Annotated in this window: 67 protein-coding genes and 5 pseudogenes; 33 read left to right on the forward strand and 39 right to left on the reverse strand. The window is 57.8% G+C overall.

The features are described from left to right. Positions 1 to 561, reverse strand: a 561-nt coding sequence (locus tag AC5IJH_RS08560; RefSeq protein ID WP_491902399.1) for a glycosyltransferase, incomplete at its 3' end; no start/stop codon positions are given. Positions 562 to 1,068: 507 nt separating this feature from the next. On the opposite strand from AC5IJH_RS08560, the gene AC5IJH_RS08565 reads away from it, so the two are divergent. From AC5IJH_RS08565 to AC5IJH_RS08575, 3 genes are all read left to right on the forward strand, one after another. Next, positions 1,069 to 1,938: a glycosyltransferase family 8 protein gene (locus tag AC5IJH_RS08565; protein WP_491902400.1), complete on the forward strand. Its 870-nt coding sequence runs from the start codon at positions 1,069 to 1,071 to the stop codon at positions 1,936 to 1,938. A 139-nt stretch (positions 1,939 to 2,077) separates the two neighbouring features. Next, complete coding sequence (locus tag AC5IJH_RS08570; RefSeq protein ID WP_491902401.1) at positions 2,078 to 3,307, forward strand: hypothetical protein; 1,230 nt, start codon at positions 2,078 to 2,080, stop codon at positions 3,305 to 3,307. Then, complete coding sequence (locus tag AC5IJH_RS08575; protein ID WP_491902402.1) at positions 3,308 to 4,267, forward strand: glycosyltransferase; 960 nt, start codon at positions 3,308 to 3,310, stop codon at positions 4,265 to 4,267. Between the two features lie 655 nt (positions 4,268 to 4,922). On the opposite strand, the gene AC5IJH_RS08580 is transcribed toward AC5IJH_RS08575, so the two are convergent. The 5 genes and pseudogenes from AC5IJH_RS08580 to AC5IJH_RS08600 all read right to left on the reverse strand — a co-directional run bounded on the left by AC5IJH_RS08580 (position 4,923) and on the right by AC5IJH_RS08600 (position 8,639). Further along, positions 4,923 to 5,069 (reverse strand): protein NO VEIN domain-containing protein, encoded by a 147-nt coding sequence (locus tag AC5IJH_RS08580; RefSeq protein ID WP_491902403.1) that lies wholly within the window; start codon positions 5,067 to 5,069, stop codon positions 4,923 to 4,925. 9 nt (positions 5,070 to 5,078) lie between these two features. Next, positions 5,079 to 6,158: a protein NO VEIN domain-containing protein gene (locus AC5IJH_RS08585; RefSeq protein WP_491902404.1), complete on the reverse strand. Its 1,080-nt coding sequence runs from the start codon at positions 6,156 to 6,158 to the stop codon at positions 5,079 to 5,081. A 425-nt stretch (positions 6,159 to 6,583) separates the two neighbouring features. Then, a pseudogene (locus tag AC5IJH_RS08590) lies at positions 6,584 to 6,844 on the reverse strand (helicase-related protein); the annotation flags it as partial. A 17-nt stretch (positions 6,845 to 6,861) separates the two neighbouring features. After that, entirely contained in the window at positions 6,862 to 8,019 is a 1,158-nt protein-coding gene (locus AC5IJH_RS08595; protein ID WP_491902405.1) for a DEAD/DEAH box helicase, read from the reverse strand. A 353-nt stretch (positions 8,020 to 8,372) separates the two neighbouring features. Next, positions 8,373 to 8,639, reverse strand: coding sequence for a hypothetical protein (locus AC5IJH_RS08600; protein WP_491902406.1), 267 nt, complete (start codon positions 8,637 to 8,639; stop codon positions 8,373 to 8,375). Between AC5IJH_RS08600 and AC5IJH_RS08605 the strand changes: the two genes are divergently transcribed. Then, positions 8,547 to 8,768 (forward strand): hypothetical protein, encoded by a 222-nt coding sequence (locus AC5IJH_RS08605; RefSeq protein ID WP_491902461.1) that lies wholly within the window; start codon positions 8,547 to 8,549, stop codon positions 8,766 to 8,768. The genes AC5IJH_RS08600 and AC5IJH_RS08605 overlap by 93 nt on opposite strands. A 318-nt stretch (positions 8,769 to 9,086) precedes the next feature. Next, a complete protein-coding gene (locus AC5IJH_RS08610) occupies positions 9,087 to 9,299 on the forward strand; it encodes a hypothetical protein (RefSeq protein ID WP_491902465.1) in 213 nt (70 codons plus the stop codon). A 217-nt stretch (positions 9,300 to 9,516) separates the two neighbouring features. On the opposite strand, the pseudogene AC5IJH_RS08615 reads toward AC5IJH_RS08610, so the two are convergent. After that, positions 9,517 to 9,945 (reverse strand): annotated as a pseudogene (locus AC5IJH_RS08615) (winged helix-turn-helix transcriptional regulator); the annotation flags it as partial. 212 nt (positions 9,946 to 10,157) lie between these two features. On the opposite strand from AC5IJH_RS08615, the gene AC5IJH_RS08620 reads away from it, so the two are divergent. Next, positions 10,158 to 10,589, forward strand: coding sequence for a hypothetical protein (locus tag AC5IJH_RS08620; protein ID WP_491902407.1), 432 nt, complete (start codon positions 10,158 to 10,160; stop codon positions 10,587 to 10,589). Between the two features lie 552 nt (positions 10,590 to 11,141). Then, positions 11,142 to 11,339 (forward strand): hypothetical protein, encoded by a 198-nt coding sequence (locus AC5IJH_RS08625; protein ID WP_491902408.1) that lies wholly within the window; start codon positions 11,142 to 11,144, stop codon positions 11,337 to 11,339. A 189-nt stretch (positions 11,340 to 11,528) separates the two neighbouring features. On the opposite strand, the gene AC5IJH_RS08630 is transcribed toward AC5IJH_RS08625, so the two are convergent. From AC5IJH_RS08630 to AC5IJH_RS08640, 3 genes and pseudogenes are all read right to left on the reverse strand, one after another. Continuing rightward, complete coding sequence (locus AC5IJH_RS08630) at positions 11,529 to 13,943, reverse strand: ABC transporter permease (protein ID WP_491902409.1); 2,415 nt, start codon at positions 13,941 to 13,943, stop codon at positions 11,529 to 11,531. Positions 13,944 to 14,216: 273 nt separating this feature from the next. After that, positions 14,217 to 15,500 (reverse strand): S41 family peptidase, encoded by a 1,284-nt coding sequence (locus AC5IJH_RS08635; protein WP_491902410.1) that lies wholly within the window; start codon positions 15,498 to 15,500, stop codon positions 14,217 to 14,219. Next, a pseudogene (locus tag AC5IJH_RS08640) lies at positions 15,497 to 18,123 on the reverse strand (CHAT domain-containing protein). Before AC5IJH_RS08640 ends, AC5IJH_RS08635 begins: the two are co-directional and overlap by 4 nt. A gap of 188 nt (positions 18,124 to 18,311) precedes the next feature. Here AC5IJH_RS08640 and AC5IJH_RS08645 point away from each other — a divergent pair. From AC5IJH_RS08645 to AC5IJH_RS08665, 5 genes and pseudogenes are all read left to right on the forward strand, one after another. Then, positions 18,312 to 18,386 (forward strand): annotated as a pseudogene (locus AC5IJH_RS08645) (SOS response-associated peptidase); the annotation flags it as partial. A gap of 58 nt (positions 18,387 to 18,444) precedes the next feature. After that, on the forward strand, positions 18,445 to 18,939 hold the full coding sequence (locus AC5IJH_RS08650) for an SOS response-associated peptidase (protein WP_491902411.1): 495 nt from the start codon (positions 18,445 to 18,447) through the stop codon (positions 18,937 to 18,939). A gap of 364 nt (positions 18,940 to 19,303) precedes the next feature. Then, positions 19,304 to 20,497: a recombinase RecA gene (locus AC5IJH_RS08655; RefSeq protein WP_491902412.1), complete on the forward strand. Its 1,194-nt coding sequence runs from the start codon at positions 19,304 to 19,306 to the stop codon at positions 20,495 to 20,497. Beyond that, a complete protein-coding gene (locus AC5IJH_RS08660; RefSeq protein ID WP_491902413.1) occupies positions 20,494 to 22,002 on the forward strand; it encodes a DNA polymerase Y family protein in 1,509 nt (502 codons plus the stop codon). Before AC5IJH_RS08655 ends, AC5IJH_RS08660 begins: the two co-directional genes overlap by 4 nt. Further along, positions 21,995 to 25,249: a DNA polymerase III subunit alpha gene (locus AC5IJH_RS08665; RefSeq protein WP_491902414.1), complete on the forward strand. Its 3,255-nt coding sequence runs from the start codon at positions 21,995 to 21,997 to the stop codon at positions 25,247 to 25,249. Before AC5IJH_RS08660 ends, AC5IJH_RS08665 begins: the two co-directional genes overlap by 8 nt. 461 nt (positions 25,250 to 25,710) lie before the next feature. Here the strand turns inward: AC5IJH_RS08665 and AC5IJH_RS08670 are convergent, their stop codons facing one another. Both AC5IJH_RS08670 and AC5IJH_RS08675 read right to left on the reverse strand, forming a co-directional pair. Continuing rightward, positions 25,711 to 27,180 carry a hypothetical protein gene (locus tag AC5IJH_RS08670; RefSeq protein WP_491902415.1) on the reverse strand — a complete coding sequence of 490 codons (1,470 nt, stop codon included), beginning with the start codon at positions 27,178 to 27,180 and terminating at the stop codon, positions 25,711 to 25,713. Positions 27,181 to 27,329: 149 nt separating this feature from the next. Then, positions 27,330 to 28,664, reverse strand: coding sequence for a hypothetical protein (locus AC5IJH_RS08675; protein ID WP_491902416.1), 1,335 nt, complete (start codon positions 28,662 to 28,664; stop codon positions 27,330 to 27,332). Between the two features lie 695 nt (positions 28,665 to 29,359). Between AC5IJH_RS08675 and AC5IJH_RS08680 the strand changes: the two genes are divergently transcribed. Next, positions 29,360 to 29,554 (forward strand): hypothetical protein, encoded by a 195-nt coding sequence (locus AC5IJH_RS08680; RefSeq protein WP_491902417.1) that lies wholly within the window; start codon positions 29,360 to 29,362, stop codon positions 29,552 to 29,554. A gap of 1,608 nt (positions 29,555 to 31,162) precedes the next feature. Here AC5IJH_RS08680 and AC5IJH_RS08685 read toward each other — a convergent pair. The 4 genes from AC5IJH_RS08685 to AC5IJH_RS08700 form a co-directional block, all read right to left on the reverse strand. Further along, on the reverse strand, positions 31,163 to 32,446 hold the full coding sequence (locus tag AC5IJH_RS08685) for a S41 family peptidase (protein ID WP_491902418.1): 1,284 nt from the start codon (positions 32,444 to 32,446) through the stop codon (positions 31,163 to 31,165). Next, positions 32,443 to 34,062: a CHAT domain-containing protein gene (locus AC5IJH_RS08690; protein ID WP_491902419.1), complete on the reverse strand. Its 1,620-nt coding sequence runs from the start codon at positions 34,060 to 34,062 to the stop codon at positions 32,443 to 32,445. The genes AC5IJH_RS08685 and AC5IJH_RS08690 overlap by 4 nt, the downstream gene beginning before the upstream one ends. Then, positions 34,040 to 35,098: a hypothetical protein gene (locus AC5IJH_RS08695; RefSeq protein WP_491902420.1), complete on the reverse strand. Its 1,059-nt coding sequence runs from the start codon at positions 35,096 to 35,098 to the stop codon at positions 34,040 to 34,042. Before AC5IJH_RS08695 ends, AC5IJH_RS08690 begins: the two co-directional genes overlap by 23 nt. A 198-nt stretch (positions 35,099 to 35,296) precedes the next feature. Beyond that, positions 35,297 to 36,193, reverse strand: a complete 897-nt coding sequence (locus tag AC5IJH_RS08700) for a helix-turn-helix transcriptional regulator (protein WP_491902421.1) — start codon at positions 36,191 to 36,193, stop codon at positions 35,297 to 35,299. A gap of 163 nt (positions 36,194 to 36,356) precedes the next feature. Between AC5IJH_RS08700 and AC5IJH_RS08705 the strand changes: the two genes are divergently transcribed. Together AC5IJH_RS08705 and AC5IJH_RS08710 are read left to right on the forward strand one after the other, a co-directional pair. Beyond that, a complete protein-coding gene (locus tag AC5IJH_RS08705; protein WP_491902422.1) occupies positions 36,357 to 36,815 on the forward strand; it encodes an ankyrin repeat domain-containing protein in 459 nt (152 codons plus the stop codon). Positions 36,816 to 37,331: 516 nt separating this feature from the next. Continuing rightward, complete coding sequence (locus AC5IJH_RS08710) at positions 37,332 to 37,577, forward strand: F0F1 ATP synthase subunit A (RefSeq protein ID WP_491902462.1); 246 nt, start codon at positions 37,332 to 37,334, stop codon at positions 37,575 to 37,577. Between the two features lie 165 nt (positions 37,578 to 37,742). Here AC5IJH_RS08710 and AC5IJH_RS08715 read toward each other — a convergent pair whose 3' ends face one another. After that, positions 37,743 to 38,504, reverse strand: a complete 762-nt coding sequence (locus AC5IJH_RS08715; RefSeq protein ID WP_491902423.1) for a response regulator transcription factor — start codon at positions 38,502 to 38,504, stop codon at positions 37,743 to 37,745. 1,053 nt (positions 38,505 to 39,557) lie between these two features. On the opposite strand from AC5IJH_RS08715, the gene AC5IJH_RS08720 reads away from it, so the two are divergent. Continuing rightward, complete coding sequence (locus tag AC5IJH_RS08720; RefSeq protein ID WP_491902424.1) at positions 39,558 to 40,187, forward strand: response regulator; 630 nt, start codon at positions 39,558 to 39,560, stop codon at positions 40,185 to 40,187. A gap of 31 nt (positions 40,188 to 40,218) precedes the next feature. Here the strand turns inward: AC5IJH_RS08720 and AC5IJH_RS08725 are convergent, their stop codons facing one another. The 3 genes from AC5IJH_RS08725 to AC5IJH_RS08735 all read right to left on the reverse strand — a co-directional run bounded on the left by AC5IJH_RS08725 (position 40,219) and on the right by AC5IJH_RS08735 (position 45,484). Continuing rightward, a complete protein-coding gene (locus tag AC5IJH_RS08725; protein WP_491902425.1) occupies positions 40,219 to 43,221 on the reverse strand; it encodes a sensor histidine kinase in 3,003 nt (1,000 codons plus the stop codon). A 52-nt stretch (positions 43,222 to 43,273) separates the two neighbouring features. Then, entirely contained in the window at positions 43,274 to 44,368 is a 1,095-nt protein-coding gene (locus AC5IJH_RS08730; RefSeq protein ID WP_491902426.1) for a glycoside hydrolase family 16 protein, read from the reverse strand. Positions 44,369 to 45,049: 681 nt separating this feature from the next. Next, positions 45,050 to 45,484: a tautomerase family protein gene (locus AC5IJH_RS08735; protein WP_491902427.1), complete on the reverse strand. Its 435-nt coding sequence runs from the start codon at positions 45,482 to 45,484 to the stop codon at positions 45,050 to 45,052. 345 nt (positions 45,485 to 45,829) lie between these two features. Between AC5IJH_RS08735 and AC5IJH_RS08740 the strand changes: the two genes are divergently transcribed. Next, a complete protein-coding gene (locus AC5IJH_RS08740) occupies positions 45,830 to 46,678 on the forward strand; it encodes an SDR family oxidoreductase (protein ID WP_491902428.1) in 849 nt (282 codons plus the stop codon). A 249-nt stretch (positions 46,679 to 46,927) separates the two neighbouring features. Here AC5IJH_RS08740 and AC5IJH_RS08745 read toward each other — a convergent pair whose 3' ends face one another. Next, positions 46,928 to 48,577, reverse strand: coding sequence for an FAD-dependent oxidoreductase (locus AC5IJH_RS08745; protein ID WP_491902429.1), 1,650 nt, complete (start codon positions 48,575 to 48,577; stop codon positions 46,928 to 46,930). A gap of 421 nt (positions 48,578 to 48,998) precedes the next feature. Here AC5IJH_RS08745 and budA point away from each other — a divergent pair, with 421 nt between their 5' ends. The 4 genes from budA (at position 48,999) to AC5IJH_RS08765 (ending at position 53,341) form a co-directional block, all read left to right on the forward strand. Further along, positions 48,999 to 49,721, forward strand: coding sequence for an acetolactate decarboxylase (gene budA / locus AC5IJH_RS08750; protein ID WP_491902430.1), 723 nt, complete (start codon positions 48,999 to 49,001; stop codon positions 49,719 to 49,721). Beyond that, positions 49,718 to 51,403 carry an acetolactate synthase AlsS gene (gene alsS / locus AC5IJH_RS08755; RefSeq protein ID WP_491902431.1) on the forward strand — a complete coding sequence of 562 codons (1,686 nt, stop codon included), beginning with the start codon at positions 49,718 to 49,720 and terminating at the stop codon, positions 51,401 to 51,403. Before budA ends, alsS begins: the two co-directional genes overlap by 4 nt. Before the next feature lie 29 nt (positions 51,404 to 51,432). Beyond that, a complete protein-coding gene (gene mqo, locus AC5IJH_RS08760) occupies positions 51,433 to 52,920 on the forward strand; it encodes a malate dehydrogenase (quinone) (RefSeq protein ID WP_491902432.1) in 1,488 nt (495 codons plus the stop codon). Positions 52,921 to 52,984: 64 nt separating this feature from the next. Continuing rightward, on the forward strand, positions 52,985 to 53,341 hold the full coding sequence (locus tag AC5IJH_RS08765; protein WP_491902433.1) for a hypothetical protein: 357 nt from the start codon (positions 52,985 to 52,987) through the stop codon (positions 53,339 to 53,341). Between the two features lie 102 nt (positions 53,342 to 53,443). On the opposite strand, the gene AC5IJH_RS08770 is transcribed toward AC5IJH_RS08765, so the two are convergent. From AC5IJH_RS08770 to AC5IJH_RS08780, 3 genes are all read right to left on the reverse strand, one after another. Beyond that, complete coding sequence (locus AC5IJH_RS08770; protein ID WP_491902434.1) at positions 53,444 to 54,466, reverse strand: cytochrome d ubiquinol oxidase subunit II; 1,023 nt, start codon at positions 54,464 to 54,466, stop codon at positions 53,444 to 53,446. Between the two features lie 9 nt (positions 54,467 to 54,475). Then, positions 54,476 to 55,855 (reverse strand): cytochrome ubiquinol oxidase subunit I, encoded by a 1,380-nt coding sequence (locus AC5IJH_RS08775; protein ID WP_491902435.1) that lies wholly within the window; start codon positions 55,853 to 55,855, stop codon positions 54,476 to 54,478. A gap of 139 nt (positions 55,856 to 55,994) precedes the next feature. Continuing rightward, entirely contained in the window at positions 55,995 to 56,684 is a 690-nt protein-coding gene (locus AC5IJH_RS08780; protein WP_491902436.1) for a MarC family protein, read from the reverse strand. Positions 56,685 to 57,048: 364 nt separating this feature from the next. Between AC5IJH_RS08780 and AC5IJH_RS08785 the strand changes: the two are divergent. The 5 genes and pseudogenes from AC5IJH_RS08785 (at position 57,049) to fumC (ending at position 62,900) form a co-directional block, all read left to right on the forward strand. Continuing rightward, positions 57,049 to 58,145 (forward strand): annotated as a pseudogene (locus AC5IJH_RS08785) (NAD(P)-dependent alcohol dehydrogenase). Positions 58,146 to 58,182: 37 nt separating this feature from the next. After that, positions 58,183 to 58,980, forward strand: a complete 798-nt coding sequence (locus AC5IJH_RS08790; RefSeq protein ID WP_491902437.1) for an alpha/beta fold hydrolase — start codon at positions 58,183 to 58,185, stop codon at positions 58,978 to 58,980. A 56-nt stretch (positions 58,981 to 59,036) separates the two neighbouring features. Then, on the forward strand, positions 59,037 to 59,771 hold the full coding sequence (locus tag AC5IJH_RS08795) for a type 1 glutamine amidotransferase family protein (protein WP_491902438.1): 735 nt from the start codon (positions 59,037 to 59,039) through the stop codon (positions 59,769 to 59,771). A gap of 164 nt (positions 59,772 to 59,935) precedes the next feature. Further along, complete coding sequence (locus tag AC5IJH_RS08800; RefSeq protein ID WP_491902439.1) at positions 59,936 to 61,318, forward strand: NAD-dependent succinate-semialdehyde dehydrogenase; 1,383 nt, start codon at positions 59,936 to 59,938, stop codon at positions 61,316 to 61,318. A 109-nt stretch (positions 61,319 to 61,427) separates the two neighbouring features. Beyond that, positions 61,428 to 62,900 carry a class II fumarate hydratase gene (gene fumC, locus AC5IJH_RS08805; protein WP_491902440.1) on the forward strand — a complete coding sequence of 491 codons (1,473 nt, stop codon included), beginning with the start codon at positions 61,428 to 61,430 and terminating at the stop codon, positions 62,898 to 62,900. A gap of 40 nt (positions 62,901 to 62,940) precedes the next feature. On the opposite strand, the gene AC5IJH_RS08810 is transcribed toward fumC, so the two are convergent. After that, positions 62,941 to 63,381 (reverse strand): GlcG/HbpS family heme-binding protein, encoded by a 441-nt coding sequence (locus AC5IJH_RS08810; protein ID WP_491902463.1) that lies wholly within the window; start codon positions 63,379 to 63,381, stop codon positions 62,941 to 62,943. Between the two features lie 371 nt (positions 63,382 to 63,752). Between AC5IJH_RS08810 and AC5IJH_RS08815 the strand changes: the two genes are divergently transcribed. From AC5IJH_RS08815 to AC5IJH_RS08825, 3 genes are read left to right on the forward strand one after another with little or no spacing between them, the layout of a single operon-like run. After that, positions 63,753 to 64,769: an aldo/keto reductase gene (locus AC5IJH_RS08815; RefSeq protein WP_491902441.1), complete on the forward strand. Its 1,017-nt coding sequence runs from the start codon at positions 63,753 to 63,755 to the stop codon at positions 64,767 to 64,769. A gap of 10 nt (positions 64,770 to 64,779) precedes the next feature. Further along, positions 64,780 to 65,223, forward strand: a complete 444-nt coding sequence (locus AC5IJH_RS08820; protein WP_491902442.1) for an SRPBCC family protein — start codon at positions 64,780 to 64,782, stop codon at positions 65,221 to 65,223. Between the two features lie 43 nt (positions 65,224 to 65,266). Beyond that, positions 65,267 to 65,788 (forward strand): Dps family protein, encoded by a 522-nt coding sequence (locus AC5IJH_RS08825; RefSeq protein WP_491902443.1) that lies wholly within the window; start codon positions 65,267 to 65,269, stop codon positions 65,786 to 65,788. A 1,324-nt stretch (positions 65,789 to 67,112) separates the two neighbouring features. Here the strand turns inward: AC5IJH_RS08825 and AC5IJH_RS08830 are convergent. Further along, the gene (locus tag AC5IJH_RS08830) at positions 67,113 to 67,244 is read right to left on the reverse strand and encodes a hypothetical protein (protein ID WP_491902444.1); all 132 of its coding nucleotides are present in this window, start codon (positions 67,242 to 67,244) and stop codon (positions 67,113 to 67,115) included. Between the two features lie 558 nt (positions 67,245 to 67,802). Here AC5IJH_RS08830 and AC5IJH_RS08835 point away from each other — a divergent pair. Further along, entirely contained in the window at positions 67,803 to 69,266 is a 1,464-nt protein-coding gene (locus AC5IJH_RS08835; RefSeq protein ID WP_491902445.1) for a hypothetical protein, read from the forward strand. Positions 69,267 to 69,505: 239 nt separating this feature from the next. Here AC5IJH_RS08835 and AC5IJH_RS08840 read toward each other — a convergent pair whose 3' ends face one another. From AC5IJH_RS08840 to AC5IJH_RS08850, 3 genes are read right to left on the reverse strand one after another with little or no spacing between them, the layout of a single operon-like run. Further along, positions 69,506 to 69,817 (reverse strand): DUF6908 domain-containing protein, encoded by a 312-nt coding sequence (locus AC5IJH_RS08840; protein WP_491902446.1) that lies wholly within the window; start codon positions 69,815 to 69,817, stop codon positions 69,506 to 69,508. Next, complete coding sequence (locus AC5IJH_RS08845; RefSeq protein WP_491902447.1) at positions 69,771 to 69,923, reverse strand: DUF6908 domain-containing protein; 153 nt, start codon at positions 69,921 to 69,923, stop codon at positions 69,771 to 69,773. Before AC5IJH_RS08845 ends, AC5IJH_RS08840 begins: the two co-directional genes overlap by 47 nt. After that, entirely contained in the window at positions 69,923 to 70,816 is an 894-nt protein-coding gene (locus tag AC5IJH_RS08850; RefSeq protein ID WP_491902448.1) for an ArdC family protein, read from the reverse strand. Before AC5IJH_RS08850 ends, AC5IJH_RS08845 begins: the two co-directional genes overlap by 1 nt. A 589-nt stretch (positions 70,817 to 71,405) precedes the next feature. Here AC5IJH_RS08850 and AC5IJH_RS08855 point away from each other — a divergent pair. Together AC5IJH_RS08855 and AC5IJH_RS08860 are read left to right on the forward strand one after the other, a co-directional pair. Then, positions 71,406 to 72,014, forward strand: a complete 609-nt coding sequence (locus AC5IJH_RS08855) for a hypothetical protein (RefSeq protein ID WP_491902449.1) — start codon at positions 71,406 to 71,408, stop codon at positions 72,012 to 72,014. A 260-nt stretch (positions 72,015 to 72,274) separates the two neighbouring features. Beyond that, positions 72,275 to 72,904 carry a DUF2971 domain-containing protein gene (locus AC5IJH_RS08860; protein ID WP_491902450.1) on the forward strand — a complete coding sequence of 210 codons (630 nt, stop codon included), beginning with the start codon at positions 72,275 to 72,277 and terminating at the stop codon, positions 72,902 to 72,904. Positions 72,905 to 72,992: 88 nt separating this feature from the next. On the opposite strand, the gene AC5IJH_RS08865 is transcribed toward AC5IJH_RS08860, so the two are convergent. From AC5IJH_RS08865 to AC5IJH_RS08900, 8 genes are all read right to left on the reverse strand, one after another. Beyond that, positions 72,993 to 73,847 (reverse strand): pPIWI-associating nuclease domain-containing protein, encoded by an 855-nt coding sequence (locus AC5IJH_RS08865; RefSeq protein ID WP_491902451.1) that lies wholly within the window; start codon positions 73,845 to 73,847, stop codon positions 72,993 to 72,995. Continuing rightward, positions 73,831 to 75,228: a hypothetical protein gene (locus AC5IJH_RS08870; RefSeq protein ID WP_491902452.1), complete on the reverse strand. Its 1,398-nt coding sequence runs from the start codon at positions 75,226 to 75,228 to the stop codon at positions 73,831 to 73,833. The genes AC5IJH_RS08865 and AC5IJH_RS08870 overlap by 17 nt, the downstream gene beginning before the upstream one ends. Before the next feature lie 266 nt (positions 75,229 to 75,494). After that, positions 75,495 to 76,343: a hypothetical protein gene (locus AC5IJH_RS08875; protein ID WP_491902453.1), complete on the reverse strand. Its 849-nt coding sequence runs from the start codon at positions 76,341 to 76,343 to the stop codon at positions 75,495 to 75,497. Positions 76,344 to 76,400: 57 nt separating this feature from the next. Then, positions 76,401 to 77,315 carry an S-4TM family putative pore-forming effector gene (locus AC5IJH_RS08880; RefSeq protein ID WP_491902454.1) on the reverse strand — a complete coding sequence of 305 codons (915 nt, stop codon included), beginning with the start codon at positions 77,313 to 77,315 and terminating at the stop codon, positions 76,401 to 76,403. 20 nt (positions 77,316 to 77,335) lie between these two features. Continuing rightward, positions 77,336 to 78,193: a CBASS oligonucleotide cyclase gene (locus tag AC5IJH_RS08885; protein ID WP_491902455.1), complete on the reverse strand. Its 858-nt coding sequence runs from the start codon at positions 78,191 to 78,193 to the stop codon at positions 77,336 to 77,338. Positions 78,194 to 78,201: 8 nt separating this feature from the next. Then, the gene (locus tag AC5IJH_RS08890) at positions 78,202 to 78,702 is read right to left on the reverse strand and encodes a hypothetical protein (RefSeq protein WP_491902456.1); all 501 of its coding nucleotides are present in this window, start codon (positions 78,700 to 78,702) and stop codon (positions 78,202 to 78,204) included. Continuing rightward, positions 78,699 to 79,190, reverse strand: coding sequence for a hypothetical protein (locus tag AC5IJH_RS08895; protein WP_491902457.1), 492 nt, complete (start codon positions 79,188 to 79,190; stop codon positions 78,699 to 78,701). The genes AC5IJH_RS08890 and AC5IJH_RS08895 overlap by 4 nt, the downstream gene beginning before the upstream one ends. Beyond that, positions 79,177 to 80,088 carry an AAA family ATPase gene (locus AC5IJH_RS08900; protein WP_491902458.1) on the reverse strand — a complete coding sequence of 304 codons (912 nt, stop codon included), beginning with the start codon at positions 80,086 to 80,088 and terminating at the stop codon, positions 79,177 to 79,179. The genes AC5IJH_RS08895 and AC5IJH_RS08900 overlap by 14 nt, the downstream gene beginning before the upstream one ends. Before the next feature lie 155 nt (positions 80,089 to 80,243). On the opposite strand from AC5IJH_RS08900, the gene AC5IJH_RS08905 reads away from it, so the two are divergent. Beyond that, positions 80,244 to 80,570: a helix-turn-helix domain-containing protein gene (locus tag AC5IJH_RS08905; protein WP_491902464.1), complete on the forward strand. Its 327-nt coding sequence runs from the start codon at positions 80,244 to 80,246 to the stop codon at positions 80,568 to 80,570. A 30-nt stretch (positions 80,571 to 80,600) separates the two neighbouring features. On the opposite strand, the gene mobF is transcribed toward AC5IJH_RS08905, so the two are convergent. Then, positions 80,601 to 83,384, reverse strand: coding sequence for a MobF family relaxase (gene mobF / locus AC5IJH_RS08910; protein WP_491902459.1), 2,784 nt, complete (start codon positions 83,382 to 83,384; stop codon positions 80,601 to 80,603). A gap of 8 nt (positions 83,385 to 83,392) precedes the next feature. Further along, positions 83,393 to 84,802, reverse strand: a 1,410-nt coding sequence (locus AC5IJH_RS08915) for a type IV secretion system DNA-binding domain-containing protein (RefSeq protein WP_491902460.1), incomplete at its 5' end; no start/stop codon positions are given.

The raw sequence follows: 84,802 nt of genomic DNA on the forward strand, positions 1-84,802 counted from the left end.
GACCCGCTTCTCTGGGGAGATGCGTCCAATGAACGCGAAGTAGTCGCCCATCTTTTCGTTCGGTACGTACAGATCGTCTGGTAATCCGTGATGCACCGTTCCAGCCCAGTTCGCCCAAGGCATCGGCGCACGCTGCGCGTCCGAGATGGACACCAGCGGCATGTCAAGGAACTCCTCATACACGGGGTGGATTTCCGGCAGGTCCAGGCGTCCATGAAGGGTGGTAACCGCAGCGAAGTGCTCTCGACGCGTCACCGGAAAATGGAGGTAGTCGATATGGAAGTGAACGATATCGAACTCCTGCGCTTCCTGCGCGACGATCTCCACCATCCGTACGTGAGGCGCGATTGGGTCTGCAACCGGGCTGGCCCCAAGCCGCAGGGCGGTCTTGCACATCGGCCGCAGGGTCGCTATGGTGACTGAGTCACCACTTGCAAACAATGTGACATCGTGGCCACACCGCACCAATTCCTCGGTCAGATACGACACAACCCGTTCAGTACCGCCGTAAGCCTTTGGCGGAACGCTCTCGTAGAGGGGAGCTACCTGCGCGATTCTCATGCGATCACCATCCATCGGGTCGGCTGCGCCGGTATCGGCTGGACCTGTTTTACATCCAGTCGTTTGCAAGCAGGACAACGCACGCTTCTGCGGAAAACGTCCAAGATCGTAGCTCCTGTGGACCGGGCGATCAGGGCTATGGCAGCACCCAGGTACGGTGCGTAGGCGGGTCGTGTACCCAAACCGGCGACGCAGTGTCATGCGTCATCGTGCGGCTGTGGGACTAAGGGAAAACCCGTGCTTCTGACACTGGGATGCGGAGATCGGGTTTGGCGGACGGCGCGCTGTAGCCCGTGCACACCGACTCAGCCAGCCCGAAGCTCTAAATCATAGAAAGCAGGGACTCCACGCAGACAAAGCGGAATCGATTTGCGCTGCGCGGCTTGGCTTAGCAGACCGACGTATCCCACCTATGTAGTGGCGAATGACACCTCTTCGCCAACTTCAGACAGAGCCGCGGACTCCGCCAATAAGTAATCGCATAGGACAATGGTGCGGGAGGCTTGGATGGCTTTTGCTGTTGGCTTCTGTGCGGACAAGAGAATGGAAGCGCCACTACACGCGGCGGCCTCCTCTGTGCTGGAGCACGCAGGCGGTCCGGTCGATTTCTATTTCATGGTGAGTGATTTTAGCCAGACGGATTGCAATCGACTGCGCGAGACGCTCACCCTGCGCAAGAAACCGCATACCGTCACGTTTCTGTCGAGCGAAGCGCATATGGGTCGGCTGAAGCAACTGCTACCGCTGCATGGAGCGGTCTCTCCCTATTTGCGGTTCCTTCTTCCCGATCTAGTGGACTGTGATCGCATCCTCTACCTCGATACGGATACGGTCTGCCATACAGACGTAACAGTGTTGGGCAAACTCGGCATGCATTCGGCTCTCGCCTTCGTGGAATGTGGAAGCGCCGACGACTATCCGGAGTGTCGCTTTTTCCCTTCGATCGGCTTGTCACTCGACACTGCTGCCTTCAACTCGGGTGTGATGCTGGTGGATTGCAAGCGTTGGAAAGACGACCGCTGGAGCGAGACTCTGCTCACCTTCTGCAAAGAACAACGGTGTCACGATCAGCCCGGTCTGATAGCCGTCTGTCATGGTTTCTTTACCAGGCTGCCCGACGAAATGAATCTCCACCTCTACCCAGCGACTGAACCGCCGCAGACGCCTGGGGTATATCACTTCGTGGGCTCACCAAAGCCTTGGGATGTAGGCGGCCGTGTCCTTCACAGGAGCTACGAGGTATACGCACGTGAACTCAGGCAAAGCGCAGCGCCTCGCTGGAGTAGTCTTCGGATCGCAACATGGAAGCGTGCCTATCGCATCAAGGGCGGCTACTACCGGGTCCTGCGCTTCCGATTGAAGAACAGCCTTCGATAGCCCAAGAGAGCGCGGAGCAAGCAGGGGGTGTGGGCATTCTTTACGAGCCAGTAAGAGTCGATGATCACCATCAGTAGCCCACCATGCATGTTGCTTGCACGATTGCTCAGGGCAAGAGGCTCACGCTACCATCGTGCAGATGAATCGAGATGCCACGGATGCCCGCCCATCACCAAGTAGCACCACGCGACCAGCCATCGTCGCAGGTCTACTCATACTCGCAGTTGGCCTTCTTGTCTTGCGGGTTCTGCTTTGGAAGCTGGCCAACGACAACTTCGACATGGCGGAAGCATACGTTGTCTGGCAGAACTCCATCATCGAGCACGGTCGTTGGCATGCATTGCGTCAACCCATTGGCATGTACTTTCCGGCCTACTACGATCTGACGACGATTACGTCTTACCTCGACGGTCGACTCAGCCGGTTCGCCCAGATCAAACTCCTGTCATTGATCTTCGACATCGTCGCGGCCGTGGCAGCATATGTACTTGCCCGGCGATTGCTGCCCAGTCACAATTGCAGAAGTCTCTCTCCGAAGCAGTTGGCTGCACCGTTCACCATTCTGGCCGGACCAACGGTGATCCTAAACGGCGCTGTCTGGGGACAATGCGATGTAGTTTTCACCAGCTTCCTGATCTTCTGCGTTGCAAGCTTAATAGAAGGGCATGGTGCACTGGCGGTCCTGCTGTTCGGGTTCGCATTTGCTTTCAAGCTGCAATCGGTCTTCCTTGTGCCTTTCATGTTTGCCATGCTCCTTAACGGCCGTATTCGATGGCAGCACCTCCTGCTGTTCCCAGTGGGCTGGATACTTTCGATGGTGCCGCCGCTTATGAACGGTGCAAGCCTTTCTGCATATCTGACCCAGTTCGGCGGACAAACCGGAGCGTTCGATCGACTCGCCATTGACGTTGGCAATCCCTGGGCGCTGGCCCAGTGGGCCGGGCTTAGCGAGCGGGTGGGTCTACCTATCGGCCTCATGATTACTGCGTTTCTTGTCTTTGCAATTGGTTTTTGGGGCCGTAGAGAGCAATTTAGGACGCCAATAAACACGTGTGCTCTTGCCTCATTGAGCGCGCTCTCCATGCCCTATTTCATGCCCAAGATGGGCAATCGCTACTTTTTCACAGCCGAGGTATTACTCGGCGTTTTGAGTTGCGTGGATCTCTCCTTTGCTCTTCCTGCAGCACTCACGCTTGTTGCTTCCCTACTTGTCTATACAGAATATTTTCTGCCTTATTACAAGCACCTTGTGCTATTCGCCTCGCTACTGGCAAACAGTGGCGCCGTTTGGCTTGTCTTCACAGAAATTAGATCGCGAACTATGGACCGGGTATCCCGTCCCTTCCCTTCTCAGCCGGTGGTGGGCTAAATGGATGAGCGCGTGACCGGCATGGCAGCGGATGGCGTGAACGCACTGATCAGATTATTGATCGTCATGGTTCGCTATCGCACACCTCTCATAGATTCGCAAACAATACGTACGCTCGGAGCGTGTCTCGAACAGAGCAAACATCTGGAGCGCGTCGTTTCGGTTCTAGTGTGGGATAACTCGCCAGAGGCTGATCGTTTTCACTCACTGCCATTTCCGTGCGAATACCATCGCAGCGATGAAAATGTCGGCGTGTCGGGGGCTTACAACTTTGCCATGCAAATTGCGGAGCAGCGTGGTATCCCCTGGTTGCTGCTTCTGGATCAGGACACAGAGTTACCCCCTGACTTTATCGGAGGAATGTGTGCCCACGCGCTCCACGTCGAATCCGATGACCGAATCGCCATCGTGGCGCCCACGGTGGTCATGAACTCCGTGCCAGTGTCCCCGAAGATCATGTCGCGCTTTGGCGTAGCAACCGACCCGCCTCTCGGGACTGTGGAGACAACAGCGAAAGAACTGATCGTCATGAATTCGGGGATGCTGCTGCGCGTGTCGTCCCTGCGCGCGGTCGGCGGGTACAGCATGGATTTCTGGCTAGACTTTTCCGACCGCTACGTATGTCATCTGTTGTTTCGACACGGCTTTCAGTTCCACCTTGCCGGCGATCTGCGCATCGATCACGACGTCTCGCTGGTGGCGGGAACTCAATCGTTAGCTCGATACTCGATATTGATGGGCGCTCAGGACGCGTATTTCACGCAATTCAAGTCGTTCCCGCGCAATGTCGTGTTCTGTCTGCGCCTGTTGCGTGGTGCTTGGCAAACGCGGAGATCCGATCCCGATCGGTCGCGGATCATGCAAACCCATCTGAAGCGAAGACTCACCGTGCCCAGAGCCCGGCGCCTTGCAGAATGGCGAGGCGAAGCGGCTGCCCAGCGTAAGGCGACGTGGACTTAAATGCCGGGTAGGTCAGCGTATCGGCTTCTCGGGGTAGATTTGAAGCCTTCGACGCTCGAGCGAGAATTGTTCGCGCTTAGTGCTCCGTACATACTGCTTATGCGTGCGAGATCGTTCACATTCCAGTGAGGATCAACGTTGGTAATACCGAACAGAGACAACGTCGGGGTAGAGAGCTCGGTCGGCGAGACTTGCGCTTCGTAGAAGTGGGGGGCCGGGGCCCCAGCTGGGAGGCGGCTTGGAATAGAGGGATATATCCGCCGCGCGGCACGAATAGTTGCATGTCCTCGTCCGTACCTTCTGCTGCGAAATAGTCGGCGAGCCGGCGGCGCAACTGACGCGCGTAGTTGCGAACGATGTTGTCTTCCGATGCGTTGTAGTTGGCAGGCCTTCCAAATACCTGAACACCGATGCGATGCTCTGTAATTTCGTGCTCCCGTTCGGTCAGGGAACGTTCACAGATGTATCGCAGAAAAGCAGAGAGCGTGGGAGCCTTCGCGAAATGCCGGCTCGCGAGCACGCGACCGACCAGCTCCCATTCCGGAGAGTCACTCGTGAGCAACACAGGACTGCTTCCCCTTGCTGCGTGATGAGGTGCAGTGGCCATGTTGTGTCCCCCTCCTGCCGAGCGCCGCGACTGACGTTTCCACGCTATTCAGAAATCATGAACATGCGTTGAACCGCACCCTGCGGGCACACTCAGTACTGGCAAAGGATCTGGGTTCTGTAAAGGGTCCCAGACCACATAGAGCCAGAAAGAATCGCCGAGTTGCTGGGCTTTGTACCATTCATTGGTGGTCAAGCGGATGGGCTAGCCCTTCTTGCGCCCTTTCACCTCAATGCGGCGAACACCGTTGACCTGATCGCGGTAGCCAGTCTGGGGGTCGGCGGGTCCGAGGCTGCGAATGTCGAAGCCAATCTTGAGATGGCCAACTTTTTCGGTCTCCCATCCGCGTCCAGTTTCGTGCGTGATGACGACCTCCTCGGCGGCCAGCTCACACAGACGCTTGGTGAAGGGATCAACATCATCGAGCAGCTCTGTCGGCGCCGGCACGCCCTCGGCGGTTGCGGGGAGAACGATGCCTGTGGCCAGATGACGCAAAGGTCCTTGGCGAGCCACTTCAAGACGATTGAGGCCATCCAGGCGCTCCCGCTCTGTACGCTGGAGATCGGCCAAATCGTTTTCAGCGCGCTGGCGTGCCAAGGCAATCTCGGGAGCAGTAGCCTCGCGGGCGCGCAAGGCCATGACGCGGTCCTGCTCTGCGCGGATGCGAGCTTTAAATGATTTCTCTTTCTGGCAGGCTTCGCGCCGTTCCTGGTGGTAAGTGGCCTTCAGGAAATCCGCTGCTCGTCCGGCGTCGAACGGGTGCACCGTGGCCGGTGGGAATGGATGAATCGGCAGATTCAACAAAACGTCCGCGGGAATAACGGAAAACCTCTCCGGTGCATCGGCCAAAGTCTCTTCTTGCACGGCAACGAGTTCGCCGTAGAGAGCTTGCGAGATTCCCTTGGTGTTCTGTCCGCGAATGGAGATTTCAAAGAAATGCAGCAAATACGGAGATTCGGCGGCGGCATCGATAAAATACGTCGTGGCACCCGCGAGTGATCCAAGGCGTTCGTTTAGCTTTTCATCAACAGCGGAGTAGAGCGGATGGCCTGGACCAAGGAGGACAGCGTCTACGTGCTGATCCTGTTCTAATAGGTCTTTGTGAAAGGTGATCTTGCGGTAGGCCGATTCAGGCCTTCCGAGGTGCCGGACGCTTTGAAGGCGGTCGGAACGCAGGTCGGCGAGGACGTGTTCCACGCGCCAAAGGCCGTCCGCGCGCGGTTCCACCTTAAGGCCCACCTCCTTGGAAGCCTTAATGAATTGATCTTCGACATAGCTCGGCATGAGCCGGCGCTCTTCGGACTCCACATTTGCTTTTTGGAAGCCAGAGAAGTCCACATTCGCGCGAGCGAGAGCGATGCCGGTCGCCTGCTCGTACCGTACCAGGCGGGAAGGTCTACCTTCTCGATCATGTCGAGATACTCATCTAGGCGATGCGGATCGTGCGCAGCTTCGCGGAGCATTTCGGGAAGATTTACGTCATTAAGAGAAAGTACCTCGCCGATTACATCAAACACCCGGTCGGCGAGAACGGCGCGCATCTGCTCAAGCTTCTCCAGAAGCCGCTGAAGGATGCGGCCTTCAATGACGCGCTGGCCTTCTTCGGATTCGGCGGCGACGAAGTTGAAAGCGTGGCACTCTCGCACTTGACCTATGCGATGGATTCGCCCCAGCCTCTGTTCCAGCCGGGTCGGGTTCCAAGGCAGGTCGTAGTTGATCATCAAGTGGCAAAACTGGAGGTTAATTCCCTCGCCTGCAGCTTCAGTTGCCACGCAGACTTGGCGAGAGACGCGGAAATCTTCCTGGGCCTGTTTGCGCTCGTGCGGGTTCATGCCGCCGTGGATTTCACAGATGGAATAGCCCCATCTCTCCAGATGCTCACGGAGGTGTTTGAGCGTGTCGCGGTGTTCGGTGAAGATAAGCAGGCGGCTCCGGCCGTCGTTTAGTTCGTGAAATTCGGCTTTCTTCAGGCACTCTTGAAGCGCTGCTAGTCGGCCTTGGGGCCTTTGTCTTTCAGGCGCTTTGCGCGACTGACGACTTCTCCCAGGGCGGCGATTTCAAGGCGCAGTTGGTCGAGTTCAATTGCCGCAGTAGTCTCGGTGGTCAGAGACTCCCGCTGGCCTTCGTCGAGGTCATCTTCGTCCTGCTCGCCATCGAATTGCCGCCCTTGAAGTTGCGCGAGGCGCTTAGATCGCTGCAACGGCGAGAGAGCTTCGAGTTCTTCGAGCAGGGACTTTTGTTTCTCATGGCGTCTTACCAGTGACTGGTAAATTGCCATCGTAGAACTGGCAAGCCGGCGCTGGAAAACTATCCTAGCAAGCGCGACACTGTGATTTTTCGTGCCAGTGGCCTGCGGCAAGAAGTCGTTGATGTAAGCCGTGACATCCTTGTAGACTTCGTATTCTTCCCGGTTGGGGCGGAATGCAACAATGTGGGCAAAGCGCTCTGGGAACAGCCAACGACCGTTCAGATCCTTCAGGTCCTCCTTGAGTCGTCGGAGCGCCCAAGGGCAATCCGGACCGAGGCGTAGAATGTCGCGGCGGATTTCACCGGCCTTATCCGCAAGCCTGTGTGGTTCAGGGAAGAGGTCGGAATCCAGTAAACGGACGAAGTGCGCGAAACGATCGTCGTCCCCATGGTGAGGTGTAGCAGTGAGAAGCACAACGTGGTCAGCTTGCGCCGTCAGCTTTTCCGCCAGCTGGTAGCGCTTTGTCTTCTGGACTTCGTCTCCGCGTGTAGAAGATCGCTTCGTGTAGGCGCTGCATTTATGGGCCTCATCAATGATCACGAGGTCCCATCGTTGCTGCCAGACGCGCTCTCTTACTTCGTCCTGCTTGGCGTAGTCGAGCGAAGCGATAACTAGGTTGCTGCGCTGCCAAGGGTTGGTCAACTGTTGTTGGTCCACGGCCGAAAAGATAACGTCAAAAGACTCTCCGAACCAGCGGAGCATTTCGTCCTGCCACTGAATAGTTAGTGGCGAAGGACACAGAATGAGGACACGCTCAATGGCTTCGCGGAGCTTGAGTTCTTTGATGAGGAGACCAGCCATGATCGTCTTCCCCGCGCCCGGATCGTCTGCAAGCAGAAAGCGCAAGCGGGGTTGCGGAAGCATCTTCTCGTAGACTGCTTCGATCTGGTGCGGCAAGGTCCGAATGCCGGAAAGACTGACGGCAAATGGGGATCGTGCGTGTAGGCTAGACGAATACTGGTTGACTCGATCAGCAGGCGGACCTGGTCGGCTTCGGCCGGGATGATCGTCGTGGTGTCGTTGCCGTCATTGTTGCCGATCAGGATGTGGGCTTCTTCTTCAGAAATGACTGTCTCGTCGAGGGAGCCATCTGGCAAGCGGACCCGACATTCAAAGCCTCGCCCAAGAGGCCGAACACCTTCGAGAACGACGGCCAGATCGAAATGGCCCGGTAGCATGACTTTTTGCCCGATAGGAAGTCTTGAGGAGTCCATGGCCATCTTCGCTTCGCGCCAATGCCTACTTTTCCTTCACCGTGTCACGCCGGGATGGCGGGCGATGTATCCCATCGCATTCGCAATGGCGTGGTCCATCAGATCGTGAGCAATGTGCTGATCGTTCAGGAATGTCCAGGCGCATAGAAGCGCAAACGCGCCGTCGTTTCCTGCCGCTTCCACGATCTTCGCCACACCGCCTGCACCCGGCTGCTCGAAGGTGGCGTCCCCTTCGCGATCCTGGCGCAGATTATGGGCTGGAGCGCCTCGGCGACGATCACGATGGCGAAGCGCTATGGGCACATCGGCGACAGCTCATTGCGACGCGCGATGAGCGTGCTCGACTTCCTCGATCACCAGCGAGACGAGCGGAAAACCATGACAGAGAAGTCCCCAGAGTTGGCGGTGGTGGCCGGAACTCGAATGGCCTAAGTTGTTGAAGATATTGGCTCCTCAGGTAGGACTCGAACCTACAACCCTTCGGTTAACAGCCGAATAGTCATTAGAGGAGTACACGTGTTTTCAACGGAGTAGAGAAGCGTCGGAGGCGTTTAACGGAGCCTCTTCGGCACGCAATTGGACCAAATTCTGGACCAAGCATCATTCAACCCAGTCCTGGCACTCGCTACCTGATCGTGGAGGAACCGGTCTGCTCTCGCACCCGAGACACAAAGCCTCATCCGATCACTCGGTGCAGAATCCTGCGCGCCAAACCGACGCTGTCAGAGATGGCAGCGCTGAGGCGCGGAGATGGAATCCTATATCGTCACGCGCCAGGCGGACGGCGGCGATGATCGCGGCAGCGATGACGACGTTGCTGGCGAACCGATCTTGCGTCCGGCGGTCCTGCTCTTCGCGTGCGATTGCTCGCTTCATTTCGCCCATGTTCCGCCATTCTCGGCTGAACGCTCGCCGGAAGCTCTGGGCGAAAGCCGTCCCTGGAAGATGTCTGAGGGAAGGTAGCCGCAATGGTGTTCACACGTCGGACATTCAGCGATGATCCACGAAGCCGGCATGGTCTCGACAGGCGCAGGGATGTTGTCACCGCAAGCCCTGCACGTAACGACGAATGGGTGAAGAGCCGTCTGGGAATGATACATACTCGCCGAGTATAGGCGAATAAAAGGCGAAACGCTGCAGTCAATGTGCTTCCTTCCCTCTGAGCCGGGGGTTGGTTCTTCTCGCTCCACTCTGCAATTGCTCGCACAAGCTCCAACGCCGCATATCCGAGGGGATTGGACAGGGAGTACTCCACCCGCGGCATGCTGCCGGGCACCTCTGAGCGAACGATCAGTTCGTCTCTGATCATCTGGCGTAAATGCTGATTGAGCACCTTCTTCGAGACCGGCCGCAGCCGCCTCTTGAGCTCGCTGAGGTGAATTGGGCCGTTCTGGAGTTGGCGCAGTATCGGCACCCTCCACTTCCCTTCGAGGAGGTTGATCGACGACTCCACCGCCCATCCTTCATGGGTAACCAATCCTTTCGCCTGATTCCCTACCGGGGTCGCTTCCGTCAGTTCGAAGCCTGTGCACGGCGTTACAGCGAGCTGAAAAGGGTCACCATCATCGTTACCGAAACCTCTGATCCTTCTTGTCACTGCCTGCCGCACACTTATTCCCCCGCAATCACTAAAGGCATTTCGGGCGATCAAACGTGGAGTCCAAGTCGGAATTTTCCAGTGCTCATTTGGCTATACTGCGGTTACCTGGGGATGCCACCCCCTCCAGGCGGATGCCCCCAATGCCGCCACATGGCCGCGACTGGCAACTGCTGACGTGGAGCTGGGCTTGCACGACTGGACACCCTGCTTCTGATCAGGTCTTGGAGACGGCTGCTGATGCAGCGTGGCCATACGCGTTGCTGTGCGCCTGGACCTTCTTGAACGATCAGCACATCGCGCACGATCTCATGGACCACGCCATTGAGAACGCGATCGGATATATTCGCCGCCATCCCAATGTGACACCGCGCAAGGTTAAGGCTCGCGTCAAAAGCGAGCTCCGCCGGCACGCTAAGCAGCTGGCAAGCAGACGGAAGCGTGAAGTCCCAAGCGGCTCGATGCGTGATTTCGAGGTGCTCCTGACACAACAGTCGGAAGTGGAACAGCGCATCTACGCCGACGAGATCCTGGCGAAGCTGTCGCCGTTCGCTCAAGGGATCGTGAATCGACAGTGGCTCGGATACTCGTGGAGAGAGATCGGGCGGGACCTGGAGATGGACCATTTCAGAGGTCCGCAAGGCATACTTCCGTGAATTGGAGCAGCTGCTGGGGAAACTATCCCAATCCGGAGAGTCGCCAGAATGCGACTGAGTTGGCTGCGGTCCTCAGACGCCGAAGACCGCTTTGAGCGCTGGATTGCGCAGGAACATGAGCGAAGAGTCCTCTCGGGGAAAACGGCTCCGCTGGGCCCCTGCCCGCAAGACGTCTTTCTGAGGGACCTCGCACATAGGTCCTCGAGAATCCGACTTTCCGATCCACGGGTTGACCATGCAGCGACCTGCCCCACCTGCATGAGCCGCCTTCTCGTGCTCAGACAAGAACAGCGATTTCGGCGAAGGACACTCGTTGTTGCTCTAGCCGCCGCTACGATTGCGGTCGTCACGATTGCTTTGGTCCTAGGCTGGCGTTCGATTGATCGCACCCCACCTGCAGCCAACACTATTGCTGTCTCCCAGACTGTCGACCTCTGGGACACCGGAACTGTTCGCGGAGAGCAGCCAGGTCAGCTGCAGTCTGTCTCGTTACCGGCCGCCTGGATTAACCTCACCATCGTTCTGCCCCGACACAGCCCCTCGGGACGGTACTTGGTTGCTATCACCCGCAATCGGAATGGGAACGGTGTCGTGGCCGAGGGACTTGCCCCAGCTACCGTCAAGGGCGAGAAGGAGCAGATTACGACCAGCATCGACCTGAGAAGAGTCCATGCTGGGCAGTACTTCCTCTCGACGACACACGAGCAAGACCAAGCCGCCTACTACTATCCGCTTAGGATCGACCCTTGATCGATTTCTCCGCAGCGCTCAACGTTTGAACCGCTGAGGCTGAGCTCGAGTTTTCGTAACGACTGAGATAGCACTTACGGGCAGTATCGCTGTCGGTATCGGTCTCGATGAGCGCGTTGGCGATTTTGCATCATCTGAGGGACTTCAGACGCACCTAAGCATTCTAGAGATCGATTAATTCAAATCTACTTACTCGGCTCTCAGTGCCTGCATGGGGTCAATAAACGCCGCTCGTCGTGCGGGAATGAGACATGCTAGCAGTGCCGCTAGCAGAAGAAGGAATGCCACGGTGCCCAGCACCCCAAGGTCAATTGCGCCGATGCCGAATAAGGTGCTCCGCATTCCGCGACCAACGAACCAGGCGCCGATCAGGCCGAAACCAAGCCCTACGCAAGCCATCCATATACCCTCTCCAACAATCTTTGTGATCACGCGGGCGCGATTCGCGCCGAGGGCCATGCGAACGGCAATCTCGCGCGTTCGCTCTTGAACTGAAAAAGACATCACACCATAGATTCCAAGGGCGGCCAGCAGAAGGGCTATGACTCCGAAGCTCACGAAGAGAATCATTGTGAACCGATCATACCCAAGCACCTGGGCGCGGATTTGTTCCATGGTGCGCGGTCTGGCCAACGTGACTGTAGAGTCCACCGAACGGATCGCTGCTGCAATGCTTCTGGTCATTACGTCCGGATCTTGAGCGGTGCGAACAGCAATGACGGGGTCGGGGGACGGGCTTTGCCAGTAAGGAATCAGCATCTCGGGGGGATGCTCCCGCATCGATCCGCTGCGCACGTTGTGATAAACGCCCACAATTTGCCACTGTGTTGCAGTCACCGAGGTTGTCTCTCCAGGCACAGACTGCTTGATCGATATTTGGTGTAGCAGCGGGTTCGTGCCTTGCAGAAAGGTATGAACGAAATCTTCGTTGACGATGGCTACCTTTACGCCTGAAGCTCCGTCCTGCTCGTTAAATGTACGACCCTGCAAGAGGCGAACACCAAAGGTTTTGAAGTATTCCGGCGTGACTGTCGTAAGGCCTGCTTGCCGCAGGTTCGAGGGCTCACTCTCGGAAGAGTTGCCGACAAGGGTGAAGGGCGTCATGTGCGCCGGGAATAGCGGCTCCCTCGTTTGTACTGACGCCGATGAAACGCCCGGAACCGACTGAATGCTGGGGAGCAACTGCTTGTAGTACGCGACGAGCTTCTCCGGTGGGCTCGACTGTGGCCTCGAATTATTCAGGTAGAAGGTGAGGACATGGTCGGTCCTGACGCCCGCGTCGACCCGCATGAGGTTGATAAAGCTGTGTAGCGCCAATCCCATCCCGGAGAGTAGCGCCAATGCTAGCGACAGTTCACCCATGACCAGCATTCGCTGGAGCCGGTGCGACCCAACCGCTGTTCCCGCGCTTCCCCCACTCCTGAAGGCATCGCCCGGATCGGTCCGCGAAGCATACCAAGCGGGAATACAACCAAAAATCAACGCGGCAAGTATTGTCACTCCAAAGGTAAACAATAGGACGGGAAGGCTGAGCTGTGGATCTGCCTCCCATGGCAATGTGAACCGGGGCATCGATGCCAGTAGCGCACGAAGCAGCATATAGCCAAGTCCAATTCCAAGCAGGCCACCCACTCCGGCGAGCAGGACGCTTTCTGTAAACATCTGCACGAAGATTGCTCGTCGCGTAGCTCCCAGCGCACACCGCACCGCAATGTCCTTCTGGCGTGCCACCCCCCTGGCGAGAAGCAAATTCGCCACGTTCGCACAGGCAATCAGAAGCACGAGCCCCACTGCCCCGAGCAACAACCAAAGGGCCTGCTTCATATCGCTGGACATGGATGCCATGAAGTCTTTAAGCGGCCTGATGCTTATGCCCTTGGGCGGGGTATTGCCGTGATCGTTCAGCGCGAGGTGCGCTGCGACCGCATCCATACTTTCCTGAGCCTGGGTGACACTGAAATCCGGCCGAAGCCGGCCTGCGACCACGAGAGACAGTGCGTCTTGACGTAATTCTTCCGGCGTGAAGACCAGCGGCACAGCCATTTGAAAGACGTCGCGATCAGCGATACCTGCCTGGAGGACACCCACCACCGTGTAGGGCTCCCTATCTACTCGCAAGGTGTGACCGACCAGATTTGGATCAGCGCCAAGGTGCTCCCAAAGCTTGTGCGTCAGAATGATGACATGGTTTCTTCCCGCGTGATCCTCGTCCGGCAGGAAGTCCCGTCCCAGAAAGAACGAGCTGCCAAGCGTGCGGTAATAGTTCGAAGTCACTCGCATGCCAAACACGTTCTCTGCCTGATCGACGCTCGCAACGTCAAATGTGCCCTCGACAAATGCGCTTAGTTGCTGGAATGCGTGACTCTGCGCTCTCCATGCAATGAAGTCCTTTGGCAAAGGGTAGTCGCGACGAGACTTCACCGAAGTCCACAGTGAGACCAATTCATCCGGATGGGGATAGGGCAACGGCGCGAACTGCGTCCCATAAAGGACGGAGAAGATGGCCGTGTTGGCGCCGACGCCGAGGGCAATCGTGAGAAGTAGGATCACCGTCACAGCCGGGTTCTTCCACAACACTCGCCACGTGTAGCCAGAAAAGTGCATAGTGAACTCGCTCCGGATGCGACTTAACCACGCCCTGCGGTTGACAGAAAAGACGTCGAAGCGCCGTCAGGCGCTCGCATAATTTCCAGACTCTTTTGAACCCACAACTTCTTTCAGCGGATTGTCTCGCTTAAAAGGCGTTTTCGGTCGACGCCAACAGGCCAATGCACTCGTCGAGTGCTGTCCGGATTGTCAGAGAAAGTTCCGTACCCACGACGCGCTTGTCGTGCCAACTTCGGTCGCCCATCTTCGCCTGTATCGCGTAACCGGGTCTCAACCAGCTCTCGAGAAGTCGAGAGCCGCTTCAAGCTGTTGATCGGTCCCATCTCGTTGGCTGCGCCAATCGAATCGGGTCAGATGGTCCGGCTCGATCGGTGTCCCTTCCAGAGCGTCGCCTTTCCAGGTGTGGTATGCGCCGGTGGGGAGTGCCAAGCGGTACCCCGCCCCAACCTTCACAGAGGTCGCCGACAAGAGCCGTCCGGCCGTCTGCTCACCGACGATGGTCGCTAGCTTGTTCTCACGTGCAAACGCAACAATCATCTCTGCCGCACTGGCAGTGTGGCGATCTACCAGCAACACGATTCGTCCGTGGAAGCGCTGTGGACCGAGACCCTCGGTATCTAGGACCACAGGCTTTTGTGTGAGCATTGCGGGAGCGAATCGCAGTGCCAAGGGCCAGAGCGCCTTAGTATTCGATGGAATCCGTGAGAAGCGGGGAAAGCTCAGCTTCTCACGGTCGAGGTATCCCGCGGCCCGGCGCTTGTCTAAAGCAAAGCCGACCGGAATCTTCTCCGGGGTCAACAGGCTCATGACGCGTAACGCGCCGACCCCGCCTCCAGTGTTCCCGCGCAAGTCGATGATCAGCCGATCCACTCCATCCAGAGATCGCACAGCATCGGTGATCTGATTTGCGACAACGACTCCGACCATGCCAGGGAACATCGCTACTTTCAGGTAGCCAACTCCGTCTCCGAGGTGACGGGCTTCGACGAGCGTGGGTTCGATAAAGTGAAGCTTCTTCCCTTTCGGACGTGCTACGTCCACCGTCACCTTTCGCCGGAGTTCGTCGTTATCGATTACTTCAACCTCGGTCGGCTCGCCCATCGGAAACACCGGGTGATCCGGTGGCGTGATGTCACGGCCGCCTACGCTGAGGAGAATATTGGCGGGCTCGATGCCCGCAGTGGCGGCCGCGCCGCCCGCATGGACATCCTGGAAAATCCACCGATTCCCGTAGTCCGTCTCATCGGCCAAGTAGGTTGCGCTGAGGGCAGCACGGCTCGATGCGCGACGCGCACTTTGGTGGAAGAACCCAAGGTGAGACGTTTGCAATTGCGCCAGCAGATCGGTCACGGTTTGCTCGAAAGCATTTGCGTTGGGGGCGGATTCGATTGCGCTTCTATGCCGCTCCACCGCCGCGTGCCAACTGTCATTTAACTTCTCGGGCGAGTAGAAGCGCTTCTCTAGAGTGGTGAGCACCTTTTGCAATATGCGGTGCTTCTCCTGATCTGACAGCTGCGACGTCTTCTGGCCGACGGCAGCGCCTGCTCCACTCATTGCACATTCCTCTTTGTCGACACTGCTTCTGATTCAGGGAACAGCGTTGCACTTGGTTCCCCTGCGAGTTCGAATCCGGCCCAGAAGTAGGGTGGATCACCAGAGTTCAGCAGTTCGAGTTGCGCATCGCGTAGTGCTTCTGCCTTGGGTTTGCGCAGGCCCAGCTGTCGGTAAAAGAGATCATCAGTTGCGCGGTCGCATGGTCTTCCACGTCCCAAAGAGTCGAGACCACACTCTGCGCTCCCGCTTCGATAAACGCGTTAACAATGTTGTCGACGCCCTCCTCGCTTACGGGCACGAGTCCTGTGTCGCATGCCGAAAGCGTCACGAGATCAGTGTTCAGCGGCAAGGTCCGAATCTCCCGCACTTGGAGCAGACCATCATCGGTAGATGATGCGTGAGGCGCAAAGACGAGGGCGGAGCGATCTGGGTATTCGGGATCTGCGTATCCATGGAGTGCCAGGTGAATGACCCGGTACTCATTGAGCGGAAGCTCGCGGAAAGCCGCCTTGGTCGCATGACCGCCAAGGAGAATGGTGCTGGGTTTCGGGAGGTCGTCCGCGATGGTCTCCACTTCCCTCCGACTCTCCGGCAGGGCCACCAAGTCCTGCCTGTTGGGTCCAGAAACGGCGCGACGGATAGAAGCAAGCAGGTTCGGAGATGGCGGATTTGAAGTCCAAGCGGCTACTCCCACGTACGGCATGTCGTCATGCGGGCTCGGCAGATGACGGTGGCGGAGCAGATCCAGCACTGATCCCGAGGGCACAACGCTCACAACATGCGATGCCAAGACATACTGGCCGGAAGCCATGAGCGAAGAGAGGGGCAGGAGGTGCAGCTTCCCATCTGGGACGACGATCAGGTTCGTCTTCTGCTTGTATTCAGGGATTGGGGCCAGAAGTTCGTCGTAAAGGTTTGCGGCCAAAGTCGTGTCTGTCTTGCGCTTCACGAGTTCGGATCGGTACCGGTCTGAGTCTTCTTCGATTTCGGTTCGGGCTTGCAGTTCGTACCGGTGCACCGTCGTACTGGTCACCGCCAGCGCGTACGAGACCGGCTCGTCCAAGACGTATTCGATGAACAAATCGGAGGGCTGCAACTCCCTTTGGAGTGCCGCGAGCGAGACAGGGCTGGGCACACCGCTCGCCTTCGAACCGTCGAGTTCTCGTTCTGTCGAGTAAATCTGGTCGAGTATGGTCGCTCGTTGGCTCGGGTCTGGCGTGTCGAGCAATCGCACGTTCAGTTCGGTGATCCGCAAATCTACCGGAGTGGGTTGGTGCGGAACCACGACCTCGTGATGTGAAAGGCCCTGCGCTTCGACGCGCCCCCTTGCTCTCTCTAGAGTGCGGAATGCATCGGGCGTCCTGCCCTGATTGCAGAGCGAGGCGAAATACCCGGCATAGACGTTGCTCAGTTCGCTCAGCAGCTGCCTTTCCACCGTGGGCGTCGGAGCTCTGCTGAGAAGTGCGTCCAGCATGTCCGCACTCTGTTCGTAGAACTCGTTCGAAGCCTTGACATCCCCGAGCCGTGCCAGGATCTGAGCTTTGATTGCTAGATTAGAAGGTACGAAGTACAGCTCATCTGGGATCCTCTTGTTAGCAGCGATGGCTTCGTTCACCGCCGTCAGTGCCGAATGTGTGTCTCCGGTGTGCAGGTATGCTTCCGCTAACAAGCCTTCGGCTTGAGTGACGCCACGCCAGTAGGACAGCCGCTTGGCATCTTCTGCAGCGCCGCGGAGATCGGCAACCGCTTGGTTCCAGTTGTTCATGTTGCCGTAAACGCGCGCTCGAGCTTGAAGGAGCTCGTACAAGTGACCGGCGAGATGGAGTGACGCCACCTTCTGCATCGCGTCATCGGCGAGAGCGAGGGCCTCGGCATTCCGGCCAGTCCCACTCAGAGCCTCGATCTTGGCGTCGACTGCGATCGAAGGGTATGCGGCATTCGGTGTACTCGCGGCTACTCTGATCGCTTCATCAAGAGGCCCGTTGGCCTCTTTGAACTTGTGCAATTCAACAAGTCCTGTTCCATACATGCTCGCATAGCGAATGCGAGCGCCGGGGTCGGCAAACTTCGCCACAAGCCAAGCCTGCGCGACGTTCTTCCGAGCGGTTGCGATGTCGCCAAGAAGGAAGGCGGCAATCCCCTCCTCTCCAACGGCACGCGATGCAAGCAGAAACTGGTGACGCTCGACTGCAAGCGACTTCACCTCGGCCCAAGTTTGCCGCGCCATGCCCGCGTCGTAGTTTGTTTCCAGCATTCCGAGGATTGTCAGGATGCGTAGGCGCGTCTCGGGATCGCGAGCCTCAGGGCGATCCAGATCCATCCGCAATGTGGCGATCTGGTTCGGGATCGTTGTCGAGGATTCGCTTTGTGCGGGAATCTGGCTCACATGGGCGTAGAGCGCCCTCGCGGAGTCACCCCGCTCCTTGAATCCGAGTTCCGCGTCGTGGTAGATCGGAGCCGCAGCTATCCAGCTGTTCAGCCAAGACAGGTTGTCGGCTTTAACAAGCATCGCTCTAGGTGAATGAGAGACCCGCAAGAACACGCGGTATCCGATGACGCTTAGCAGCGCAGCTAGGAGGAGACCCGCGAGGATGCGGAGGCTCGGGGGAAAAGCAACTCGCATAGAACTCTGTTCTTTCGGTTGTCATCATGGCAGAGATGAGCGCAGCCGGCAACTGCTCAGGAGTTGGTTTACTCATTTCACTCGGTTGTCACCGGCTCGCTAAGCAAATCTTTTCGCGTCGTCCGCGCTCACGCGTGAGCCGCCTGCAGCCGCTCGAATCCCTGCAGTGTCACAATTGAACTTGTTGAATGTGCGGTAGATACGTACGACGTTCTGACAAGCAGCGCATCGCTGAACACTTCCATGTTCACGGCCCGTCCGTACCTGATTTTGGGCAGTCCTACAACGTTGCCCCGCAGACCTTCCAACCGGTGATCCGGGTTGAACCGCGACACAAGCGAGCGCGAAATCGTGCTCATGCGATGGGGCCTCATTCCGTTCTGGGCGAAGGACGCCAAGATCGGTCTGTCAACAATCAATGCGAAGGCGGAGACATCGCCCAAAGCTCCCGCATTTCGCGAGGCGTTGAAGTCCCGTTGTTGCCTGGTACCGGCAGACGCTTTCTACGAATGGCAGAAAATCGATAAGACGAACAGTCATTCGCAATCGGAGCAACGAGCCCTACGCATTCGCATGGCTCTGGGAAAAGTGGAACGATCGGAAGGCTGGTATGGAACTGTTGACGTTTACGGTCATCACCACAGATCCGAACGAGTGGTTGAGCCAATGGATAGTCGTATGCCAGTCATCATTCCGGCCAAAGACTACGGCCGGTGGTTGACCCTTGGTGATCTGTTGCACCCTCCACTCGATCTGCAACGGCCGTTTCCTGCTGAAGACATGACCGCTCGGAAAGGTGGATCGGAAGGTCAGTAATGTAAAGAATGACACACCCGACTGTATCGATTCGTTGGCTGATCCGGAGCCGGATCACAAGCTTGGGTAATTCAGTGGCTCAACGCCCTGCCGGTCCTCCCGAAGGCACAACTCGCCACAAGCTGCTACACCCAGTCGATACTACTCAGCCCACCAGGGTTGCTTTGTGTGCACCGAGAGAGTAGCAACGCAACGATCTTCGCCGAGATGAGCAATGTTCTCCGGAGCGACCACTAACGCCCGCGAAGTGCCGCAGTCCACGGCACTGGGTTCCGAAGAAATTGTGGCTTTCCCACAGAACCTGCACCGATCCTAATGCAGGCGTAATTGCAGCCTGGCACCTGTATGGGCGAACATAAGGCGAATGTCCGCCGCCCTGCCTCTTCGCGATTCCCGCCATTCGGCTGCTGATCTTCGCTCCGCGATTGAACAGCAGCTTGCCCAGCGAATTCCCGCAGCGCTCACCCCCAGTTCCCGGCGGCCGACCGAGTCTCTTTTCACCGGCATTGCCGCGCTGGATGAATGCTTCGGCGGTTTGCCGGTTGGCGCCATTACTGAGGTGAGCGGACTGCATGGCTCCGGGCGTACAGCACTGGCCTTGACCACATCCAGAGCCGCCACCCGCGCTGGCCATGTTGTCGCCTGGGTGGACGTGACCGATGCATTGGATCCTGCGTCTGCCGCAGCCGCAGATGTCGATCTGCGGCGTCTGCTGTGGGTGCGTTGCGGACACCAGAAGAATCAGCCACTTGCACCGGCAGCCGCACGTGCTGCCGATTTCCAGGCGCCGCAGACCTCACGTGTGCAGCATGGCGGCGGAAGTCCGCACCCACGGTCGGAAGAGCGCGGACTTTCTGACGCAGTCGGCACTCTCCTGGCCGCCGCTTCTTCGTTCCGTGGTGACCGCATCACCGGCACGCCGGGCGCCCCCAACCGACCGCTTGCACCGTCGGCACCCGCAACTTCAGCGCCTCGCCACAAGCTCTCCGCACGCATCGAGCAGGCAGGCACCGATCGCCAGCCCTCACGGCGTGGCGATTACTTACTACGTCAACGCGAACTCTTCGAAGACCATAGGAACGCAGAGCGCACGCAAGAATCTGTACCGTTGTCATTCGCGCGCATGCGACCGAGCAAGCCATGGCAGCGCATCGATCAGGCACTGCGCGTCACTGATCTGCTGCTGCAGACCAGCGGCTTTCGTCTGATCGTCCTTGATCTAGCTGATGTTGCGGCAGAGTTTGTATCCCGGATCCCCATGGCTACCTGGTTTCGCTTCCGCGCTGGCGCCGAGCAGGCGCGGACCACGCTTCTGGTACTGACTCAGCATGCCTCCACTGGCAGCAGTGCCGCACTTTTGTTGCGCACTCAGGCGCAGACGGAGACACACAGTCCGGCAGAAGAAACGAGTTACTTCTCTGGACTCCGGTTTGCCGTGGAGGTGGGTCGGCAGCGGTTCGTCGCACTCCATCCTGCCGTGCTGCCTCACCGCAAACCACCACAACGTGTCAGCGCGACCGAGTGGCAGGGACGCACATCGTGGGGAGGTCGCGTTTGAGTTATCTGCTACTGAGGGCGGCACAGTTTCCCGCACAGGCTCTGCTCACGCTCAGGCCGGAGTTGCGGCCGCAGCCGATTGCGGTGCTCGAGCACGAGCCACCGTTGGAGCGAGTCTGCTCGGCAAACCGGCGCGCGTTTGCCAAAGGGATCACACCTGGCATGACGCGCGTCGAGGCCGAGCAGATCTCCGGCGTGTTGTTGCTACGCCGTTCGCTTGCGGAGGAGCGCTCTTTGCACAGCGGCATCCTGGCATTGCTTGGCCGCTACACACCACGTATCGAAGACCTGTCCGAAGAGACCGTCTGCTGCTTCGCGCTCGACCTCGCTGGAACAGAGCGGTTGGCCGGTGGTCCACAACAAGTGGCGGAAGATCTGGAACAGCAGTTGCACTCTGTCGCTGTCTACACCGCCATGGTGATCAGCGACGATCTGGAGACGGCGCGCGTCGTCTCGCGAACGCTCGATAGCGGCAGCCATCCCGTGCTGATCCCCTCCGGTGAGGAGGCCATTGCACTCTCCTCCCTACCGTGCAGCGCGCTTGAGCCCGATCCAGAGCACGTTGAAACGCTGACACGATGGGGCATCCGCACGTTGGGGCAGCTTGCCGCACTGCGTCCTGCGGAGCTGGTGGCGCGACTCGGTCAGCCTGGCAAACGACTGCATGCACTCGCTACTGGCACGCAGCCTCATCTCTTCCGCCCTGTGGAGCCCCAATTTGTATTGCAGGCAGATGCAGTCTTCGAAGAGCCCGTCGAGTTCGCCGATTCCCTGCTCTTTGTCCTCGGCCCCATGCTGGACCGGCTCATCACTCTTGCCGAGGCTAAGGCTCTGTCCTTGTTGTCGCTTGCCCTTACCCTGAAGCTGGAGCGCGCTGCCGAACACACGCTCAGCGTGCGCCCGGCGCTGCCTTCCGCCGATCGCAAGTTCCTACTCAAGCTGCTGCAATTGGAGCTGGCCGTACATCCGCCATCCGCGGGCGTTCTGGCGATGGAATTGACTGCCGAACCCGCGGCTCCCTCTCGCGAGCAGGGTGGACTCTTCTCGCCGCAGTTGCCAGACAGCTCGCGGCTGGATGTCACGCTGGCTCGTGTGCAATCGATCGTTGGCGAGGGAAACGTCGGGTCGCCGAAACTGCGAGACACACACGGACCCGAGGGCTTCTCTATGCAGCCATTTCGCGTAGAGGCGCCGTCGCTGAATGCGCAGGCTGCCGGAACAGATGCTCGCATTGCATGCCGTCGCCTGCGCCCACCATGGCCAGCAAATGTGGCACACCAGAGCGCTCAACCCGCATTCGTTACCTGCGAGCATCAGCGCTTCCGGGTGAAGCGCGCCTATGGACCATGGTGTTCGAGTGGCGCGTGGTGGAGAAGCAGCGATGCCTGGGCTCGGGAGGAGTGGGAGGTCCTGCTGCAAGCAGAGAATGCGCCCGTCCCGATGCACGCACTGCTGGTGCACGACCTGACGACGGAGCTCTGGCAGGTAGAAGGTATCTATGACTGATCAGTTTGGGACTGAGCGTCACGGGACGGACCGCTATGTCGAGCTACATGCGGCCAGCGCCTTCTCCTTTCTTGAAGGAGCGTCGCAGCCTGAGTCGCTCGTCGAGCAGGCAGCGTCCCTCGAGATGTCCGCCATCGCCCTCACCGATCGCAATGGCTTTTACGGGTCGGCACGCTTCCACACCATGGCAGAGAAGCAGAAGATCAAAGGTCACGTGGGCGCGGAGATCTCCGCTCATGAGTTAGGAAATCGCCTGACTCCAGCGCCCTGGACCATGCACACACGCCCGCAAGAGCCTGTGCGGCTGACTCTGCTGTGTACTTCGCGTACGGGATACCAGAATCTCTGCCAGATGATCACGCGCTACAAAATGCGCGAGCCGACCAAAGCCGAAGGCTCCGCTCACATCCAGGATCTGGAGGCATTCTCGGATGGGTTGATCTGCCTTACTGGTGGCGACGAGGGGCCACTCGCGTCAGCGCTCGCGCGTGGCGGCGAGCGAGAAGGCCGGTCCACCGTCGAGCGCCTGATCTCCATCTATGGCTGTCACAATGTGTATATCGAGCTACAACGTCACCAGGAGAGAGAGGAGGAGTGGCGCAACCAGGCAGCAATGCGGATTGCGTCGGCGCTCCATCTCCCCGTGGTCGCAACAAATGGTGTGCGTTACGCCACGCCATACGATCGCGAGATCCTCGACATCTTCACCGGCATCCGCCATGGCAAAGAGCTGGCGCACGCCGGACGGCTGCTGGCCGTGAATGCGCGACGTCACCTTCGCTCTGGCCACGAGATGCGCGCTATCTTTCACGACCTGCCGCATGCGGTCGAGCGTACCAACGATGTCTCTCAGCGGCTCGCCTTCACGCTTGAAGACCTGGGCTATGAGTTTCCCCGCTATCCCGTTCCTGCGGGCGACACCATGGAGCGCTTCTTGTATCAGCGCGTCATGGAAGGCGTGTGCCTGCGTTATGGACACGCTGGTAAACGACACCTTTTGAGCAACGCCACAGCGCAGGCACGACGCGAGCTGGCGCTGATCGAGCAGCTCGGCTTCGCCGGGTACTTCCTCATCGTCTGGGACATCGTCCGCTACGCGAAACGAAACGGCATTCTCATTCAGGGCCGCGGCAGTGCTGCGAACTCGGTCGTGTGTTACGCCCTCGAAATCACCGCAGTCGATCCTATCGAGATGGATCTGCTGTTCGAGCGATTTCTAAGTGAGAGCCGTGGTGAGTGGCCGGACATTGATCTCGACCTGCCGTCCGGCGACAAGCGCGAGCAGGCAATCCGCTATGTGTACGAACGTTATGGCGAGCTGGGCGCCGCCATGACAGCTAACGTCATCACCTATCGTGGCAAATCAGCGGCGCGCGAAGCAGGCAAGATGCTTGGCTTCGATCCCCAAACACTTGCGCAGCTCTCCAGCCTGGTCGGTCACTGGGAATGGCGCGGACCGAACGACACGATGGACCAGCAGTTCCGACACGCTGGCTTCGACGTACGCCACCCGCGCATCGCAAAATATCTGGAGCTCTGCTTACGTCTTCAGGATCTGCCACGCCACCTTGGCCAACACTCCGGCGGCATGGTCATCTGCCAGGGACAGCTCGATCGTGTGGTGCCGCTGGAACGTGCCTCCATGCCCGGCCGCACCGTCATCCAGTGGGACAAGGAAGACTGCGCAGACCTCGGCCTCATCAAGGTGGATCTGCTCGGCCTGGGCATGATGGCGGTCATAAAGGACTGTCTCGAATTGATCCCGCAGCACTATGGTCAAACTGTCGATCTCGCGCAGTTGCCGCAGGAGGAGGACGTTTATGAAGTTCTGCAGAAGGCAGACACGGTTGGCATGTTCCAGGTGGAGAGCCGTGCACAAATGGCCTCGCTGCCGCGAAACAAGCCGGATCGGTTCTACGACATCGTCGTACAAGTAGCGATCATCCGGCCTGGCCCGATCGTGGGCAAGATGATGCATCCCTACATGCGGCGGCGCCAGAAGAAGGAAGAGATCAGCTATCCCCATCCCATGCTCGAAGACGCGCTGAGGCGCACCTTGGGAGTGCCACTGTTTCAGGAGCAACTGCTGCGCATGGCTATGATCGTCGCCAACTTTACTGGCGCCGAGGCGGAAGAGTTGAGACGCGCCGTGGGCATGCGCCGCTCCATGCAGCGCATGCACGATCTCGAAGGCAAGCTGCGGACCGGCATGACTACGAACGGAATCGCCCCGAGCACGCAGGAGCAGATCGTGCAGAGCATCAGTTCCTTCGCGCTCTACGGTTTTCCGGAGTCACATGCCGCCAGCTTCGCTCTCATTGCCTACGCATCTGCGTATTTCAAAGTGCGCTATCTCGCTGCCTTTACCTGTGCTCTTTTGAACAATCAGCCCATGGGCTTCTACATGCCCGCGGTGATTGTAAAAGATGCACAGCGGCACGGGTTGAAGGTGCGGGCCATCGATATTCAACAGTCTGACTGGCTCTGCACTCTGGAACATGAAGCTGACAGTAGCATCTCTCTCAGGCTGGGCTTGATGTATGCCAAGAGTTTGCGGCAGCATGCGGCCGAGGCTGTAATGGCAGCCAGGCAGGTGGGGCACTTTACATCTGCAGAAGACCTTGCGCTGCGCGTACCTCTGCTGAACAAGAAGGAGCTGACGCGACTCGCCTGCATTGGTGCGCTGAACTCATTAGCCAACGTGGGCCATCGCCGCGATGCACTGTGGCAGGTCGAGCAGGCAGGCCGACCCGCAGGTCCATTGCTACGCAATGCTGCCGCGTCACCCGATCGAAATCACGAGACACAACAACCGTCGCCACTGTGCCAGATGAATACGGACGAGCGCCTTGTTGCGGACTACTCCGGTACAGGGGTCACTGTGGGCCGGCACCCGATTGCCTATCGCCGCGCTGCACTGCGTCAGCAGCGCATTTTATCCGCACAGGAACTGCGCCAATTTGCTGACGGCGCTTACGTAAGGACAGCTGGTTGCGTCATCGCACGCCAGCGCCCAGGCACCGCCAGTGGCTTCATCTTTCTCTCGATGGAAGATGAGACGGGCATCTCGAACATCATCGTGCATCCCGATCTCTACGAACGCGAGCGTCTGCTGGTCAGCCAAGGTAAGTTCCTGCTGGTCGAAGGCAAGCTGCAGAACGAAGACGCCGTGGTCCATGTGCGCGCTGACCGAATCGTCGCCCTGGCCTCAGCACCCATCGAAATTCGCTCACACGACTTTCATTGAGAAGTTGCGGACTGCTGCTGGATATAGCGCAGTAGCGATTTCGGGCCACGAACCTAGCTCTGCCAAACACTCTCTTCGAGTATCTCTTCTTCGGGCTCAGGCTCGAGCGACGGACCAGGCTTTTCCACCGTGACCGTCTATCTACGTACGCGCGGTGTGACGGGATGCGCACCGCAATCAGAGTTCCCTGGCCAGGAGAGCTGGCACCGAAACTCCGCCCCAAGAACTTCGGCGCGCTCGATCATCCCACGCCTGTTTCCGAGCAGGATGGCTCTCCGGGCGCGCAGCTTTTTCAGTTGCTAAATCGCAGCCGGGCAGAACTGCCTTCCAAACGTTAAGACGTCGATCCGGCCTTAGTCCCAGTCGGACTGTGTAGATGGCACCTTGTGGACAGCAATGCGCCGGAACCAGTGCGGTGTTGCGACGGCTCGCGAGTTCGGAGGGTGCACATAGCTTCGCCCTTATGGTGTGGTGACCTGTGTGGGCCAGTCGATGGCGACCGAGCCATCGCAACGCTCGAGATCGTTGAGCGTGACCCCCGAGGGGGCCGCGTTTCCCGCCGCGAGTGGACCTTGCGGCGTGGTGACGGTCACGAAGCTGGTGGTGCTGTTCGTGCATTGGCTGTTGCTGAGAGTCCAGCCCTGGTACTTCCCGGCCGCGGCTCCGAGATAGTAGCCGGCGGAGGCAGTATAGGTGTTCGCGTCCCACGCAAACACCGAATTCACGAAATTACCGTACGGCCCGTAGACGGCGGCGCCGTATTGTCCGGGCGAGTCGAAGAAGGCATTGATGTGCAGGTCGGTGGTGGCGTATTCGGCGATCTGAACAGTCTGGTTCGTGTAGGGGTGTTCGCCGATGATGGTGTTCTTCGACGATGCAGGCATCCAGCCTTCGCCATAGGTGTTGGAGCCCGTCGCCTCAAGGTTCCACGCATTCGAGCGACGCACGTTGGTGAACTTCATGCCGAAGGTCGGAGTGATGCCGTCCTGGATGAGGATCTTGAGCCCCGCGGTGCTCGAGCAGCTCCCGGCATTGGTGATGGTGGCTCCGGCGACGGTGCCGTAGGTGACCGTGGGAATGTTCGAGTACTGGCCGGAGGCGTCGCTCGACACGTTGATGGAGAGGGTCGGCACGGTCTTGCAGGAGGCGAGATCGGGGCCGACGATGCTGGCACGCACGTACTGCCTCGTGTACTTCTTCGTCCCGGCGTTCACGACGGTGACGCCCGTGAGCGAGGTGCCGGACCAGACCGGTGTGAGGACCGCGCCGCGCCCGGAGCCAACGCTATCGAATGTCTTGAGATTGTAGAGAGACGCGCCGTAGATCTGACCGGCGTTGTTAGGATCGGCGTTACCAAACTCCAGCTCGTGATCGGACCCCGGAGCGGCGTTGCCGCACGAAAGGTCGAAGAAGGTGCTGGAAGACATGCCGTAGAAGCCGCAGGCTGCGGTGTCGTAATGGTTCGCGCTGACGCTGAAGCCCTGGAAGAGCGCGCTGGTCACGAGGCCGTTGGGCGAATCGGGATGATTAACGGTGGTGGCCATGGGACAGCCGCCGCGCTTGACGAGGCTGCTGAGGTTGGAGCCCCAGCCAATGATCGAGACAGTGGCATATGTGCCGTCACCCCGCGGCACTGTGGGCAGCGCAATCGCATCGCAAGTCTGTGTTGCGGAGGGGTTAAGCACGACATACACCGGTGTCTGTGGGTGCGCGGCGAGGTAGGCGTCCGCCGCCTGCCGTGCCATGTCGTACTCGGTGTGCGTGCCGGTCCACTGGTAGGAGGCGACGTAGAAGAGCGCGTTGCCGAACTGGCTGGCGAGCAGCGGCACGCTGACCGCGTTGCTCCAGGGGAGCGCTCCCTGCGCGGAGGCGATGTGGGGAAGGGCGAGTTGGGCGGCGGCCAACAGTGCAGCACAAACGATCCTCTTCATTTGAAACTCCTGACCACTCGATCGACGCGGCGAGCGCGGGCCGCTTGGGTTGACTGGTGTGGTGGGACGTGCGGCGATGTCGAGGGCCCGAGATGCAGACGGGCGGCGTGTGCTCGCGGGAGGCGTGGCAGAGTGGCTCGTCTCGGCAGCTACGGGGTGGTCGCCCACTGGGTGGCGTTGCTGCCATCGCAGGTCTGGATAGATTGAAGCCTCAGGCCGCCGGGCACTGGATTGGTGTTGGACAACAGACCGGCCCGCGTGGTGACAGCGACGAATTGGCCGCTGGTGTTGCTGCAGTGGCTGTTCTGGATCATCCAGTCCTGGAAGACGCGCGGGTCGTTGCCAGCGTAGTAGCCGGAGGAGCCGATGTAAGCGCCAGTGTCCCACTTGAAGGTTGCGTTCTGGAAGGTACCGTTCTGGCTGTAGATGGCCGCGCCGTACTCGCCCGGATCGGTAAAGACGGGATTGACGTGACGATTGCCGTTGGCAGTGTCAGTGATCTGAATGAGCTGTCCGGCGGAGGGCTGCTCGTTGTAAATGGAGTTATTGTGCGAGCCGGCCAGCCAGCCTTCGCCGTAGGTGGTTGCGCTGGTGGCGCGTAAGTCCCAGAAATGCGAATCGGCGATGTTGGTGAATTTCATCCCGTAGGTCGCGGGCGTCCCGTCCTGGATGAGGATGAACAGGTGGGCGGTGCTCTGACAGCTGCCGGCATTGGTGATGGTGGCACCGTTGATCAGCGCGTGGGCGTCGCGCGTTGGCGTGAGCTGCGGCACCACGGAGCAGGTGACGAGATCGGAGCCGATGATCTGGGCGCGCACGTACTGGCTGGTGTAGCCGCGCGAACCGCCGCTCACAACGGTGACGCCTGTGAGCACGCTCCCGCCCCATACCGGTTTCAGCACAGCACCCAGACCACCGACGACCGAGTCAAAAGTCTTCAGGTCATAGGCGTAGATGTTGTCCATCCAGCCGACTGAGTTGGCATCTCGGTTGCCGAACTCGAGCACGTGGTCGGCGTTCGCGACGGCGTCGCCGCACGCCACATCGAGGAACGTAGTGAGCGACATGCCGTACATCTCGCAGGCGGCGAGGTCGTGATGGCTCGCGTCAACGGTAAAGCCCTGGTACAAGCCGCGGCTGAGCGCGCCGTTGGGCGAGTCCTTGTGCTGAAGGGTGGCCGCGCTTCCGGGGCAGTTCGGGTCCTTGACGATGCTGCTGACGGCGGAGCCCCATCCGATGATCGAGGTGGTCGACGCGGAGCCCAGGGACGGCAGCGGAACGGCGTCGCAGGTGGTGTTCACACCGGACTTGAGCACCAGAACGCTACCCGGTGAGTAGGCGCCCGCGGCAAAGGCGTCGGCTGCCTGCCGCGCCATATCGTAATCGGTATGGTTGCCATTCGCACTGTACGCACTGACGTAAAAGACGCCCGGGGGCGTGGTGCTCCCGAGCAGTGCCGGGGAGGCTGCGGTTGCGCCGGCCAAGAGAAGGGCCCATTCATGACATTTCATCATCATTCTCGTTTTACGAAAGAAACGCTGCGCGTGCTGCCCGGGGCGCGTACATAGGACGCCCGGACGACGGAGACATGCGCGCGGCGGACCGGCTGCTGAGGACAAGCCGAACCGGAGAAAAGCACAAGCTGCCGAAAGGACCGTCGCGAACCGTTGCGCTGCGTTTTCTTGCTCAGGTGAGAGTAGCGTTCTTCGGGCCGAAATGCCCAGCTATTTACCACATCTGCTGTGACTCATTCGTGGTAGTGCGCAGACGACGGGATTTCCTGTGGGGAAAGTTCGCTCCCTGCCGGGATCTTGCAAGCAGGTCTCCAAAGATCCGACTTTCAGACCCGCGGGTTGACCACGCCGCAACCTGCCCCAATTGCATGAGCCGCCTTCTCGTGCTCAGACAAGAACAGCGATCTCGGCGAAGGACACTCGCCGTTGCTCTAGCCGCCGCTACGATTGCGGCTGTCACGATTGCTTTGGTCCTAGGCTGGCGGTCGATTGATCGCACTCCACCTGCAGCCAACACTGTTGCGGTCTCCCAGACTGTCGACCTCTGGGACACCGGAACTGTTCGAGGAGAGCAGGCGGGGCAATTGCAGTCTGTCTCTCTCCCTACCGCCTTGATCAGACTTACTATCGTCCTGCCGCGGCACAGCCCGCCAGGACAGTACTTGGTGGCGATCACTCGCGATCGGAACGGGAACGGTGTGGTGGCCGAGGGACTTGCCCCGGCTGCCGCAACTGGCGAGAAGGAGCAGATTACGACCAGCATCGATCTGAGCAAAGCTCACGGTGGGCAGTACTTCCTCTCAACGACCCACGAACAAGATCAAGCGGCGTACTACTATCCGCTCAAGATCAAGCATTGAATGTGTTCTGCGCAAGCGCCAATCTCGTCAACCATGTACTTCGAACTCGCAAAGCGGACATCTATAGTCGCCCACAGGCAGTAGGGGGATGCATGCCGAGTCACGAACTTCGACTGTGCTGCCGCCCTGCGGGCAAACGTGCAAATCCGAGATTCGTTTGACTTCGGGATACGTCTTGCACAGTGGACAATAGGAGGACTATAGCCGTCGTGTTTCCTACCCGGTCACGGGTGGCTGGCGTGATGCTTGACAGTTAGCAAACCTACGCTGTGCATCAGCACGAGTCGAAACGCGAGCGTGTATGGCGCGGGTATGGGCACGACGACTGTCACAGGAACGGCCCACGGCTCCTATGGGTGCTTCGGCGGGCGTGGTGGTCCAGTCAGTGTCGGACGCAAACTAACACTGTTTACTGTCGATTGTCGAGTTACGGCTAGCAATGGCACCATCGCCGCGGGCTGGAACGATCCGAATATATGGCTACGTTTGGCTTAAGCGATAGTGTTCCGCACCAACCGATCACCCTACCTCTGGGAGGAACCTGCACAGCCAATAACATCTATCATTACCGAGATGGACAAAGGCTCCATAACGTCGGCCCCATCAACAACAGGATTGCGGACAACGCTTGCACGAAGTTCATCGATAAGATCACGACCGGGTATACGGACACAGTCACTCCCTGAGCAATTTATGAGAAAAAGCTTCTTGATGTCATCTGCGACAGTCCTATTCACGCTGTCCATGGGAGGTGGCCAATCGTGGGCGGCCTCCCAAGGGGATCTCTTAAGGTGGGCAGAAATGAACTGGAGCGATCATGGTGGGGATCTTACTACCCGACGGGAGTGTCTCGTCGTTGACGAGAAGGGAGAGTACTACCATGAGACGGGAGTTCAGCGACGATCTGGAGACGCATTGGAGATCAGAGCGTCGAAAGGGGAGCTTGACGCACGCGCTCTCAAGCAGCTCCGGGAGGCTCTGTCGCCAAGACAGCTAGAAGTCATCCCACGCTTTCAGAGACCGAGTTTTCCTCTAAGCAGTTCAGAATTTCATCTCGTCACAGTCTGGACACCCTCGCGAATGCTTGGCTATTACGAGCAGGCAACTTCGGAACCGCCCGCTTCTAAGGATGTCAATGCGCGTACTGAAAAGACGTCTGAGTGGCAGCGCTCGAAGCTCGCACTGGTTCCTCTAGAGACGTGGGTCCATGACGTCGAGCGCTCGCCGGCGGCCATAAGGACCGATGCGGTCGCCGGGAGATGTGACAAGAAGTAGTCACAATGCTTGAACACGCACCCGTGACGCAGGCGGTCCGCCTTGGAGTCTCCTGAGTCGAACGGAGATCCTCCAGGCAGTCTTGGATAGGCGGCAAGGATTCGCTTTTTCGGGATCCCTGCACTTACACTCCCCGCAACACTGCGGAGCCGAAGTAGAGGACCGGCAAACCGGAGAGGCCTCCGGCGGCGGACGATGCGGGTTAGCTGACATGGCTATGCACTCGTCGAGAGCTGTCACATCCGAGCGAGGAAGTTGTAGCCACCAAAAACGACTGAGGACCCCAACTTGGGCCAGCTTCACTCGTCCATCGGCAACGATTGCCTCAGGTGCTCAACTGGCTATCGAGATCCCTAAAGCGGCTCCAAGCTGTTGATCGCTTCCGTCCCGTCGGCTGCGCCAATCAAATCGGGCCAGATGGTCCGGCTCGATCGGTGTCCCTTCGAGAACGTCGCCTTTCCAGGTGTGGTATGCGCCGGTGGGGAGTGCCAAGCGGTACCCCGCCCCAACTTTCACAGAGGTCGCCGACAAGAGCCGTCCGGCCGTCTGCTCACCGACGATGGTCGCTAGCTTGTTCTCACGTGCAAACGCAACAATCATCTCTGCCGCACTGGCAGTGTGGCGATCTACCAGCAACACGATTCGTCCGTGGAAGCGCTGTGGACCGAGACCCTCGGTATCTAGGACCACAGGCTTTTGTGTGAGCATTGCGGGAGCGAATCGCAGTGCCAAGGGCCAGAGCGCCTTAGTATTCGATGGAATCCGTGAGAAGCGGGGAAAGCTCAGCTTCTCACGGTCGAGGTATCCCGCGGCCCGGCGCTTGTCTAAAGCAAAGCCGACCGGAATCTTCTCCGGGGTCAACAGGCTCATGACGCGTAACGCGCCGACCCCGCCTCCAGTGTTCCCGCGCAAGTCGATGATCAGCCGATCCACTCCATCCAGAGATCGCACAGCATCGGTGATCTGATTTGCGACAACGACTCCGACCATGCCAGGGAACATCGCTACTTTCAGGTAGCCAACTCCGTCTCCGAGGTGACGGGCTTCGACGAGCGTGGGTTCGATAAAGTGAAGCTTCTTCCCTTTCGGACGTGCTACGTCCACCGTCACCTTTCGCCGGAGTTCGTCGTTATCGATTACTTCAACCTCGGTCGGCTCGCCCATCGGAAACACCGGGTGATCCGGTGGCGTGATGTCACGGCCGCCTACGCTGAGGAGAATATTGGCGGGCTCGATGCCCGCAGTGGCGGCCGCGCCGCCCGCATGGACATCCTGGAAAATCCACCGGTTCCCGTAATCCGTCTCATCTGCCAAGTAGGTTGCGCTTAGGGCAGCACGGCTCGATGCGCGACGCGCACTTTGGTGAAAGAACCCGAGGTGACTCGTCTGCAGTTGCGCCAGCAGATCGGTCATGGCTTGCTCGAAGGCATTCGCGTTGGGAGCGGATTCGATTGCGCTTCTATGCCTCTTCACCGCCGCGTGCCAACTGTCATTCAACTTCTCGGGCGAGTAGAAGCGCTTCTCTAAAGTGGTGAGCACCTTTTGCAATATGCGGTGCTTCTCCTGATCTGATAGCCCCAAGTTCTCTTGTCCGACGGCAGCGCCTGCTCCACTCATTGCACATTCCTCTTCGTCGAGACCGCTTCAGATTCAGGGAACAACGTTGCACTTGGTTCCCCTGCGAGTTCGAATCCGGCCCAGAAGTATGGTGGATCACCAGAGTTCATCAGCTCGAGTTGCGCATCGCGCAGTGCTTCTGCCTTGGGTTTGCGCAGGCTCAGCTGTCGGTAGAAGGAGATCATCAGTTGCGCAGTCGCGTGGTCTTCCACATCCCAAAGAGTCGAGACCACACTCTGCGCTCCCGCTTCGATAAACGCGTTAACAATGTTGTCGACGCCCTCCTCGCTTACGGGGCCGAGTCCTGTGTCGCAAGCCGAGAGCGTTACGAGATCGGTGTTCAGCGGCAAGGTGCGAATCTCCCGCACTTGGAGCAGACCATCGTCAGTGGATGACGAGTGAGGAGCAAAGACGAGGGCGGAACGATCTGGGTATTCGGGATCTGCGTATCCATGGAGTGCCAGGTGAATGACCCGGTACTCATTGAGCGGAAGCTCGCGGAAAGCCGCCTTGGTCGCATGACCCCCAAGGAGAATGGTGCTGGGTTTCGGGAGGTCGTCCGCGATGGTCTCCACTTCCCTCCGACTCTCCGGCAGGGCCACCAAGTCCTGCCTGCTAAGTCCAGAAACGGCGCGACGGATAGAAGCAAGCAGGTTCGGAGATGGCGGATTTGAAGTCCAAGCGGCTACTCCCACGTACGGCAGGTCGTCTTGCGTGCTCGGCAGATGAGGGTGGCGGAGCAGATCCAGCACTGACCCTGAGGGCACAACACTCACAACATGCGATGCCAAGACATACTGGCCGGAAGCCATGAGCGCAGAGAGCGGCAGCAGGTGCAACCTCCCATCTGGAACGACGATCAGGTTCGTCTTCTGCTTGTATTCAGGGATTGGGGCCAGAAGTTCGTTGTACAGCTTCGCGGCCAGCGTGGTGTCCGTCTTGCGTTTGAGGAGTTCAGACCGGTACTGGTCTGAGTCTTCCTCGATTTCGGTTCGGGCTGGCAGTTCGTACCGGTGCACCGTTGTACTGGTCACCGCCAGCGCGTACGAGACCGGCTCGTCCAAGACGTATTCGATGAACAAATCGGAGGGCTGCAACTCCCTTTGGAGTGCGGCGAGCGAGACAGGACTAGGGACAGGGCTCGGATTTGACCCGTCGAGTTCTCGTTCTGTGGCGTAGATCGTGTCAAGTATTGCCGCTCGTCGGCTCGGGTCTTGCGTGTCGAGCAACTGCACGTCTAGTTGGCTCAATCGCAAATCTGCCGGCGTTGGTTGATTAGGAATGACGACCTCGTGATGGGAAAGGCCCTGCGCTTCGACACGCCCCCTTGCTCTCTCGAGAGTGCGGAATGCATCGGGCGTTCTGCCTTGATCGCAGAGCGAGGCGAAATACCCGGCGTACACATTGCTCAGTTCGCTCAACAGCTGCCTTTCCACCGTGGGCGTCGGAGCTCTGCTGAGAAGGGCATCCAGAATGTCCGCACTCTGTTCGTAGTACTCATTCGAAGCCTTGACATCCCCGAGCCGTGCCAGGATCTGAGCTTTGATCGCCAGATTAGAAGGTACGAAGTACAGCTCATCCGGGATCCTCTTGTTAGCAGCGATGGCTTCGTTCACCGCCGTCAGTGCCGAATGTGTGTCTCCGGTGTGCAGGTATGCTTCCGCTAAAAAGCCTTCGGCTTGAGTAACGCCACGCCAGTACGACAGTTGTTTCGCATAGACCGCAGCATCGCGGAGGTCCGAAACCGCTTGACTCCAGTCTTTCATCCCCTCGTAGACCCGCGCGCGCGCTTGATAGAGCTCGTACAAATGCCCGGCGAGATGAAGTGACGCAACCCTTCTGCATCGCGTCATTTGCGAGTGCGAGGGCCTCGGCGTTCCTGCCGGTGCCACTCAGCGCCTCAATCTTGGCGTCGACAGCGATGGAAGGGTAGGCCGCGTTCCGTGTACTCACTGCCACTCTGATCGCTTCATCGAGCGGCACGTTTGCCTCTTTGAACTTGTGCAACTCGACAAGACCGGTTCCATACATGCTGGCATAGCGAATGCGAGCGCCGGGGTCGGCGAACTTCGCCACCAGCCAAGCCTGCCCGACGTCCTTCCGAGCGGTTGCAATATCACCAAGGAGGAAAGCGGCAATTCCCTCCTCTCCAACTGCACGCGATGCAAGCAGTAGATGATGCTGCGCAAGCGCAAGGGACCTCACCTTAACCCAGGTCTCGCGGGCCATTTCCGCGTCGTAGTTTGTTTCCAGCATGCCGAGTATGGTCAGGATGCGTAGGCGGGTTTCAGGATCGCGAGCATCAGGGAGATCTAGATCGTTGCGCAATACAGCGATCTGGTCCGGGCTTCGTGTGGACGATTCACTTTGCGCGGGGATCTGGCTCACCCGCGCATACAGCGCCCTGCCAGAATCGCCCCTCCTGCCAAATTCGGCCTCTGCTTCCCGGTAGATCGGGGCCGCTGCGATCCAGCTATTCAGCCATGACAGTTCGTCGGCTCTCTCCAGCATCGCCCTCGGAGACCGAGAGGTCCGCACGAAGGCGTCATATCCGGCAACGCTCAGCAGCGCAGCAAGGATGAGACCGGCGACGATGCGAAGGCTTGGGGAAAAAGCAACTCGCATGGAACTCTGATACTCGGTTGTAATCATGGCAGAGACGACAGCTGGTGAGCAACTTGTGGCAGCCAGGTGTTCTCATTTTCACTTGGCTTTCACACGGCTCTCCACCCTTTGGAGTCGCGAAAATGCCCCGACATGTCTATCGGAGTCCGGCCGATAAGCGCCAGAATCGGCTAGGTCATCGCCAGGCGCTCCAGAGGTGTCCAGAGTTGAAGAACAGCAATGATGTCACAGCTGAAAGTCTGTCGGACTGGACCGGTCCTGCCGGTACAGTCGTGGTGATATTCCAAAGGTCCTAGTGAACAGGGAACCAAACGAGCCCAGGCTTTGGAATCCCGCTTGCGCGCACACCTCCGTGACTGGCAGTTTTGTGTCTCGCAGGAGCGCGGCTGCAAGCTGCAGACGCTGCCTTTGCAAAAACAAGTGCGGGGTCTGACGGTAGAGAGTCCTGAAGGAGCGGTGGAAGTGAAACTCAGATAGGCCGGCCTCGCGCGCGATGGCGAGAGTCGACAGCTTGACGGGGAGGTTCGAGAGCATGAAATCGACACCGCGTTGGACGCGGCACCGCACTTCATCGCGTGTAGCGGCCTTCGCGAACATGAGCCTTCGACCCATCTCCCACTCGGCGGCCTCGTCGTCCAGCAGAGCCAGCGCACTCTGTACGACCCCGCCGGTCCAGTCGAACGTGTGGCCACTCGCGATCGCATTCTTCAGATGGTCGAGGCTAGAGAAAAGACGGTTGGAGGCGGCTCGCAGGCCGGGGCGCAGTTCCCTGCCGTGCAGGCGTCGGTGCTGCTCGAGCAACGTCTCCTCAGATTGACTCAGATTGTTCGCCACATCCGGGACGAACGCGTCACGGAAGAACAGACAGAAGGTGGTGGCCGGGGTCGCGGCTTCGATCTCGAGTGAGTAGGGCTGACCCTCCGTAAGAAGAAGCCAAGATGTACTCCTAACAGTGAACCTGCGCCCGGAGACGCACCAAGTCGCCTCGCCAGCGAGCACGCGCTTGATTGAGAGCACTCCCCTCACTTCTGGCGTTTGGTATCGTCGCGCCGATCCGGTGAAGATTGCGTGCTGCTTCCCCAGCACGTCCGCTTCCGGATTGACTAGCAGCGGAGCATCCATCGGAGGTAATCACCTTAAAAAAGCAGTTTGGAAGAAGCGGCGCAGTCGCGTGCCCGTTACGTTGGCAACCAGGGAGATGATGATCTCTCCCCAGAGGGAACCGATGAGTGAACACTCGCGTAGGGACTTCGCAAAGGCTGCGACGGCCGTCTTGGGGACTGCCATGCTGACCCAGCAAACCATACATGTATCAGGCATGCAGAGCAATAGTCCGCCCGCCACCAAACCGCAGATCGCTCTGACACTTGTGCATGACTTTGTGGCAAATGCGCATGGCGACCTGGTGAAGGTGACGGCGCTCCTCGAGCAAGAGCCGGCGCTGCTGAATTCCGCATGGGACTGGGGCGGCGGCGACTACGAAACCGCCATGGGTGCTGCGGGCCACATGGGTCGCGCTGATATTGCTGAGTACCTGCTCAGCAAGGGTGCACGCATGGATCTGTTCCCCGCGGCTATGCTCGGACACGTGGAGATCGTGAAGGCTACCCTAGCGGCTGTGCCTGGGCTACGTGATTCGAAAGGGCCGCATGGCATCCCGCTGCGGGCTCACGCCGAAGCCGGCATGCGAAAAGGCGTGAATGGTGCGGAAGCGGTACTAGCCTTCTTGGATTCCTTGAAGTAGCGCTGACCTTAACAGCAACGCCGGACCAGGTACCTCATCCATGATGCGCCTCTTCGCCGCGCTCTGCTCACTAATGTGTTTCGGTGTCGCCGTACCGAAGCACGTAGCCTTGAGCAGACCCGTCGCACAGCCCGCTTCTCAGGCAAAGTGCGTCATCTGCTTCTACGGCCCCGACAACCTCGCCTTCGATGAGAGCGGGAATGCATATGTCACGGACAACGATCACAAGAGTCGCTTCCGGGTTGTGGAGATCTCGCCTACGGGCCGCAAGCTCGCTGAGTGGGCAACCTTCACGGCATCAGATCGCCTCAGGGCTGGCCCGGAAGGGATCGCCATATCGTCTTCAGGAGAGATCTACGTCACAAATGGTGGCGCCCCGCGAGTCGCAAAGCTTGGTCCGCGCGGCACCTTGATCGACGCGTTTGGTGGAAACCTGTTTCACGATCTGGGATATATAGCGATCACCCGAGACGGGTCCATCTACGTCTCTGAGGGAGAGCAGAACGTGCCGAGTGGATCTCTTCGCTCATGCTTCCCATCGAGATCGTGTCGCACTTCTCACGTATTCTGTCGCTCACGGTGCGTTTGTATGCGAATACGTTCGCCGGCGACATGGTGACACTGGTCTTCTTTTCGCTCGTGCCCATCGTCATCCCTGCGATCTTCCTCGGCATGCACTTTGCTGTCTCTGTGATTCACGCGCACCTGTTCATGATGCTGGCGCTGATCTACATCGCCCAAGCGATCTCGCACGAACACTAGAGCCGGCGTATGGCATTTTCAGACAGGAACCGCCACCGCGTCGTCTGCATCGGCCAAAAGCGTGAGAGTGCCAGTACGGCTTCTTTCAGTGGCAGGAAGCTGAGTTGGAGCAGGTCATCTGATGGCTTCTGGTCACAGTCGCAAGCTCGCACATGCCCGCCTCATCTACCGAGTTCGCTTGCGTCTGAACTGCCGACCGCATCCCGCTGCTGGAAAGGCTTCCCATTCTTTCTCGACGAGCACTTGAAGAATAGCCTTCAAGGATTGCGTTGGGAATTCACACCTTTTGGCAGAGCGAGCGATCGAATCAAGGCGCGTCGCCATTCGCACGAGGTCGGCTAGCGAGTCCGCCTTCATCTTCCTCATCACACGGCCGCGATGTACCTGAAACGTATTTTCAGTGATCCCAAGTTCAGCTGCAGCTTGCTTGTTGAGAAAGCCGGCTGCGGTGAACTGCAATACATCTTGCTCTCGCGGCGTCAGGGAGCCCCAACGGCAAAGTAGAGATGAACGTTCGACGCGTTCGTGACGCGCCCTGAGATCCTGGGCGAAGGCTGTCTGAACAGCTGCTAGGAGCCGCGTGTAGTCGAGCGGTTCCAGCACGAAGTCGATGGCCCCGCTCTTCATCGCATCCACTCCAGCGTTGAAGTCGCCACCCGCAGCGACGAAGACGACAGGGGGCCCCTGTCTGCCGGAGATCCTGCTTTGTACCTCGAGTCCACTGCAATCGGGAAGATTCAGGTCAAGGATGACGCAAGCAGTTACATCGGGGGCTGGAGTAGTCATGAATTCTTTGGCAGTTCTAAACGCTTTCACATCGATCGAATGAGTCGAAAAGAAGTGTGTCAGGCTGCCGACGCGAATCGCGTCACCGGAGACGACAAGCACTATCGTCTTTAAGGAGGGAGATGGATCGATCCGGATCAAGCGGGGAGCACCGTGAAGGCTCGGATTCGACCGGAATCCGGAGTGGAGACGAGGGAACAGGATTGGTTCTGGGGACGCGGGCATTTTCTCCTCCTGCCGGTCAGTCAACACAAAGCACGATGCAGCTTACCGGTTCTCGCACACATTCGATGCAGCCAGCCTGCATCAGCTCCTTCAGGAATCCATCAGACCAGCTTCCTGATTAGATCGCCCGCAAGCAAACAGTTGACGTTCTTGCCTCAATCGTTCGTTCTTACACAAGAGCTCGCAGAGGAGCATCTCCAGATTCGTCAATCTGGCCTGCCAATAAGCCCTTTCGGCCTCGAGTTCACTGTCAACCGGATTAGCCTCCATAGCGAGCTCCATCCACTCCTACATCCATGAGCTGTGAACGTGAGGTTCGGCTCGTGAGAGGAACCACAAACATCCTCTGAAAGGAGATTAGCTGTTCCAGAAACGTGCCGACAGCCCCGATAGACCAATGATGGTCTAGCCCTTTTGGAACGATCTTAAAGCATTCAAGTCACTTGACGTCACTGAGGAGGAAGGATCAGTCGCCGGCCGAACATCTTCGAGTCGATCGAGTAAGCTCCTGGACCAAGAAACAGGAGTGCGAGCATTACTAGTGTTCGGAGAGAGAATTCGAAGGACCCGAGGCCGTCCCATGCGGGCCAATAGATGGCCTCGCAGCTTATGGAAAGGAAACTCGCAATCGGAGTCATTGCTCCTGAAATAAGCAGAAGGCCTACGACCCCCAAACCTACAATCCTCCACGGGCTGACGGTCTCGATCGAAGAGTTTTGGATGGCCGAGTCAATGAGCATTCCAAGCACACTGGCCCGCAGAAACAATAGCGCTATCCCAGGCAAGCCGGTCGGAAACATTGAGAACAGTCGTTGCACCGGTTCATCATAGTGCTGGCCACATCGAATAGGATGACCCTGCGGAACCGACCTGCCCTAGCCCTTTTGAGTCATCCTGGCACCGCCCCATGAGCGTAATATGAGCGGGTGACGGCACCTGCAGATAGATGACTCAGCAGAGGGAGTTCCAATGGATCCATCAGCCAAGATTCGAGTCCTGGTGGTCGATGACCATCCGCTGATGGTTGCAGGCATCGTGGGAGAAATCAATGCACAGCTGGATATGCTCGTGACGGCACAGGCTGCCGACGGAGAAGAAGCATTATCTCGCTACCGAAGCTGTCGGCCTGACGTGACGATCATGGACGTTTGCATGCCGAAGTTGAACGGCATTGATGCCATTATTGCCATCCGTAAGGAGTTTCCGAAGGCGCGGATTATCGTGCTTACCACCGCCATCGGGCACGTTCAGGCGCTGCGCGCATTCCAGGAAGGGGCCGTCGGGTACCTGCTTAAGAATCTCGTCCGGAAAGAATTGGTCGAGACCCTACGAGCGGTTCACGCCGGCATGAAGCGAATCCCACCTGCCATCGCACAGCAACTTGCCGAGCACATTGCAGACGAGGCTCTTACCGCCAGAGAGCTCGACGTTCTGCGTATGGTAGCGCAAGGAAAGGGAAACAAGATCATCGCGTCTGACCTCCAAATTGCGGAGCACACGGTGAAGAACCATATGAAAAACATACTTGTGAAATTAAGGGTCGACGACCGGACTGGAGCGGTAGTCACTGCAGTTCGTCGCGGTTATATCGAGATTTGATTTGGCCGATTTCGAGCGTTGCCAATGCAAGTCACTCTATGCGACCTCGACTACCCGCGGTTTCATCTTTTGAGTGCGATGAGCCAAAGAATGACCACGGTTTATTCCTTGTACGGTAGGCCCGCTGCCCATCCAAGATCACCTCTAACTCCGTGCCGATGCCTAAACGGCTCCACAGCCTGAAGTTCGCATCAAGCTTTCGCGCTCGACTTCTCATGTTATGCAGGCCGAGGTGGCGGTGACCAGGGTTAGCGTCAAAGAGTCCCGGCTCGAAGCCCTGGCCGTTGTCCCGGACACGCAGGCGCATCTCTCTCTTTCCGTATATGAGTTCCACTTCGATAGCCTTTGCCATTGAGTGGCGGAACGCGTTGTAGATTGCCTCGCGCGCTATTTTGCCGAACTCCGCCGTAACCAAAGGATCGAGGCTACGGGGCTCACCATCAACCCGCACCGCATACTCAATGGGATGCGCTGATGCAAATTCAGCACAATATCCCGCGATCGTCTCGGCAAAGTCCCGCTCCCTAGTCTCCCTCTGAGGTATGTCCAGGAACATCTCTCGCCCCTCCGTCATCACCCCATCCGACTCATTAAGGACCTCCTCCAAGGCCCGGCGGACGGAGTGTTCCTCAGGAAGCCGTCGTGAAGCAGTATGGAGACGCAGAAATAGGCTCTGCACAGCCTGAAAAAATGTGTCATGTAGATCTCGAGCGATGTCTTCGCGTTCCGACAGTCGCTCCTGGTGCCGAATCTGGAACATCGCCGTCAGGTGACGGATTCTCAGCACATACGTAGTCCAAAGGGCTGTCAACAAGAGGCCGAAACATAGAATACGGAACGACCATCTTTGCCAGAATGCTGGCTCGATGACGAACGGGACACTCGTTTCTGGCCCATTCCACAGTCCGATGCCATTCGATGCTACAAAACGGGCGACATAGGATCCCGGGCCCAAGTTTGAAAAGACGACTTGCCTCGAGGCGACGACATTGCTCCAGTCCTGGCCCGCGCCATCGAGTTTGTAGCGGAATCGAATCCGTTCTGGAGAGGAGAGGTTCGTGCTTCCATAGTTCAACGTAACGGCGTGAATTCCAGGAGGGATCTCTATGGGAGCTGCCGGGCTTAGGGGCTTTCCGCCTGCGGAGATTGCTTCAATTCGAGCCGCTACTGGGTAAAAGGTCTTTATCGTCACGTTTGGATTCGCCATGGAAAGGCCAGAGCTCAGCGACAGCCAAATGCGGCCGGTGTGATCTGCTACGACGGTGTTGTTGCGGCTAACGACCTCGCGTCCCTTCAATCCATCTTCAGCTCCAAAGCTCTGTATGTCAGTCTCCAGAAGTGATCCTGAGATGAGCCGCTCCCGGTTGACTCGCAGCACGTGATCAGCGGTTGTAAACCAAAGGAAGCCCCAGGAATCTTCGGCAATGCCAAACACCTGCTCTCGTAGTAACTCCGGCAGATTGCCAGGAACGGTTATCTTGCCGTCTGAGAAGTAGGCTAAGCCTCCAGATGTCGCAATCCAAAGTGTGTGCGACTCATCTTCGAAAACCGACTTCACTACAGACGACGGCAACCCATCTTGGGCGGTGTAAGTCTTCCAGCGTGCATCGGAATAGGAGGCGAGTCCATCCGGAGTTGCGACCCAAATCGTTCGGTCGAAGCTCTCGGCGATTGCATTGACCGCATTTGAGGGAAGGCCATTGGTACTTGAATGATTCTTAAACCGTCCGCCAAGCAAGCGGCTCACGCCAGAGCTGACGGTTCCGGCCCAGACTGCTCCGTCTTTACCGCAGTGCACTGCATACACGCTATTTTGTTCAAGGCCGTCGGTTGTCTTATAGGTGCGAGCTGAAAATGAATGGGTCACTTCGGTAAGGGCTGTCAGACCCTCATGTTGTCTGCCTATCCAGATTCGATTGCCGCAGCCGGTGATTGAATAAACGACATCCCGGGAAAGGCCGGCAAGTGTGACTCGCTTCGCGCGCCCATCGGTCACTAAGAAGACGCCGCCCGCGAACGGAGCAAACCATATTCTGCTCTTTGAGTCTATGTAGATCGGTCCGCCCCCCGCGGAGGGAAGGCCGTCGGCAACTGAATAGGAGGTCACCATCCCGTTACGCAGCCGCTCCAGACCTTGAGATCCTCCGAACCAGATATCGCCGTCCCGATCTTCAAAGATCGCTCTCACTTCATGGACGGCCCGTTGGTCAACCAGTTCAAGTGAGACCGCTCCGAATGAGGTGACGCGAACCAGACCGTGCTTTGTTCCCACCCACAGATTGTTATCGTGGTCCTTCGCCATCGCAAGGATTTGAAGGCCCTTGAGCGCCGGCAAGGAAACGGGTTTCTTTGCACCAACCTCTAATAGGTAAAGTCCATCGTCGGTTCCAATCCAGAGCCCCCCATTTCCACTCGGAGCAAGACAATTGATCGCAGACTTTACGAAGCCCGGAGCCACCCCTGCGATCTCACCTCGCTGCAAACGAAATAAGCCGTTCTCTCTGGTCCCCAACCAGATGCTCTTGTCTCGGGTGCCCGCCAGTGACATCACAGTTCCGGGGCTCTGTTCTGCAGGCAGCAGTGTCTGGAGTTGCTGATGATCGTAGCGGAACGTACGATCCCCAAGTCCGGTGAACAGTACCCGAGACTGGTCATCCAAAGCCGACGCCGTGACAATCATGCCCTGTAAATCAAACAACCTGTACGGGTCCTCAAACTTTCCCTCGTGATAGAGAAGCATCCGAGCTCCTTCGAGCCGGATCCACAGTTTTCTATCTGAATCGGAGATGAATCCCCTCACAGGGCCGACAGGAGGCGCGTCTGGAAGCGGCCGCTGAATCAGCGTGAAGTTGGCTCCGTCGAACCGGACCAGATCTCTCTCGGTCCCGATCCACAGGTAACCATCGGCCGACTGTCCGATCGCGTAAATCGCGCCGCCGGCGAAGCCTTTCGCCTCACCCCAACTGTCATAGACGTACTGCGAGACTTTTCTCGACGGATCGAGTGAGAATGCAGCATTCGCGAGGCCCAGCAATGCGAATCCGCATAGGAAGCTTCTGCGTAGCCGGAACACTTGCATCACCCCGTTAAGGCAGAAACTCGAATCGTTCGATTACAACTTCCTCTTCTTTCAGAGGCGAGTTCTTGGATCGGCGGTAATTGTACAAGTCGATGTGCGCAGTCTCCTTGTCAGGAGTGGGGACGCCAGATGTAAAGACGTGTTCACTGACTTTTGGAGCTGCTCGTCCCCCGGCTGTCGACCCGCGAACGGTCTTGAACGAAACACGTCCCGGCTCCCAATGCAACGTGTGAGTCAGCACGCCGGCAGGAGCCACAAAGCGGGCAACGTTCTCGGAGATGTAAAAGGGCTGTACGACATACTGTGCATTGTTGCTGTCAGCGATGCCCCAGCGGCTCGTCTCTATATCCAATTCGTCTGGCACATCGCTGGTTCGATTTTCATCATTGGTGTAAAGCCCCAAAGCAGCCGACGGCCCGAGATGGCTAGTATCGCCGACAACGAAGACGTAGGTGCCGTATCCCAGGCTACGAAGCAGGCTCACCTCTGCACAGGACCAAACACCGTTCTGTTCTTGTATGCGCAAATGCAATGATCCTTTCTCATCCGTCCATGCATTCGCCGCGTCATATGCATTGGGTTGTCCCCCGCGGTCGCTGACTGCTGTCCGTACGCGCCAGTCATAACCGCTGAAGTGGACGATCTTCGAGGCAATCGGCTTTCCTGACTTCCCCGTGGCGCTCGCTACGGCAACGACTCCGTTTCCAGCCGCGGGTAAGGTCTCCATCTTGGTGGCTGGATGAAAGCCGGGCTCAACAAGAAGTGCCGCATACTCTGTGCCAAGATGGGTTGAATTGCGCCAAGACGCGTCCGGCTGAATCACTGTAGTTGCTCGGCTCGCGAATGGTTGAATCCACCATATTCCGGCGCGAGCGTAAAGAACGATCTGCTCGCCAGGCTTAATACCAGAGGCCCGACCCTCAATAAAGCCCATTTGAACTGGCCCGCCAGGGTCGGCGGGAGGAACCTGGGTGATCTCGACTGAGGGCTTGGTCGATACGGGGCCAGATTGGCAAGCAATAAGGATGGCGCTCATGATTGCCCACAACACGGTCATGCTCGCTTTCTTTGAGCAGAGATCAGCGATAAACAACTTGAACACCTTTCAGGGCGCTTCCCGCGCCAGCGAAATCAGGAAGTCCTTCCTATCGAAGAGGTTGTTAGTTCCCCCACGAGCTGATCTAGCGACTGAGCAACCAGGAAGCTAAACTCGCTGGCCGCAGAAAGGGTTCGGTTCCGGTGTCGAGCGGCCCATCTTGCGAACACGGCCTTTCGTGGCGCCGGAGCCTTTTAAAGGGTTTCCCGTGTTTAACAGGGTCGATCTTGCCCAAAGCCACGCGTGGCCCCTCCTTCGGATCCCCAGCGGTGCATGGAAGATCAGGAGAAATCGTTTTAGCACATCCTGCACAGAGGACATATAGCCAGCGCGATAGGAATCTGCCGTCTGTAGGGGACGGATGCGGCCGGCCGTGTTGAGGATTCGCGAAGTTTAGCCACACCCTAAGTCCAGGGTCTTGAGCTCTATCGCTTGCCGGATTCAGGGCGAATCGTGGGGAGTTCAGACCGCACCCTGTGGGAAACGACAAAGGGGGCGCGCAGGAGACTGTGTCCCTTTGTGTACATTCGAGCTGCGTGCCGGTGCCCAGAGGATCATCAAGTCAGAGATCGCTTTAGCGATACGTGCTGACTTATCCCGACACACGGGTGCGTTTCGATATCAGCAGAGCGCGAGACACCAAACCCAAGCGCCGATCAGTGACGATTTACGCGGGTCCGCAAGCACTTACACTGGCTTCGCGTTAGCCGGCGGATTGCGCAGGGACTCAAGCGTAATTGGCTTTCCAAACATCCCCCAGTTCTCAGGCTGAACTTCGCGGATGACGACGTACGCAGGAACACGCTCTTGCGGAAGAATACCCGCGTGCCTTCCGACAGCATCCGTGAAGCGTGCAATCAACACGCTCCGCGCTTCAGCGTCAAGGGCGCCTGCGACGACGTTGACCTCCAAGCTGATGACCTTCGTCCCGCCATTCTTGCCTCCATGGAATACCCTCTGTGCCGGGTACTCTTCGGCGTAGACCCAGATGTTGCTTCGAACGTACGCCGTATCAGGCAGCTTTTCACACTCCCGCCCGGTTGTTGTGATTTCCGCCGCGAGTGCGGCCAGCGCCTCGTGAGTGAATGCTCCCTCTGGATAGTGGATAAACACCTTCGGCATATCGCGTCTCCTTCGTCATGCGAGCTCAGGCAAGTTCGATGTTCGAGATTTGCACTTGCGACCGCTACTACCGTGCGCATGCATTGGTCTACAAACGTTGCTGACTCTATCGCGCGAGCTGCGGTGGGTTCTATGCCATCTTTCAAGCATGATCGGAGGCAAAGCTAATATAGATGCGCGGCCTTCCATTCTATGAAGATGCAATAGAACTCAGCGGGTCCGCAGGAGTAGTAGTAGGACCAGTAACTGCCTGGTCGGAGTGGCAAGTACCTTTCCACAAGGAACTGTAGCTCTCACTCTAGATGGGAGTAGATTCACGGTTGTTCGACGCCAGAGGAGGCGAGCATGAAGAAGGTATTGATCACGGGCGCAGGCACGGGCTTTGGCTTTGAGGCCGCTATGCGGCTTGCGGAGAAAGGTTTCGACGTCATCGCGGCAGTCGAAATCTGGGCTCAGGTTCAGACTCTGAAGCGCCAAGCGGCTTCACGGGGCGTCCGACTTACCGTCGAAAAGCTCGACGTGACGAACGATGGGGATCGCCGTAAGGCACTCGGTTGGGGCATCGAGATTCTGGTGAACAACGCCGGCGTCCTTGAAGGCGGGTCTGTGCTCGACATCCCTGGAGAGAACATCCGCCACCAGTTTGAGGTGAACGTCACCGGTCCTTTGTTGTTGACCCAGGGAATCGCCAAGCAGATGGTGAAACGCGGACAGGGGCGTATCGTCTGGGTCTCGTCTCGTGAGGGCCTGAACACCAATCCGTTCACAGGCATCTATTCCGCCTCAAAGCATGCCGTCGAAGCAATTGCAGAGACAATGAGCCTCGAACTGCAGGAGTTCGGAATCGAGGTGGCCACCGTGAATCCGGGCCCGTTCCTTACAGGTTTCAATGACCGCGGTTTCGAAACCTGGAAGAGCTGGGAAGACGAACCTACCCAGCGGTTATACGAGTACTCGAAACTCGCCTTTCCTCGGTCTCAGTTCGATCCCGAACCGGTGTATGCGACGCTGACGGCGGTCGCCGCGGGTGAGGTCGACACCTACCGCAATCTCGAGCCTAAGTCGATGCTTGAGGAGACGAAGCGGCTCATCGATGCTCCATGGAGTAAGAAGATACGAGAGGGCCTGGGTACGCGGCCGGCGAGCCTGCAGAGATCGTATGAAATGAAGCCGGAAACTCCCGTTTCCGACTGATGATTGACACTTCACTCCTGTGCAAACATCCGGGGCCGCTGAACAGGTGGTCCCGGAACTCTTTTGCCTCTGCAATCCCCGCGCCGACCTTCTAAAGCCCCGAGACGCTATGTTGAGCTCAGGACGGCCAGAATGACGCTCTCGGCCATCTCTCTTCAGAATGTCCTGGCGTTCACCCGCTCTAGCTTCGACGAATGAGGCTTCATCGCAGGCATGACAAAGCCGAACACCTCAAAGAGGTCCAAATCGCTATAGCCCCAGGGTGTCCAAGTATCTGTGAACAGATGCGACCACTACGGACCCTTCGCCAACAGCAGAAGCAACCCGCTTGACCGAGCCAGACCGAACATCGCCAACCGCAAAGATGCCGCGCACCGACGTTTCAAAAGGACCGCGGTCCTCAGATCCCGAAGATGTTTTTACAAACCCATTCGCGTCCAGGTCCACGCAGTCCTTCAGCCACTTCGTACATGGATCTGCCCCAATCATTACAAACAAGTGCTCCGATTCGAACACGGTCGTGCCACTGGTAGCACCTGATCGCCACGTCAGGTGACTCAGACGTGGGCTCCCCCCCAGTTCTACTACCTCGGAACACGGGTGTAGAGTGATCGACTTCGAAGCACGGATACGCTGCACCAGGTAGTCAGACATTGTGCTGGCGAGATGTGGTCCGCGAATCAGCATATGTACATGGCTGGCGCGAGCGGAAAGATACATCGCAGCCTGCCCCGCAGAGTTCCCGCCACCGACCAGTACAACCGCAAGCCCGCGGCAGGATTGAACATCGACCGGAGTCGCAGAATAGTGAACGCCAGCACCTTCGAACCGTTCCAGCCCCGGAACATCTAGCTTTCTATACTTCGCTCCGGTGGCGATGACAACTGATCTAGCCGCAACTGCGCTCTCGCCATCCAGGGTCACAAGGAATGCTTCGTCTGAACAGTCGATACCTGTCACTTCCCTGCAAACAGCGACGGTCGCACCAAACTTTTCAGCCTGCACCTGCGCCTGCTTTGCAAGTTCGGCACCTGAGACGCCATTCGAGAAGCCGAGGTAGTTCTCTATCCTCGAGCTGGTCCCGGCTTGGCCGCCGGCCGCGTAGCTGTCCACTACGAGCGTGCGAAGCCCCTCCGACGCCGCGTAGACAGCGGTTGCGAGCCCTGCCGGGCCCGCCCCCACCACAACGACGTCCCACGTAGTACCCTCACGCACGTCCTCAGATATGCCAAGCTTGGTAGCAAGAGCGCGCAATTCGGGGCGCTTCAACATCCACTTCCCTGAGACCACGGCTGGGAGATCCGTCTCCTGCAGACTCCGCTCTTGCACGAAAGCTCGAGCTTCAGAAGAGCTCCGCGCATGGACCACGTGAAACGGGTACGTGTTGGCCGTCAAAAAGCGCGCGAGCTTCTCCGAGCCGCTGCCGCCTGCGTCAGCAATCACATTCAGGCCGCCGACTCCCATCTGCACGAACCATTGCCGCCGGTGCACGATGGTCCTAACGACAATCTCATCAATATCTGGCTCTGCGATAAGGAACTCCCGCAGACGCTCCCTCGGAACCCGCAGCACGCTGCTGCCTTCCATCGCGCGCGCCGCAATCAGAGTCTCCCTCTGATTCAACAGGTTGAGCTCCCCACTGAACTCACCGGGCTCGAGCGATATGAACTGCTCCTTACCGTCGACAGCGTCTGACCAGAATGTCTGAACTACGCCGTCCAACACGATGTAAAAGTCAGCTGCACGTTCGCCCTGCCGGTATAGCCGTACGGCGGAAGTATGGTTTCGCAGAACTCCATATTGCGCAGCCCGCGCAAGCTGGTCAGGGGACAGCTTCGCGTAAGCGGCGGACGGAAGCGACACTGCCTGTGGGTTGACCGGTCCATCGATCCTTGCCATAACAAAACCCCTTGATATATCTCATGCATTCTCAGATATCTTGAGATATGTGACGGCCATGGCGCCCACTCAGGACTTTATCTCCGCTGCCACTAGCCTCGCACTGATATACGTTCACAGATTTATTCCAGTCTATTTTTCTTGATCTGCTGATCGATATTCCATAAACACTGAATTGTCCTTGACTGGGAGAGCCACCTAAGATGCTTTCATCGGTGAGCCGACAGCGACGACAACGTGAAGTCTCGCAGGCGTGTTCACACGCGTCTAGACCAAATGCAAAGTCTCCGTGGGGTAGCGAATGCCAACTTTGTCTATCGAAGTTCCGGATTCTGTCCTCGCCGCTCTGCAGCTACGATCTCACGCGACGGGAGAAGACACGTCGGCCATTGCCTCACGTGCACTCGGGCGAGCTCTTGGAATGCCCGTGCACACACTGTTCCAGGTATCCACTTCGCGGGCACTCGTCCAAGGTGTGTATCAGGAGGCAGTCTCTAGCTCCATCCTGCTTCGTCATGGGGATTTCGGACTTGGCACATTCGATCAGCTGGATGGAGAGATGGTCGTCCTGGATGGTGTTGTCTATCAGGTACGAAGCGATGGCACCGTGCACAGCGTCGAGGGGCACACAGGAACACCATTCGCAACGGTTCTCTATTTCTCACCCGACGAGTCTGTTCTGTTGAATGACGTTCATAGCTTCGCGGAGCTTTGTGCGATCTCGGATCAGCATCGGACGTCGCAGAACCTTTTCTACGCGTTCCGTGTCGATGGGGTATTCAGCTTCATGCATACACGCGCGATGAAGCGCACGGAAAGTGGGACCACCCTGAATGCGGCAGCTTCTGTCCAGGCCGAGTTTCAATTCAGGGATATAGAAGGAACACTCGTCGGATTATGGTCGCCGGTATTTGCCGGCTCGGTCGATATTCCTGGGTACCACTTTCATTTCGTCGCGAAGGACCGAAGCGGGGGTGGACACGTCCTGGAATGTGCCGGAGCGGGCCTCGTTCTGCAATTCGAGCGCATGACGGAGTTCCATCTTTCGCTTCCAGACTCCGAGGACTTTCTGCGGGCAGACCTCACGACAGACCGTTCCAAGGACCTCAGCGCGGCTGAGGGAAAGGATGCAGAGAGGAAATGATGAGCCTGGACGTAGCGAGAAAGCAACCGCCGAAGACCGGTGCCCATGTAGTCGTCGAGGCGCTCGAACGCCGCAATGTCAAATGGGTATTCGGTGTTCCCGGCGCAAAGATCGACGGTGTCTTCGACGCCCTTGCTGACTCTTCGATCCAGACCGTAGTGTGCCGTCACGAACAGAATGCGGCCTTCATTGCTGGCGGCGTTGGCAGAATGACAGGCAGAGCTGGTGTCGCGATCGCAACCTCGGGGCCAGGCAGCTCTAACCTGGTGACCGGGCTTGCCACGGCGAAGGCCGAGGGAGATCCGATTGTAGCTATCGCAGGTGCCGTGGCACTTCAGGATAGATTGAAGAAGATTCACCAGACGTTGGACTCCGTCAGCCTGTGCAGGCCGGTCACGAAATACAGCGTGGAGGTGACTTCACCCACAGCTGTAGCGGAGGTGATGGAGAACGCATTTCGCGCAGCGGAGGAGGAACGGCCCGGCGCAGCCTTCGTCAGCGTTCCGTTCGATGTGATGGCCTCCCCGGCGCAATGTGAAGCGATCGACCCAACGCCAACCCCGATACTCGGGCCTGCCAACGCGGACGCAATTCGAGACGCGGCGAAGCTCATTAACGAAGCTCAAAAGCCGATCGTACTTGTGGGGATGCTGGCCAGCAAGCCGGAAAACATCCACGGGATTCAGCAACTCCTTACAGATGGAAAGCTTCCTGTAGTTGGTACTTTTCAAGCTGCCGGCACAGTCTCGCTCGTCGATTATCTCAACTTCGCTGGGCGCGTGTGGCAGACGAACAATCTGCCGGGGGACCGGGTACTCGCAGCCGCGGACCTGGTCATCACCATCGGCTATGATCCCGTCGAGTATTGGCCCTCCATATGGAATGCAGGCAAACACCGCTCAATCATCCATGTCGATTCTGGGAAGGCGGACATCGACAACAGCTACCGCCCAAGCGTCGAATCGATCGGCGCGATTGGCCCGACCACCTCTGCATTAGCAGCCCTGGTGAAGCACAAAAGGCCTGATCCTGAAATGTCGAAGCTGCTGAGCGAGATCACTCAACAGCGAGAAGAAGCCGCCCGTATCGGTGCAGCTAAAGGCGGAACGCCGATTCATCCGTTACGGCTTGTCTCGGAACTCCAGTCGATCCTCACTTCTGACATGACCCTCTGTCTCGACATGGGTTCGTTTCATCTTTGGGTAGCACGGAATCTTCACAGTTTCCGCGCCCGACAGGTGCTCATGACCAACGGACAGCAGACTCTGGGTGTTGCCCTTCCGTGGGCGATAGCTGCGACACTCGTGCGCCCAGCTGAGAAGGTCGTCTCAATATCCGGCGATGGTGGTTTCCTGTTTTCCGCGATGGAGCTCGAGACGGCAGTCCGCCTGCAATCGCACGTCGTGCACATGGTGTGGATTGATGGCACCTACAACATGGTTGCGATTCAAGAGCGACAGAAGTACGGCCGGTCGTCAGGTGTCGAGTTCGGTCCGGTCGATCCCGTGAGATTTGCAGAGTCATTTGGAGCGACCGGGCTGATGATTCGCTCTCCCGATGAAATCGCGCCTGTGATGAAGCGAGCCATGGATGCATCCGGACCAGTAATCGTAGGGGTCTCGGTTGATTACAGGGACAATCACATGCTCTTCGAGAACGTCGATACACGGGCAATCCACTAAACATCGCGAAAACACAGGGAGGAGTCACCATGGAATCATTACGACAGCCGGATGCCGTCCTCATCGGGGCAGGAATCATGAGCGTCACTTTGGCGGCGCTTCTCAAGCGCCTGGATCCCTCGATGCAGATCGTCATTTACGAGGTCCTCAGCTCTGAAGCGCAGGAGAGCTCGAACGCATGGAACAATGCCGGAACTGGACACGCCGCCCTATGCGAACTGAACTATACCCCGGAGGATGCAAAAGGCAAGGTCGACATCTCCAAGGCGCTGACTGTAAATACGGAGTTCGACCTCTCTCGCCAGTTCTGGGCTTCTCTGGTTCGTGAAGGCGCAATCAAGGAGCCCCAGGCCTTCATCCACTCTGTTCCTCACTGCAGTTTTGTTCAGGGCAAGGACAACGTTGATCTTCTTAAGCGCAGGCATGCAGCGCTTACTGCACACCCAAACTACAAGGGTATGGAGTACACCGACGACACGAGCACACTGCGCGAATGGTTCCCCTTGGTGACGGAGGGCCGGAGTCCAGGCGAGACCATTGCAGCCACGCGGATGTGCACGGGCACGGACGTTGATTACAGCGCCTTGACATCCGTCCTGCTCGATTCGCTGCGCGAAATGAAAGGGTTCCAAATCAAGTTCCTGCAACGCGTGCAGAATCTCGAGCGAGCTGGAGCCCGCTGGAGAGTAACCGTTCGCGATGAGATGACAGGCGAATCCGACCAGTTCGAGACCAACTTCGTCTTTATCGGAGCGGGCGGAGGCTCACTCCCCTTGTTACAAAAGTCCGGTATCGCGGAGGGCCGTGGATACGCTGGATTCCCCGTCAGCGGCATCTGGCTTCGTTGCGACTCGACCGTGGTTGCGTCTCGACACAACGCGAAGGTTTATGGGAAGGCGTCCGTTGGCTCGCCCCCCATGTCAGTTCCACATCTGGATACACGTCACGTCGACGGTAAGGTATCCCTCCTCTTTGGTCCATATGCCGGCTTTTCTACAAAATTCCTGAAGCATGGCTCCTATCTCGATCTGTTTGGATCAATAGATCCAGAAAACCTGCTCCCCATGCTGGCCGTGGGTAAGGACAACGTTGCTCTCACCGAGTACCTCGTCGGCCAGGTGATGGAGTCGCAGGGAGAACGGTTCGCCGCTCTTCGCGAGTTCTACCCCGCATTGAGCGAGCAGGATTGGCGCCTGGAGGTGGCAGGTCAGCGGGTGCAGATCATCAAGAAGGATCCGCTTCGCGGTGGAGTTCTTCAGTTCGGGACAGAGATCGTGCATGCGGCAGATCAGTCCCTGGCCGCGATGCTCGGGGCATCGCCGGGCGCATCTACTTCGGTGGCGATCATGTTGGAAGTCATCGAGCGATGCTTTACCGATCGTCTCGACCACGGAGGCTGGATCGATAAGCTGCGCGCACTGATCCCCTCTTATGGCGAATCGCTCATCACCAACACCGACCTCTGCAAGAGGGTGAGGGCTGACACAGCCGCCGCTCTGAATATCGTCAATCTCTAAGAGCAATTAGCTCAGGCGCCCAATCAGGTCGTCTGAACATGCACTACATAATCCAAGGAGGAACATGATCCGCGCCTACCGCATCTACACCGGCCCAGACGGCGATTCGCATGTGACGACGGGGTCCGTGCGGGCAGACGTCCTGGTCAACGCAAGGACCATCCATTTCAAGGAGACTGCGGCACACTCTACCTACGACTGGCACAATGATCCTGTTCCGCAGTATGTCCTAACCCTCAGTGGCATTCTTGAGTTCACGACAAGGGGTGGCGAGACCTTCACCATCAAGCCAGGAGACGTTCTTATTGCGGAAGATCACACGGGCACAGGGCACACATGGCGATTGCTGAACGACGATCCGTGGCGTCGTGCCTATGTCATCTTCGCGCCAGGCGCAGACACGCAGTTCATCCCCGACTGAACCCTTCCATCAGCACGACACCTTGCAGCGGCCGGATAGTTCGGCCGCTGCACTTCTCTGCTCCTTTACGCTTTCACTCTTCTGTGACTCACCCGGGTGCAACTACTCCGACGCGGCGACCGCCCGTTCCTTCCGCTGATCCTTAAAGATATAAAGCAGGAGCGCTAACGATGGGAAGAGGAGTACAGCTCCAGCAGCCGACGCCAGGAGAATATCCTTAACCACATTCTCAGACAGAGCGGAGTTGAAGATCGTGGCGTTCGGCCGAGCCAGGTACGGGTACTGCGCAGATGCCCAGCCAATCACGACCGACCCCGCGAACACTGCCACCATCACTCGTGCCAGCCTGACCCGGTCTCGGTAGATAGCCAGCTCTCCGGCGACCAGAGAGGCGAGCGCACTGATCTCGGCACAGAGAGCGAACCCGCTATGAAGCAGGCCTGCTCTCAGTGCCCGCGCATACCACTCCGTCAGCACGACGCTGCCGGCGGCGAAGCACGCAGTAACCAGGCCCGCAGCGAACGCGCGTCCACGGAATGCATCGCGAAGCTCCCGGCTCTCCGATTCAACAGCCAGGTAGGTTGCGGCCAGGTAGGCACAGACGGCAAGTGTAGACAGACCCACGCAGAGAGAAAACGGGTTCAGCCAGTCGAAGATATATCCATTCAGGCTTTCATCACCGGCAACAAGCAGGTGGCCGTCAGACAAAGACGCCAGGATGATCCCGGCAACGATCGGTGTGAAGCTGCTCGATGCTGAGAATACGTACCCGCACGTTCGCTGCATCTCAGAGTTGGTGGTCGAATACGCTCGGAACACGAATGACGATCCGCGCAGCACAATTCCAAGCAACATCAGCAGGATGGGCACACAGAGGGCAATCATGATCGCGCCAAAGGCCCGCGGAAATCCCGCAAAGAGGAGTACCACCATCAAGACAAGCCAGACATGATTGGCTTCCCAGATAGGGCGTATCGCGCTCGCGATTAAATTCCTTTGCTCTTCCTTCAGATGGCCGCTACTGAGCAGATCCCAGAACCCTGCGCCATAGTCTGCTCCTCCGAGGACCACATAAAGCACGAGGGCAACTACCATCACCGCGGCAAGAAGCGCATTTATCGGCACTGGTCTCTCCTAAACAGCGTCAGCATCGTGGCTTCTTGGATCAGCGATCACATGGGCGGCAAGCAGCCATACCACCACGACGCCCAGAACGCAGTAGAGTAGTGAAGCAAGCACAAACGGGACCTGGAGGTGCTGAACCTTTGTCACCGCGTCTCGTGTCCGCAGTATTCCAAAGATGACCCAGGGCTGCCGGCCCAATTCAGTCACCATCCACCCCGCCTCGAGAGCTGCGAACCCCAAGGGGCCGCAAACCACAAGGAGCACCAGATATCTTCGGTGTGTGCATAGAGGTTTGCGTCTGCACGCTAGCCAAGCCCCCACGAGCGCAACAAGAGTGAGCACGCTGCCAAGCCCTACCATCACTTGAAACGACAGGTGGACGAGCGGGACGCGGGGCCAGTCTTCTTCGGGGAACGCATCGAGGCCTTTCACCAGCGCATCCGGCTTGTGGAACGCAAGCAGGCTCAATCCGTGCGGGATCTCGAGTGCGTACCGGGTGGTGCGCTCCTTCTCATCCGGCAAACCGCCGATCCGTAATGGCGCGCCTACCTCCGTCCGGAACTGACCCTCGAGGCTGGCCAGCTTTACCGGTTGCGTCCGCGCAACCATTCGCGCCAGTGCGTCACCGCTCATTCCTTGCGCCAGCACAGCAATACCGCCTACGGACAGTGCGATGCCGATCGCAACCTCATCGAAGCGGTTTCGCCCCCGCCGCAGCATCAACCAGCTGTGCACCCCTGCGGTAGCGAAGCCTGCCGCACAGTAGGAAGCGAGCACCATGTGAACCGCCTCAGGAACAGCAGCCGGGTTCAACATGGCTCTGAGTGGTTCCACCCGGCTGAACTCACCGTTCACCAGCGTGAAGCCCGCAGGTGTGTTCATCCACGCATTCACAAAGGTGACGAATATCGCGGAAACCGCGCCACTTACCGCAACGATTGCACCAGAGAGGAGATGGATAAACTCCGGCGTCCTATTCCACCCATAAAGGTAAACACCCAGGAAGATAGCTTCCGTGAAGAATGCAAAGCCCTCCAGCGAGAACGGCATCCCGATCACTGAGCCCGCGTTCTCCATGAATCGCGGCCATAGCAGCCCTAGTTCGAAGGAAAGAATCGTTCCTGACACCGCGCCTACAGCGAAGAGGATCGCAGCTCCCTTCGCCCATCGTCTTGCCAAGACCAGGTAAACAGGCTCTCGTGTGCGGAGCCACTTCCACTCCGCGATCGTCATCATCAGCGGGAAAGCGACACCCATGACAGCAAAGATGATGTGGAAACCTAGAGACATGCCCATCTGAGCACGTGCAGACAAAAGATCACTTATCATGTGTCCACCCGAGCGCGAACAGCGACTTTGCCTAAGGTTCCAAGAGTGGCCCTGCGCCAAGCGAAGATCATCCTGATGCGTTGCCCACGCCGACCGTTCAGTAGCGGATGCTGTGTCTCGCTTGAAGAGCATCCTCCATGAATCTGTCTGAATGCTCCATTCCATCTTCCCTGTATGCGCGCAGTCCTTGTGCCTGCGCTCAGGAAACCGCCGCCCTGAGCAGCGTATGAACTCCATTCCAGGAAATCTGCACGCCAATACACATCACTAGAAATGCGATGATCCGGAGCACGCCATGGACGAGTGCAGAAGGCACCATTCCGGCGACGAACGGGGCATACGCATAGCAAACGAAAACCATCGCGCTCAGAACAGCAACACCTAGGAACAGTCCCGCAAATGCGCTTATCCGATCGGCAAGCTGAAGACTGTTGGCCTGAGCGCTGAGCGTCAGCGTCACGGCGATGGTGCCCGGATCCACTGTTATGGGAAACGTGAGCGGATAGAACGTTCTCGATTGCCAGCAGTTGGCGACGCACTCCTCCGCAGCACTGCGGACGCCCGGACCCGCTATCTTCTGCTCGCTCGTCGGCCTGTTTAGCAAGCGCCACCCGATTGCTGCAAGGATCGCCCCACCTACCAATTGCAGGACTTCGACAGAGATGCCGAAGAAACGAAGAGCGTACGGACCGAGTACCGCAACCAGTGCCACGAAGATGGCCGTATCCACCGCGATTCTCTTCGCCAGAAGCTTGTACGTTTCGCCTCCAGCCACCCCGACAACGCCCTGTAGTTCGAATGCGGATCCTGGCGGATTGATCAGCGGAAGAAGAGCGCTGAATCCCATGATCGAATATGTTTCGAATTCCCTTACGTGAGCTGCAATCATGCACGACATGGTGCCGCCCCCATCTGAGAAACTCTAGCGGCCCGGCGGATTGCTGCATATTCCATGTTCTTTGCATGGAAGCCGCGCGCCGTCTTCAACAACTCGACTTGAGTTCGCCCAGCGCATCGTCTTCCGACACGGTTCAATAAAGATGGAATTGGCACATCATCCTCGCCGCGTTATCAAGTAACTCATGGCTTGTATCGCAGGTCAGATTGCACATCTCCTTCGAGTAAGGCATCAGCCCAAGCTGCTAATCGCCGGTTACCAGAAGCAGGCAGCGTGTGCAGGAGCCACCGACCCCCGATGACGGAATCGAGCGAACGTGCAGTCGTGATGGTGGATATCTACCCAGGAGAAGGACATGCTCGCAGCAAGAATGCACGGGTACAAACAGGCATTGGAGCTTGAGGACATCCAGGTTCCAGAGATGGCCTCCGATCAGGTGTTGGTGAGAGTTGGGGGAGCCGGAATGTGTCGCTCAGATGTACAGCTCATCGACGGCTACTTTGCGGAAGCGCTGAAGACGACCTTCCCTATCACCCCCGGACACGAGATTGCAGGGCTGGTTGAGGCGATCGGTGACCGTGTCCCGAAGTCCGCTCAGCTTGCGATCGGAGATCAGGTCGTAGTCGCTGCCGGATGGGGAGATGGGATATGCCGTCAGTGTCGCGTCGGCGACGAACAACTCTGCGAGCACGGGAGTTGGCCGGGCTTTGGGCCTCCAGGCGGCTACGCCGAATTCATCCCGGTGCCGTACCGGCAGCTCATCCGCGTCGAACATCGGCTCAACTGGGAAGAGCTCGCGCCCCTGACCGATGCAGGAGTCACACCATACCGCGCCATTAAAAAGCTGCGCGCTGCCGGTGTCCTCAGGGCTGACCGCGTCATGGGTGTATTCGGGGCCAGTGGCTTGGGAAGTTATGCAGTGCAATACGCGAAGCTCCTCTCGGGTGGAGCGACAGTCGTCGCATTCGCGCGGAACGACGAGAAACTTGCTATCGCGAAAGAACGCGGAGCAGACGTCACCATCAACACCCGTGGCAAGGCCCTGGCTGATATTCAAAATGAACTCTTCAAGTTGACTGGAGCGCGGAAGCTTGATGCGGCCATTGACTGCGTTGAGCCGCGGAAACCATTCAGACCGGCATTGGCCTGCTCCACACTTCTGGCGCCTTCGTCTCTGTCGGTCTGGTCGGTACAAGAATAGACATCCCTCTGTTCCCGTTCACTGCCGGGGAACTCACATACCACGGTTCCTTCTGGGCGAACTACAGCGATCTGCAGGAGGTGCTTGCACTCGCTCAGAAGGGAAAGATCCAGCACACCATCAAGCGGATTCAGTTCAAGGATGTGAATGAGAACCTCGAGCTACTCCGCGCCGGCGAGATCATCGGCCGAGCCGTGATCGTGTTTGACGTCCCGTGGAATGGATCCACCACCAACGCGCCGAAGAAATAGCTCTCGGCTGTATAACACCCCACTTCAGGAGAAAACAATGACGAAGCTCGTGAAAACGGTACTTGCAGGAAGCATCGGAGTGACCACCCTCGTCGGAGGTGTCGGCCATGCTCAAACGACACCTCCGCGCGTCAAAAACATCGTACTGGTCCATGGGGCCTTCGCCGACGGAACCAGTTGGGGGAAAGTAATTCCCCTTCTGCAGGCGCGCGGCTTTCACGTGGTTGCTGTGCAGAACCCTCTCACCTCACTTGCGGATGATGCGAACGCCACACGCCGCATACTTGCGTTGCAGGATGGTCCCACGATTCTTGTCGGTCACTCATGGGGAGGGGCCGTCATCACCGAGGCAGGAGACGACCCGAAGGTTGTTGGGCTCGTTTACGTCGCCGCATGGATGCCCGACCTCGGCAAATCCGCGAACGAGACCGGCCAGCCATTCGGCCCAACCCCCGTAGTGAAAGAGATCAAGGTCGATGCAGAACACTTTGCATCACTGTCCGAAAACGGCGTCATCAATGACTTCGCGAATGGACTGCCTATGGCGGAGCGCCGCCTCGTGCTCGCGGTTCAAGGACAGACTTACGGGCCAATGTTCGATGAGAAGCTCACCCACGCAGCCTGGACGTCGAAGCCTTCGTGGCATGTCGTATCGATGAACGACCGCACCTTAAGCCCGGCCATGGAAGAGGATGCTGCAAAGAGATCTGGTGGAGTCGCGGTGAAGCTTCCCACCTGCCACGTCGCGATGCTGCAAGAGCCAGAACAGGTCGCAGACGTCATCACTGCGGCTGCTGAGGGCTCGCTGAAGGCGGCCGTCAAGCCTCAGCCATAGGCGCGACGATCCTGCCGAAAATGCCTGACCACAATCCATCTACCAAAGGAGCAGTCATGTCGAAGAGTCTTCCTCGCAAAGCCATCATCGCGATCTCCAGCTATCAGGGAGCGATTTATCCGGACGGTCACAAAACGGGCCTCTTCTTCGTCGAGGCGCTGCACCCATTCGAGGTCCTTACCACTGCCGGCTTTGACGTGGACCTCGCGTCTGAAACCGGCACCTTTGGATTCGACTACAACTCCCTGCAGCCGCCCTTCCTCTCTGGAAGCGACAAGGCTGTCTACAACAACCCTGATCATCCCTTCATGGCTAAGCTGGCCAAGCTCAACAAGGCAGAGGATCTAAATCCAGCGGATTACGGCGTCTTCTTCGCGTCCGCGGGTCACGCGGCCCTCTATGACTACCCGAGCGCAACTTGCCTGCAAGCAATCGCCGCGGACGTCTGGAATCGTGGGGGCATCGTCGGGACGGTGTGCCATGGACCAGCAATCTTGCCCGGAGTCATTGACGCAAAGACCGGCAAGTCCATCGTCGATGGCAAGACGGTCACAGGATTCACGATCGAAGGTGAGCTCATCTTCAACATCCTCGACCGGATGAGAAAAGACAAGGTCGTTCCAATCGTCGAGGCTGTGACCGGAGCTGGTGGTTACTACAGCACTGCCATGAGCGCTTTCGATGACTACTCCGTCACCTCAGGCCGCCTTGTCACAGGGACAAACCCTGAAAGCGGCCGCAGCACTGCAGAAAGAATTGTGCGACTGTTCGATAACGCAATGCGCCCCTAAGCTTCTTTGCTCTTTGTAATCCCCCGCCAAAGAAGACTTACGTTTCGGGCTCCCGCGACTTTCTAGGCCTTCAGCAAGCATCTGTGCCGTGGGCGAAAGGCTATACAACCGACCGGTCCTGGGCGTTCAGCTCCGGACCTCGTCGTTCCATGCCAGGAGCAACTATGAGTACATCAGGCTTCAGCACTGTAAATCCCACCACGGGAGAGCAGATCGAGTCCTTCTCCTACTTCACGCCTGCCCAGACAGAAGAGATCCTCGCGCGCGCCGAGAAGAGCTTCAACTCGTTTCGCAGGCTCTCAGTCCATAAGCGGGCGCAGTTGCTCTCCAATCTCGACACAGCCCTGCGAAAGAACAAGGCTCAGCTCGCAAAGGTGATCACCACCGAGATGGGAAAGGTCTTTGCTGAGGCTGAAGCTGAGGTCGAAAAGTGCGCTCATGAGGCAGACTGGTACGCCGAGCACGGTCCGAAGATTATGGCGGACGAGCCGGCCGCAACGGGCAGCGTGAATGCATACGTCTCGTATCTCCCGCTCGGTCCGATACTGGCGATCATGCCCTGGAACTTCCCTATCTGGCAGCTAACGCGCATGGCCCTGCCGACGATGCTTGCAGGCAATGTCGTACTGGTCAAGCACTCCACGAACACACAGAGAAGCTCGCTCGAATTCGAGCGGATCATGCTCGAGGCCGGCTTCCCGGAAGCCACGTTTCAGAACCTGATCCTCAAAAGGGACGACGTCGTCAACGTGATCAACGATTCTCGCGTCCAGGGCGCATCCGTCACAGGCAGCGTTCGCGCGGGGTCCGCCGTCGCTTCCGAGGCCGGCAAAGTCATAAAGAAAACAGTGATGGAACTGGGCGGCTCGGACGCGTTCATTGTCTGTGAAGACGCGGACATCCCGAAGGCAGTGGCCGCCGGCATCAGGGGGCGCTTTCACAACGCCGGGCAGGTTTGCCTGGCTGCCAAACGATTCATCCTCGTGGAAAAGATCGCTGACCAATTCGAGCACATGTTCTTAGAAGCGACGAAATCTCTCAAGGTCGGGAATCCGCTCGACCCCGCGATGGACATGGGCCCGATGGCGCGCATCGACTTGCGTGACTCGCTCCACAAGCAGGTGGAAGACAGTGTCGCCAGGGGTGCCCGAGTACTCTGTGGCGGAAAGCCTTTCGAGCGCAACGGTGCTTTCTACACGCCCACTGTTTTAACCGGGGTGACAGAGGGCATGCCGGCGTTCGATGAGGAGACATTCGGCCCGGTCGCAGCGATCACACGCGTTCCTGATCTGGATGCAGCCATTCGCGCCGCAAACGCAAGCCAGTTCGGGCTAAGCGGAAACATCTGGACCAGCGATGTTGAGAAGGCGCGCAAGGTGGCTCGCGATCTCTACACGGGCGGTGTCTTCATCAACGGCGTAACTGCGACCGATCCACGCGTGCCTGTCGGTGGAGTCAAAAACAGCGGATACGGTCGCGAACTCTCGCACTTCGGCGCTCATGCCTTCGTCAATGCGCAAACCGTCTGGATCGAAAATTTCGGCTGACGTGTCGAACACCATTAGGCGCACATTGCAACGCGAACCTTCCTGATCGCCCGAGGCAGTAGCGACCAGGATTAGCCGCTTCCTAATCTATGCGGCAAGGAGCCCCACGATGTCACTAGTGGAAGACACCCAACTGAAAGATGCCATCTATACGCCAGGCGCCCTGGTGGACGGCGGAAAGTGGCGCATCGAGTTCGATTCAATGGGGCAGGTGAAGGTTCCTGCGGAGCGCCTGTGGGGGGCACAAACACAACGCTCGCTGATTCATTTCTCCATCGGCAATGATCGTATGCCCATCGAGGTCTACCGCGCTTACGGGTACGTGAAGAAGGCCGCCGCCATCGTCAACCAGAAACTGGGCCGTCTGCCCAAAGACAATGCCGACCTGATCATCAAGGTCGCCGACGAAGTGATCGCCGGCAAGTTGGACGACGACTTTCCTCTTTATGTGTGGCAAACCGGTAGCGGCACACAAAGCAACATGAATGTGAACGAAGTCATTTCGAATCGCGTAATTCAGCTGACAGGCGGTGTCATCGGCTCGCAACAGCCGGTACATCCCAACGATCATGTGAACATGTCGCAGAGCTCCAACGATACGTTCCCGACGGCGATGCACATCGCTGCCGTGAAAGAAGTCAACGAGAGATTGCTGCCGAAAGCTCGCTCTCTACAACAAGTCTTGGAGACGAAGGCCAGGCAGTGGCAACAAGTCGTCAAGATAGGGCGCACTCACCTCGAAGACGCCGTGCCGCTGACCGTGGGGCAGGAATGGTCGGGCTACGTGATGCAGGTCTACAACGCCCTCGAGCGCATCGAGACTTCCCTCGGCGCCCTGCATCAGCTTGCCGCAGGCGGAACCGCGGTGGGCACCGGCATCAACGCACCTGAGGGATTTGGCGTTGAGGTCGCGGAGGAGATCGCGAACCTCACCGGTTATCCCTTCATTACAGCGCCGAACAAATTTGAGGCGCAGGGATCGCTCGATGCCATTGTCGCGGCGCATGCTGCACTGCGTGGGCTTGCAGTTGCGTTGATGAAGATCGCCAACGATATGCGCTGGCTCGCCTCAGGACCTCGCTGCGGAATCGCAGAACTCATCCTCCCCGAGAACGAGCCGGGCTCATCCATTATGCCTGGCAAGGTAAACCCCACGCAGTGTGAAGCCATTGTGATGATCTGCATTCAAGTCATCGCAGACGACACCGCCGTCGCTTTCGCTGGGTCCCAGGGCAACTTTGAACTAAATGCTATGCGCCCAATCCTGATCAACAACTTCCTTCACTCGGCCCGTATCCTGGCCGATGGATGCGAGAAGTTTCGCATCTATTCTGTCGAAGGTACAGAGGTCAACGACAAGAAGATTAAGGAGTATCTCCAGAACTCCCTGATGCTCGTAACTGCATTGAGCCCGGTCATTGGGTATGACAACGCGTCCAGGATCGCGCACACAGCCCATCATGATGGCAGTACACTACGCGACGCGGCGATCAAGACTAAGCTCATCGACACAGAGACCTTTGACAGACTCGTCAATCCTCTCCAGATGGTGGGCAATACTGCTCTCAATCTGCCTGAATAAGCGCCGCAAGTTGAATCGCCACGAAGGCAGCAGTGCCGCACTACTGCGCAGCACGTTCGGCGCTAACACCCAGCATGGCCGCACCTGCTTCGGCCACTGCGATGTCCTGCTCAACGGTCCCCGCGCTGGCACCTACGGCTCCAATGATGGTTCCGTTGGAGACAATCGGGATGCCGCCTCCGAAGATGACCACCCTGCCGTCATTGCTCTGCTGGATCCCAAACAGTGGCTTCCCGGACTGAGCGAGAGTTGCCAGGTACGAGGTGGCTTTATCGAAGATTCTCGCCGTCGATGCCTTATGAATGGCAAGATCGATGCTGCCTATAAGCGCGCCATCTTGCCTCGAGAAAGCCAGCAGGTGACCGCCGGCGTCAACGACGGCAATGTTGTAAGCGATCCCTAGGCTGTCCGCCTTCGCTTCTGCGCCCGCCAACATCTGCTTGGCCTCCGCTAGTGTAAGTGTCCAGTATTGTCTAGGCATATTTCCTCCATTCAGATAGTGCGGGATATTTGCACCACGGTTCGAGCTAGTCGACGAGTTCGCGCCCGCCAAGTTAGGACTACATACTCGGTAGAACTTCTGTTTCCCGCGCTCGCCTGCAAGCAGCCGTGACAGGACTACGTGCTGACAGAGTATGAAGATCTCGAAGAGCTGGATATTCCATCTTTCAAATACGCACACACGATGCGCAGCGGACTCCTTTCCCTACCAGCTATTCAAGATTGATGGAATTGTGTGCCATCTCAACCCCGCGGATACTGCAGATGTGAGGAACATGGTCCGTCTCTGGCGTCTTTGGCGGAGTCCGACACTTCGCCTCTCAGGTTCAGCGGATCGAGGCGACGAGCAACATGGGCATCAGACAATTTATGAAGAATGGTCCGCTAGGGTTCGGGGCTGCGCCACTCGGCAACATGTTTCGTAATATCCCTGATGCGGAGGCCGCAGCTACGGTGCGCGCCGCTTGGGAGTCAGGAACGCGTTTCTTCGACATGGCACCTTTCTATGGCGCAGGCCTCTCCGAGGTTCGGTTGGGCAGGGAGCTTGCCAAGCACAAACGCTCTGATTACGTTCTCGGCAGCAAGGTAGGACGCCTCGTCCTCGACGAGCTCGAGCAGGATGTACAGAGCTTCGGGGAGAAGGGCGATCTCTTCAAACACGGTCACCGCAACAAGGTGGCGTATGACTACACCGAGGATGGCACGGTACGGTCCATTGAGGAGAGTCTCAAGCGCATCGGGGTAGACCACCTTGACATGGTTTGGATTCACGATGTCGCCCGTGATTTCCATGGTGATGACTGGGTTCGTGTTTTCGAAGTAGCTCATCGCGGCGCGATGGTCGCTTTGACGAAGCTTCGAGAGCAAAAGGTCATCAGGGCCCGGGGTCTCGGCGTGAACCGCGTGGAACCCTGCGAACTCGCGATCGACATGACAGAAACTCACCCGGACGGTTTCCTCCTCGCCGGACGCTACACCCTCCTTGACCACGACCTCGCCCTGCAGCGACTGATGCCTGCGTGCGCGGAGAAGGGGGTGGACATCGTAGTGGGCGGACCTTATTCGTCAGGCGTCCTCGCGGGAGGCAAGCACTTTGAATACTCCTCCCCATCTCCTGCGATCCTGAAGAAGGTCGAAAGTCTCAAGAGCCTCTGTGCAACCTTTGGAATTCCGATCAAGGCTGCAGCCCTTCATTTCGCACTTGCTCACCCCGCAAGTGCCGCTGTCATTCCTGGGGCGAGCAAGCCAGAACGGATCGCTGAGGACCACGCAGCAATCGATATCGTCGTCCCTCACGAATTCTGGGCGGAGCTACGGAAACAGCAGCTTGTTTCACCTCTTGCTCCCCTCCCGATCGATCACAAGTAAGGAGACCCGCATGGCTTCGGCAAAAGCTACCCTCCATCTCCCCATCCCACCAGATGAAGCTCGGCAGCTCATTGGCGGCTTCGGCTCATTGCCCGATTGGGTGCCAGAAGTCAGGCAAAGCCTGCTCGCCGACGGAGGCCGTATTCGCCACCTCCACGATCCTTCAGGGCATTCTTTTGTCGAACGGCTCGAGTCCTACGATCGGGTGGGTCGCCGATATAGCTATTCGATCGTCGCATCACCTATATCCGTGACCGACTACTTGGCGGTGATTGCCGTGACCCCGGCAAGCAACGGTTTAGGCTCCGATATCGAGTGGTCTGCCACGTTCGCCCCGTTGGCGATCAGCTCGGCAGAAGCGGAGAGCATATTCGCCACAATCTTCTCCGAGGGGCTCAAAGGGTTGGGGACTCGGTTTACAAACAGCGCACCCGCGAAGCCCGGCACTATCTAGTCATATCTCAACGCAGGGTCGTGAACCACACTGGAGACTTACCATGGCAGAACCGACGGAACATGAGCTGGAGGAGCGGCGGCTGGCTGCTCACTCACAACAGACCGACATCGCACCCGAACAAGTCAAGCAGATATCTGCGGCTCTCTCAGCGTTGCTGGCCGACGTGTTCGCGCTGTACGTCAAAACAAAGAACTTCCACTGGCATATGAGCGGTCCGCATTTCCGCGACTACCACCTTCTCCTTGACGAGCATGGCGACCAGCTCTTTGCCATGACGGACGATATTGCGGAGCGCGCCCGCAAACTCGGTGGCACCACCGTGCGGTCCATCGGTCACATCGCGCGGATCAAGCGGATCTCCGACAACGACGCCGACTACGTCACCCCCCAAGGCATGATCGGGGAGCTGTGGGAAGACAATAAAGCCCTCGTTCTCTCTATGAGACAGCTTCATGATCTCTGTGATGATTGTGGCGACGTCGCCACGGAGAGCGTGCTCGAGAATTGGATCGATGAGGCTCAAAGGCGCTCTTGGTTTCTCTACGAGATAAACAGAGGCTGACCTGCCGTGATCTCGTGGAACGCTGCAGATCGGGGACCAAGGAGGGCGTGATCCCGGACGAAGCTGGCATGAATGGAACGATCGTCGCAGAACCCGCACTGTCGCACATGCCGCGATCTATGGCACACCCCCGGCGCAACGCTGGGTCGCCACTCTGGGTGCGGTACTACTCATTTGGCGATCAATAGCCGATAAGTGCATTGGCGATTTGGCGCCAGCTGAGACGATATGGCAAGCCCACCCTTCGATTCGGCCACCGCTCGGGCGGAAGCTAATTTCTCGGCGCCATGCGCATCAGGTGGTACTCAGCGACGGAATGGCCGATTCTTTATGTTAGGTTCGTTGTCTCTACTTCGCTTCGGAGAGTTGAAGGCAAACATATAGACCAGGGGCGTGCCGAGCCGGGATACTTTCGGCTGACCGCGTCAGTTGCGCGTTCGTGATTGCTTGCCTCAATAGAGAAGCGAAACTCCTTATGTGACGCCCGGCTGCCCTAAGGCTATCTTTTCGAAGGAGCGGCACAACAAGAACGATGGCCACTATGACGGCGACCGCAGATAGAAGAACCACCTGTGGGCGGTGATGAACTTCGCAAATGAAATCAGTTCCTCTCACTTTTCGCAATCAGCGAAGCGCGACCCTTCCCACTTATCGGCGATCTCGTTAAGCGTTGGGCGATGGTTTCTTCTGAAGTCTGAGAGACGGTGAATGGACTAAACTGGCGCCGGCAGCTAGTAGGCACAGGTCTTTTGAGACATCTCCCTCCACGGACAATGTCTTGCGCTGTTGGCTTCGCGTCCTCGCGCAACCCTTGGCGGCTCGATAAGAGGTAATCGTGAGTAAAGGGCTTGACAAGTGGCCTATGGGCTTTATAGTTGGGCCACCGTCAGTCTTCAGTTGAGAACTCGTTAGTGAGGAGCCGTAGCAAATGGCCACGCAGACCCGCGTTTCGCATTTATTGCTCCTCGCCTCCTTTTGTCTAAACCTCTTCCAGCTATCCAGTTACGGACAGTCGGCTACCGCGGCCAGCATGACTGCTGTGCAAGCTGCACCACCGGCCAACTCTGTCAACGACTACGAATTCACATGTCCTGGAAGCTTCCCCAGTGACTTGAAGGTCGTCAATTGCGAATACACGACCTGGCAGCGGCTTCATGATTTTGTATCGAATGGCTTGACGGACAAAGCATTGCTCCTGTCGATGACTGGATCGGTGTTTACAACGGCAATCCGAACGCCAGCGGAGTGGCCAGGAACGTGGAAATACTACGGCTACCGAGTGGGTGCAAGCTACACACAATCCGCCGGGAATTCGGCGGCCCAGCTAATTGTAGGAGGGCTCATTCACGATGACCCCCGGCACGTCGCCTGCGACCACGATCCGCTTCTCTTCGGAATCCTTAATGCAGAGCAGATACTTGCGTTCCACTGCTCGCCAGGGCGGCGGCTGAGGCACGCGTTTCTCGATTCTGTGACGATGCGGTTGTCCTATGCCGGCCAGTTGCCGCCGGAGAACAGTTATAAGGCCGTTGCGACATATAAGCACGTGTACAGGCGCTTGCCGGCGATCTCGCGGCTGGTAGGAAGCTATGCGGGAGCATACGCGCAGTATCCATGGGAGCCTCGGAAAGCAAATACATTTGGTGCGGTGTCGCAGCGGGCGGCCCTGAGCTTTGCGCCGGCCTTCCTAGGTAGCTTTTGGACGGAGTATAGCTCATCCCTCTTCTCCTACCTGAAGAGGGCGAGGCAATAGCCGGTATTCATTTGAGCATTCTGGCTCGACATAGGCTCTTCCCTCAACTTAACATTTGCACAACCTTGCGAACTTATCTGCCCCTTTGAGTTCCGAACGGTGGCTCAAAACCTAAGCTGATCCTGTAAGCGGAAGAGGTGTGCATTGCTTCAGATAATGAGAGGGTCAGGACCTTGGAAGCTTGTGTGTAAATCGGTAGTACCTGGCGTTCTGTTTTTCTTCGGTGGTTGCGTTGCACCGAAGGCGTATCGTCCAGTCCAGGTGTTGACGCCCGCAGTAGTGGAGCGTGGCCCAGATGCCACCTTCCGGGAAAGCATAGCGAAGGATGCGCTCACGGCTCTACCCGTGAGCAGGCTGTGCGCAGCAGCAAAGAGTCCGCAAGGCCATCTTACGGAGGCTGGCGGCTATGGCGGTTCGCCGGAGTCAGGGCCGTGCCTTGCGTTTGTCGAATACGACAAGGCGGGTAAGCCCTATCGCGACACCAACAGGCGAGTCGGCGACCAGATGGAGGTCGCGCTTGATTTGGTGCGGAAGGCGATTGCAGATGATCCTCAGCACCAGCCGATCGTCGTCGCGTTTGTTCATGGGTGGAAACACAGTGACAATCCTGGGAACGCGGCCGCAGGGGCAGTGAGCAGACGCCCGCCGGAGGACGAGAACGTACAGGGGTTTGAGCACGTACTGAACTTCCTGTACCGGTGTTATTACGCGGATCCGGCGAACACTCCTTGTGTCAAACAGACGCGAAACGGAGTCGGTAAATCGATGCCGCTGAAAGGTCACGTAGTAGTCGGGATCTACTTCAGCTGGTACGGGGCAAATATCTCGCCCGCTTTTCCGGTAGCGCAGCAGATTTCTGTGTATTCGCGGGGAACGGAAGCTGATCGGGTGGCGAGCGCGATGTCATTCTCTCATGATCTGGAACGACTGAGCGTCGTGGCGCACCCGACGGCCAAACCAGAAGGTAAAGAGCCGCTACTAATTCTTGTGGGACACAGCTTTGGCGCGCGGCTGCTAGAGCAGTCGATTGAAAGACCGATGAAGGACAGAATCGCGCAACAGATCGCGCCGGGCGCGAACGGCAAGGTGCCCAACTTTGCGGACTTAGTCTTGTATGTCAATGAAGCAGCCGCAGCTGAAAAAGGCGTGGGTATGTTGGATTTCCTCGGCAAGAACGAGGTGGAGTATAGAACGACGGAAGGGCCGAGAGTAGGGCCCGAGCCCTTGATTGCCTCGGTTACTACACCTGCCGATGCTGCTACAGGTGTGGCATTCTCGGTCGCGTATTATCCTAAAAGTCTCAGCCAGACAGGAAATGTAACGCTGACTGCGTTTGCTGCGGGGGCGCCAGGTAAACATACTTTTTCTATATCAGAGCCGAAGAGAAAACTGTACCGGAACACACTGGGGCACCTCACCGAATTTCAGAGCCATGTTTTGGCGGAGGTGACTCCGCCGAACTGCGAGGGCGGGGACCCGGACGACTTCTACTTCCGGGTACCAGAACATTGCTTCCATGTGAGTGAGGCGAAACCCTTTGCAGGACAGGACCATCGCTGGAATGGAACGCCCTACTGGGTCATAAGTACGGACCAGAATGTGATACCTGATCATGGAACGATTTTCACAAGCCGGTTCATGCGGTTTGTAGGACATCTGTTGCCGGATGAGCGCTACAAGCCGATCGTCACAGGCGTTCTAACCAGCGGTACCGCCCGGTTCTAGAAGAGCGAAGCCCGCTCGAAAGAATTCGTGCTGTGCCTCGAAGTACAGATGGAAGGGATTTAGGCGTGACCGACTTGAGTATATTCCGCTGTTCGGCAAGGACATCGGTGGACACCTGAAGCCGCTCTTGACATGGGAAGCGAGCGGATGGGGGCCCTCCTTGGGGCTTGGGTTCGCGACCGTTGCGGTTGTGGAGCGCACACGCTGCCCTGTATCCGCTCCGTAGGCGGAGAACTCGGCTAAGCGTGTGGCTGTCGATGACGCGCGAACGCTTCAGCAAATCCCTGCTGTTGCAGGTCCCTGTTCCACAACTTGGCAAACCTCACGTGCTGAGCTTGAAGCTGCATGTGACAGCGGTACTGACCGTCTCGGAGGAAGCGGCTCCACTGCTCGATACCGACGTAATCGTTGCGGTAGTAGAACGGGTCGAGGATGGCGCCTTGGATAAACGCCAGTTCGAAACACATCTCAGGAATCGCGCATAGCGTCGCCGTTCTGCTGGCCTTAATGCGCAACCGAGAGGGCGGGGAGACCGGACGGGCCAGATTCATCGATGGCCTCGATGACCAAGGCCATATAGAGCGGGTCGTCGATGTGCAGGTGGAGGCCGTGCTGCCAGCCTCCAGCGGCTTTGAGGATGCGGAGAACGGTGTCCATTACGCCGCCTCCTCAGTCGATGCCCCGCCCTGCTCTTGCTGCGGGGCAGGTTCCAACGCGGCGAGGATCACGCTCGCGGTCTGCTGAATGACTTCCAAGCTCTCGGCCAGCAGCGACGCGTTGCCGTGGTAGAGCTGGATGTAGTCGGCGGATGCAGTGCCGGTGACGAGTCCGACGGCCTTGCCCACCACAAAGGCAACCGCCTCGGCTTCGGTCTCGCGGATGGTCTTGGTTGTGGATGTCCGTCGCTCGGCCTTGTGCAACATTTCGTGCGCGGTCTCATGGACCAGCGTCGAGAACTCTTCGGCTTTTGTCTGACCCGGCAGGATGGCGATACGTCCGCCGTAGCTCATGCCGAGCGCGGGAGCGATCATTGGGGTGTAGACAAGCTCGATGCCCTGCCCTGTGAGGAAAGCGGTCAGCCGCTCGATGCTCTCGCCGGGATCACCCGAGACCTGGTGCACCTCGGGAAGGTCCGCGCCGTTGGTCTGCGAGATGTCGAATACGTACGCGTTACGGAAGCCAAGCAAGGCCCGGGTGTTCTGTTTTGTGATGTCCTGTTCGGCCTCTGCATCCTTCTTGCGGCGGACACCCACGATCGGGGCAAGGATGTGGATGCCCTTCGCTCCGGCGTTCACACTTCGGCCAAGGTTCTTCCATGTCCAGAACCCGGCCACGCGGGTCGCGGTCGGCATCTGTCGTGCAATCTCGAGCACGTTGCCGAAACTGTAGTTGTGAAACCGGCTCATCGCCGTGAGGTAGTCAGTGAGAGCTTCGGAGTGTCCTGCTTCCAACTGCTCGATCAGGAGCTTGATGTTGGCCGCGATGAGTTCCTGTTTGGTGGTGGGTGTCTTCTTGGTGGGCTGTTCGGTGAGGCTAGCTGCGCTCGTCATGGTGGTCGGCTCCTTGGCTCGTCTCTGGCGTTTGCACGTCCGCGTGGATCGCGGCATGTACATGCCGAATGCCTCCTGGCGAAGGCGGGGGTAGCAAGGCGCAGGGGGAGGGGTCTCCCCATCCTTGGAGCGGACGCAGAGCGGGAGCGAAAAGGACGGAGCGGAGCGGAGGTCTGCACAAGCGAACCGGGGTCCCCGAAGGCGCTCTTTGACGGCTGGGGTGGTGACGCGCGGAAGATTGGGGACACCCCTTGTGCCGCGCGATCGGGGCAGAGCCCCTTAGCAAAGGCTTGTCAACCGCATTCGTGCGCGCCAGCGCACAGGATTTCTAGGGTCGCGTTGCGGCAGGAACAGGCCGCTGAGGTGGGTGGCGGAAGATGCGGAACCCGGCTGGAGCCAGGCGAGGAGTGCAACTCCTCCCTACAGACGTCGCCACTTAGGTTTGCAAAGCGATCTTTGTCCCCGACTAAGAACAGTCGCCGATCTCGGTGTCTGCTCGACATGTCTACTCAGAGAGAACGATCTTGCCTCACGACGGGAGGTTCGACAACCTCGTCTGATCAGACGACAAACCCAATAAAATACATCCATGCGAGAGGTCACAACGATGCCGATTGCTTGGGAAGACTCGTCGACATGGATGCCCAAGGTTCGTAGTTTTCTAAATCCTCGACTGGAGGATGGTGCCATTGCCACGTGGCAGAGGCGAAACGACCTGAATGATCTTTACCAGGATGACTGCGAATGGATTGAGATGCTTGAGTCATCTCTCCTCATCGAGTTCGAGCAGACGTGCGTCGATTTCGCGGAACATCTTGAGGGCTTTGATTCACGGGTGTTCCATGCCTGCAGACCGATAGATGTAGGTGAATACATTCGTGGCGGACTTTCGATTGCGAGCTGGGAATCAAGGCGGCAGGGCTTGGTTGAATCCATTCGCGATCTGAAGATCAGCACGACAGACGCTGACTTCCTCATGCAATCGTTCGAAGAAGTCGCATCTGAAGACGACATTGACATTGACGCTATGTTCGTAGCGGTTGATAGCCGCCACCTGATTCAGTCTTGCGGACATTACTTCATACTCGGTAGCGAATGGATTGCTGCCCATCTCGGACAGGCGTACTACCCGGCATTGCGTAAGCGTGGTATCCCGACGCTCTTGCATCTTCGTCTAAGCCTAAGCTTGACCACTTAGCGGGCTAGAGCGGAGTTTGCAAGAGAGCTTTTTCGAGAGTGGACGCGGTTAACAGCTCTGCGTGAGTCATCCGTTCGCGATGTTAATTTCACGTTTCGTTTGACGACTGCGCTACCCCCGGAAAGTCTCCTCGATCACACGCATCCAGAGATGATTCCAGATCCGCATCATCCACAAGGCTGGGGCACGATTTGGAGAAATCCAAATACAAGATGTCCTCATTGTTTGTGATACAGCTATGAAAGTAGGAGACGGACTGAATGCAACGTGCCTACCACTTCGTTTCTCTCCAGCATGGGCTGGATGACCTTCGTCAGCGACGTCTGAAAATTTCACGGCTGGACGACCTCAACGATCCTTTTGAGCTCTGGGCTATCGCGCAACCGGATCGCCACGTCCGACAAGCCCTTAAAGACACAAAGAACGAAATGGCACAACAATGTGGCCTACTGTGTTTCAGCCTTGACTGGCATAATCCGTTACTTTGGAGCCACTACGCAGACAGGCATCGAGGCATAGCACTGGGGTTCGATATCGACGACCAAATATTAAGACCGGTTTCTTACCGAAGAACCAGGCCGGTACTGAAGATGATTGATCTGAAGGTTCCGAATTGGCTTCTCTATACCAAGTACATGGATTGGGAGTACGAGCACGAAGCGAGGATCTATACCGACCTGAAGGAGCGAGACACGCGGACTAACTTATACTTTGCCGACTTCAATGATCAGCTCGTTTTGCGTGAAGTGATTGCCGGGCCGCTATGCTCAGCTTCCGAAGTAGAACTGCGTGCGGCAACCGGTGTAGCAACCAACGTCGTTTTCAGGAAAGCGAGACTGGCGTTCAGAAGCTTTAGGGTTGTGGCGAACCAGCTCGGGTTCGGCAATTGATGTCAGCGTCTAAGGCTCATGCGGTACGATGACGACGCTTCACACGAGCAGGGAGATATACAGCTCCGAATCACGAATGTTAGATACGTTACTCCTCGCGACCTTCATAGAAGCTGTCCGTGTTGATGTGGAGCGAACCGGGCGTGATCGAAATTTCGAGGGGGTGTTCCGTATCTGCTTCAAACTTGCAATCGAGTGGATAGCTATCATAAGAGACGGCACCGTCATCTCTAGCGACATCGGCATCAGAGCCGTATTGGAGTCTGACATCTACGCTGCCATCACCTTGGAAAAGGATGCGATTCGAATCGAGAGAAGTGATCGTTAGACTCTCCAAGTGAACACCCTCTACCGTTGTTGACAGAATGTCCAACTGCGACTGGACTTGACCAAACAGCTCTTCCGCAAGAGTGTCTTTTGCCGCATCTGCGGCTTCAGAGAGAAGACTCTCATGTCGCTCGGTGATCAAAGTTGCAAGCCGGTCGAATGTGTCGATTGCATCCATCGCTTCACGTTCGGCCTCATCAGGCGGAAGACCGAAACTCTTCTCGATGTCATGCCCGAAGCTGCTGAGACGATCGATCAGCTTCGTGTACTCCTTGACCGTGGTATCCACATCGATGTGAAGCTTGTCTCGAACGAAATCATCGTGGAGCGGCCCCTGAACCGCGAACTTGGCACGTTGTGCTCGTGTGACCCCATCCTTTTCCCGAAGTTCGGTCTTTTGCACGAACCACTCGCATTGCTGGATCTCCTCCTTTGGTGCAAGATGTTCGAGCCAGATGCGACCGAGTTCGCGCATGGCGAAGGCAAAGTTGTTGAGGCGCAGTGGATTGTCTTCAGAGTCGAACCCCGATACGGCGGCGTCGAAGATCTTTCGCTCGATCTCGACTTTGAAGTGCTCGCGAACATCTTTAGTTAGGCTGTCATCCGCCAGGCTCATAAGGGCTTTTCTTCAGCGTCCCAGGCGTGCGTACCGTTCTTGCAGAAGCATCATCTCGGAATTCGAGAACGAGATAATCGTCGTTCTCGTTGTCTCCCTTCGGCTCGAAGCTTGCCGCTGTGATTGTCATGCCTGCGTCAAGGGCGCGTCGTACTTGGTTCTCCCCATTCATCGTCCACTGCTGGAATTTCTCGTAAGACAATTTACCCGCGATCAGTTCTTGGACCGCTCGTGCTGAGATTTTTAGCATTACTCGTGTTCCTCCCAATCCCATCTGTGTCGGGACATAATGGCCGCGCGCATCAGGGCGGCACATTCCTTGTTCATGCCACGAATAGGCGGTGTATCCGCTCAGTTGCGGCGGCGGCATCGTCTCCACAAGCTGGTTCAAGCGGACTGCATCTTCTTCGCTCAACGCTCCAGGTCGTGTGAAGACGTTGCCTTGCCAATAGCGTTCACTCCCACTACCAGAGCTGCGCCGTTCCCGGTTGGCAGAGATTACCATCACGAAGTCGATCGCTGGGTAGTCGTCCAAGAACTTGAGAATGACTTGGCCGCCAGAGAAGTGGTCATGGGACGACCTATGCACACTGAGGTCTCTGAGCAACCCGCACCCGGCATCTCCAAGAAAGACGATGCGCCGTACTCCTTCGTCCGCTTCCCTTGGTTGTTTGGATTTGAGACGCAAGGACGCATAGAGCGGGTTCTCCTTGAGGTTATAGGTCAAGGGAGGCATCTTGCAGAAGTAGTTGGACAACGGATGGACATAGCCGCGCCATTCAACGTTCACGGCGATTGCAGCATTCCTGAGTGCTAGAGGTTGACCGGGGGGACCATTGGACAGCCACGTTTTTAGTTTGCCTCGGAGCTCCTCGTCTAATTCAAACTCACGACGCACGAGCCTCCGCCGGAAGAACGCACTTTTCCCATTCCGGGCTCTTTCATAGCCCATTGTTTCGTCAAAGGTGTAATGGAGATGGCTTGAACTGTTTGCGAGAAAACGGTCGGCTTGTGCGTTCATGATGTTGCACGCCCTTCGCATCGAATCAGCGCCGGATAGTGAAACGTCATCTAGCGCCGCCACGTCGGCGATGATCGGTCCTGACGGAAGGAGGTCGGGCGAATAAATGTCTGGAGTACGGGTTCCGGAAAGCCGGTCGATCTCTAGTATGGCAACTTTGGAAACAGCCCAGCTAATCGATAACTCATACTCTGCTGGCAACGCCTGGTTTGGCTTTTCGTTCTCAAGACGATTAAGAAGGTCTTTGGCTTTACCGCGATCAAGCCACGGACCTAATTCATCGAACATTCGTTGCAACTGTCGTCGTCCAAAAATTGGCATAGGCTGATCCGGGCAATGCAGGATTGCCCACTCGCTCAAGCATGAAATTGTATACGTGCAGGGCGTCGGATAAACGTCCGTTCTTCTAGCTGGTTAGAAGTCCTGCGAATCCGCCTAGCCGTACCGCGCGCGTCGGTTCATAGAAGCAGCAACTGCGATTCTCGAATGCCATGTGCACCGTCAGCTTTTTGGCATCCGGCTGGTTCAGAGACGAGCGAATTGTCGCGACATTCGACGTAATGATCTCCTGCCAGAACTTGAGCTCGTCGAAAATTTTCCTGCAGTTGTAGTGGTCTTCGATGGAGTCACCGGATGCGGTTGTTCCGCCCGCAGGGGGAAGATAAACCGTCCCGTCCGCGACAGTCACCGCGAAATTCGCGTTGTAACTGCGAAGTGATTGGCGCTTCGACGTAGCGAATGCCTCTGGCTTCATGAGGCTGTGATTCGCGCGTGCAATTGTCTCCGGCCAGTTGTCGTGCAAGATTTGAATGAGCTCGGTGTTGACCCATTGCTCTTCGACCATGTGGGAAGACCTGAATCAGATAGACATCCGCGTCGGCAAGGACGCAAAACAGCAGATGATCCGTCCCTTCACGCCGGAAGTGGAGGTGCTGGATGCCCCATGAGTTCAGGAGTGGATCGGGCCAATCGGGCCGCTTCCTCTTCGCGACCTGACGGCTAAGATAGGGCTTGAGGTCGCCGCCAGCTTTGAGCAGTGCGACTAATGCTTCGTAGTCCTGCTGAAATTGCGGTGGGACCGCAAGATCTTTCGATACGTGAACCGTTCGTGGCTTTGCCGATGGAATGCGTCGGTTATATGCATTCAGGAAACGAGTCGTGTTGTCTTCTGGAGATAACTTTTCGGTGTACTTGAGACCACATGCAGGGAGGGCACTCTCGCGCAGGTAGCCGATCCAGTCGTTTTTGAAATTGAGGTTGATCTGATTGGGGTCGGGGCTACTGTTGTGGTCTTCCGGTGCGAGTGCGTCCAGCATGGGAACGAACGTATCTGAAACACAGAAATAACGGCCAGCATCCTGACTGCGAGCGGCCATCATTCCGGCCACTGCGACAGCAGCGTACGGATTAGTGTTTGAATGGACAACGAATGTCCGCGAGAAACCCTTCAACTTCTTGAGAAGATCCTCTCCCATTGCTCACCTCAAGCCGCGTTTTTGGCGTGATCGTTTTACTAGAATCCCCGATAGGCCTCACAAGAGTTCTGGTCTGCGGGTCCGGATTTCCTGACTCATCTTTTCCGCCACAACGTTCATCTGTTCCTCTTGTTTCTTCCGAAGGCGACCGTAAATCCAGTCAAAAACGGTGGCGCGTTCGCGTCGCCCAACCAGGATTGCGTCTTGCAGTGGACGAGCACTGGATTCGATTTCAACCCCTAAGACGCTGCTCTGTAGCATGTGATTCCACAATCGTTCCGTGGTATCTCTCAGCCGGTCCAGCTCTGTAGCGCCATCGGTTTGCCGTTTGTATTCCCGCCCCGCCCACATCAGCGCAGGAAAGAGCGGAGCCAGCACCGCAAGTACAAATTGCTCCAGCGACCAGTGCTTTGCGAACCCGAATAAGAACGATGCAGCCGTAATGGTGACCAAGGTGATAACCACCCATCCGCGATAACGTCGCCGCAACTTCGAGTCCCACCATAGATTTGTTCTCTGGCATACTAAGCGGCCCAGTGCCAATGGCAACTCGGTCGCCTTCTTCGGATACCAATCGGGTAAAGGAACTTTTGGGTTCGGACGATATTCCTGTTCAGCTTCAAAGATCTCTTCGGGGGTCGGGCAGGAGCCTTCCAATGCTTCGTTATGCGCGATCACGAGAACGGCACAGTCGAATTTCTCTTGTGTGTTGGCACCGCATTTTCGCCATTCCGATTGTTTGGGGTCGAGGAACCATGTATCGGCCAACGCTGCACCAATGCCGAGGATCGCAGCCCATCCAGCAGCCTTTGGCCAAAGCGCCGTCATCACTGCGGCTACTACAGGAACCACCGCGGCCAGCCCCGCTTGGATGGCTGCAAGCCTCTTCGCTCTGGCATAGAAGACGCGCTGCGCTGCGAGCAACTGTAGACTGTCCGCTGTGTTCTGACGATCACCGATTCCATTATTCATAAAGTCATCTCCCAGTGAATTTATGGCAGGGGCATCCGCCAACCGAACAACTTGCGCCACCTGTCCACAGCGGCACGCTCTTTGCCTTCGTTCTCCAGCAGCAAGGCTTCCTCCGCGATGGCAAGCCAGGACCTTAACACGCCAGCGATTTGAAGTCGCTTATCCCGGGACATGCCGCCATTCACCGTGGGACCAAGGCCTGCGGGGTCTGGCCAATCTTCCGTGATGCGCTCGGCGGCTGACGCGAGAAAGAAGCGAATCTCGTCTCGATATCGGCCGAAGGGTTCCAGTACGAGGTCCAGCCCCATCACTTCCAAGAGGAAAGAGGGCTGAATCACATCGTTTGCTTCACGATTGATGCCCTTAACCATCTTGATGAATGGCACAAACTTCGCGTCACACGCGGCATTCTTTTCCGTGACGAGCCGTGCGTGCTCGCTAGGATCGGTTGCCATCCAGTGATCCCCGTTGGGCATAAAATAACCACCGTCAGCTCTTGCGAAGACCGGAGCGACCTCATACGAAGCGACATCTTCCCCCTGGTAGTTGATCGTCACGACGTGCTCATCCGTGTCCACATCCTGCCAGCGGGTGCTGACGACATCGCGCAACGCCGCGATTGCCGCAGCCCCCTTGCCCTTCAGTAAACCGCCTTGCCGTCCTTTGGGATCAATCACAATAAAAATGTCTACATCCTTGAGCCGTTTTGTCTTCGTGTGACGGTCATAGCTGCCGGTAAGGAAGTGGTCTTCTAGGTCCCAAGTTTTTTCGATGTGCTCGCGGATCAGAGTGTGGCGGGAGGATGCAAGCCCCAGCTCCGTGTCTGTGATCTCCAACTGTCGCTTGAGTCCGTCGAATGCGTCGTCAATGTATCCCATGCCATGCCTCACTTGTTGAAGTAACGTAGCCCGGTGCTTGCATGTGGCCCTGCCGCAAGCGTCCCAAAACTGTAGGAGCGCATCCCTTCGACAGAGGCCCTGTTGCCGGTGCCCCAGCCTTGCTGTGCCGAGCGAGGCCCCTTGAAAGAGCAGAAAATCCGATGGACCGTGCCGGTCGGTACTGTCTTCAGCTTCGCGAGATACCGAGCCAGTGCGGCCCGATCCGCAGTGAACTTGCGGTCTCCCTCGCCGGTCAATCCGTACGCTACTGGAAACTCGAAGATAGGCGAGACTGTGCCATTCGGTTGATGGCATTCCAAGATCACTGTCGAAAGCGACCCTTCCGTAATCCACGCAGCGATAGCCTTCTGATCCGTATCCCAATCCGCGAATACGCGCGTTGCATCGACCCCCAGTGTTGCGAGTATGTCCGCAATGGAGCCGAGAACCACATCAGCAAGATGCGTAGCAGTCTGGACGCGGGTGTACGTCGAAACGGAGGTAGTCATGACCGGCCTCCCAAACGGCGAAGCGCGTCCATGTCGATCAACGGATTCATGGGATTTTCGATCTTCACAGTCCTCGTCGAAGCCTGGGCTTTCCCAATGGACAGGTGCGACGATCCCTTGACCGCTGCGCTGAGAGCGGTAGATAGCGGGCCGGGTTCTTGCAGGTAAATCTTCCATCCGCTCGTAGCGGACGCGCCGCCTGGAATCGGGTTGAGGTTTTCTTTTACATCAAGCGCCGCATCGCCGGTCAGGATATTGATGGATACATCCAGCTCTACATCTGCCAGCAGTAGCCCCGTTTTTTCGAGATGACCACCAGCGATGAGAGCCGGACCTAGCCCCTTGAGCCTTTGCAGTTCGGCGGCGACACTCCCCGAAGGAACCGACGAGCTACGCTCTAAGGTACTCGTCAACAACTGGCAAACTATCTCCCAGGCTTCCGACGCGCTTCTGATTGGAGCGGCAGCAATGAACCTAGTGCGTTCCATTTTTTACTCCTTCCTTAGATTTTGTGTCTTCGGCTGTGTGAACTCTGCCCGCAGCAGACTTCAGATCATCGATGGTGAGAGCGCCTGGATCGATGACTGTATCCAAACGACCCAACATCGCTTCCGTGACAGTCTTCCTTATGCGTCTGCCGTCGAGACCGACGAGAGTCTTCGCGACGGTCTCCAAGCGATGGTCGGAGGCAAGTTGGGCGAGTTCGGGAAAGGCCTTGGCCATCTCCCCAAGTGTGTGACGGAGAATAGCGGCAACCCCGGCGGCATTTGGCGCTGGCACATGAATCGCGATGTCAGCGCGGGACAGAAAGGCAGAATCAACCGCGCCAGTGAAATTGCTGGTGGCGACGAAAAGAACGTGAGGGAGTGCCTTAGCGTTCGCGTCAATTGCGGTTAGCACTGCATCTGTGGCGCGATGGACATCCGCTGGGTTTGCCGCCAGAGACGCTTCGCTGCGCGCGACAACCATCGACTCGACTTCATCCAGCAGGACGACGGCGGGAATGTGGTCATCGACAATCGACGGGATATGTTCCGTCAGCAGGTCGGTGACCCGCCTCTGACTCTGACCGTGTTCGGCGCTCATCAGACCGTGTGGATTAATCTCGATCAGGCGGGCCTTCTTTTTGGCCGTGAGCGGTGCGAGCTGCTGAGCCAGACCACGCGCGAGGGTTGTTTTGCCGGTGCCAGGTGGTCCATAGAGGAGCGCAAGCCCGTGCAGAGCAGTCGTCTCGAAGGGAAGACGACTTCGAAGCTGGAGGCTAAGCGCCGCCGTTCGGAGCAGTCGGTCCTTGATCGACTGCTCAACGATGATGGAATCCCAGAGATGTTCATAATCCTGGTCGGGCATGAGGCGGTTTGTCGTGACAATATCGGCTACGTTCATTTTGCAAAGTTCCTTTGCACTGAGCAGAAGTACTATGCAAATGCGATTGCTGCAAGTACAACTTTCGTGTGAAGAGTCGAGCAAAGGCGTCCAAGGAGAATCCTGCAGCTGCGTTGCAGGCCGACATCCGTAATACAGTTCCCGCAGTAGGAGCTGTGCTTCGGCGGGCTCGTGAGCACAACGAACTCTCATTGCGTGAAGTGGAGAGACGAACTGGAAGATCGAGCGCATATCTTTCGCAGGTAGAACGTGGCCTGATCCGCCAACCCGATCCTGTCGTTCTGTTGGAACTCGCAGAGATCTACCGGCTGGATTTCCTCACGTTGGCGCGGTGGGCGGGATGGGCGAGTGATGCCGAATCTCCGACGGACCCGGCTAATTCAACAACGCATCTGGTTCGCCAAATCCTTGAGCTTGATGATGGGCAACGTGCGCACCTAATGAGCTATATCCAGGAGCTGACGCGGAAAGCGCGGACATAACTGCATCCTTTCCTGCTGTCGAGAAGCCAGTCAGAGGGAGAGGCTGCGACCAAGCGCGGTTGCATCGTTCGGAGCCATCGCGTGGCCCGTATGGACGACGGTGTTTTCTAACGGCTTCCCGAGCGCACTCATAGCTGAAGTTTTGGACACGTCTCGGCTCAGGCTTTCTGCGAGATTCGCAGCATCATTGGTATAAATTTGCGCGTCGTGCGAGGCGCGAGAGACCGATACATAAGCGAATCTGCTGGAAATCAGCTCCGGATGAACGTCGGTGTCCATATTGACAATCACCCGTTCGGAAGTGAGTCCCTGTGAACTATGCGACGTGACGGCGTAGCCGTGATCGAGGTGTCTCATGTCGTTCGCGTCGAAGCGCACAATCCTGTCTTTTGTCCCGTCCATGCGAACGCTAATCTTGCCATCTTTGATGTGCTGGATGGTGCCGAGGTCACGATTCACGACCTGCAAGTCTCTCGACGGAGCCGTGAATTGGATCTTGTCTCCAATCGCAAACTCGCGCTCGATCTCGCGGTACGCGGCGATGCCGCGCAATCGTGAGGGGTCATAGGTCACCTGCTGGCCATCATCTTTCCGCACGGTGACGAGATTGTCAGCCGGGTTCGTAGCAACAACCTGGGCATAGGTTCTGGCTTCGATGCTATGCTCTTTGCTGCCGCGGACGTAATGCAGAACATCTCCTGACTGATAGCGTGCGGCCCACTCGCGGTCTGCCCCCGTCATATCGTTGCGCGGCGTGAGCACGCGCATCGAATGGTCTTTGCCGTCTACGACGCCAAGCGTCTGCAACTCCTGCCGCACGGCCTGATTGATGGCGCGGCGGGAGGCGTTATCGGGCGAGACGATCAACGTGTTTTCAGGATGCGCAGCATACTCTTTCGCGATTGCCGCGACTCGTTGCTGCGGGCCAACGATCTCAGTGATACGTCCCTGTTGTGAAAGCATCTCGACACCGAGAGCCGTTTCATTGTTGGACAGATGCTCGACAGCTCTCAGGAGTCCAGCGTCCCTCTGACGCATGATCTGGTCAAGCTGCGCAGTCCTCATGCCCGCTTCCTGTAACTGCTCGAATGGCTTTCCGGCATCGACGCCCTGATGCTGGCGCGTGTCGCCAATCAACAAAACCTTGTCCTGCGGACCAACCTTGTTGAGAAAATCGCGCATCTGTTGCGTCGATGCCAGAGAGGATTCATCGACCATATAAAGATGCTTGTTCGCGGGATCGCCGGCGGCCTGCAGGCCGCCGCCCGCGAGGAAGCCTTGCAACGTGTCAGCCTTAATGCCAGCATCACGGAGCTGCTTCGCAGCACGCGATGTCGGCGCAAAACCTTCGACGGCGTAGCCGTTCTTCTCGGCTCCTTCGCGTATGGTGGCCAAAACTGAGGTCTTACCTGATCCGGCCCGCCCCTGAAGCCCTTGCACCCGGTCATACGACGTGAGAACTTCTTCAACCACCCTCTTTTGAGCGGCATTGAAATGCGGGCGCGAGTCCGCTAGCGGGATGGCGCTCTCAATCGCCATGATCTGTGGTGCGCGGCTCTGTCCATCTTGAACCTTCTGGATGATTTCATTTTCAGCCTTGATGGTCGCCGCGGTGGTGAACCTGCGCCCGGCCTTGGAGCCATCGTCGGGGATCTGTTTGAACTCGCCGGAGGCAACACGCGCCTCGAAGGTGGCGCGGACCTCCGGGTAGGTCATCTCGCCCATGCCCCGGCGCAACGCGTCCACGTAGAGAGCGCGTTCGTCTACGACGGCCTCACGCTCGAAGCCTTTATCGCGGGCGAAGGTGACAGCCTCCCGTACCTGCTGCCGTCTTTCGTTTGGAAGGCGCTCTTGTGTCTGTTCCATCCGGCGCTGCCGCGCCTCAGCCACAACCCTTTCGGCCTGGTTGCCGAACTCATCGGCAATCTGTTTGTGTGCGGCCAGGATTTCAGCGGGAGACAAGATGACCTTCTTATCGCGGGTGTTGTGTGCCGCGATCTGTGCGGCCTCCGGCCCGGAGAAACCGCTGCGACCCAGCGCCTCTTCGATCTGCTGACGACGTAGGCTGGATGCTTCAAGATAGGCTGCTGTAAAACCTTTCACGTCGGGTGCGCCGCTCTTGCCAGCTTCGATTTCATAGCCGAGATCACGCAACTTATAGGTCAGATGGGATTGATAGACAGCGGTGGCAAACTGCTGGCTCTCGAAGAGAGCGTGTGGTTGCAAAGCCCGCATTTTGCCGTTATCGCGCTCCGTCATATTGAAGACGACGACGTGCGTGTGGAGCTGTGGGGCGGCGTAACCGTCTACCGGACGAGCGGTGTCATGCTCAAACTTGGCCGCCGCGAACTTTCCGGTCGTTTCGGCAGGACTGTTCCCGCCGATGCGAGCCTGCGTGTATCTCTCCAATTCGTTTAGGGCGACGTTGACGGCCTCGCGATGCGCCTCACGCACGCGGTCATCACCGCCGACAAGCGCAGTAAGAGAGACGGACTTCGGCGCGGAGAAGGTCGCGTCCCAACCGGCGCGGTGTTCGACCGGCGACACCGTTTTCCCGTCTGCGTTCTTGTATTCATGAACGACGCGATGCGACACCAACTGCTTGCCGGTCTCCGGGTGCTGGCCTTCGGAGAGACGGGCGAACTCCGCTGCGCCAACAGCCCCCGACAAACCAAACTCATCGGCCAGCTTTCCATGCCATTCACCTTGTATCGTGTCGCCTTGCTTCCAGTAGTTCTGCTCGGCGGCGGTGAACTCCTTGGCGTGGTAGGTCTGTGCCTGGCTGGCGGAGAGCGGCTTCGAGATATTCAGCATGGCAACTCCTAACCGTGCGTGATGACGTTCTGTTCTTCGTGGACATCTGCGGTGAGCGGAAGCTCCGGCTGTACCGCTTGTGATGTTGCAGGCTCATTGGGTGTGGGTGGCGGAGCGGAGGGTTCTGGCTCCTGCTTCAGCTCCGAGGAAGACGGCTCCGGCTTGCCGCTCCGTATGTTCTTCGGGCCATACGGGAGCTTGTCGTCAGGCCGCTCTCGCAGTTCAAAGGGCTTGGCGATCTCCGGCATATCGAAGTACGGAAACGAGAAGTAGGTCACATAATTTTGATACTTCATAAAGGCGTGGAGGTCTGGGAGCCCGGAGATTTCGGACTCCAGAACCAGAGGCTCGACCTGCCTATCCATCGTGAAATTGCGCCCAGCCCTCGTACCGTCGAAGTGTGTCTCGCGTAGTCGCTCGATCTCTACTTTACCGATGAACTTCGATACCCACTCCCCGGCGTTTGGTTCCTTGGTTGTGAGCCAAACGCTGGTCGCGGGCTGCGAGAGCATCACCTCGGCCAGGTGCCCGTACAGATACTCGACCTGTGCCTTGCCCTGAAAGCCAAGCACGACCGGATTCTGGCCCTTACGTCCTTCGGTGATCGCGGTGTGAAGTTGCGGCAACTTCTGTAAGCTCGCCAACTCATCAATCAAAAACCAGACACGCTTTTGTCCTTTGGTCGGCTCATTGAGCAGACGCAAAACCAGCCAATCAATCCAAAGACTCTGCAATGGCCGTAGCGCTTCGCGCTCGGCTGCGCGGGAGGTAAGAAAGATCCATCCTTGGCGTTTTTCCGCCCAATCGGAGGCGGTCCATGTGCCGTTACCCTCGGCCTTCTTCGGCAACAGACGAAGACTATCGGCAACCAATCCCAGGGAGCCGAGAACGCCTGCCCTCTGCTGGTGAGCCTGCGGGTCAATCAAATGTGCGTGCTCGGTGCCCTTGAGCCTGCGGTCAATCTCATCTGGGTTCGACATCCATTGCACCAACTCGTCCGGCGTCGGCCCATACGCCATCAGGAAGGCAAAGATCTTTTGTGGGGACTCGATAAAGAATTCGCCCTTGCGATCCTGCGGCGGCTGGAACAATGAGACGGCCAACGCCTTCGCTTCGGAGCGGCTGCGCAGCTCCTCGGCTGGCCCCCAATACGGGCAGCGCTTGTCCAGAGGATTCAGAATGACATCCCCACGCGCCGGGTCGTAGAACCGCTTCACAAACTCCCGTGCCGGGTCGTATACGATGGCCGAATCGCCCCGGCTTTGTACCTGCCGGAGTACCTGGAACATGAGGGCGGACTTACCCGCGCCCGTATCACCGATGAACTGCATGTGCTGGGCCTCGGCCCGCGCCGGTATACGAATCATCTCCTTCATGTCATCGGTTTTGAAGCCGACGCCATCGCCTTTGACTACCTC

The organism is Candidatus Dedyshia acidiphila, assembly GCF_051025295.1.
In the GTDB taxonomy this organism is placed as follows: Bacteria; Acidobacteriota; Terriglobia; order Terriglobales; family Acidobacteriaceae; genus KBS-83.

Bases quoted from the DNA above. Each gene is read 5' to 3' on its own strand.
- AC5IJH_RS08670 (WP_491902415.1), bottom strand. From the start codon at position 27,180: ATGAAGAGGATCGTTTGTGCTGCACTGTTGGCCGCCGCCCAACTCGCC.
- mobF (WP_491902459.1), bottom strand. From the start codon at position 83,384: ATGCTGAATATCTCGAAGCCGCTCTCCGCCAGCCAGGCACAGACCTAC.
- AC5IJH_RS08800 (WP_491902439.1), top strand. From the start codon at position 59,936: ATGAGTACATCAGGCTTCAGCACTGTAAATCCCACCACGGGAGAGCAG.
- AC5IJH_RS08630 (WP_491902409.1), bottom strand. From the start codon at position 13,943: ATGCACTTTTCTGGCTACACGTGGCGAGTGTTGTGGAAGAACCCGGCT.
- AC5IJH_RS08720 (WP_491902424.1), top strand. From the start codon at position 39,558: ATGGATCCATCAGCCAAGATTCGAGTCCTGGTGGTCGATGACCATCCG.
- AC5IJH_RS08885 (WP_491902455.1), bottom strand. From the start codon at position 78,193: ATGGGATACATTGACGACGCATTCGACGGACTCAAGCGACAGTTGGAG.
- alsS (WP_491902431.1), top strand. From the start codon at position 49,718: ATGATGAGCCTGGACGTAGCGAGAAAGCAACCGCCGAAGACCGGTGCC.
- AC5IJH_RS08900 (WP_491902458.1), bottom strand. From the start codon at position 80,088: ATGAACGTAGCCGATATTGTCACGACAAACCGCCTCATGCCCGACCAG.
- AC5IJH_RS08740 (WP_491902428.1), top strand. From the start codon at position 45,830: ATGAAGAAGGTATTGATCACGGGCGCAGGCACGGGCTTTGGCTTTGAG.
- AC5IJH_RS08860 (WP_491902450.1), top strand. From the start codon at position 72,275: ATGCAACGTGCCTACCACTTCGTTTCTCTCCAGCATGGGCTGGATGAC.
- AC5IJH_RS08695 (WP_491902420.1), bottom strand. From the start codon at position 35,098: ATGATTACAACCGAGTATCAGAGTTCCATGCGAGTTGCTTTTTCCCCA.
- AC5IJH_RS08585 (WP_491902404.1), bottom strand. From the start codon at position 6,158: ATGCCGAGCTATGTCGAAGATCAATTCATTAAGGCTTCCAAGGAGGTG.
- AC5IJH_RS08700 (WP_491902421.1), bottom strand. From the start codon at position 36,193: ATGGATGCTCCGCTGCTAGTCAATCCGGAAGCGGACGTGCTGGGGAAG.
- AC5IJH_RS08745 (WP_491902429.1), bottom strand. From the start codon at position 48,577: ATGGCAAGGATCGATGGACCGGTCAACCCACAGGCAGTGTCGCTTCCG.
- AC5IJH_RS08575 (WP_491902402.1), top strand. From the start codon at position 3,308: ATGGATGAGCGCGTGACCGGCATGGCAGCGGATGGCGTGAACGCACTG.
- AC5IJH_RS08790 (WP_491902437.1), top strand. From the start codon at position 58,183: ATGACGAAGCTCGTGAAAACGGTACTTGCAGGAAGCATCGGAGTGACC.
- AC5IJH_RS08815 (WP_491902441.1), top strand. From the start codon at position 63,753: ATGGGCATCAGACAATTTATGAAGAATGGTCCGCTAGGGTTCGGGGCT.
- budA (WP_491902430.1), top strand. From the start codon at position 48,999: ATGCCCGTGCACACACTGTTCCAGGTATCCACTTCGCGGGCACTCGTC.
- AC5IJH_RS08665 (WP_491902414.1), top strand. From the start codon at position 21,995: ATGACTGATCAGTTTGGGACTGAGCGTCACGGGACGGACCGCTATGTC.
- AC5IJH_RS08865 (WP_491902451.1), bottom strand. From the start codon at position 73,847: ATGAGCCTGGCGGATGACAGCCTAACTAAAGATGTTCGCGAGCACTTC.
- AC5IJH_RS08840 (WP_491902446.1), bottom strand. From the start codon at position 69,817: ATGAATCTGGCCCGTCCGGTCTCCCCGCCCTCTCGGTTGCGCATTAAG.
- AC5IJH_RS08655 (WP_491902412.1), top strand. From the start codon at position 19,304: ATGTCCGCCGCCCTGCCTCTTCGCGATTCCCGCCATTCGGCTGCTGAT.
- AC5IJH_RS08685 (WP_491902418.1), bottom strand. From the start codon at position 32,446: ATGAGTGGAGCAGGCGCTGCCGTCGGACAAGAGAACTTGGGGCTATCA.
- AC5IJH_RS08780 (WP_491902436.1), bottom strand. From the start codon at position 56,684: ATGATTGCAGCTCACGTAAGGGAATTCGAAACATATTCGATCATGGGA.
- AC5IJH_RS08635 (WP_491902410.1), bottom strand. From the start codon at position 15,500: ATGAGTGGAGCAGGCGCTGCCGTCGGCCAGAAGACGTCGCAGCTGTCA.
- AC5IJH_RS08820 (WP_491902442.1), top strand. From the start codon at position 64,780: ATGGCTTCGGCAAAAGCTACCCTCCATCTCCCCATCCCACCAGATGAA.
- AC5IJH_RS08855 (WP_491902449.1), top strand. From the start codon at position 71,406: ATGCGAGAGGTCACAACGATGCCGATTGCTTGGGAAGACTCGTCGACA.
- AC5IJH_RS08890 (WP_491902456.1), bottom strand. From the start codon at position 78,702: ATGACTACCTCCGTTTCGACGTACACCCGCGTCCAGACTGCTACGCAT.
- AC5IJH_RS08875 (WP_491902453.1), bottom strand. From the start codon at position 76,343: ATGGGAGAGGATCTTCTCAAGAAGTTGAAGGGTTTCTCGCGGACATTC.
- AC5IJH_RS08765 (WP_491902433.1), top strand. From the start codon at position 52,985: ATGATCCGCGCCTACCGCATCTACACCGGCCCAGACGGCGATTCGCAT.
- AC5IJH_RS08850 (WP_491902448.1), bottom strand. From the start codon at position 70,816: ATGACGAGCGCAGCTAGCCTCACCGAACAGCCCACCAAGAAGACACCC.
- AC5IJH_RS08795 (WP_491902438.1), top strand. From the start codon at position 59,037: ATGTCGAAGAGTCTTCCTCGCAAAGCCATCATCGCGATCTCCAGCTAT.
- mqo (WP_491902432.1), top strand. From the start codon at position 51,433: ATGGAATCATTACGACAGCCGGATGCCGTCCTCATCGGGGCAGGAATC.
- AC5IJH_RS08845 (WP_491902447.1), bottom strand. From the start codon at position 69,923: ATGGACACCGTTCTCCGCATCCTCAAAGCCGCTGGAGGCTGGCAGCAC.
- AC5IJH_RS08570 (WP_491902401.1), top strand. From the start codon at position 2,078: ATGAATCGAGATGCCACGGATGCCCGCCCATCACCAAGTAGCACCACG.
- AC5IJH_RS08565 (WP_491902400.1), top strand. From the start codon at position 1,069: ATGGCTTTTGCTGTTGGCTTCTGTGCGGACAAGAGAATGGAAGCGCCA.
- AC5IJH_RS08735 (WP_491902427.1), bottom strand. From the start codon at position 45,484: ATGCCGAAGGTGTTTATCCACTATCCAGAGGGAGCATTCACTCACGAG.
- AC5IJH_RS08880 (WP_491902454.1), bottom strand. From the start codon at position 77,315: ATGAATAATGGAATCGGTGATCGTCAGAACACAGCGGACAGTCTACAG.
- AC5IJH_RS08705 (WP_491902422.1), top strand. From the start codon at position 36,357: ATGCTGACCCAGCAAACCATACATGTATCAGGCATGCAGAGCAATAGT.
- fumC (WP_491902440.1), top strand. From the start codon at position 61,428: ATGTCACTAGTGGAAGACACCCAACTGAAAGATGCCATCTATACGCCA.
- AC5IJH_RS08610 (WP_491902465.1), top strand. From the start codon at position 9,087: ATGGAATCCTATATCGTCACGCGCCAGGCGGACGGCGGCGATGATCGC.
- AC5IJH_RS08810 (WP_491902463.1), bottom strand. From the start codon at position 63,381: ATGCCTAGACAATACTGGACACTTACACTAGCGGAGGCCAAGCAGATG.
- AC5IJH_RS08895 (WP_491902457.1), bottom strand. From the start codon at position 79,190: ATGGAACGCACTAGGTTCATTGCTGCCGCTCCAATCAGAAGCGCGTCG.
- AC5IJH_RS08825 (WP_491902443.1), top strand. From the start codon at position 65,267: ATGGCAGAACCGACGGAACATGAGCTGGAGGAGCGGCGGCTGGCTGCT.